Here is a 115,343-nt window from a genome sequence, read left to right on the forward strand (position 1 = left end):
GCACTGTGTGCGAGATCGAGGGCCTTCCCTGGCGGAGGATAGGGGATTTGAACCCCTGAGGGCGTTAACCCAACCCGCGTTCCAGGCGAGCGCCATAGGCCACTAGGCGAATCCTCCGTCGGCTACCTTACCGGCGACACCCCCGTTGAGACGAATCGGGTCGGTTCGGTGGTGGGCGGGGGATGTGGCTAGACTCGTCCACGGATCCCGCGCGGCGCGCATCCTGTGAACTCCCCCAGGGCCGGAAGGCAGCAAGGGTCAACGGGCTCTGCCGGGTGCGCGGGGTCCCCTTAACTTCCCGCCACGCGCAGTCGCCTCGAAAGGCCCTCCTCGCCATGACCGGCCAAGCTCAACTCGGACTGATGAACCCCGACGAGCTGGCCGCGGAGCACGAGAAGCGCACCGCCGAGTACGAGGCACTGGTCGCACGCGGACTCTCGCTGGACCTCACCCGCGGCAAGCCATCACCCGAGCAGCTCGATCTCGCGGCCGGCCTGCTCACCCTGCCCGGTGAGGACTACCGGGACGGCAAGGGCACCGACTGCCGCAACTACGGCGGACTGCAGGGTCTGCCCGAGCTGCGCGCCATCTTCGGTGAGCTACTGAACATCCCGGCCGCGAACCTGATCGCGGGAAACAACGCGAGCCTCGAGATCATGCACGACCTCGTGGTGTGGGGGCTGCTGCACGGCACCGTCGACTCGGTGCGTCCGTGGTCGGCCGAACCCGTCGTCCGCTTCCTGTGCCCGAGCCCCGGTTACGACCGGCACTTCGCCATCACCGAGAGCTACGGCATCGAGATGATCCCGGTGACGATGAACGAGGACGGCCCCGACGTCGCCGAGGTCGAGCGGCTGGTCTCGGGCGATCCGCAGATCAAGGGCATGTGGTGTGTGCCGAACTACGCCAACCCCACGGGTGCGGTGTACTCGGAGGAGGTCACCCGCGCTCTCGCGACGATGCCCACCGCGGCCGCCGACTATCGGCTGTTCTGGGACAACGCCTACGCGGTACATCCGCTGGCAGACGAGTTCCCGCCCGCGTACGACGTGCTGAGCCTGGCAGCGGAGGCCGGTCACCCGAACCGTCCGTACGTCTTCGCGTCCACGTCGAAGATCACCTACGCCGGTGCCGGCGTCAGCTTCCTCGGTTCGTCGTCGGCGAACCTCGACTGGTACCTGGGCCACTACGGCAAGAAGAGCATCGGCCCCGACAAGCTCAATCAGCTCCGCCACCTGCGCTTCTTCGGTGATGCCGACGGTGTGCGGTCGCACATGGCCAAGCACCGCGAGATCCTCGCGCCCAAGTTCGCGATGGTCCAGGAAATCCTCGACGACAGGCTCGGTGCCTCGAAGGTCGCATCGTGGACCGAGCCCGACGGTGGCTACTTCGTCAGCCTGGACGTGCTCGACGGCACCGCTGCGCGCACCATCTCCCTGGCGAAGGACGCCGGCATCGCCCTCACCGGCGCCGGCTCCGCCTTCCCGTACAAGCGCGATCCCGACGACCGGAACATCCGCCTCGCCCCCAGCTTCCCGTCCACCGACGAGTTGTCCGCGGCGATGGACGGCGTGGCCACCTGCGTGCTGCTGGCCGCGACGGAGAAGCTGCTCGGGTCGTAGTTCGGTCGGGTTCTCACACCGATTCCGGCAGGTTTCACCGGCTGCAACCCCTGTGAGTTGCGGAAACCGGTGACGGTTCGACGCCTGTGGATGGCCATGAGCAGCATTCCTGGATCTCGGCCACGATCGTCACATGAGCGACGAGGGAGGAGCCGCAGAACTGATCCGGCGCGCGGATCTTCTCGGCCGAGGTGTGTCCGACACCGAGATCCGCAGTGCACGCAGGTCCGGGTCCATCGTGGCCGTGCGGCGGGGGTGTTTCGTCGACAAGCGGCGTTTCACCGACTCCGCGCCGGAGGCTCGACACCTTCTCGCAGCCCGGGCAGCCCTGGCCGCAGGCGGACCGGGTCTCACGCTCAGCCACGAGTCGGCCGCGCTGGCGTGGGGCATGTCGTTGTGGCAGGGACCGCCACCGCTGGTGCACCTGACGGTCGACAGGCCGACCGGCGGACGTGTCGACGCGGCACGGCACCTTCACACGCATCCACTCGCCGATGTGGACGTGGTGATGCGTGACGGTGCGAGAGTGACCTCCGCGGCGCGGACCGTGGCGGATCTTGCGTGCGCCTTGAGCTTCGAAGCCGCTGTGTGCGTTGGTGATTCGGCGCTGGCATGCACTCCGACATCGATCGACGACATCACCGAGGCGATCCGCGGGTGTGGCCGTCGGCGCGGCGTCGCGGGCGCTCGACGTGCCGCCGCATTCTTGGACGGTCGTAGCGAGAGCGTCGGCGAATCGCGCAGTCGGGTGTACCTCGATCGGCACGGGCTCCCCCCGCCCGAGCTGCAGATCGAGATCGTGATCGACGGGCGCACGTATCGGCCGGACTTCCTGTGGGAGGACCAGCGCGTGCTCGGCGAGTTCGACGGACTGGCGAAGTACACACGCAACGGCGAGTCCGCGAACGCAGTCGTGATCCGCGAGAAGCTCCGGGAGGACGCTCTGCGTGCCGCCGGGTGGATCGTCGTGCGGTGGACGTGGGCGGACCTCGTCGACGGTCGGCTGGCGCAGCGCATTCGTGCTGCGCTGTCCGCGTGAAAGAATGACGCCATGGCCACGACGCTGCACCTGGTGGGGGATCCCGACGCCGACGCCCTGCTCGCCTCCGACCCGCTCGCGCTGCTGATCGGGATGTTGCTCGATCAGCAGGTACCGATGGAGTCGGCGTTCGCCGGTCCGAAGAAGCTGGTGGATCGCATCGGGTCGCTCGACGTCCGCGCGATCGCCGAGATGCCGGAGGACGACTTCCTCGCGATCTGCTCCACTCCACCCGCGGTGCACCGGTTCCCCGGGTCGATGGGCAAGCGGATCCAGTCGATGTGCTCGTACATCGTCGACGAGTGGGACGGCCGCGCCGACGCCATCTGGACGGACGGCGACCCGGACGGCAGAGAAGTGCTGAAGCGACTGAAGGCGCTGCCCGGGTACGGCGATCAGAAGGCGCGCATCTTCCTGGCTCTGCTGGGCAAGCAGATGGGTGTGGAGCCGGCCGGGTGGCGCGACGCCGCCGGATCGTACGGCGACGACGGCTCCCGACGATCCATCGCCGACGTGGTCGACGCGACCAGTCTGGGCGAGGTGCGCGAGTTCAAGAAGGCGGCCAAGCGGGCCGCCAAGGAGAGCGCAGGATCGTAGGTTCCCGCCGACCGTTCTGTCGGTCGACGTCGGTACTCTCTCTCGCGTGGCCCTGTACCGGAAGTACCGTCCAGCGACGTTCGCGGAAGTGGTCGGGCAGGAGCATGTCACCGAGCCTCTGTCCGTCGCACTGGACTCGAAGCGCATCAACCACGCCTACCTCTTCTCCGGCCCTCGCGGGTGTGGCAAGACGTCGTCCGCACGTATCCTGGCGCGGTCGCTCAACTGCGTCCAGGGTCCGACGTCGACGCCGTGCGGAGTGTGCGGCTCGTGTGTCGCGCTCGCTCCCGGCGGCCCGGGCAACCTCGACGTCATCGAGCTCGACGCGGCCAGCCACGGCGGCGTGGACGACACCCGTGAGCTGCGTGACCGCGCGTTCTACGCGCCTGCGGAATCGCGCTACCGCGTCTTCATCGTGGACGAGGCCCACATGGTCACGACGGCGGGCTTCAATGCGCTGCTCAAGATCGTGGAGGAGCCGCCCGAGCACCTGATCTTCGTGTTCGCGACCACGGAGCCGGAGAAGGTGCTGCCGACCATCCGCAGCCGCACCCACCACTACCCCTTCCGGTTGCTGCCTCCGCTCGCCATGCGCGGTCTGATGGAGCGCATCTGTGCGGAGGAGAAGGTCACCGTGCAGGATGCGGTGTACCCGTTGGTCATTCGTGCCGGTGGTGGCTCCCCGCGCGACACCCTCAGCGTGCTGGACCAGCTGCTCGCCGGTGCAGGTGACGAGGGTGTGCAGTACACCCGCGCACTCACTCTGCTCGGCGTCACCGACGTCGCGCTGATCGACGAGGCCGTCGACGCACTGGCCGCCCGGGACGGTGCCGCTCTGTTCGGCACCGTCGAGAAGGTCATGGACGCGGGCCACGATCCCCGCCGGTTCGCGGTGGACCTGCTCGATCGACTCCGCGACCTCATCCTCATGCGTGCAGTCCCCGATGCGGGGGAGCGCGGACTCGTCGACGCCCCCGCCGACATGCTCGAGCGGATGCGCGACGAGGCGGAGCGCATCGGCCCGGCCACGCTGGCCCGATTCGCTGAGACGGTGCACGCCGGACTCGGTGAGATGCGCGGCGCCACGGCTCCCCGGCTGTTGCTGGAGGTCATGTGTGCGCGGATGCTGCTGCCGGCGGCGTCCGATGCGGAAAGTGCTGTGCTGCAACGGTTGGAGCGCCTCGAACGGCGCCTCGACGTGACCCTGCCCGCAGGCGAGGCCGCTGCGGTCGAGGCCGAACATCAGCACGACCGCCTCGAGGCGGCGGCGCAGCAGCAGACGTACCGCCGTCCGTCCGAGCGGGCGTCCGAGCCGGCCGCCGCTCCCGCGCCCGTCGTCGACGCCCCCGCAGCCAGAGTCGCTGCACCGGAACCGGTCACACCCGAACCTGCGCGCCCCGAACCGGCCGCAGCGCAGCCGGCCACCCCTGAGCCCGAGCCGACCCCTGAACCCGAGCCGACCCCGGAGCCCACCCCCGTAGCCGTGGAACCCCCGGCCGCCGAACCTGCGACACCCGAGCCCGCCGAGAGTGCACCCGAGCCGGCAGAGACCGCCCCCGAGACAGCACCCGAGCCCGCCGCGCCGAGTCCCGCCGCGGCGGAGGGTCCGGATGCCGCGGACGTGCGCGCCGTCTGGTCCGAGGTGCGGACGAAGGTGCGGGAGCGCAGCCGCACCGTCGAGGTGATGCTCTCGGGCGCCACCGTGAAGTCTGTCGAGGACGGGGCGATCGTGTTGGCGCACGACTCGGTACCGCTGGCCAAGAGGCTGGTCGAGCCCCGCAACGCCGAGGTCATCAAGGACGCGCTGCGTGACGTCTTCGGCGTCGAGTGGACCGTGGTCTGCGAGGCGGGCGACGGCACCGCCCGGTCGGCGGCACCGGCGCCGGCATCCACCCCGGCCGAGCGCCCGGCGTCCACCGGCCCTCGGTTCTCGCGCCCGAGCAGGTCGGCGCCCACCCCGGAGCCGGCACGGCCGGCGCAGTCCGGCAGCGCCCCGGCGCGGTCGACGCCCTCGCGCCCGTCCGACGACGACATCCCCCCGCCGCCCGAGGAGCCCGACCATCCGGACGACCCGGGTCCCTCGCCGTACGACGGTCCACCTCCCCCGGAGAGCCCGGAGGAGCAGGAAGAGCTCATGAAGCAGGCGAAGGAGCCGGTCGATCCGTCGACGCGTCGCGATCCGGACGAGGTCGCGCTCGAGCTGCTGCAGTCCGAGCTGGGTGCCACCCCGCTGAAAGACGTCTGACCTGCTGCTGACGGTGTGAAACACCGGCAGGAGTGTCACAGTGCGCGCTCGTTTCGGTCCTTTCGGCAGCGCGGCTCCATGCCTAGGGTGAATGGCGTCGAGGTCTGTCCTCGTGGGCGCCGGTGTCTCCAGTGCACCGTGCTGCCCGAGTCTCACGTCGGAAGGAACTGTGTTCAGTGACCACAGAGGCATACATCTACGAAGCCATCAGAACACCGCGAGGTAAGGGTAAGAACGGGTCGCTGCACTCGGTCAAGCCGATCTCGCTGGTCACCGGGTTGATCGACGAGCTCCGCCGTCGTTTCCCCGACATGGACGAGGATCGCATCTCCGATCTGATCCTGGGCGTCGTCTCGCCCGTGGGAGATCAGGGTGCCGACATCGCCCGTACCGCGGTGCTCGCCGCGAAGATGCCCGACACGGTCGGCGGCTTCCAGCTCAACCGTTTCTGCGCGTCCGGCCTCGAAGCCGTCAACCTCGCCGCGCAGAAGGTGCGGTCGGGCTGGGACGAGCTCGTCATCGCCGGTGGCGTGGAGTCGATGTCCCGCGTTCCCATGGGATCGGACGGCGGCGCGTGGGCCATGGACCCGCAGACCAACTACGACACCTACTTCGCCCCCCAGGGCATCGGCGCCGACCTCATCGCGACGATCGAGGGCTTCACCCGTGAAGACGTCGACGCGTACGCCGCGCAGTCCCAGGAGCGCGCTGCAGCCGCATGGTCGGGTGGCTACTTCACCAAGTCCGTCGTGCCGGTCACGGACCAGAACGGTCTGCTGATCCTCGACAGTGACGAGCACATGCGCCCCGGCACCACCGTCGAGTCGCTCGGCAAGCTCAAGCCGGCCTTCGAGGGCATCGCCGCGATGGGCGGGTTCGACGACGTCGCGCTGCAGAAGTACCACTGGATCGAGAAGATCGATCACGTCCACACCGGCGGTAACTCGTCGGGCATCGTCGACGGTGCGGCCCTGGTCGTCGTCGGCAGCGAGGACGCCGGCAAGTCGATGGGCATGACGCCGCGCGCTCGCGTCGTCGCGACCGCCACCAGCGGCGCCGACACCACCATCATGCTGACCGGGCCGACGCCCGCGTCGAAGAAGGTGCTGGCCGCGGCCGGCCTGACGGTCGACGACATCGACCTGTTCGAGCTGAACGAGGCATTCGCCTCCGTGGTCCTGCGCTTCCAGCGCGACCTGAAGATCCCGGGCGAGAAGCTCAACGTCAACGGTGGCGCCATCGCGATGGGCCACCCCCTCGGTGCCACGGGCGCCATGATCACCGGCACCGTGCTCGACGAGCTCGAGCGTCGGAACGGCCGCTACGCACTGATCACCCTGTGCATCGGCGGCGGCATGGGCGTGGCCACCATCATCGAGCGAGTCTGAGGAACAGCATGAGTGACAACATGATTCAGTGGGACCAGGATGCCGACGGCATCGTCACCCTGACGATGGACGACCCGAACCAGGGCGCCAACACGATGAACGAGCTCTACAAGACCTCGATGGGCGCCACGGTCGACCGCCTCGAGGCCGAGAAGGACTCCATCACCGGTGTCGTCGTCACCTCGGCGAAGAAGACCTTCTTCGCCGGTGGCGATCTCAAGAACATGATCAAGGCCGGCCCCGCCGACGCCCAGCAGATCTTCGACGAGGTGCAGACGGTCAAGTCGCAGCTGCGTCGGCTCGAGACGCTCGGCAAGCCTGTCGTGTCCGCGATCAACGGCGCCGCACTCGGTGGCGGCCTGGAGATCACGCTGGCGACGCACCACCGCATCGTCGCGGACGTTCCCGGTGTCCAGCTCGGCTTGCCCGAGGTGTCGCTGGGCCTGCTGCCCGGCGGCGGCGGCGTCACCCGCATCACCCGCATGATGGGTATCCAGAACGGCTTCATGTCGGTGCTGTCCCAGGGCACGCGATTCCGCCCGGCCAAGGCGCTCGAGCTCGGTCTGGTGCATGAGGTCGTCGGCAGCGTCGAGGAACTCGTTCCCGCTGCGAAGGCATGGATCAAGGCCAACCCCGAGGGCGGCGTCGCCCCGTGGGACGTCAAGGGCTACAAGATCCCCGGCGGCACGCCTTCCAATCCCAAGCTCGCGCAGATCCTTCCGGCGTTCCCGTCGAACCTGCGCAAGCAGATCAAGGGCGCGCCGATGCCGGCACCGCTCGCGATCCTGTCCGCCGCGGTGGAGGGTGCGCAGGTCGACTTCGACAACGCGTCCACCATCGAGTCGCGCTACTTCACGTCGCTCGTCACCGGCCAGGTGTCGAAGAACATGATCCAGGCATTCTTCTTCGACCTGCAGGCGATCAATGCCGGCAAGTCCCGCCCGGACGGCTACGAGAAGACGCAGTTCACCAAGGTCGCCGTGCTCGGCGCCGGCATGATGGGCGCGGGCATCGCCTACGTCTGTGCCAAGGCCGGAATCGACGTGGTGCTCAAGGACGTCGAGCAGGCGTCCGCGGACAAGGGCAAGGCGTACTCCGAGGCCATCGAGGCCAAGGCGCTCTCACGCGGCAAGACCACGCAGGAGAAGTCGGACGCGCTGCTGGCGCGTATCCACCCGACGGCCGATCCGAAGGACGTCGAGGGTGCAGACCTCGTCATCGAGGCGGTCTTCGAGTCGCAGGACCTCAAGCACAAGGTCTTCCAGGAGATCGAGGACCTCGTCGCTCCCGATTCGCTGCTCGGCTCGAACACCTCGACGCTTCCCATCACCGGTCTCGCGACGGGTGTGAAGCGCCAGGAAGACTTCATCGGTATTCACTTCTTCTCGCCCGTCGACAAGATGCCGCTGGTCGAGATCATCCGCGGTGACAAGACCTCGGATGCCGCTCTGGCCAAGGCATTCGACCTCGTACAGGCCATCAAGAAGACTCCGATCGTCGTCAACGACAGCCGTGGCTTCTTCACCTCCCGCGTGATCGGCACCTTCATCAACGAGGCCATCGCCATGCTGGGCGAGGGCGTCGAGCCCGCGACCATCGAGCAGGCCGGTCTGCAGGCGGGCTACCCGGCGCCGCCGTTGCAGCTCTCCGACGAGCTGACGCTGACGCTGATGCAGAAGATCCGCAAGGAGACCTACGACGCGATCGTCGCAGCCGGCGGAACTCCTCCCGAGGATGCCGCGGGCGCGGTCATCGACAAGATGGTCGACGAGTTCGAGCGTCCGTCGAAGGCCAAGGGTGCCGGCTTCTACGAGTACGTCGACGGCAAGCGCACCGGCCTCTGGTCGGGTCTGCGTGACGCCTTCAAGTCGGGTACCTCGGAGTCGTCGTTCGAGGACCTCAAGGAGCGCATGCTCTTCATCGAGGCGATCGAGACGCAGAAGTGCTTCGACGAGGGCGTGCTGAACACGACGGCCGACGCCAACATCGGCTCGATCTTCGGTATCGGCTTCCCGGCGTGGACCGGTGGCGTGCACCAGTACGTCGTCGGCTACGAGGCCGCGGACGGCTCGATCGGCAAGGAGGCGTTCGTCGCCCGTGCCGAGGAGCTGGCCAAGCAGTACGGCGAGCGGTTCACTCCGCCTGCGTCTCTGCGCTAGTCACGAGTACACGACAGCCCCGCACCTCCTGGTGTGGGGCTGTCGTCGTCTCAGCTCAGGACGCGCGCGGCGAAGTCGAGTGATGCGGGCATGGAGGCCATCAGGGTGCCGATGTGATCGGGCGTCGGAAAGGTGACCAGCTGGAAGTCCGTACCGGCAGCGGTCATCCGGGCCGTGTGGACGAACGTGAGCGGAGCCGGAACTGTCTGATCGGAGAGGCTCTGAGTCACGAGGAGCGGCCGGTCGTAGCCACTGACGGGGACGGCCTGCATCTGCTCGAGCACGGGGGCCAGCGGCGTCAACGGGCGCGTGAGAAGCTCCCCGAACTGGGCCGGGTGCGCCGACCGATAATCGCGGAATTCGTTGCCGCACAGCGTGGTCGCAGCGTCGAGATACTCGACGCCCTTCGGCGTCAGGTACTGCCGGACGTCGAGTTCCGGACGCTGGTCCGCCAGTCCGGCGAGGGTGTAGAAGACGTAGCCGAGAAAGCCGCTGGGGACGACCGGCGGGAGAACCGGACCGACCAGCGGGAGCACGGTGTCGAGCCCCGTCGGGCCGGCCACGGACACGGCGCCGCGGAAGTCGAGGTCCGGTGCGCGGGTGGATGCCGCTGCGGCGGTGAAGAAGGACGTGTTGCCGCCCTGGGACAGGCCGGTGGTGATCCATTCCGGCGAGAGCCGATCGCCGAGCATCGTGTGTGCTGCGCGGACGATGTCGATCGCGTTGGCACCGGCGGCGGGTCCGTCCAGATAGGCGTGCACACCCGGAGTCCCCATGCCCGCGTAGTCGGTGGCCACCACGGCGTGTCCGGCGGCCAGCCACGCCTCGATCGCCGGACGCTCGTACTGCGCGGTGCCCGTCGCCGACGGTGCACACGAGTCGGCGACACCGGTGGTGCCGTGGGCGTAGGACACGACCGGCCATCCGTCGGCGGGAGCATCGCCTGTCGGCACGAACACCGTGCCCGTCGACTCCCCGGCCTGCTCGGCCGTCCGCAGCGTGGAGTAGCGCACCACATAGCTCTCCGCGGCGCCGGCGGGTGCCAGCGCGGGATCGAGCGCGGTGCTGGAGAGCACCGTGCCCGCGGCCGTCTCGGCGGACGCGGGAGCGGGGACGAGAAGGACGGACGACGCGAGTGCGACGCACGCGACGAGGACCGGTGGACAGAATCGTCGGGGAAGAGAAGTCACGGACAGCAGTCCATCATGTCGAGCGGCGTCCGTGGTGTGTCCCGTCGCGACGATGTGTCTCGTCACGAGAACGGGCCCGACGCGGCATCAGGGGACTAGGTTCGACAGGTGAAGACTCCCGTTGTCACCGTCATCGGTGCCGTGATCGCCGTCATGGGCCTGCTGTTCAGCCTCCAGGGATTCGGGGTGATCGGTGGCAGTGCGATGAGCAACACGACCACCTGGTCGATCCTCGGCCCCGTCATCCTGATCGTCGGAGTGGCGATCGTGGTGGTGAGCAGGCGCCGAGGGGTCTAGTCGGAGAAACGCCTGCGCAGGTCGACCTTCACTACCTTGCCGCCGGCGTTGCGGGGGAGCGCCTCCACCAGCACCAGGTGGCGCGGGTGCTTGTAGTGCGCGAGGCGTCCGTCCAGCCAGCCGACGAGGTCGGGAAGCGTGAGGTCCGGCTCGTCGGTGCCGCGCTGCGCGACGACGGCGACGGGCACCTCACCCCAGCGGTCGTCCGGGCGGCCTATCACTGCTGCCTCGAGGATTCGGGGGTGGGAGAACAGCACGTTCTCGACCTCGGCGCAGTAGATGTTCTCGCCGCCGGAGATGATCATGTCCTTCTTGCGGTCGACGACGAAGACGAAGCCCTCCTCGTCCTGACGCACCAGGTCGCCGGAATGGAACCAGCCGCCGTGGAACGCGTCCGACGTGGCGGCAGGGTTCTCCCAGTACCCGTGCATCAGCGTCGGCCCGCGATAGACGATCTCGCCGATGTCACCTCGCGGGACGTCGACCATGTCGTCGTCGACGACCCGAGCCTCCACCGTGGCGACGACGCGTCCCACGGATCCGAGTTTGCGCAGTGCGTCGCCGCCGTCGAGGACGCAGGTGATCGGCGACATCTCGGTTTGACCGAAGACGGCCACGGTGAGGGCGTCGGGGAAGGTCTGCGACATCGCCCGCAGGACGGTGTCCGACGCCGGCGCCGCACCCCACGAGATCACTCGCAGCGACAACGTCCTGGGGCGGCGCGCCTGTTCCGCGCAGACCGCCTGCCACTGCACCGGCACGAGGAACAGGGTGGTCACCGCCTCGGCCTCGAGGACGTCGAGCAACGCGGCCGGATCGAACGCGCCGACGGGGTGGACGACGGTCGGGATGCCGAGCTTGAGGCTGGGGGCGATGCTGCCCAGGGCGGCGATGTGGAACATCGGTGACGCACAGAAGTTGATCTCGTCGACTCCGTACATCTGCAGGGCGCGAATGCAGGTCAGCGCCTGAGCCTGCATGTTGGAATGAGACAGCACAGCACCTTTGGGGCGGCCGGTCGTTCCCGAGGTGTACATGATCAGAGCCGGTGCGTCGTCCGGGACGTCGGTGTCCGGCGCGGGCGCGCCCTCGCGGATCAGAGCCTCGTAGGTGTCCCCGTCTCCGCCCACCACGATCGTGTCCGCGACGCCCACCGCCGCGGCGAGCGGCGCCAGAGCGTCCTCCACGACGATGAGGCCGGCGCCGCTGTTCTGCGCGAGGTAGGTGATCTCCGGGGCGCTCATCCGAAAGTTGACGGGCACGGCGATCGCACCGACGGCAGTGATCGCGAGCACCGATTCGATGTACTCGGGCCGGTTGAGCATGAGGATCAGCACCCGGTCCCCGGCCGTCACGCCACGGTGGGCCAACCCGCCGGCGAGTGCGTCGACACGATCGCAGAGGCCGCGCCAGGTGTGCGTCGTCCCACCGAAGCGCAGCGCCACGCCCGCGGGATTCATCAGTGCGTGTCGTCGTACCTGGTTGTTCCAGTTGTCCCGCCGTGCACGTCCGGGCTGCGACTGATCCGCCATCTCGGGTGTCCTCTCGTGGAGTCGCACCCACTCGGGTGTCGACAGTCCCCGTGATTCGACACCCGAGACGGCGTCCGTGTCAGTGGATCAGCCGATCCACCAGGGCCGCAACGGAAGACCCGCGTCGTTGTTCTCGTCGAGCTTGACGGCGAGCACCTGGTGCAGCTGGACCACGTTGCGCTCGAAGCCCAGGCGTGAGCCCGCCATGTAGAGGCCCCACACGCGCGCGGTGCCCTCACCGACCTCCGCGACGCAGGCGTCCCAGTTGTCGACGAGGTTGCGGCACCAGTCCCGGAGCGTCATCGCGTAGTGCTCGCGCAGGTTCTCCTCGTGACGCACCTCGAGGCCCACGTCCTGCATCTCGGTGATGATGCGGCCGGATCCCGTCAGCTCGCCGTCGGGGAAGACGTAGCGGTCGATGAAGCCGCCGGCCCGCGCCGACGAGCGGTTGTCCGGGCGGGTGATGCAGTGGTTCAGGACGCGGCCACCCGGGCGCAGCTTTCCCTTGATGAACTCGAAGTACGCCGGGTAGTTCGAGACGCCGATGTGCTCGGTGAGGCCGATCGACGACACGGCGTCGAAGTCGCCCTCGACGATGTCGCGGTAGTCGCTGTGACGCACCTCCGCGAGATCGCTCAGACCGTCGGCGGCGATGGCGTTCTGCGCCCACTCTGCCTGCTCGCGCGAGAGCGTGGCGCCGATGACGTGGACGCCGCGACGGGCCGCGTAGCGCACCATCGAGCCCCAGCCACAACCGATGTCGAGCAGTCGGTCGCCCGCCTTCAGGTTCAGCTTCTCGAACACCAGGCGGTACTTGTTCTCCTGCGCCTCCTCGAGCGACGCCTCGAGAGTCGGGTAGGCGGCGCAGGTGTAGGTCATCGACGGGCCGAGCACGTACTCGTAGAACGTGTTCGACACGTCGTAGTGGTGGTGGATGCTCTCGGCGTCCCGAGTCTTGCTGTGCCGCAACCCCTCGGCGATACGACGCCAACGTGGGAGAGATTCCTGGGGCGGGGGAGCGATGGGACGCAGCAACTCCCATCCGAGAGACCGGGTGACGGTCGCCAGTGCGCGCGCGGACGGACGTTTGAAGTGCAGGTCGTCGCCCAGCATCCGGAGCACGTCGTACGGGTCACCCGGGTGGGCGCCCTCGATCTCCAGATCGCCCGAGACGTAGGCGCGAGCCATGCCCAGGTCGCCGGGGGCGGTCGCGAGGTACGTGGTGCCGCGGGGTGAGGTGAGCCTGAGCCCGTACTCGGAATCCTCGGCACCGGCCGTACTGCCGTCGTACGCCGAGAACCGAACGGGCAGATCACCTTCGGTGAACTGCTCGAGAATCTCGGCGATGGAGAGTTTGGGGGAACCGCCGGACAGGCCGGGGTTCCGTTGATCCTTGAATGTCGTCATCGACGATGCACCGCCTTCGAATACAGATCCAACAACCGCGAATCGGGGTCGTACTTCTCTTTGAGTCGGCGGTAACCGTCACCGCCGTAGAGGGCATCGAACTCGGCCCTGTCGTAGAACGAGTCCGAGTAGAGGGACTTGTGACCGTCGAACTCGGTCACCTTCTTCTCGATCCGACGGTTGGCTGCCCCGTCGGGTTCACCGGGGACCACGGGCACCGACGACCAGAAGCCGACGTTGACGTAGGTGCGGTGAGGTTCGAGCGGATAGAGGGGCCACCCGCGTACTCCGGCGTCGGAGTCCTGCGCGTCGGCGTACCCGTCGGGTTCGCGAAGTCGCAAGGGACACAGCCATAACGGCTCGATCGGGATCTCGTCGAGGAACCACGAGACGAACGCGGCCGTGTTCTCGATCGGCACCTCGATGTCCTGCACGACGCGCTCGCGGATCGGGTTGCCCTTGCGCTTCTCGAGACGGTCGGCGATGTCGTACTTCTGGTCGAGCGCGATCAGCTTCCAGTAGAAGCTGCTGCGCAGGTACTTCTTCGGCCAGAGACGTCGGATGCGCGGGTTCTGCGCACCGAAGGCGCGCGAGCACCAGAACCAGTCGGTGTCCCACCGCCACAGGTAGTCGCGCACCGTCAGGCGGTCCGTTCGCGGTGCGGTGCCGTCGTGCTGGATGGACCGGTAGAAGATCGCCGAGTCGGTGTAGTCGCTCACCGGTCCCGGCTCGTCGGTCTGCCGGCCCAGGGTCAGATAGGCCTCGGTCCCGGAGAACACCACCCCGTCGAGGTAGTCGACGCGGTCACCCTCGTACTCCCGCTCCGCGACGATGCTCGCCATGACCGTCTGCACCGACTCTAGGTCGTGGAACCGGACGTGGCGCAGGGCGACGTAGGGGAGGACGGGCTCGAGCTCGATGCGCAACCGTGTCGAGTAGCCGAGGGTGCCGTAGGAGTTGGGGAACCCTCGGAAGAGGTCGCCGTACTCGTTGTCGGGAGTGGCCGTGACGACGTCACCCGATCCGGCGAGAATGTCGATCTCGAGGACGGACTCGTGCGGAAGGCCGCTGCGGAACGACGTCGACTCGATGCCGAGGCCGGTGACCGCGCCGCCGAGCGTGATCGTCTTGAGCTGCGGCACCACCAGGGGAGCGAGCCCGTACGCCAGGGTGGCGTCGACGAGGTCCTCGTAAGTGCACATTCCCTGCACGTCGGCGGTCATGGCGTCGGGGTCGACCGAGATGACGCCTCCCAACCCGGAGACGTCGAGTCCGGGGGCGGAGTTCTTCGGCCTGGCCCGGAAGAGGTTGGAGGTCTTCTTCGCCAGGCGGACGGTCGCGTCCCGGGGAATGGCACGGTAACTGGCCAGAAGCCGTTCCACACCCGCCCGATGTCCCGCTTGTCCGATCTCGTGCGGACGGTTGCCGCCCCCGCCGGGTTCCCGCGCTCCCCCGAGCGCCGCATCGACTGTCTGAGCCACGCGAGAACGCTATACGGAGGTTGTTCGCAACGCTATGGAAGGTGCCTCCCGACGAGGAAACTTCACACGATCGTTGCGCTCGATTCGCCCGGGCGTGGACGTGAAACAATGAATGTCACCGTCCGTCCCACCCCGACATCAGGAGTTCTCCCCGTCATGGCCAAGGTCAGCGCGAGCAGTTCCCTCACCATCAGTGCGGCTCCCGACAAGGTCCTCGCGGCACTGTCCGACTACGAGACGGTGCGTCCGCGCATCCTGCCCGAGCAGTACCGCGACTTCGCGGTCGTCGAGGGTGGCCAGGGCGACGGCACCGTCGCTCGCTGGGTCCTGCAGGCGACCGAGAAGCGCTCGCGGAACGTGCTCGCGACCGTGTCGGTGTCCGGCGCGACCGTCACGGAGAAGGACGCCAACTCGTCGATGGTGACCACGTACCTCGTCGCCCCGAGCGGTAGCGGGTCGTCGGTCACCACCACCACGGAGTGGACGGGCGCCGGCGGTGTCGGCGGCTTCTTCGAGAAGACGTTCGCGCCCCTCGGACTGAAGAAGATTCAGGCGCAGCTCCTGCAGAACCTCTCGCGCCAGGTGGAGTGAGGCACGCGGCTACGCTCGACCGACACGATCTCGTCACCACTTCGGAAGGACACCCGCCGTGCAACCCGGTGAACAGCCCGACATGTCCCAGCTGCTGCAGCAGGCCCAGCAGATGCAGCAGCAGTTGATGGCAGCCCAGGCGGAGATCGCCGCGACGGAGGTCACCGGCCGCGCCGGCAACGGTCTCGTCGTGGCGACGGTGAAGGGCAGCGGCGAGGTGGTCGGTCTGACCATCGACCCCAAGGTCGTGGATCCCGACGACGTCGAGACCCTGCAGGACCTGATCATCGGTGCGATCGCCGACGCGTCCCGCGCCGCGGGTGAGGTCGCGTCGCAGAAGCTCGGTCCCCTCGCCGGCCTGGGCGGCGGCGGACTCCCCGGCCTGCCCGGCTTCTAGAACCGGGTCGAGAAGCGTGTACGAAGGTCCGGTCCAGGATCTGATCGACGAGCTGGGCAAACTTCCCGGTGTCGGACCGAAGAGCGCGCAGCGCATCGCCTTTCATCTGTTGGGGGTCGAGGCGCCCGAGATCGACCGCCTGCAGAAGGCATTGCAGCGCGTCCGCGACGGGGTGCAGTTCTGCATCGTCTGCGGCACCGTCTCCGACAAGGAACTGTGCCGCATCTGTGCGGACCCGCGCCGCGATCGGACGAAGATCTGCGTCGTCGAGGAACCCAAGGACGTGCAGGCCGTCGAACGCACCCGCGAGTTCAAGGGCAGATACCACGTGCTGGGCGGCGCGTTGGATCCGCTGAGCGGGGTCGGTCCCGATCAGCTGCGCATCCGGGAGTTGCTCACCCGCATCGGCAATCAGGAGGACGGCGTCGACGTCTCCGAGGTGATCATCGCGACCGACCCCAACACCGAGGGGGAGGCGACGGCCACCTACCTGCTGCGCATGATGCGTGATTTCCCCGGCCTGTCCGTCACCCGGCTGGCCTCCGGACTGCCCATGGGCGGCGACCTCGAGTTCGCGGACGAGCTCACGTTGGGCCGTGCGCTGTCCGGCCGCAACGTGATGAATTAGCGCTCGAGCCGATAGAGGCGCTCGGGTCGCCCCACGTTGCCGTAGTCGAGCGAGACGGTCACCCGGTCGACGTCGCTGAGGTACTCCAGGTAGCGGCGAGCGCTCGAACGCGACATCCCGGTCCTCTCGGCCATCGTGCTCGCCGAGGTCTCGCCGGGATTCTCCCGCAGTTGGTGCTCGACCATGGCCAGCGTCTCGGCGCTCAGGCCCTTGGGGAGCCGCGTCGCGGTCCCGCGCACTCCGAACGCCTTGTCGACGGCGTCCTGCTCCGCCTCGTCGATCGCGGCCAGCGACTCCCGTGTGCGGCGGTAGTGCTCGAGGCGCTCCTGCAGTGCCTGGAACTTGAACGGCTTGATCAGGTAGTGCACGGCGCCCGCGCGCAGTGCCTTGCGCACCGATTCGGCCTCGCGCTCGCTGGTGATCACCAGGACGTCGAGGTCGGGGATGATCTCCCGGAACGGGCCGATGAGATCGAGCCCGGTGACGCCGGGCAGATGGACGTCCAGCAGCACCAGATCGGGACGGGTGGACTCCACCTTCTCCAGCGCTTCCTGCGCCGTGTGCGCCACCCCGCACACCTCGAATCCGGCCACCTTGGTGACGAAACCGGTGTGCACCCGCGCGACCATGAAGTCGTCGTCCACCACCAGCACCCTGAGTGTCATCGCGTCCTCCCCCCGGATCCGGTGACGGCCCGGAAGACCGTCCACCGCGTACCGTCCTCGACTCTGTCACTCACGCCGACCTCACCGCCGCGTCGGCGGCACACGACACGCACGAGGGCGAGGCCGAAACCGTGCCCGTCGAGCGACGTCCCCTTCGTGCTCCACCCCTGCTCGAACACGCGATCGGCATCCTCCGTGCCGATGCCGGGGCCGTTGTCGGCCACCTCGACCTCGATCCCGTCCGCGTCCGCGACGATCCGGACGCGCACCACCGCGTCCACCGACTGCCCCTCGAGGACTGCGTCCACGGCCTGATTCTCGAGGACTGCGTCCACAGCCTGATTCTCGAGGACTGCGTCCACAGCGTTGTCGACGAGGTTGCCGACGACGGTGCAGAGGTCTCGGGAGGCATCGTCGTCGAGTCGCGGGAGGTGTGAGGCGTCGTCGAGTGCCACGGTCACCGAGCGGGCCGCGGCGGCGCCGATCTTGGCGATGAGCAGCGCGGCGACCCCGAGATCGTCGATGCGGTCGGTCACGGTGGACGTGAGGCGCTCACGATGCTCGGTGATGCCGTCGACGTACCGCTCCACCTCGTCGTACTCACCGAGCTGGACCAGTCCCGAGATGGTGTGCAGCTGGTTGTCGAACTCGTGGATGTGCTCCCGCAGTGCCGTCGAGCTGGTGCGGCTGATGTCGAGTTTGCTCTGGACCTCGCTCAGTTCGGTGCGGTCACGGAACGTGGTCACCGTGGCCACCTTCCGTCCCGACGCCTCGATCGGCACCGTGTTGAAGACGAGGATGCGATCTCCGGTGAGGACGAGCTGGTCGCCGTCGTCGCTCGGGTGACGCAGGACGTCGAGGACCCGGTCGTCGAGTCCGAGCTCCTCCACCCGCCGGCCCACACCGTCCTCGTCGAGGCCGAGCATGTCGTGTGCGCTGCGGCTCAGCAGGACCACCCGACCCGACGGATCCAGCGCCACCACGGCCTCCTTGAGGCCCTCGAGCATCGCCTGCCGCTGGCGCACCAGGTCGACGATCTCCCCGGCCTCCATTCCCATGGTCTGCCGCTTGACGCGTCGGGCCAGCAGGATCGACCCGACGGCGCCCAGAACGGAGGCCACGGCAAGGTAGATGACGAGGTCCGGGGTCGCCTGCGCGAGGCGCTCCCACACCGACGGGTACTCGCGGCCGACGATCGCCACACCGACGATGCGGCCGTCGGCATCGAGCACCGGGACCTGTGACTGCACGGACGCGTCGGGGGACACCGCGGTGTTGGCGCTCGTCTCGGCGAGACCGGTCCAGGATCGGCCCGTCCGCGCGCCCGCTCCCTCGGCCGCCGATTCCTGTCCCACCCGCGACGGGTCGGTCGCGACGACGATGATGCCGTCGGGGTCGGTCAGTTGCGCGTAGTCCAGACCCGAGACGGCCCGCACCGACTCGACCGCACCCTGCAGCGCCGTACGAATGCGGGGCTGGGCGGAGGCGAGCAGTTGTCGCACGGTGGGACTCGCGGCGAGGTTCTCGGCAGCCGACTGGACGCGCAGACCCTGTTCGCGCTGGAAGGTCGCCGACGCCTGGGCCAGCGACAACCCGCTGATGACGACGAGCACCGCGACGATGATGAGAAGCTGCAGTGCGAGCAGTTGCGACGAGAGGGTGCGGCGTGTTCCGAAGATGCGCAGTCGCCGCCCGATCACGAGGTGAACCGTACCGCCGGGCGAGCGCGGAATTCGTGCATCTGCGTGCGCTACGGACGCTCACAATGAACACAATCCCGTTTGTGCACCAAAGGGTGACCACAGTCACAGGATCCGACACAGTGAGACCGTGCCCATGAACCGACGCCTCCGCATCAGCGCTCTCGCAGCGTTGCTCGCGGTGCTCTGCACGGCGACCGCGTGCAGTGCGGGGGTGTCGGCCATGGTGACCGGGGCGGAGGAGCCGGGACTTCGTGTCATCGCTCCGTCGGTCGCCGGTGGCGGTTACGACCTGACCGCTCGCAGTCTGGCCCGAGGTTGGGCCGCGGAGGGCGTCGTGGTGGACGACGTCCTCGTACTACCCGGATCGGGTGGTGTCGTGGGACTCAATCGTCTCGCTCTCGAACAGGGCAACGATCGACTCCTGCTGGTGATGGGGCTGGGTCTGGTGGGCGCACTGTCCACCACCCCGTCCGATCACGAGATCGCGGACGTCACCCCGATCGCCCGACTCGTCACCGAACCCGAGGTCGTCCTGGTGCCGGCAGCATCCCCGCTGCGGACTCTGGACGATCTCACGAACGCCTGGCGACAGGATCCCGCGGCTCTGCAGTTCGCCGGCGGCTCCGCGGAGGGTGGGCCGGACGGGTTGTTCCGGACCCAGCTCGCCCGCACCGTCGGTGTCGACCCGCGAGCATCCGAGTACCGCGTCTTCGACGGCGGCGGTGAGTTGCTGCCGGCCCTGCTGACCGGCGAGGTCGACGTCGCCACCACGGGCGTCAGCGAATATCTGGACCAGATCGCGTCCGGTACGGTCCGGGCGCTCGCAGTCTCGAGCTCCGAACGTGTCGACGGCATCGACGCGCCCACTCTGCGGGAGCAGGGAGTCGACCTCGACTTCGACAACTGGCGCGGCATCCTCGCCCCGCCGGGACTGCCACCGGAGCGCGTCGACCGCCTGATCGCCGACGTCACAGCACTGGTCGGATCGCCGCTCTGGCAGGAGATCCTGGTGCAGAACGGGTGGCGGGACGCGCTGCTCACCGGAGACGACTTCGCGTCGTTCCTCCGAGCGCAGGCCGACCTGGTCCGCTCGACCATCGATCCACCCACCGACGGCTGACGCCGCACACCTCCGTACTGCGCCACACCTGTGCCCGCAGCCTGCCTCGACACACCCTGCACTATTCGAACAACGAGGAGTAGTAACCATGTTGGTGATACTCGGCTTCCTCATGGTTGCCGCTTTCATGTTCCTGATCCTGACCAAACGAGCGACCCCGGTGGTCGCCCTGATCCTGGTCCCGGTCATCTTCGGCCTGTTCGCCGGCGCCGGGCTCGGCATCGGCGACATGATCACGGACGGCATCAAGTCGCTCGCCCCCACGGCAGCGCTGCTGTTCTTCGCGATCATCTTCTTCGGCATCATGATCGACGTGGGTCTGTTCGACCCGCTGGTGCGCGGCATCCTCCGCCTGGTGCGCAACGATCCGATGAAGCTGGTCGTCGGCACCGCGGTGCTCGCCATGGTCGTGTCCCTCGACGGTGACGGCTCCACCACGTTCATCATCGTGACGTCCGCGCTGCTGCCGCTCTACCTGAAACTCGGTGTCTCACCGGTCATCCTGACGGTCGTCGCCGGCCTCGCCAACGGCACCATGAACATCATCCCGTGGGGTGGCCCGACCGTTCGCGCCGCGTCCGCACTGGGCATCTCGCCCTCCGACGTCTTCATCCCGATGGTCCCGTCGATGATCGCCGGCCTGATCATCGTGCTGCTCTTCTCGATCCACCTCGGCCTCATGGAGCGTCGCCGCCTCGGCTCGCTGATCTACGACACGGAGCTGGTGGGCGCCGGCGTCGGCACCGACGGCACCGGATCCGGAAACGGCAAGACCCGTCGCAGTACCGGAAGCGCCGACATCACCACCGGCGACGACGAGAACGACGGCAAGGCCGGACAGTTCATCGACGGCCTGGACCCCAACCGCGACACTCTGCGTCCGAAGCTGCTGTGGTTCAACGCGATCCTCACCGTCACGCTGCTCGTCATCCTGGTCATGGACATCCTGCCGATCCCGGTGCTCTTCATGATCGCAGCCTCGATCGCGCTGACGTTCAACTTCCCGAAGGTCAAGGAGCAGGGGGAGGCCATCGCTCGGCACTCCGCCTCCATCGTCTCCGTCGTCGCGATGGTGCTCGCCGCCGCCGTACTGACCGGTGTGTTCTCCGGTACCGGCATGGTCGAGGCCATGGCCGAGTGGCTCCTCGGCGTCATCCCCGACGCGATGGGCCCGTTCCTGGCCGTCATCACCGGAATCCTGTCGATCCCGTTGACGTTCTTCATGACCAACGACGCCTTCTACTTCGGCATCCTCCCGGTCCTCACCGAGACCGCCGCCCAGTACGGCATCGAGCCGGTCGAGATGGCCCGCGCCTCCATCACCGGGCAGCCCGTCCACCTGCAGAGCCCGCTGGTTCCCGCCATCCTGCTGCTGGTCACCCTGGCCGGCGTCTCGCTCGCCGACCACCACCGCAAGGTCCTGTGGCGTGCCACCGTCGTCTCCCTGACGATGCTCGCCGTCGGCGTCCTCCTCGGCCAGATCCCCTTCGGCTGATCAGCATCCACCAGAGAGAGGAGTCACCGACATGAGTGTCGCCGTCGTGCACAACAGTTCCGAGGAAGGCCGCAAGGCACTCGGATCGGCAGTCCAGCAGGCCCGGTCCGCAGGAACCGAACTGGTCGTCCTCCACGCCTTCTCCGGATCCGCGGATCCCTCCTCGGAGGCGAAGGAGACCACCGCGGTCGAGGACTCGATCCGCACGTCGCTCGCCGCGCTCGGGGAGTCCGAGGCGCAGTGGACTCTCGCTGCGGCCCAGCCCGATCCGGACGCGACCACCACACTGCTGGCGCTCATCGACAAGGCGGACGCCGAGTTGCTGGTCGTCGGGTCGCGGCATCGGTCGGCCGTCGGCAAGTTCCTGATGGGACAGGCCGTCCAGCGCCTGCTTCTCGAAACACCGGTACCGGTGCTGCTCGTCAAGTCGTGAGCGGAGTTCGTACCGTCGCTGTGAGCGCCACCCGCTGGGTGGCGCTCACAGCCGTGTCCGTGGCCGGATGGTTCGCGCTCGGCGCCGTCGGCCTGACGGCGCCGTCGTTGTTCGCGGCACTGGTGGTGGCGGTGGTCTTCGCCCTCACCGGACTGGGGCCGCGCGCCGTCCCGCGCGCGGGATCCATGGCGGCGCAGGGAACGTTGGCCGTCACCATAGGTCTCATGGTGGATGTCGAGACGCTGAGTGCGCTGGGGGACAACTGGTTTCCTGCGGTCGCCATCGGGATCGCGACGCTCGTCGTCAGCGCCGGCTGCGGTGCACTGCTCGCATTGAACAAGGACGTCACCGCGGCCACCGGGATGCTGGCGCTGATCGCGGGCGGGGCCACCGGTCTCGTCGCGACAGCGAGAGAGCTCGGCGGCGACGAACGTGTGGTCGCGGTGGTGCAGTACCTGCGGGTGGCACTGGTGGTGGTGACCATGCCTCTGGTGGTCACGTTCGTGTTCCACGCCGACACCCACTCGGTCGCGGCGGCCGCACCCGACGAGAATGCGCTGCTGTGGTGGGTGGGTCTGCTGTTCCTGCTCGGCGCTGTTCTCGTCGGCATCGCGGTGGGGCGGCTCGCGCGGCTTCCCGCACCGGCCACGCTGGGTCCGCTGATGGTGTCCGGCGCCTGCGCGCTGCTGGGCTGGCCCGTGGGCATCGAGGTTCCCATGATCGTGCTGCCACTCGCGTTCCTGGTCATCGGATGGCAAGCGGGACTGGCGTTCACGATGTCGAGCCTGCGCCTGATCGGCCGACTCTTCCCCTACGCGTTCGCGCTGGTGCTCGGCATCGGCGTGATCTGTGCGCTGCTCGGATGGGCGCTGTCCGCGTGGACCGGGACCAGCCTGCTCACCGGCTACCTGGCGACGACCCCCGGCGGGTTGGCGGCAGTGCTCGCGGTGTCCGCGTCCACCGGGTCCGACGTCACGTTCGTGGCGTGCGTGCAGCTCATCCGGCTGGTCTCGATGCTCGTGGCGGCACCGCTCATCGCCCAGCTCCTGATGCGCCGGGCGGCGCGGAGGCCGGCCGAGGATCCGGTCTCGGTCTAGCGGCGCAGACGCTCGGTGCGCAGTTGCTCGACGTCGGCCAGGTGCAACGGCTCGAGCGGGTGTCCGAGAGCGGTCTCGAGCAGGTGGTCGGCCAGCTCCGGGTTCCGTGCCAGCGCCGGTCCGTGCATGTACGTCCCGATGACCGACCCCTGGACGACCCCCTCGTTGCCGTCGCCCACCCCGTTGCCGATGCCGTGCTCCACTCGGGCGAACGGGGCCGCGTCGGGGCCGAGAGTGGTTCCGCCGCGATGGTTCTCGAAGCCGGTGAGTGTCTGGGTGAGGCGGTCCGACACCGGGCGGGTGATGACCTCGCCGATGGACCGCGTCGCCTGCGGCGCCGTGGTGACGTTCAGCATCGACACACCGTCGACGCGTTCGCCGGAGCTCGTCTCGTACCACTCGCCCAGCACCTGGATCGCCGCGCAGATGGCGAGCACCGGTGCACCGCGCTCGGCGGCGCGCTGCAGTCCGGGGTAGCGCGCGAGGTGCTTCGTCGCGAGTCGCTGCGCCGAGTCCTCCGCTCCGCCGAGCACGTAGACGTCGAGGGACTCGGGCACCGGATCGGCGAGGGTGATCGACACGATCTCGGCGTCGAGTCCGCGCATCAGCATGCGCTGGCTCAGGACGAGCGCGTTGCCGCTGTCGCCGTACGTGCCCATGACGTCGGGCAGGACGAGCCCGATACGGAAATCAGACACCGGGTGCCTCCTTCGCGGTCTCGCGCGCCAGCGCCCGGCCGAGGTCACGGAAGGCCGTGTAGTTCGCCAGGACCTCCACGCGCCCGGGTGGGCAGGAGGCGATGGCCCGCAACGGGTTCGGCACCACGGTGTGGTCGGCTCCGGCGTACGTCAGGCGAACTCCCAGGTCGGTCGCACGTTCACCGGCCGCCACCACCGTGGTGTTCTCGAAGTGCTCGAACCGCACGTCCCACAGCCACGACAGGTCCTCGCCGTCGGGCACCTGGCCGTTGACGGCGATCACCAGGCCGTCGGCGGCCGGGTCGATCATCGACAGTGCTTCCTGCCATCCGGCGGGGTTCTTGGCCAGCAGCATGCGCACGGTGTGGGATCCGTACTGGATCGAGCTGTAGCGGCCCGCCACCTCGTCGACCGCGGACACCGCGGCGACGGCCTGCGCGGGATCGGCGCCCATCGTGACCGCGGCAGCGACGGCCTGCGCCGCGTTTCCGCGGTTGGCCCGGCCGGGCAGCGTCAAACTCATGGGGAGCACGAGACCGTCCGGGCCGTACAGGTTCTCGTCGTCGAGCCACCACTGCGGCTCCGGCCGCGAGAACTCCCGCCCGCCCTCCAGCAGACCTGTGCTGCGCCAGTGCGTGCCGTTCCACTCGATGGGTTCCCCGGTGCGGGGGCAGCTGACCGAGTCGCCGACCCACCCGCCGCCGGCGGCCACCCACACGGTCCGCGGAGCGTCGTACGCCGCGGACGTCATCAGCACGTCGTCGCAGTTGGCGACGACGACGGTGTCGGGATGGGCGACGATTCCCGCGCGGAGCTTGCGCTCGATCATGTTGATCTCGCCGACGCGGTCGAGCTGATCACGGCTGAGGTTCAGCAACACCAGGACCTCGGGGTTCACGGCGTCGCACACGTGCGGGACGTGCAGCTCGTCGACCTCGAGGGCCGCCAGCGGCGCGGTGCGCCGTGAGTTCAGCGCGGCGACGATGCCCGCGTCCATGTTGGCGCCGTCGGCCTGCGTCGCCACCTCGCCCAGTGTCGCGAGCGCCGCCGCGGTCATCCGGGTGGTGGTCGACTTGCCGTTGGTGCCGGTGATGACGGCCGTGCGTCGATTCGCGCCCAGGCGCGACATGAGGGCCGGGTCGATCTTCAGCGCGACGAGACCGCCGATCATCGATCCCTTGCCGCGACCGGCCTTCTGCGAGGCCCACGCGGCCGCGGAGGCCGCCGACAGTGCCAGGCGTCCGCGGGCTCCGAGGTGCCGTCTGCTGCTGTCGATCATGGTGTCCGATCCTCCCACATGCGGTGGACACGGGAGAGTCAGCAGGAGGTCAGGGCTGCGAGAGGAGGCGTTCGATGTCGTCCAGCACGGCCTGTCCGCCGCGAGGTCCCACGCCGGTGATCCAGTACGACTGGTCGACGAGGTGCGGATTCGGGAACGCCGTCGTGTTCGACGTGACGGACGTGGGCATCGACGCCGGATCGTCCGGTGTCGCCGACGTCACGACCACGAGATCGGCGCGGGCCTCCGTCGCCAGTTCGGGGGAGACGTCGACACTGATCTCGTTCGACCACTCCGGGCGGGGCGGCGTGGTGAACCCGGCGCACTCGAGGGTGCTGCCCGCGAAGGACAGCGGTCCGTAGAGCGTGAGCTCCTCGTTGCGTGGCCGGATGAGCTGCGCCGTCGACCCGGCGGTGTCGAACCTGTCGGCGATCTCGTCGCACCGCGCGTCGTAGTCGCCCAGCAACGGCTCCGCGTCACGTCCGAGGGCGCGCCCGACGAGGCGGACGTTGTCCTGCCACGGGTCGCTCTGCGACGCCATGAACACCGTCGGAGCGATCGCGGACAACCGCTCGTACAGCTCCGAGTGGCGCGTCTCCGTTCCCAGGATCAGGTCCGGCTGCAGAGCCGCGATGGCCTCGACGCGAGGCTCCGCGACGGTGCCGACGGTCTCGATGCGCGACGCCTCGTCGCCCAGATACGGGGGCACCCCCGTCGCCTCGCTCAGCACCGACGTGCCCACCGGAACGACGCCGAGCGCGACACTCGTGTCGAGCTGGACGGGTTCGAGAGTGACGACTCGCAACGGCGACGAGGGCACCTCCGTGTCCCCGCGCGCATGGGTCACGGTCCGGGTGCTGTCCGCGGCGTCCTCGGCTGTCGCATCGGTCGAACACGCCGAGGCGACGAGGGCCGTCGCGGCGAGCAGGGTCGCCAGGACAGTACTTCTTCTTCCGAACACGCTTGCCGAGCCTCCGTCACAGTGATGGTGAGGGGACCCTAACCGACGGTGGCTCCGGACGGAGGAGTCACGATCCGGGGCTCGGTCGGTGTGGTCGTCGCGGATCGCGGCGAGCGGCTCAGACCCCACGTGCAGCCGCCGATCACGACGGCCGCACCGACGAGGGAGAGGACGCTCGGCGTCTCGTCGAGCACGAGCCAGGACGCACCGATGCCGACGACCGGGACCAGCAACGAGAACGGCGCGACGACGCCGGCGGGGTAGCGGCTGATCAGGACGGTCCACAGTCCCGAGCCGGCGATCGTGCCGATGACCACGATGTAGGCGAGCCCGATCAACCCGGAGAACTGCCCGGCCGACACCACGTCGCCGATGGCGGTCCATCCCGTGGTCGGACCCTCGACGACGGCCGACAACGCGAACATCGGCAGCGGGGGAACCACCGTCATCCACAGCATGAGTCGCATCGGCTCGACGGGAACGCCGGAGGCCGGTCGAGATGCTCGTGTCGCCAGTCGGTTTCCGAGATTGCCGAAGGCCCAGCTGAGGCCTGCCAGCAGCGTCAGCAGCACGGGCAGGAGGGTGGCGTTGTGGGCGCGATCCCACCCGATGAGGATCATGCCCCCGACGGCGATGCCGATCCCGATCCACTGGCGCGGCCCGACCTTCTCCCGCAGCAGCAGCGCGCCGAGAACGACGGTGAACGGCGCCGACGACTGGAGCACCAGCGAGGCCAGGCCGGTGGGCATACCGGCGTTCATCGCGGCGAAGAGGAACGCGAACTGCAGCAGGCCGAAACCCGTGCCGTACAGCAGGAGCCAGCGCACCGGCACGGTCGGTCGGCGGACGAAGAGGACGACCGGAACGGCGATCACCGCGAACCGCAGGGCAGCGAAGAAGAACGGCGGGAACTGGTCGAGCCCGGCGCGGATGGCGAGGAAGTTCAGTCCCCAGACCACCACGACGATCAGTCCGAGCAGGCGGTCGCGAGTGGTCATGACCTCGAGTGTTCCGGGTGCGACTGCTAAGAACAATCGAATTGTGGTGACCGGTAGCTGTAGCGTTGCTACATGAATGTCGACCGGTTGCGCGTCCTGCGGGCGCTGGCGGATCGCGGCACGGTCGCCGCGGCCGCCGACGCGCTGTCGATGACACCGTCCGCGGTGTCGCAGCAGCTCAAGGTGTTGGCGAGGGAGGCGGGAGTCGCCCTGCTCGAACCCGACGGGCGCCGCGTGCGGCTCACCGCGGCGGGACGCGCGCTGCTTCCTCACGCCGACGACGTGCTCGCCGCCCTCGACCGGGCGTCGGAGGAGATGGCGTCGTACCGCGGCAGCGCGCGCGGAACCGTTCGACTGGCGCTCTTCCCCTCGGGCGCCGCACTGTTGCTGCCGGGGGTTCTGGACCGGCTCACCGAGGCGGGTGTGGATGTCGACGCCCGGGACGAGGACGTGCCCGCGTCGGCCGTGCCGGCGTTGCTCGCGGACTACGACGTGGTGCTGACGCATCGGGACGAGCGCGCACCGAGCATCGCGTCCGAGCGGGTGGAGGTGCGTTCACTGATGCGCGAGCCCATCGACCTGGTGCTGCCGCCGGGGCACCCGCTGGCGGAGCGTGATGCCGTCGACATCGAGGATCTGGCGGACGAGCGGTGGATCAGTGTCCGCGGAGGGTTCCCGGTGGACGACGTGCTGCTCTCCATCGCGACGGTCACCGGGGTGGCGCCGCGAGTCGATCTGCGTATCAACGACTTCCGGCTCATGGAGGAGCTGGTGGCCCACGGCCACGGGATCGCGCTGATGCCGCGCCACGCCTCGACGCACCCGGGTGTCACGCAACGCCGGTTGGCCGGGGTGCGCGCGGCCCGCATCTACGACCTGGCGACACGACCCCGCGCCGCGGAGCGTCCGGCCGTGCGGGCCGTGGTGGACGCGTTCGCGGCGCGGGTCGCGGAGGTCACTGCGTGACCCGTGCGCCTTTTGCGTATCCCTGGATGCGCAGAAGGCGCACGAGGGCTACGCCCCGGATCGTGCCGCCCGGTTCACGGCCGAGACCACGGCGCGCAGTGATGCCGTGGTGATGGAGGTGGCGATACCGACACCCCACACGATGGTCTCGCCGCCGCCGGGCAGCCGCACGGCCGCCTCGACGTAGGCCGCGGCCTGGGCGTCGTCGCCGGCGGACATGGCGTGCTCGGAGTAGTCGAGGACGCTGACGTCGTACCCGATGGAGCCCAGCGCGTCGACGAAGGCGGCGAGTGGACCGTTGCCGTCGCCCGTGATCTCCTGCTCGGCGCCGTCGACCTTGACGATCGCGGAGATCGAGTCGATTCCGCCGTCCTCCTCGGCCGCGGTGACGCGCTGCCGGATGCGCTCGAGAGGAACGATCGGGGCCAGGTACTCCTCGGAGAACACGTCCCACATGGCCTTGGGCGACACCTCGCCGCCCTCGCCGTCGGTGACGCGCTGCACGGCCGAGGAGAACTCGATCTGCAGTCGACGCGGCAGCACCAGCCCGTGGTCCGACTTCATGATGTAAGCGACGCCGCCCTTGCCGGACTGCGAGTTGACGCGGATCACGGCCTCGTACGTGCGGCCGACGTCCTTGGGGTCGACGGGCAGGTACGGAACCTGCCACAGCACGTCGCCGACGTCCTGATCCTGTTCGTCCGCAGACACTTTCATCGCGTCGAGGCCCTTGTTCACGGCGTCCTGGTGGCTGCCGGAGAACGCGGTGTAGACCAGGTCGCCGCCGTACGGGTGGCGCTCGTGGACGGGCAGCTGGTTGCAGTACTCGACGGTGCGCCGGATCTCGTCGATGTTGGAGAAGTCGATCTGCGGGTCGACTCCGCGAGTGAAGAGATTCAGGCCCAGCGTGACCAGGCAGACGTTGCCGGTGCGCTCACCGTTGCCGAAGAGGCAACCCTCGATGCGGTCGGCGCCGGCCTGGTAGCCCAGTTCGGCTGCGGCGACGCCGGTCCCGCGGTCGTTGTGCGGGTGCAGGCTCAGCACGATCGAGTCGCGACGTTCGAGATTGCGGTGCATCCACTCGATGGAGTCGGCGTAGACGTTGGGGGTCGCCATCTCGACGGTCGCGGGCAGGTTCAGGATCATCGGGTTCTCCGGTGTGGGAGCGATGATCTCGGTGACCGCGTCACAGACCTTCTTGGCGTACTCGAGCTCCGTGCCGGTGTAGGACTCGGGCGAGTACTCGTAGCGCCAGTGCGTGTCGGGGAACTTCGTCGCCTCCTCGAGCACCTTGCGGGCACCGTCGGTCGCGATCTTCTCGATGGCGTCGCGGTCCGCGCGGAAGACCACGCGGCGCTGCAGGATCGACGTGGAGTTGTAGAAGTGGACGATGACGCTGCGGGCGCCCTCGCACGCGACGAACGTGCGCTCGATCAGTTCCGGCCGGCACTGGGTGAGCACCTGGATGGTGACGTCGTCGGGAATCGCACCGTCCTCGATGATCTCGCGGACGAAGTCGAAGTCGGTCTGGCTCGCGGACGGGAAACCGACTTCGATCTCCTTGTAGCCCATACGAACCAGCAGTTCGAACATGCGGCGCTTGCGCGCGGGGCTCATCGGGTCGATGAGTGCCTGGTTGCCGTCACGCAGGTCCACGGCGCACCACTGGGGTGCGCGATCGATGACCTTGTCCGGCCAGGTGCGGTCGGGGAGGGTGAGCGGTTCGACCTCCTCGGCGAACGACCGGTACCGGAACGTCGGCATCGACGAGTTCTTCTGGGTGTTCCACGAGGGCTGATCGGCGGGCGCAGGCTTGGTGGGGGTGGTGACCGTGCGTGAGCCGGATACGAAAGCGTCGGCGGGTGACATCGATGATCTCCGTTGTGAGGAAGGGGACGACCGGCGCCGAAAAGACCCGCGACAGGGAGCCGGTCTGTGAATCAGACCCCGTCGCGGCGACGAAGGAGGAGGGCGAACCCGGCGCCGAACATGCGGGTCACCCTACTCCGTCGCCCGCGCGGACGACACCGGCACGTCTCACGGGCGCGGTGCCACGTCCTTCCACCGCTCCGGTTCCGCCAGCATGGCGCCGTCCGCGGTGCGCCAGCAGGCGGACAGGAGGTCGTACCCGGCCGCGTCGACTCGCAGGTGCGACTCCCACCTCGCCGACGTCCACTCCCGGTCGTCGCTGACGGCGTGCTCGGCGGCGAAGGCGGCCCCGACGAGCTCGAACTGCACGTCTCGCCGCGCGGTCATGGCGTCCGGATGGGTGGGTGTCACGGTGCGCAGCAGATCCGCCGTCCGGCGACAGGCGTCGAGAACGCGCCCGTCGCACCAGAGCAGGCACCGCCGATGAGCGTGACGAGCGACCACCCACATCGACGCCAGCGCGCACAGCACACCGATGCTCGTCTCGACGAGACGCTCGGTCGCGAGCGGCCACGCCTGCGCACCCGGATGGGACGCGCCGCCGATGAGCAGCGCCAGGGGCGTGATGAACATGACGGCGATGCCGTAGTTCCGAGCGATGACCAGTTCGATGAGGAACTGCAGTGCCATCAGCAGCAGGACCAGCACGAACCCGCTCGGTGACAGTGAGAAGACGACGGCGAAGAGCACCACTCCGACGGCCGTGCCCACCAGGCGGTGCAGGGCGCGGACGGTACCTCGTGGTCGGTCGAGGCCCTGTTGCAGCACGAGGACCGCGCCGATGACAGCCCAGTCGGGCCGCCCGAGCCCGGCGACGACGGCGATCGCGCCCGAGGCCGCGGATGCGCAGAAGACGCGGAGCGCCGTGGTGGTGGCGTGGGAATCGACGTGCAGGGCCCGGACCAGCCGGAACTTGATCGTCGGGCGCGACATCGGGACGGAGGGCGTGTGATCCGGAGTGACGTGCACGGTGTCCGACGCGTGCTCGGGATCGAGCGGTGCGTCGCCGATGATGCGCGCGAAGTCGAGGTGGACCCTCCGTAGTCGCAGGACCAGCGGATCGTCGATCCGGCGAGCCGGTATCCCGGCGTCGTGCAGCGCGGCCCAGGCGCGATCGACCGCGACGGCGGCGCGGTGCCGGGCACCGACCGCGGGATCGCCCGCGGTGCGCGCCTCACCGAAGTCGGTCACGCTCCGCTCGGCGGCTGCCACGGCGTCGCGTTCCGGTTTCGACGCGTCGCGCAGTGCCGGTGCCATCGACACGACCAGGGCCCACAGCGCTCCGAGCGCGACGCAGGCGGAGTTGACCCACGCCGTCACCCCGCTCTGCGGGACGATGGTGGCGATCGCGCAGGTCAGGACGAAGAAGAAGGCACCGGGCGGTCCGAGACGGAGCGCATCCACCACGAAGGTCGCGACGGTGCCCAGGACGGTGAGCACCACGACGACGAGGACGGCGCCCACCACGGAGTTCCGCGGGTCGCCGTACTGGCCCACGAGGCCGCCGACGGTGGCGGACAGCACGAGCGCGAGACCGGCCCACAGGACGACCGACCAGCGGGACCGGAACGGCCGGCCCTCGCCGTAGACGACGGCGAACCCGCCTGCCGCGGTCAGCAGGGCCTCGGTGGGAAAACCGAGCGCGAGCAGCGCGAGTGCCGGAACACCGAACGCGAGCGCGGCGCGGAGGCCGCCGGGCCAGCGCGGCCCCACCGACGGCACCGCGACGAAGAGTCGTCGGCGCCGAGGACGAGGCGGTAGAGCGGACGGGTCCGGGGCTGTCACCACCTGATGGTAGGCACGCGATTCCCCCCGGACCCCCGCAGGTCGGTAGGCTGCTGACCGTTCCGGCGGCACCCGTCGCACCAGTGGATGTCCAGCGGGACGTTCTCGACTCGGGAGGTAGCACCAGCGTGGCACTCGTCGTTCAGAAGTACGGAGGATCCTCGGTGGCGACCGCCGAGCGGATCCGGCGCGTCGCTGAACGGATCGTCGAGACCAAGCGCAAGGGCCACGACGTGGTGGTGGTCGTCTCCGCGATGGGAGACACCACCGACGAACTGCTCGACCTCGCGCACCAGGTGTGCCCCGCGCCGCCCGCGCGCGAGATGGACATGCTGCTCACGTCGGGCGAACGCATCTCCAACGCGCTCGTCGCCATGGCCATCCACTCCCTCGGCGCCGAGGCCCGATCCTTCACGGGATCGCAGGCCGGCGTCGTCACCACCAGCGTGCACGGCAACGCCAAGATCATCGACGTGACGCCCGGCCGTGTCCGCGACGCACTCGACGAGGGCTCGATCGTCCTCGTCGCCGGTTTCCAGGGCGTCAGCCAGGACAGCAAGGACGTGACGACGCTCGGGCGCGGTGGGTCGGACACCACCGCCGTCGCGCTCGCCGCCGCGCTGAACGCCGACGTCTGCGAGATCTACACCGATGTCGACGGCATCTTCACCGCCGACCCACGCATCGTTCCCGACGCCCGTCACCTCGAGAAGGTCTCGTTCGAGGAGATGCTCGAGATGGCGGCGTGCGGCGCCAAGGTCCTGATGCTGCGGTGCGTGGAATACGCCCGCCGCTACAACGTTCCCGTCCACGTCCGCTCGTCGTACACCACCAAGCCAGGGACCATCGTGTCCGGATCCATGGAGGACATTCCAGTGGAAGAAGCCATTCTGACCGGTGTCGCGCACGACCGGAGCGAAGCGAAGGTCACGGTCGTCGGCCTGTCCGATCAGCCGGGCTTCGCCGCCAAGGTCTTCCGGGCCGTCGCGGACGCCGAGATCAACATCGACATGGTGCTGCAGAACGTCTCGCGCATCGACACCGGCAAGACCGACATCACGTTCACGTGCCCCAAGGCCGACGGACCCACCGCGGTGGAGAAGCTGACCAAGCTGCAGGGCGAGATCGGCTTCACCAAGGTGCTCTACGACGACCACATCGGCAAGGTCTCGCTCATCGGCGCCGGCATGAAGTCGCACCCCGGCGTCACCGCGACGTTCTGTGAAGCGCTCGCCGACGCGGGCATCAACATCGACCTCATCAGCACCTCGGAGATCCGTATCTCCGTGCTGACCAAGGACTCCGAGCTCGACGAGGCCGTGCGCGTGCTGCACGCCGCCTTCGGCCTCGGCGGCGACGAGATCGCCGTCGTGCACGGCGGAACCGGAAGGTAGGAGCATCATGACCACGAATTCCACCGGCCTTCACATCGGAGTCGTCGGCGCGACCGGCCAGGTCGGCGCCGTCATGCGAACCCTGTTGGCGGAGCGTAAGTTTCCCGTCGCCTCGATCCGTTTCTTCGCGTCCGCCCGGTCCGCCGGCAAGACCCTGCCGTGGGGCGACGGCGAGATCACCGTGGAGGACGCGTCCACCGCGGATCCCACCGGGCTCGACATCGCGCTGTTCTCGGCCGGCGCCACCATGTCCCGCGAGCAGGCGCCGCGCTTCGCCGCCGCCGGCGTCACCGTCATCGACAACTCCTCCGCGTGGCGCAAGGATCCCGACGTCCCGCTCGTGGTCAGCGAGGTGAACCCCGAGGCGACGAAGAATCTCGTCAAGGGCATCATCGCGAACCCCAACTGCACCACCATGGCGGCGATGCCGGTGCTCAAGGTGCTGCACGACGAGGCCGGGCTGCAGCGGCTCATCGTCTCGAGCTATCAGGCCGTGTCCGGCAGCGGTCTCGCCGGTGTCGAGGAACTGGCGACGCAGGCGCGTGCCGTGGTGGCCGACGCCGAGAAGCTGGTGCACGACGGCAGCGCCGTCGCGTACCCCGATCCGACGGTCTACACCGCGCCGATCGCGTTCAACGTCCTGCCGCTCGCGGGCTCTCTCGTCGACGACGGAAGTGGCGAGACGGACGAGGACCAGAAGCTGCGCAACGAGTCCCGCAAGATCCTGGGTCTGCCGGATCTCCTGGTCAGCGGAACCTGCGTCCGCGTGCCCGTGTTCACCGGACACTCGCTGTCGATCAACGCCGAGTTCGCGAATCCGCTGTCGGTGGAGCGTGCGACGGAACTGTTGTCGTCGGCTCCCGGCGTGCGCGTGGTGGCCGTGCCGACGCCTCTGCAGGCGGCCGGCGCCGACGAGTCGCTCGTCGGACGCATCCGGCAGGATCCCGGTGTGCCGGACGGTCGCGGACTCGCGCTGTTCGTGTCCGGCGACAACCTGCGCAAGGGTGCTGCCCTCAACACGATTCAGATCGCCGAACTCTTCGTTCGGTAGTGCGGGAAGGCCGGAGGCCGGTCGGGTTCGGCGGGAAGGCCGGAGGCCGGAGGCCGGTCGGATTCGGTCCCGCGCGCTCAGCTCTCGAGGGCGCGCAGGGTGCGGTGCGTGTCGCGTGACGGCACGTACCCACCCAGGATCGAACTCCAGGTCCACAGGCGTCCGTCGAGTCGGTAGCGCCCGTGGGGGAGACCGGCGTCGAGCGCTGTCGCCTCGCCGCTGACCACGGCCGAGAGCATCACGCTCTCGTCGACGACACCGACCACCATCGCATCGACCGTGGACACCGGCTCGTCGGCATCGCGGCCCGACGGGTCGACCAGCGGCTCCATGACCGCCTCGGTGCCCTCGGGAGCGTGGAGGAAGCCGGAGTCGTGCGAGCACCCGTCGGCCTGACACTGTTCGAATCCGGCGATCACCTCGAGCCGCTCGATCAGTGGCCACAGGTCCTGTGAATGCCAGCGGGACAGTCCGCTCTCGCCGCCGTAGGCCTCGCTCCAGGACGCGAACACGGCGGTGAACTCCTCGACCACCGGTCCGTGCCGGTACCAGCAGCGGGGGATGCGCTCGGTCAGCTCGTAGCGGTCACGAAGCCACCACACCCAGTCGGTCACCTCGTCCCACAGGCGGGCGGCGTCGTCGGTGTCGAGATAGCGCCACGTGTAGCGACCGCGGGCGCGATCGGGACCGGGGAGAGTGCCCGGACGAGGTCGAGCGCCGCGGCCCGAAGGATCACCGTGGTGCGGGAAACCGCCGTGGTAAGACATCGTGTCCTTGCCGGCCGCGCGCCAGGGTGGTGGCGAACAGCCTGCTCGAGAGTGGCCGTGTGGTGCCGGGCGCCCCGGGGCTCGAACGCCTCGCACTTCGACGTGAGCGCACGGTGGACGAGGTGACGACACCGCACGTGCGACGAATCGACTTCGACAGTAGGTGCAGGTCAGTCGTGCCGCAAGTAGACCCTGTCCAACCGTTGGTCAAAGATGTTGTCGGTGATCGGAATACGAACCCACCACGGGAACGGCGCCCGATGTGCACTCACTCTCGAACTGATCGAACGATCAGTATGACGACTTGGGGATCGCGATCCACAGGACCAGGTAGATCACGAACTGCGGTCCCGGAAGGATGCACGAGAGGACGAACAGCAGGCGCACGAGCCCTGCGCTCAGACCGAAGCGCTCGGCGAGACCGCCGCACACTCCGGCGATGAGCTTGCTCTGACGTGAACGGGTGAGCCTGCGGGCCGGGCTGGTCATCGTGGGACCTCTTCTTCGTCGGTGACGTGTCGTCGCGGGTCGGACACCACGGCAACGTGCGGCGCCGGTGCCGGGTTCCCGTGCCGCCGTCGTGCGACGACGGGGAATGCTCGACGTGAGTGTTCGTGCGACGTTCTCGGCGCGGTCCTCGTCCGTACACGGCTCACCTCGACACTGGGCCGCATGCGCATCGTGCAGGTGGCCAACTTCTACGGACCTCGTTCGGGCGGTCTGCGGACGGCCGTGGACCAACTCGGAGCCGGCTATGTCGCTCGCGGCCACGAGGTGACGGTCATCGTGCCCGGCGACGTCCACTCCGAGACGATGTCCGCCACCGGGGTGCATCGCATCACCGTCCCGTCCACCCGGCTCCCGATGACCGGTGGCTACCGGGTGGCGAGGCCGTCCGTGACGGCCGACGTCGCGGCGAGTCTGCGACCGGACGTGCTCGAGATCTCGGACCGCCTGACCCTGCGTGGCCTCGGAACGTGGGCGCGCCACAGAGGGATTCGCAGCGTGATGATCTCCCACGAGAGGCTGGACCGACTGCTCGGACAGGTGTTGCCCGTCCCGGTGGCGCGCGCGGCGGCGGACGTCGCCAACCGGCGGTCCGTCCTCGGTCACGACGCGGTGGTGTGCACCACCGCGTTCGCGCAGGAGGAGTTCGACCGGATCGGCGCAGACGCGCACCGCATCGCACTCGGGGTGGACCTCGAGTTGTTCCACCCGTCGCGTCGCCATCGCAACGAGGGACGGATGATCCGGCTCGTGCACTGTGGACGGCTGTCGGTGGAGAAGCACGCCGAGCGGAGCGTCGACGCCCTGGCACACCTGCGCCGCGAGGGCATCGACGCACGCCTGGTGGTGGTGGGCGACGGTCCGCGGCGGTCCGCGCTCGAGCGGCGCGCCGAGGGTCTGCCCGTGCACTTCGCCGGGTTCGTCTCCGACCGCGAGCGCGTCGCACGGTTGCTCGCCGAGGCGGACGTGGCGGTCGCTCCCGGACCGCACGAGACGTTCGGGCTGGCGGCGCTGGAGGCACTGGCGTCGGGCACACCCGCGGTGGTCTCGGGAACGTCCGCGCTGGCCGAGATCGTCACCCCGGACTGCGGCGCAGCAGTGGCCAATCGCTCTCGCGACTTCGCCGAGGGCATCGCCGCGACCCTGGCGCTCCCCTCGGGCGGACGGCCCACGGCCAGGGCGAGGGCGGAGCAGTACGGCTGGCCGACGGCGGTGGAATCGATGCTCGAGGTCCTGTCCGGGCGGTGACGGTCGGCCCGCCCTGAACTCCGGCTAACTCACTTACATTCAGTCTGGACTGTTTGTAAGAAAGCCGATATGGTCGCAGATGTGACCGAGACCACCGCCGTGACCGAGCCGGCTGCCCAGCCCGCCCGCCGGACGCAGGCCGAGCGCACCGCCGGCACGCGGGCCAAGCTTCTCGACGCCGCCATCGACACGTTGGTGGACGTCGGATACTCCCGCGCCAGCACTCAGGAGATCGCACGTCGGGCCGGTGTGTCCCGCGGTGCTCAGCTCCACCACTTCCCGACGAAGGAAGCGCTCGTCGTGGCGGCCGTCGAGCGGCTCGTCGAGCGACGCCTCGACGAGCTGGTCGGGGTCCACCGCGGTGGGCCCGTCGGCCCGGCGCTCCTGCTCGACGCCTTCTCCGGCCCGTTGTTCCACGCGGCGCTCGAACTGTGGGTCGCCGCCCGCACGGATGCGGCACTGCACGCCGCGGTGGAACCACTCGAGCGTCGAGTGACCGAGGTGTTGCAGGAAGGCGGCCGAGAGCTCTACGGGGACAGCATGTCTCCCGCTGCCTTCGACCTGAGTATCGAACTCGCACGAGGGATGGCCGTGTCGGCCATCTTCCGAACCCCCGAGGAGGAACACGCGATGCGTGCACGATTGTTGCCGGAGTGGGAGCGGGCGGTGACGGAGCTGTGACGACCACACTGCCCGCGCACGTCGATGTTCTCGTCGTCGGATCGGGATTCGCCGGTATGGGTGTGACGGCGCGGGTGCTCCGCGAGGACCCGTCCGCCGACGTGCTCGTGATCGAGCGTGCCGACGACGTCGGTGGGACCTGGCGCGACAACACGTATCCCGGTGTCGCGTGCGATGTTCCGACGTCGTTGTACTCGTTCTCCTTCGCCCCGCACTCCGATTGGAGCCACACCTTCGCTCGTGGACCGGAGATTCATCGGTACCTGCGCGGGGTGGCCGACGACTTCGGGATCCGAGACCGTCTCGTCACGGGTTGCGCGCTGCTCGGGGCGCAGTGGGACGAAAAACGCTGCGTCTGGGACGTCACCACGGAGAAGGGTGATCTGACCTGCCGAGTGTTGGTCGCGGCCACGGGAACGCTCTCGACGCCGAAGCTGCCCGCCGTGCCGGGCCTCGATACATTCGCCGGCCACACCTTCCACTCCGCGACGTGGGACCATGACTACGACCTGCGCGGCAAGCGTGTCGCCGTCGTGGGCACCGGTGCGTCGGCCATCCAGTTCGTTCCCGAGATCGCCCCGGTCACGTCGCAGCTGCACGTCTTCCAGCGCACCCCGGCGTGGGTGATCCCGCGCATGGATCGCACGCGCGGCCCGATCGAGCGATGGTTCTACCGCCGCGCGCCGTGGACACTCGAGGCGCAGCGCGGTGCGATCTACGCGTACCGCGAGATGTACGTCGAGATGATGGCCAAGCGGCCCAAGCTTCTGTCGATCGCGCACACGATCGCCACGGGTTTCCTCCGACTGAAAGTGCGCGACGGCGGACTCCGGAAGCGCCTCACGCCGGGCTACACCATCGGCTGCAAGCGCATGCTGTTGTCCAACGACTGGTACGACACGTTGCAGCGACCGGACGTCGAACTGGTGGACAGCGGTCTGGCCTCGATCACGCCGACAGGTGTGGTGGACGCCGCGGGACGCGAGCGCGAGGTCGACGCCATCGTCTTCGGTACCGGCTTCACCCCCACCGAGCCGCCCGTCGCACATCTGTTGCGCGGCAGCGACGGTCGAACTCTCGCCGAGAGGTGGGGCGGCAGCCCGCGCGCCTACCGAGGTACGACGATGGCCGGCTTCCCGAATCTCTTCCTCATGTACGGGCCGAACACCAACCTGGGACACAGCTCGATCGTCTACATGCTCGAGTCCCAGTCGGCGTACGTCGAATCCGCTCTGCGCGAGATGACGCGTCGCAGCGTCGATGCCGTCGACGTGAGTCCGTCCGCGGTCGACGAGTGGAACGCGTCTCTCGACGCCGACCTGGCCGGCACGGTGTGGAACACCGGTGGGTGTTCGAGTTGGTACCTGGACGCGAGTGGACGGAACTCGGCCATGTGGCCGACCTTCACGTGGAAGTTCCGCAAGGCGACCGCCGCGTTCGACATCGAGAACTACCGCACGATGCGGGCGCGCGGAGGGCCGGACGTCGGCCGAACTGTGGGAAGTACACCGTCGGAGAAGGCAGCAATATGAAGAACACCTACGACGTCATCGTCGTCGGATCGGGTTTCGGCGGCAGCGTCTCCGCCCTGCGTCTGACCGAGAAGGGATACCGAGTCGGTGTCCTGGAATCCGGTCGTCGTTTCGAGGACGACGAGCTGCCCAAGACGAGCTGGCGACTGCGGAAGTATCTGTGGGCGCCCATGATCGGGTGCTACGGACTGCAGCGGATCCACCTGCTCCCCAATGTCCTGGTGATGGCCGGAGCCGGTGTCGGCGGCGGATCGCTGAACTACGCGAACACTCTGTACCAGCCCCCGAGCCGCTTCTTCGAGGATCCGCAGTGGGGTGACATCACCGACTGGGAAGCGGAGATGACGCCGTACTACAAGCAGGCGCGTCGGATGCTGGGCGTCGAGGACAACCCGACCATCACCCCCGCGGACAAGGTCATGCGCGACATCGCCGAGGAGATGGGCGTCGGTGACACGTTCAGCACCACACCGGTCGGCGTGTTCTTCGGTCAGCCGGGGCAGAAGGGTCGCGACGTCCCGGACCCGTTCTTCGGTGGCGTCGGACCCACCCGGACAGGCTGCACCGAGTGCGGTGCGTGCATGACGGGCTGCCGTGTCGGCGCCAAGAACACCCTGGTGAAGAACTACCTCTACCTCGCCGAGAAAGCCGGTGCCATGGTGCATCCGCTGACCACGGTCACCTCGGTGCGTCCCCGCGAGGGCGGTGGATACGAGGTGCGGACGCGTCGCACCGGTGCGAAGCTGCGGCGCAAGGAGACCGTGATGACGGCCGACCACGTCGTCTTCGCCGCCGGCACCTACGGGACCCAGAAGTTGATGCTGGCGATGAAGGAGACCGGAAATCTGCCCCACCTGTCGGACAAGCTCGGGTCCGTGGTGCGTACCAACTCCGAAGCGGTGCTGGCCGCGACGGCGCGTGACCGGCAGATCGACTACACGGAGGGCGTGGCGATCACCTCGTCGTTCCACCCCAACGATCACACGCACATCGAGCCGGTGCGATACGGCAAGGGCAGCAACGCCATCGGACTGTTGCAGACCGTTCTCAGTGACGGCGGCGGCAGGCTGCCGCGACCGCTGAAGACGCTGGGCGTCGCGCTGCGCCATCCGGCCGCCACCGTGCGTAGCCTGTCGGTGAAGAACTGGTCGGAACGCACCGTCATCGCGCTCGTCATGCAGACCGACGACAACTCGCTGGAACTCGGTTCCAGGAAAGGTCGATTCGGTCGGCGTCTGACCTCCCGCCCGGGAGGTGGCAGCCCGCCGCCGAAGTGGATCCCGGAGGGGCACATCGCGATCAGGAAGGCCGCGGACAAGATCGGCGGCGACCCGGGTGGCTCGTTCGCGGACGTGTTCGACATTCCCATGACCGCGCACTTCCTCGGTGGTTGTGTCATCGGTGCGACGCCGGAACGGGGCGTCATCGACGCGTACCACCGGGTGTTCGGGCACGAGGGTCTGCACGTCGTCGACGGATCGGCCGTGAGCGCGAACCTCGGCGTCAATCCGTCGCTCACCATCACCGCCCAGGCTGAGCGGGCGATGGCCCTGTGGCCGAACAAGGGAGAAAACGATCAGCGTCCGCCGGTCGGCACAGGGTACGAACCCCTCGCCCCGGTCCGCCCCGTCGCTCCCGTGGTTCCCGCCGAAGCACCCGGCGCACTGCGACTCCCGCTCACCGTGGTGGGTCGGAACCGCTGACTCGCGCGGGCTCGACCCCGAGACGACACAGGCCCCGACCTCCTCGCGGAGATCGGGGCCTGTCCCGTTCGGTCACTTGCCGGAGATGGGTCCCAGCAGCGAGGTGGTCCAGATCGCCGAGTTGGCGGACCCTGCCGGGTCACCGGCCGGCACCAGTCCGTTGATGGTCACCTGTCCGCCGGCCAGTCCGCGTGCGGGGTTCGGCGGGAGGGTGAGGCCGCAACTCTGCTGCACGTCGGCGATGCCGGGCAGCGAGTTCTGGCGGCACTGACCGCGTCCCTCGACCGTCAGCGGGCCACCGGGCAGGTTGTCGTACGTGACGGTCAGGGCAGCACCGAATTCGGGCTGCGCCGTCGGGGAGTAGCAGACACGCGCCGTCGCGGCCGTGATCTCGCTGGGCGAGGTCGAGGCCGCGCCCGTGGCCGGATCCACACTCGCCGCGTGCAGTTCGGTGGTGCGCTCGCCTCCCGCACAGGACGGCGACGATCCCACCGATCGGGAGTTCACCTCGCGTGTCACGTTGTAGGCGATCGGGCCCGTCGGCTGCGGGATTCCGGCGGGCGGAGCCGAATCGACGGGCGCGGTGCCCTCGCCGAGCGAGTACAGCGTCCACACCGATCCGGTGCGTCCACCGGGCAGACGCAACGGGTTGGCCACCGAGTTGCTGGTGGCGACACCGGCGCTCACACCGGACGCGTTGGGCTGGATGCGGAGAACGCAGTCGACGGCGCCGCGTCCGGGCGATCCGGGGTAGAGCTCGAAGCCGCACGGTCCGCGCATGTCGAGACGGCCGAGGCCGGGAGCGTCGAGAGTGCCCCACTGGTCGAGGATCTGGGTTCCGTCGAGCCCCAGCCCGTCGCACACGTAGATAGGTCCGACGTTGCGCGCCGTCTCGGCGGTCAGCACGCCGGACGCGGGGTCCGACTGGAACGTGTACATACGGGCGTCGAGACGTTCGACGAGGAGGTACTGGGCCGGAACGCCGTACTGGGCGTTGCACCGCGCGGTGTCCTCGGCAGTCGGCCGATTGCCGCTGTCCACCGTGCGGAAGACGTGGAACTGGCCGGGGCCGTCGCTGATCGATCCGAGAAGGGTCGACGGTGCCACCGGTCCCGGGTCGGCCGAGGCGGTGCCCGTGAAGGAGGCGACCGCGGTGACGGCCGCAGCGGCGACGAGTCCCGCCCGCCGCAGAAGACCGGATCTGCTCGAACGACTGTGCATTGTTGTATTCCCCCCAGAACTGCTGCCATCTCGACGACCGAAGAGTGCCACACGAATCCCCCATCTCCGACATGTGTGTGACCTGGCACAATGCCCGCTACGCGGCCCTGGACGAGTGGACACGAGGGGACGGTCGGACTGACCGTAGTGTCCACCGGAGCAGCACAGTGCTGCGCAATTCGTGCCGGGGGGCTCCTGACGTGTCGACGTTCTCTCTGACCAGAGTCATGGTCACCGTGGTGGCAGTGGCCGCCATGACCGTGTTCGGGAGTGCCACGGGGAGTGCGGATCCCGCCGTACAACCGTCGCCGGCGCCCGGTGGCGCACGAACGTTCTCCGAGCTTCCGCTGCCCGGACAGCCGGAGGGCATCGCCGTCGATCCGTCCGACGGCAGCGTGTGGACGGGATCGAATCGGCCCCGATCGACGGGAACGGTCTGGCATCACGACGGATCCGGTGCACTGATCGGCACCTACGATCTCGTGGGGCATTCCCCGGACGCCGAGCACGGGGTCAACGGCATCGCGCTGGACGGTGCGGGCCGGGTGTACGCGCTCGACTGGTCGGGTGCGCGTGCGGTACGACTCGATCCTGCATCGGGAGCCCAGTCGGTCTACGCGACGTTCCCCGATCTGCCGTCCTGTGGTCGGGGGATCGTCCCGTGCGAGCCGAGCCCTGTCGATCGACCCGCGTGGCCCAACTACCCGGTGTTCGACGCGGCGGGCAATCTGTACGTGAGCGATCTGAACCAGGCCACCATCTGGAAGGTGCCCGCCGGCGGCGGTGAGGCTCGGATCTGGTACCAGAGTCCAGATTTCGTGTCGCTGTACAGCGTCAACGGCATGCAGTTCGACGCGCAGGGCCGCCTCGTCTTCGTGGTCACGATCTCCCTGACAGCGGACCCGTCGATCTTCCGCGGGAAGCTGTTCCGCCTCGGCGTCGACGGGAACGGTGGTCCGGGTACTCGCGAGGAGATCGCCACGACGTCACAGGGTGACGGCATCGCCATCGGGGAGTCGGGCCGCGTCTACGTGGCGGTCGCGAACCCGATCATCAACGACGTCGAGATCGTGGAGCCCGGACGTGGCGTCGTCGGCGCGCTCCCGTCCCCCGAAGCGAGGGCGGCGCTGGCGGTGCCTCTCGTCACTCCCGCATCGTTGGCCTTCCGCGGCACGTCGGTGTTGGCGACCAACCATTCCCAGTACGCGATCGACCCCCGCGAGTGGTCGATCCAGGAGTTGGGCGTGGGGGAGCGGGGACTGCCCCTCCTGTACCCGACGCCCTGACACCACGAACTTAACTGGACTGATTCCAGAAAAGGGGTCATACTGGAACGGATCGACATTCTGCGTGTGCGCGAGTCGATGCCCGGGTATGCGGGTACGACGGACGTTCTGCGTCACACCGCGACGCTTCGCGTCTGCCACGAACAGGAGGCACTGGACTCATGACACAGCCGAGGCCCACGACCAACAACGCCGGTATCCCGGTTCCCAGCGACGAGCACTCCCTCACTGCGGGTGCGCAGGGACCGATCCTGCTGCACGATCACTACCTCATCGAGAAGATGGCGCAGTTCAACCGTGAGCGGGTCCCGGAGCGTGTGGTGCACGCCAAGGGTGCAGGCGCCTTCGGCACGTTCGAGGTCACCGGTGACATCTCGCAGTACACGCGGGCGGCGGTGTTCCAGCCCGGCGCGAAGACCGAGATGCTGGCGCGCTTCTCCACCGTCGCGGGCGAGCAGGGCAGCCCCGACACGTGGCGCGACCCCCGCGGTTTCGCGCTGAAGTTCTACACCACCGAAGGCAACTGGGACATGGTCGGCAACAACACGCCGGTGTTCTTCGTGCGCGATCCGTTGAAGTTCCAGGACTTCATCCGCAGCCAGAAGCGCATGCCCGACTCCGGTCTCCGAGACAACGACATGCAGTGGGACTTCTGGACCCTGTCGCCCGAGTCGGCACACCAGGTGACCTGGCTGATGGGTGACCGCGGAATCCCGAAGTCGTTCCGCCACATGGACGGTTTCGGTTCGCACACGTACCAGTTCATCGCTGCCGACGGCACCAAGTCGTGGGTCAAGTTCCACTTCAAGACGGATCAGGGCATCGACTACCTGACACAGGACAAGGCCGACGAGCTGGCGGGCACGTCGCCCGATCATCATCGTCAGGACCTGTTCGGATCGATCCGCAACGGCGACTTCCCGAGCTGGACCGTCAAGGTGCAGATCATGCCGTACGACGATGCCGAGACGTACAGGTACAACCCGTTCGATCTGACCAAGGTCTGGTCGCAGAAGGACTACCCGTTGATCGAGGTCGGCACGATGACCTTGAACAAGAACCCGGAGAACTTCCACGCCCAGATCGAGCAGAGCTCGTTCGAGCCGTCGAACCTCGTGCCGGGCATCGGTGCGAGCCCGGACAAGATGTTGCTCGGACGCATCTTCAGTTACGCGGACGCGCACCGGTACCGCATCGGCACCAATTACGCGCAGCTGCCGGTCAATCGGGCGAAGGCGGAGATCAACTCCTACTCCAAGGAGGGTGCGATGAACATCCACTACAACTCCGCGGAGACGCCCGTGTACGCCCCGAACTCGTATGGTGGTCCCGCCGCCGACACGCACGCGTACGGCGACGACGGTGCCTGGGACTTCGAGCCCCGATTCGTGCGCACCGGGTACGTGCAGCATCCCGAGGACGGCGACTTCGTCCAGGCCGGCATTCTCGTGCGCGAGATCATGGACGACGACGCCCGCGAGCGTCTCGTGGGCAACATCGTCGGCCACGCGCTGAACGGTGTCACCGAGCCTGTGCTGCAGCGGGTGTTCCAGTACTGGAGCAACGTCGACCCCGAGATCGGCAAGAAGGTCCAGGAGGGTGTGCGCTCCGGACAGGGCGAGACCGCCCCCACGACCGGCGCCGGCGCGGTGGACGACCCGGCCGACGAGGCCGCGAAGGTCTGATCCGCTCCGATTCTCGACGCCGCCCGTCGCACCCTCATCGGGTGCGGCGGGCGCTGCCGTGTGTGTGATGTAGATCACGTTTGAAACGTGTGGCCAGAATTCTCTGCCTGCTCGCTGCTTCGGGCACCGAAGCGGCGGCGGTAACGCCGACAGGCTCGCGTCCCGGCCCGGTTCATCGAACGGCCTCGTCGTATCGCCCCGATCGGTCTGTGTTACCCCGAGTACCGATCAATGGTTCGCAGAAGTTGAAGAACGTTCGGTATGTCTGGTTTCGAGAATGGATCTACAGTTCGCTCGCAGCCATTGCGGTAATGGCTCGTCGAAGCGAAACGGGGACCTGCCATGACCACCGATCTCACCGTCGAGACAGAGCGTGAGCAGCGTGATGTCCGTCGCCGCAAGGTTCGAGCGCTCCTCGCGGGCGGGCTGGTTCTCGGCGTCGGAGCGGCGGTGACATTGGCTGCATGGAGCGACAACGTGTTCGGCACCGCGCAGTTCACAGCGGAGAACTGGAACGTGCAGGGTGACTTCTCGGCCGCCGGCAGTGGGGCGTGGCAGGAATACAACACCGCCGAGACTGCGGGCACATTCAACTACACGACGGGCTTCTCCGCGCTGAGCCCCGGCACGACGGTGTACGCGCCGGTTGCCCTGCGCGTCGGCTTGGGAACCAGTGCAGGCGGCGCATACGACGCGGCCGTGACCCTCCGAGGGGCCACGCCGACGACGGGGGCGCTGACACCCCTTCTCACCTATCAGGTCGTCAGCGGCGTCACCGCGGCGAACTGCGCGGCCGGAACGATCACCGGAGGCGCGAGTGTCGTCCCCGTCGGCAGTGCCCTCGGCACGGGAAGCGCCTCCAAGGCCATCACGCTGCCGAAGACCGGCACCGCTCTTCCTCTGTGCTTCGCCGTGACCCTGCCTGCGACCGTGACCGCGGACCAGGCGGCCGGTAAGACCACCAATACGGTCACCTGGCAGTTCCAGGCCGAGGCCGTGGTGCCGACGCCGTAATCGGCTGCTCCTCGTCACCCCATGTCTCGTCACGCACCATCTCGGCACACTGCGGCGGAACCGCGGACGCACGACGCCGTCGTCGGACGACGGGCTCGGCTCGGTGCCGTGATCGGTCTGGTCGTAGGACTCGTCGTCGCGGCACTCTCGGCCACCGACGTCGCGGCGTCGTGGACCGACCGGGTCCTGGGCGGATCGGCATTCAGCACAACACCGTTCGGCTTCGAGTCGGCGACGCTCGGGGCGCCCTTCGCGACCCACTCGGAGGCCGCGCCTGCCGTGCTCTCTCTGCTTCCGGCTGCGCCGCTGCTCCCGGGTCAGTCGGTCTACGGCGCGATCTCGTTGCGTTCGGTTGCCGGGTCGCCGGCGGTGGCCGTGACCGTCGACGGCACGGCGTCGGTGCCCTCGGGCCTCGCATCGTTGTTGCAGTACGCAGTCGTTCGATCGCCCACGTGCGACAGCACCTCGTTCGCCTCGACGGCATCGTTCGTCGTCGGCTCGGTCACGGGCGGTGTCCCGTTGTCCGCCGATTCGGCGAGCGGGGCCGTCGTACTCCCGGCAGGATCGCCGACGACCACGGGAACCGTTGTGCCTCTGTGCTTCAGGATGACGCTGCCCGACACCCTCGCGGTGTGGACCGCCGGGGCCGCGTCGTCGACCCTTCGGGCCACGTGGACCTTCCTCGGTACCGCCTGAGTCCACGTGTCCGATCACCCCTTCGCGCCACCAGAAAGTGCTCACACCATGTCGACTCGTCACGCAGCGCCCCCTCGGCGTCGTTCGGCCTTCTCCCGCCTGGGTGACGCCGTTCTCAACGTTCTCGCGCTCGGCGGTGTCGTCTGCATCGTGTTGGTGGTTCTGTCGTTCACCCTGAACATCTCGTTGATCATGTTCAAGACGGGATCGATGGCACCGACGATGCCGACGGGGTCACTCGCGGTGGTGCGGGAGGTACCTGCGGACTCCGTCGTTCCCGGGGATGTCGTGACGATCGCACGGGTCGGCGAGCTGCCTGTCACGCACCGTGTGGTCGAGACCTCGCCCGGCCGCGACGGCGCAACGTTCCTCGAGCTGAAGGGCGATGCCAACGAGTACGAAGATCCGGCCGGATACGACGTCACCGAGGTGCGCAAGGTGCTGTGGTCGGTGCCCGGCCTCGCGAAGGTGGTGGTGTGGTTCTCGAGTCCCCTGGTTCTGGTGCTTCTGACCCTCTCGATGGCGGCTCTCGTCGTGGCGATGTTCTGGCCGAGAACGCCGAAGCGGCCGGTACCGTGAGCCGCCCGCGCTCGGTGGCACTGGTCCTGATCGCTGCTGTGCTGACGGTCGTGTCGGTGGTCTCGAACACCGATGGCACCGTTGCCGCCTGGCAGGGGCGGGACCACGCAGCGGCCACCGTGTCGATCGGATCATGGCCCAGCGCCGGAAGCGCGTACGCGGAGATCGGACGCGTCGGTTCAGCGTCGGGTCTCGCATTCGATCTGCTCGCGGGCGGAACGAACCCGCCGTGGCCCGGACCGGCAGCGACGCGATCGCAAGCGGCTCCGGGAACAGTCACCAGCACCACGGCCGGGCCGTACAGCAGCGCCGGGGTACTGGGGTTGGCCAACGAGCTGACTTCGCGAGGCGCTGCTCCGGGAACACCGATTCAAGGCTCGTCGTGCGCGGCCTACGGATGGGCGCCGAACACGCCGGCACCGTGCACGACGGTCCCGTCGCAGAGAGTGAACGCGCGCGCAACTCTGTCGTCCTACACGCTGTACGCGTCACTGCTGTCGCTTCTCGGCCTGGGGTCGACAGACGTGGTCTCGGTGCCGTCGCCTGTGACATCGGCCGCATCCTGTGACCTGACCACCTCCGGGCCGACCTACACGGCAACCCCTCCGAGTGCGGCAAACGTGACGACGCTGAACCCTCGGGGTTCGATCACCGTTCGAGGCGGAAACACCGTCGCGATTCCGCCTGCGGGCGGCACGGTGTCGTTCGATTTCCCCCAGAGCGGGTCCACCGTCGTGGTGCCTGGCGTGTCGGGAACACTTCGCAGTGTCGTCGACAACTCGTCGTCTGCGCGCTCGAGCCTCGTGCTGGAGAACGGCCGGATCCTGAGGCTGGGACTGCTCGGGGGCATCCTTCTCGACATCAGGTTCACCCTGGTGCTGGTCGACGCGGCGTGCGGAGGCGGACCGACCGGGCCCGTGTCGATCACCGCCGCATCTGCGCGAGTAGCCGCAGCGGAACCACCGGCTGCGACGACACCGGTCACGACGACACCGGTCACGACGACAGCGGCCGCGACGACAGCGGCCGCGACGACACCGGTCACGACGACACCGGCCGCGACGACAGCGGACGCGACGACAGCGGACGCGACGACCAGCGCTCAGCCGTCGGCGTCCTCGGTGGTGTCACCGACCGACGCGACGACGATTCCTGCATCGTCGAGCACCGCCGCAACGACCACGACGTCTCCGGCGCCGACCACCACCACCACTCCCGCTGCAGCCTCCGCCACGGTGTTCTCCGGGGCGGGGCCCATCACGTCGATCACGACATCCGACGGGCTCGAATGCTCCGTCGGTCCTGATGCGGTCACCTTCACGTGTTCGGACGGCAGCACCCTCGTCTTCACTCCGGTGGCGCTGTCGCCACCTGGCATCGCCGCTGCCACGACCGACGGGCTCTGGTCGCCGAGGACGCTCACGGGGGAGACGGTGCCGGTGGAGGCGGCCACCCGGTCGTGACGCTGCCCTCCCGCCGTTTGTCGTCCCCCACCCCCGGGTAGTCGAGGAGGGTGACTTCTCCCGCCGTTCTGTTCGACATCGACGGCACGCTCGTCGATTCGAACTACGCCCATGTCCACGCCTGGGCTCGTGCCTTCTCCGACGCCGGTATCGCTGTGGACTCGTGGCGGATTCACCGCTCGATCGGCATGGACGGCGCGAAGCTGCTCTCGTCGTTGGCGGGTGACGCACCCGAGGACGCGGCGGAACGCGCGAAGGAACTACACACGCAGTACTACGAGGAGATGTCCTCCCTGCTGTCGCCGCTGCCCGGTGCGCTCGACCTGCTCGGCGCGGTAGTGGACCGCGGGCTGCAGGTCGTACTCGCCACCTCGGCACCGGAGAACGAACTCGCGATCCTTCGCGGACTTCTCGGGGTCGAGGAGATCGTCTCGGAGTTGACGTCGTCGGAGGACGTCGAGACGGCGAAGCCTGAGCCGCGCATCGTCGACATCGCGCTGGACCGTGCCGGCGTCGGTGCCGAGCGCGCCGTCTTCGTCGGGGATTCCGTGTGGGACGTGAAGGCATCCGTCACAGCGGGCGTCCCGTGTATCGGAGTGCGCAGTGGCGGCGTCTCGAGTGCCGAGTTTACCGAGGCCGGCGCCACCGCGGTGTACGACGATCCTGCAGACCTGTTGGCGCACATCGACAGTTCGATGATCGCGCGCCTCGAATGAGAGAGAACGGCTACGCACCGATCGAGAACTACGCGGCGATCGGCGACGGCCGCACCGTCGCGCTCATCGCGGACGACGGGCGCATCGACTGGTTCCCGGTCCCCAATCTCGACACCGCGCCGGTGTTCGCGGCACTCCTCGACGCCGAGTCCGGCGGCTACATCTCTATGCGTCCGGCGGAGGAGTTCACGACCACCCGTCGGTACGCCGACGGCACCAATGTCCTGGTCACGACATTCACGACGGAGTCGGGCGTCGTGAACGTCACGGACTCCCTGAACACCGGTGTGGCGGGACGCCTTCCGTGGACCGAGCTCGCACGGCGCGTCGAGGGCGTCGAGGGCAGTGTCGACATGGAGTGGTCCGTCGCTCCGGGGACGTGTCTGGGAACGGCGTCGCCGTGGTCGTACGAGACGGTGCACGGTACGGTGCTGCGCGTCGACGGTGTCACTCTGGGCGTGCGCACTCTCAATGCCGACGACATCGAGCTCGAATCTCGTTCCATCAGTGGTCGATTCACCACCGCGGTCGGTTCGCGCTCCCTCGTGGCCGTGGTCGGTACCGAGGTGGAACCGTTGTATCTCCCGGTGCCGGAGGACGTCGACTCGGGCATCGATCGTACGATCGCGAACTGGCAGATGTGGTCCGAGGAGTTCCGGTACGAGGGCCCCTGGCACGACGAGGTCCATCGCAGCGCCCTCGCACTGAAGCTGTTGTTGTACAGCCCGTCCGGTGCCATCGCGGCGGCGGCGACGACCTCGCTGCCGGAGCGGTGGGCCGGTGCCAAGAACTGGGACTACCGCTACGCGTGGGTGCGTGACACCGCGTACACGATCAAAGCGCTGATCCGCTTCGGTCTTCGCGAGGAGGTCCACGCCGCGGTGGCGTGGCTGCTGCGCATCATCCGCAGCAACGAGCAGATCACGCAGGTGTTCTACACCCTGAACGGTGAGATCCCGGGCGGCTCGACATATCCCGACGTGCCGGGGTGGCGCGGGGTCGGTCCGGTGATCAACGGAAACGAGGCGGCAACTCAGTTGCAGCAGGGGATCTTCGGTGACCTGTTCGACATCGTGTCCCTCTACGTGGACGCGGGCAACGTACTCGACGCGCCCACGGGCCGACTCCTCGCGGAGATCGCCGACACGACGTGTGACATCTGGCGCCGCAAGGACGCCGGAATCTGGGAGCTGCCCACGATCCGGCACTACACATCTTCCAAGATGGGCTGCTGGCACGCGCTCGACCGTGCGGTGCACCTCTCCGAGCAGGGCATGATTCCCGGCATCGCGGACAGGTGGGTGACCGAGCGCGACCACATCGCCCAGTGGATCGACGACAATTGCTGGTCCGAGTCCCGCGGCGCCTACGTCTGGTACCCGGGCACGGATGAGCTCGACGCCTCCGTGTTGCTGCACGCGGGCAGTCGGTGCGTCGACGACGAGCGGATGTCGAGGACCGTCGACGCTCTGCGCGACGAACTCGGTTCCGGCGACCACCTCTATCGCTACTCCGGCATGCAGATGGTCGAGGGTACGTTCGTCGCCTGCTCGTTCTGGGTCGTCGGCGCCCTCGCCAAGCTCGGCCGCGACGACGAGGCCAGCGCACTCATGGATCGACTGGTCACCAGCGGCAACGACGTCGGCCTCTTCGCCGAGATGATCGATCCCGACCGGTCGGCCGAGGACGAGCCGTCGACCTTTCTGGGCAACTTCCCGCAGGGCCTGTCCCATCTGGCGCTCATCAACGCAGCGCTGACACTGGCCAGCGGTCACGACCACACGACCTCCGACACACGAAAGTAGGACCACACATGGATCTCGGAATCACAGGACGAACAGCAGTCATCACCGGAGCGGATTCGGGAATCGGCTGGTGCACAGCGCAGATGCTTCTCGACGAGGGCGTCCGAGTCTTCGTCACCGACAAGGACCAGGACAAGCTCGCTGCAGGCGCGGCGGACCTGACGGGACCCGACGGAGCCGTCACCGCCTTCGCCGCCGACGTGACGAAGCCGGCCGACGTGGAGGCGCTGCATGCCAAGGCTGTCGAGGCGCTCGGCACCGTCGACATCCTCGTGCAGAGCGCCGGGATCACCGGCGCGCAGGGCATGTTCCACGAGATCGACGACGACGGCTGGTCGTCCACCATCGAGGTCGACCTTCTCGGTCCGGTGCGCGTCGTGCGCGCGTTCCTCCCGGAGCTGCGTCAGGGCGGGTGGGGACGCATCGTGCTGCTGGCATCGGAAGACGCCGAGCAGCCCTACATCGACGAATTGCCCTACTGCGCAGCGAAAGCCGGGATCCTGTCGCTGGTCAAGGGGTTGTCCAAGACCTATGCGTCCGAGGGAGTCCTGGTCAACGCGGTCTCCCCTGCCTTCATTCACACGCCGATGACCGACGCGATGATGGACAAGCGCGCAGACGAGCGCGGCACCGATCGCGACGAGGCCATCGAGAGCTTCCTGAAAGAGGATCGGCCGTTCATGGAACTCGGTCGACGGGGTACCCCGGAGGAAGTGGCGTCGGTGGTCACGTTCCTGTGTTCGGAGCGTGCCAGCTTCGTCAACGGCTCCAACTACCGCGTCGACTCCGGTTCGGTCGCGACCATCTAGAGAGGATCACTTCCCATGACCCGTTTCGGATACACCCTCATGACCGAGCAGAGCGGTCCCAAGCAGCTCGTCGATTACGCGGTCAAAGCGGAGAACGTCGGCTTCGACTTCGAGGTATCGAGCGATCACTACTCGCCGTGGCTGTCCTCGCAGGGGCATGCCTCGTACGCGTGGACGATGCTGGGCGCGGTGGCGCACGCGACGTCGACGGTCGATCTGTACACCTACGTGACCTGCCCCATCATCAGGTATCACCCCGCGGTCGTCGCACAGAAGGCCGCGACCCTGCAGATCCTGTCGGACGGCCGTTTCACCCTCGGTCTCGGCAGCGGGGAGAACTTGAACGAGCATGTCGTGGGCCAGGGTTGGCCGTCGGTGGACAAGCGTCAGGACATGTTCGAGGAAGCCGTCAAGATCATTCGGCAGTTGCAGTCGGGCGAGCTGGTCACATGGGAAGGCGAGCACTACCGGGTCGACTCCGCCCGTCTGTGGGACACGCCCGACACGCCGCTCGAGATCGGCATCGCGGTCTCGGGGTCGAAGTCCATCGAGCGTTTCGCCCCGCTCGGTGACCATATGATCTCGACGGAGCCCAAGCCGGAGCTGGTGCAGGGCTGGGACAAGGCGCGGCACATCGGCACCGGTCTGAGTCGTGACTCGAAGAAGATCGGGCAGATCCCCATCTGCTGGGGTCCCGACGAAGACGAGTCGATCCGGATCGCGCACGACCAGTTCCGCTGGTTCGCGGGCGGGTGGGCCGTGAACGCTGACCTGCCGACGACGGCCGGTTTCGCGGGTGCGACACAGTTCGTCCGGCCGGAGGACGTGGCCGGAACCATCCCCTGCGGACCGGATCTCGATGCGATCGTCGAGAAGGTGGCGCCCTACTGGGAGGCCGGTTTCACCGACATCGCACTCGTGCAGGTCGGTGACGAGACCCAGGAGCGCTTCCTTGCCGAGGCCGCCGGGCCACTGCTCGAGAAGCTCCGCGCAGCGTCCTCCTGACCGACGGATCGATCAGAGCGCCGGTCCACGCACAGCGTCGTGGGCCGGCGGATCTGTGTCGGTGGACAGCTTGTCGCGCAACGACTCCGAGTTCAGCAGCATGTTCAGGACCACCGCGCACAGCGCACCCGCGCTGATGCCGGAGTGGAAGATGGTCTGGAACCAGTCGGGGAACCGGTCGTAGAGGTCCGGCGACACCGTGGGCAACAGTCCGACGCCCACCGCGACGGCGACCACCAGGATGTTCGTGTTGTTGAACGACACCTGCGCGAGCGTGCGGACGCCACTCGCGGCCACCATGCCGAACAGTGCGATGCCCGCGCCACCGAGCACGGGAAGCGGCACACCCTCCACCACGGCACCGAGTTTCGGCAGCAACCCCAGCAGGATGAGGATGCCGCCGGCGAACGTGGCCACATGGCGGGTCTTGACGCCCGTGATCGCCACCAGCCCCACGTTCTGCGCGAACGCCGTGTACGGGAACGTGTTGAAGATGCCACCGAGCATCGTCGACAGGCCGTCGGCGCGCAGACCGTCGGCCAGACGGCGAGGCGGAACCTTCTTGTCGACGATCTCGCCGACAGCGATGATGTCGCCCGTGGTCTCGGTCATGATGACCAGCGCGACGATGCACATGGTGATGATCGCGCTGACCTCGAACGTCGGGAATCCGAAGTGGAACGGCGTGGTCACGCCGACCCAGTCCTGTTCCCGCACACCACTGAAGTCGGTCATGCCCAGCGGGATCGCGATGACGGTGCCGGCGACGAGTCCGAGCAGGATGCTCAGTCGCTTGGCGGCCGGGGGAGCAAACCGTTCGATCAGCAGGATGATCAGCAACGTGAGTGCGCCCATCCCGATGTACTTCGGATCACCGAAGTCCTCGGATCCCGTTCCGCCGCCGAACCATCCGGCCGCCACCGGCATCAGCGACAGGCCGATGATCAGGATGACCGTGCCCGTGACCAGAGGCGGGAACAGGTGGAGCAGCTTCGCGAACACCGGCGCCAGCGCCATCATGAACACGCCGGACGCGATCACGGAACCGTAGATGGCGGTGACGCCGTACTGCGAGCCGATGGCGATCATCGGCGTCACCGCGGCGAACGTGCAGCCCTGCATCAGCGGTAGTCGTACCCCGAAGCGCCAGAACCCGACCGCCTGGATCAGTGTCGCGATCCCGGCGACGAACAGGTCGGCCGTGATGAGGTACGGCAGGTCGCTCGACTGCAGTTCCCCCGCAGCGACCAGGGCGCTGCCGACGATGAGAGGGACGGCGACCGCGCCCGCGTACATCGCGAGCACGTGCTGCAAGCCGAGTGGAGCCAGCACCGACAGCGGGGGAATGTGGTCGACCGGATGCGTGCCCGCCCGACCGCGAGTGAACCTCGACAACGACACCATGGGACACAGTGTCGGCCCTGCCCGTGTCGTTCGTCGGTCTTCTCGGTTTCCGCGCCGTTACGGCGGCACTCCGTCGGCTCAGAGGGTGGTGGCGGCGAAGGACACGAAGACGACGAACAGTGCGGCGCCGCCCAGCGCGGCTCCGATCATCGCCTCGCGGCCGTTGGTGGCCGTGCCGTCCTCGTCCCGGCCGATACCGACCCATCCGCACACCACCGCGAGGATGCCGGTGGGCACCGCGACGATGTCTCCCACGAAGGGCACGAACGCGCAGACCAGCGCGACGATGCCCGCGACCAGCGCGCTGCTGCCCGCGCCGTTGCGATACGCGGGACGTGATGACGGAGTGTCGGTCACACCCGGAATGGTCTCAGGTGCTCCCCGCGGCGCCGCCACCGCCACCCGCGCCGGCCCCGGACACCGTGCCGGCGCTGCTGTTGGTCGAGGTGAACACCGAGGAGAAGACGACCCAGTTCAGCAGTGCCGGGTCCGAGGCGTGCAGTGATCCGGACGGTGAGGCGAAGGCACGCAGCGTCGTTCCGCCGTCCGCGTCCGTGGCCGCCTCGAGGCGCTTCGTGAACGTGGAGCCGAGCCCCAGCGCGACGATGTCGGGCAGTGCGTCGTCCAGATCGAGCGAGGAGTCGTCGTCCTTTCCCGACTGCTTCAACCCGTCACGGTAGGCCTCCCAGGGACGAGCGGCGTCGAGACCGGCAGCCGAGAATCGTGAGTAGGCGACCGTCATGACGAGGCCGGCGATCAGCAGGATCCCGCCGGGAATCGCGGCGACCAGCATGATCGGGGCCCCGGAAGCAGCGACCACGCCTGCGCCCACCATGACTGCACCGCCGAGAAGTGCCAGTCCGACCAGACCCCAGCGTGGTCCGGCCGTACCGTGGCGCACCCACCCGTTCGCCTCGAGGTGCGCGTCGACGACGGCCTTCGTCGCGCCGTGACCCTGCGCGAGCTTCGTGAGCGCGGCGCTGTCCACCACGTCGCCCTCGGCCTTCTCGGACAGCATGGTCCAGACGGCGTCCTGCACGTCGCCGCGTACCTTGCCGCGGTCGAGCAGTCGGACTCGGAGCGTGTCCTTGCCACGTTTCTTCGACCCGGAACCCGGCTCGGACTCGAGAGCCACTGCGTCGGCCGCCGCGAGCGCCAGCAGCGTGGCCGGCACCGCACTCGCCTGCGCGCTCCGATGGACCAGAGCCGTGACGATCGCGGGATCGGTGGTGTGATCGGGTCGGTAGGTCGTCGGAGGCTGCGCCGACACCGTGGGCCGCGAACGGCGACGGTAGATCTGCGCCGCGCCCGCGGAGCCGACCAGCACGACGGCGAGACCGGTCCACGGGAGCCACGTCGACCCCGGCCCGGCGGCGAACTCGTCGAGCGCCGTCACCGGTGGCCCGACCAGGATGGAGGACTCGAGCCGGTCGATGCCGTTCGTCAGACTGCCCGCGACGTCACCGTCGCGCAGCGGCGGCACCAGGGCGTCCTCGATGATCGCTTCCTGCTCGTCGCGGGGAACATTGCCGTCGTCGAAGGTGGAACCGAGGAGGATCCCGGCCCGAGCCTCGTCGTCGGTACCGGGCTCGCGGTTGATCAGGATGGCACCGGCGACGTCCTGATCGACGTCCGCCGTCGACACCCACGCCTGCTGGAGTGCCTCCACCTGATCGAGGGTGTCGTCCGAGTCGGCGTCCAGTTCGCGGACGTACGCGACGACGTCGGCCCCGGTCTCGGCGCGCAGCGCGTCGAGTCGCTGCTCCAGCGCCTCGACGTCGGCCGGACCCAGCGAGTCCCCGGTGCGGTCGTACACGCGTTGACCGACCGTGAGCCCGTCGAACTGTGTGTCACCGGAGCTGTCGGAGCAACCGGCGAGACCGAGCACTGCTGTCGCCGCGATGAACGCGACCGCGAACCGGAACCGTGTCATGCCGTCATGATAGGCAGACTCGACGGTCCGGTATCGCGTGTCGCGTGTCGGTCAGCGGTTGTCGACGGCCTCGGCCAGCTCGCGCAGGCGCGGCAGCGCGCGGTCCGTCAGCAGCTGCTCGCGGGTGTCGGCCGAGACGGCCATGCTGTCCTTCCAGAGGGAGCGACCCGCCATCGCGCCGCTGGCGCCGTTCGCCACGGCGGTGCGCACCTGCTCGATGAACGTCTCGTGATCCACACCGGCGGACAGGACGGCCCACGGCACGCCGTTCGCGGCGGCGGTCACGGCGGCACAGGCTTCGGCCGATCCGGGGTACTGCAGCTTGAGCACTTTGGCACCGCACTCGACGGAGATGCGGGCGGACTCGGCCACGAGGGACGGGAAGCGCTCCGCGTAGTCGACGGCCGATTCGCCCTCGAGCCGGTACGTGAGGATCTCGACGATCAGCAGCAGACCCTCGGCCGAGCACGCCTTCACCAGTTCGGCGATCTCCTGGCCGACCCGCGAGTCCGCCGTCTGACGGTCGGGGCGCATGTACCACAACATCTTCGCGACATCGCCGCCCAGATCGCGCACCACGCGCGGGGTGACGCCGTCGACGAAGCGGGTGAACTTCAGGCCGTCCACGGTCTCGAATCCCGAGGCGTCCATCCCGACCACGAGCGCGGTGTCCCGCGACAACGTGCCTTCGTCGACGACGCGGGGGAGCGCCACCTCCGGGTCGAGCAGGATGGCGGGAGCGTGGTTGCCGAGGTACTTCACGAGATCGCCCTTGGCATCGGCGAGTTGATCCTTCGAGATGGAGTCCGGACCGTCCGGGGCGTCGTTCATGACGGCCTTCATGCCGTTGCGCTGGTCGCCGGCCACGATCAGCATGTTGCCGTTCGCAGTGGAGATGGCGGCCATGCCGCGTCGTTCCAGTGTGGTGAGGTCGTTCATGTCGGAGCTCCTGTCGGTGGTGCGAGGTGGGGTTCGGTCGCTCGAGTCGAGCAGTCTGGAGGCGAACAGGGCTGCGCCGTAGGCGGTGTCCTGTGTTCGGCCGGAGGTGGTGATGTCGGGCAGGACGGCGGCGCGGGCGTCGCGGACGCAGGCCATGCTCGCCCAGCCACCGGTGAGGATGCTGCGCCGTGCGGGCGGGACCTCACGGTCGAGCGCGGCGACCAGCAGGGCCACCTCGTCGTTCCCGTGGAGCAGCACGGCGCGGAAGAGTTCGGCGGCGTCCACCCCGTCGGTCCGGATGGTCAGTGCGAGCACACCGTCGTCGTTGCGTGCACCGGAGACGGTGACACCACCCTCGGCGACGGATCCCGCGGACGGCAGTGCCTGCACGCGCTGGTCCAGCCCGTCCCGCCCGGCGCGATCGGTGATGTCGCACAACTGCAGTGCGCGGCGCATGAGCAGTCCCGACTTCACACCGGCCACCAGCACGTACTTGCCGGGCACGACGTGGCGGACCGAGTTGATCAGGTGCTCGGCCAGTCGCGCGCGACTGGCCGCGGACGGTGGCGTGTCCAGGACGCGCAACAACACCTCCGCGGTACCCATCGAGACGAGGTAGGTGTCGTCGGCGATGTCGCCGCCGGACACCGTGGACACGAGGTGGTCGTGGCCCGCGACCGTGAGGGCGGCCCCGCGTACGAGCTCGGGAAGCCATGGCGCCGAGGCGAATCCGAGTGCGGTGCCGGCAGCGACGAGCGGCGGGAGGAAGGTGTCGTCGACACCGAGGTGCGCCAGCATGTCCCGCCAGGGGGCGCCGGTGTCCTGGTCGAGCAGCCCCGTTCGCGACGCCAGCGAGTACTCGCTGACAGCCCGTCCGCCGAGAGCGGCGACGACGAACGCGGGCAGATCCAGCCATCGGAGTCCGGTGAGGTCCAGTCCGCCGGACTGCAGATGCAGGATCTTCGCGACCGAGACCTGCACCCCGAGAGGGATTCCCGTGGTCGCTGCGAACGCGGCCCGCAGCGGCTCGGGCAGGGCGGCGACCTGCTCCCCGCCGCGCGGGTCGAACCACGCGAACGACGGCGCCACGACCTCCAGCCCTGCGTCGACGAGGAAGCCCGTCTCGCCCATGCCCGAGACGGCGACGGCATCGAGCCGGGCGTTCGGATCACCGGTGACGTCCGGCAGTCGGCGCGCGACGATCTCCACCAGGTGACGCACGGTGTCGAGGAGATCGTCCGCCGCCATGTCGGTGGTACCGCCGGCCCCGTGCGTCCAGGGAGTGGCGAGTTGCTCGATCAGGACCTCGGAACCCGAGGAGTCGCTGACGAGGATCTTGATTCCGGTGCTGCCGAGGTCGAGACCGGCGACGAGGGACATGCTCACGGGCGGTACCGCTTTCCAGCGCTGGGGGACTGTCGATTCGGGGGAGCGAGATGCGAGCTGCGCTCGACGAGAGTCGTGTCGGCGAGGCCGGCCACGGCGTCGAGGGTGGGATCGTCGAAGCGCAGCAGCAGACGGTCGAACGCCGCGGCTCCGATCTCGTACGGGTTCTGGTCGATGCAGGTGACGGGCGGATCGACGGCGTCGGCGAGAGCGAAGCTGCCGAACGACACCATGGCCACGTCCGTGCGGTGGATCTCGTGCAGGACCGACACGACGGCACTGGCGTGGCGGGCGTTGGAGACGAACAGCGCCGTGGGGGGTTCAGGGAGGGCGAGCAGGTCGAGCACCACCGGGCGCACCGCGTCCGGTGACGGCGCCACTTCGGGAATGCCGTCGCCCGGGGCGCTGAGACCGTGCTCGGTGAGGACGTCGACGTACGCGTCGCGTCGACGTTGCGCCGTCTGCAGTCGCGCATCGTGACCGACGAGGGCGATCCGCCGGTGCCCCGCGTCGACCAGCACCCGGACGGCGCGTCGAGCCGCCGAGTAGTCGTCGACGGTGACGGAGTCGAAACCCGGGATCGAGCGGTCGACGGTCACCACCGGCAGGGTGTGGCGGCGCGGGGTGAGGAACGACGAGTGATCGCCGACGGGGGCGAGCACGATGCCGCGCACGTGTTGACCGGCGAGGCGGGTGAGTTGCGACAGTTCGCGCTCGGGATCGAACCCGGTGCTGCCGACCATGACTCCCATGCCGCGATCGAGCGCACGCTCCTCGATCGCGCGTACCAGGGAGGCGAAGAAGATGTCGTCGATGGAGTCGACCACGATGCCGATGGTGGTGCCGGATCCGGACTTCAGTGATCGTGCGGCGGAGTTGGGAACGTAGTTCAGTTCCGCCACCGCCGCTTCGACGCGCTCGCGCAGCTCGGGGAGCACCGTGTCGACACCGTTGACCACGCGCGAGACAGTCTTGAAGCTGACGCCTGCCAGTGCGGCGACGTCCTTGATGCTGGCGCGGTGGGTCACGGGAGAACTCTCGATCGAGGGTGGGTGACGGTCCGGCATTGCTGCGAGACAACGTTGTCTTCTATGATCGTCATCGTGCACACCTCCTGTCAAGAGATCGCGTGGAACAGCGGCCCGCACGTGGTGATCGCCGGGGTCGCCGGCAGTGGCAAGTCGACCCTCGGAGCAGCGGTCGCCCGTGATCTCGCAGCGCCGTTGCTCGACCTCGACACCCTGACGGCGCCGCTGCTCGACGTGCTGAGTCCGCTGCTGGGCAGTGGACACTGGAACGACTCCGGCGACGCGGCGCCCCTGATCCGTGCCGGTCGATATGCCGTGATGCGTTCCGTCGCAGGAGAACTGACGTCGGTGGGCGCGAGGTCCGTGATGGTCGCGCCGTTCACCCGCGAACTGCAGGGTGGTGACGAGTGGGCGGCTCTTCTCGAGTCCGTGGCCCCTGCGCCGGTGGTCGTCGTCCATGTCGACGGCAGCGAGGCGTTGCTCGCCCGGCGCCGCGCGGACCGCGGTCTGGACCGGGATCGCCACCGCGCCGACACGCCGCACTCGAGCCCCACGGTCCCGCATCTGCGCGTCGACGCGTCTCTCACCACCGCGCAGCAACTGTTCCGTGTCCGCCGGGCGCTGGGACTGGTGTCCCCGCCCGCGAACCGGGGTGGTGTCGTCGGGCGGACGTTCGACGCGATGCTGTTCGACCTCGACGGCACTCTCGTCGACTCCACGGCGGCCGTCGCGCGGTGCTGGGCCGAGGTCGGCGCGGAGTACGGATTCGCGGTCGCGGACATTGCGCACGGAATGACGGCGGCGGAGTCGATGGCGCTGCTTCTCGGCGACGTGGAGGGGCCGGCAGCGGCGCTGCGGCTCGGTGATCTGGAGACCCGCGACGTGGCCGACGTGGTCCCCACTCCCGGTGCGCTGGAGTTGTTCTCGGCACTGCCCGCCTCGCGGGTGGCGATCGTGACGTCGGGTGCACCCCCCGTGGCGCACGCCCGTCTCGCAGCGGCGGGTCTGGCCGCACCCACCGCGATGGTGACCTCTGCGGACGTGGCACACGGCAAGCCGGACCCGGAGCCCTATCTCCTCGCGGCGCGCACGCTCGGGATCGATCCGAGCCGCTGCCTGGTCGTCGAGGACGCGCCCGCCGGAGTGCGATCGGCACGGGCCGCGGGCTGCACGGTGATCGGTGTGGGAGGCACGCACGACCGAGCCGACCTGGACGCGGACCTGCAGGTCGACACCCTGGATCAGCTGACGGTCACCCTCGCCGAGGGAGGCGTCACCGTGTCACTGCGGTGACGCGGCGCCGTCGGGGAGCGTGCACGATTCCCTCTCGATCAGCTCGACTCCGAGCACGTTGCGGCGGCGGTAACGCCGGCGCGGGTTCTCGATGCGTCCGAGAATGCGATCGATCGCTTGGAGCCCGAGTTCGGCTGGGTTCTGGTCGATCACGGTGACGGGCGGGCACAGAGCGTCGGCCAGCGGGAAGTCGCCGAAGCCGACGTACGCGGGGCGCGTCGCTCCGCGCTTCTGCAGTTCGGGCACGCACGCCATCGCGGTGCGGGCGTTGGACAGGAACAGCGCCGTGGGCGGCGCGGAGGAGTCGAGCAGTGTGCGCATCGCCTCCCGTGCCTGATCGCGGCCGAGGACTCCGGTGACGACCAACGTGTCGTCGTACTCGATCCCGTTGCTCTCCAGCGCATCTCGATACCCGGAGAGGCGGTTGAACGCGGTGCTGATGGAGATGTCGTCGCCGACCAGAGCGATGCGCCGGTGGCCCCGATCGAGAAGATGGGTGGTGGCCGTCCAGGCACCGCCGTGATCGTCGTCGACGAACGTGTCGGCGGTGAGCCCGGAGGGCGCGCGGTCCACGAACACGGTGGGGGTGCGCTCGGCCCACCGCTTGAGATAGGCGTGGTCGGTACCGATGGGCGCGATCACCAGGCCGCTGAGTTGTCTGCGCAAGAGCGATTCCACCAGTGAGCTCTCGAGGGACGCGTCGTGACCGAGGCTGGTCATGATGACGGCCATGTCGTGCAGCCGGGCTCGGTTCTCCACCGCACGCGCGATCGACGCGAAGAAGGGATCGTCGATGTCCGGAACGGCGACCCCGATGGCACCGGTGTGGCCGGCGCGGAACGACGTCGCGATGGTGTTGGGAACGTAGTTCAACGATTCGAGCGCCGCGTTGACCCGAGCGCGAGTCTCGGGATCGACGTGCGGATCGTCGTTGTAGACACGGGACACCGTCTTCGCGCTGACGTTGGCCAGTGTCGCGACATCCTGCATCGTGGTCATCGGGCCACCTTCTTCGTACGTGCCGGGACAGTATGACGGGTCAGCGGCTGGTGTACCCGCCGTCGACCGGAAGAGACACCCCGGTGATCATCGAGGCGTCGTCGCTGAGCAGGAACGCGATGGGGGCCGCGATCTCGGCCTCGGTGGCCCACCGACCGAGCGGCATCTGCGACAGGAACGGGCCCTCGATCTCCGGGCGCCCCCAGTAGAAGGCGGACATCTCCGTCATGACGACGGTGGGATTGACGCTGTTGACCCGGATGCCGTGCTTCCCGAGTTCCAGTGCCGCGACGCGAGTGATGTTGTCCAGAGCCGCTTTCGAGGATCCGTACGAGATGTGTCCGGGGAGCGCTGCGAGCGATGCCTGGCTCGAGACGTTGACGATGGCCCCGGCTCCGGCGGCGATCATCGCGGGAGCCGCGTACTTGATGACGAGGAGGCTGCCGCGCGCGTTGATGGAGATGACCTTGTCGAAGATGTCGATGTCGGTGTCCTGGGGGGTGGCGATCTCGCCGCCGAAGCCGCCGCAGTTGACCACGCCGTAGAGCTCGAGGCCCGACAGGGCCTCACGGATGCTGTCCTCCGACGTGAGGTCGAACGGCAGCGGACGTGCGCCGGTCTCCTCCTGCAGAGCAGCGAGCGCGGCCTCGTTCCGTCCGGACGCGATGACGTCGGCGCCGTCGGCGACGAGGCACCGCACTGTGGCGGCGCCGATACCGCCGCTGGCCCCGGTGACGAGGATCGTGCGGCCCCTGAACTTCGACGGGGAACTCTGCGACATGTCGGTTCTGCCTTCTGGGGAGTCGTGGGTGTGGCGGTGGTGCGATGTCATCGATGTCATGTCCTCCGTTGCGGTGGTCCATGACATCGATGACACGGACCGTACGTCACCGTGTGTAATTCTGCGCCCGATTGCCGAAAAACATCGCTGAACTGCACTGATCCTTCTCTTGGGAGTGTCCTCCACGAATCGGGGACGCTCGACCGATCGGTGCCCATGTCACCGGTGACATGAATTTTCGCGAAACGCGTGACACGGTGAGTTGCGTGGGTCACACTGATCCGCATCGCGATGCGGCTCGGGCCGCACGACGACCCGCCCCCACGAAGGTCGGGTCGATCGAGTTCCGCGATTCGACGAGGGACGGACATGTACGCAGCTTCGAACGACGCCGGCACGCCGGACGGCCGCGAGGACCGTCGGCGCTACGCGCCGGCCGATCTCACCGAGATGGTGAGCCACCTGGCGTCCGTGCTGCGCGACGGATCCGGCGGTCGCCGGCTGCTGGGTGTCACCGGTGCACCGGGCGCGGGCAAGTCGACTCTCTGCGCACTGCTTCAGGCGGAACTCGGTACCGACTCCACGCTGGTGGGGATGGACGCGTTCCACCTCGCCGACGAGGAGCTGATCCGGCTCGGGCGCCGTGGACGCAAGGGTGCGCCCGACACCTTCGACGTCGACGGATACGTCGCGCTCCTGCGCCGCCTGCGGAACCAGACGGCGGAGACGATCTACGCACCGCGGTTCGAGCGGTCGATCGAGGCCGCGATCGCCGGCGCCGTCCCCGTGCAGCGCGACACCGCGATGGTGATCACCGAGGGCAATTACCTCCTGCTCGACGACGGCGGGTGGGGCGCGGTGCGCTCGGAACTCGACGAGGTCTGGTACCTCGACGTTCCGACGACGGTGCGCGCGGAACGACTCGTGGCCCGACACCGACACCACGGCAAGTCGCGTGCGGACGCCGAGCAGTGGACCCGCGACGTCGACCTCCGCAACGCGGAGATCGTGGCCGCGGCGGCCCGCCGCGCCGACCTGATCATCGAGGTGCCGAACGACCCGCTTCTCGCACCCGCTCACGACACCGACTCATCACGCGACACCGACTCATCCGAGGAGCTCTCATGAGCAACCACCCCGACGGCGCCACGCCCGTCCTCGAGGCACGCGGGCTCTCCCGCAGCTTCGGGAACGTGCGCGCGCTCGACGACGCCGATTTCGACATCTACGCGGGCGAGGTGGTCGCACTCATCGGCGACAACGGCGCCGGCAAGTCGACGATGGTCAAGGCGCTGTCCGGCAGCCTGGCGCTGGACTCCGGCGAGATCCTCTACGACGGCGTGACCGTCGACCTGGACAACCCCACCGCAGCAGCAGATCTGGGCATCGAGACGGTGTTCCAGGACCTGGCGCTCGCTCCGCACCTCAACGCGGCCCAGAACATGTTCCTGGGGCGCGAGATTCCCGCGGCGGGCCTGCTGGGCAAGCTCGGCTTCCTGAACACGGCCGAGATGCGCACGCAGTCGCGTGCGGCGCTCGACGAACTGGGGGCCACCGTCCGCAGCCTCACCGATCCGGTCGGAGCCATGTCCGGTGGCCAGCAGCAGGCCATCGCCATCGCCCGCGCCGTGGCCTGGGCCAAGGGTGTGGTGTTCCTCGACGAACCCACCGCCGCACTCGGCGTGGTCCAGACCCGCAACGTGCTCGACACCATTCGTCGAGTGGCCGACAAGGGCGTCGCCGTGGTGTTCATCAGCCACTCGATGCCGCACGTCATGGAGGTCGCCGACCGCGTCCAGGTATTGCGCCTGGGCAAGCGCGTCGCGACGCTCGATGCCAAGAACACGACCATGGAAGCACTCGTCGGCGCGATGACCGGCGCGACGGTGGGAGCCGCGAGATGAGCAATCAGACCTTGCCGAAGTCAGCGGGATCCTCGGCCCCCGAACCGTCGTCGAACGGCAGCTCGTTCGATCTGCGGAGCAGCCTCGCCGGCCTCGCCCGTGTCCAGGTGTTCCAGATCGTCATCGTGCTGCTGGCGATCAGCATCCTGTTCTCGATTCTCGCGCCGAACAGTTTCCCCGAGTGGGGCAACATCCGGCAGATCATCCAGAACGTCTCGATCCTCGCCGTCCTCGGCATCGGGATGACGTTCGTCATCGTCACCAGCGGTATCGATCTCTCCATCGGCTCTGTCCTCGTCTTCTCCGGCGTCGTCGCCGCGAAGGTGATGCGGGCCGTCGGCGGCGAGGGCTGGAGTGTGGCCGTCATCGGTATCCTCGTGGCCGTCGCCTGCGGGCTGGCGTGGGGGCTGCTCAACGGGTTCCTCATCGGTATCGCGAAGGTGCCTCCGTTGATCGCGACGCTGGGTACGCTCGGCGGCGCACTGGGTCTCGCCCAGGTCATCACCGGTGGTGTCGACATCCGCGACGTGCCGCCGGTGCTGGTCGACACGATCGGCTACGGCAACGTGCCCGCGACCACCATCCCGCTCATCTCCTTCATCGCCCTGGTGTTCGTCATCGTGTTCGGTATCGTGCTGCACCGCACAAGGTTCGGCCTGCACACCTTCGCTGTCGGGTCCAAGGAGCAGTCCGCCCGGCGCGTCGGCATCAAGGTCGACCTGCACCTGATCAAGGTCTACGCGCTGTCCGGCACGCTCGCCGGTCTCGCGGGCATCCTGTCGCTCTCGCAGTACGGCACCACGGCCATCGCCGGCCAGTCGCAGACCAACCTCAACGTCATCGCCGCGGTCGTCATCGGCGGCACCAGCCTCTTCGGCGGTGTGGGCACCATGTTCGGCACCGTCATCGGACTCTTCATTCCCGCCGTGCTCCAGAACGGCTTCGTCATCGTCGGTGTGCAGCCCTTCTGGCAGCAGGTCGCCGTCGGTGCCGTGCTCATCGCCGCCGTGTACTTCGATCAACGCCGCCGAGCCGCCGCCACCCGCGGGGCGTCGACGTCCTCACTGAAACGACTGTGGGCTCGAAACCCCTGACGTACCACCGTCGCTCGGCCTCATCGCACACTCCCCTCACCACGCTCGGCCTACCGGAAAGATCACTCACCCATGCGTACATCCCGGACCGTCGCCGCCGCTGCGCTGGCAGCCGCGTCACTCTCCACCTTCGTGCTCGCCGGCTGTTCGTCCGACTCGGGCGGCGGTGAGAAGAAGCTCGCGTTCATCCAGGGCGTCAGCGGCGACGAGTTCTACATCAGCATGCAGTGCGGCATCCAGGACGCCGCTCAGGCCGCCGGTTACGCGGTCGACGTCCAGGGTCCCGCCAAGTTCGACCCGACCCTGCAGAAGCCGATCGTCGATTCGGTCGTCGCCTCTCGTCCCGCCGCGATTCTCATCGCCCCCACCGACGTGTCCGCGATGCAGGCACCGCTCGACGCCGCCGCGCAGGCCGGAATCAAGGTCGTCCTCGTCGACACGACGCTCGAGGATCCGTCGAAGGCCGTGTCGGCCATCTCGTCGGACAACGAGGGCGGCGGCGCCGAGGCGTTCAACGCGATCGAGGGGTTGAACCCGAACGGCGGCAAGGTCATCGTCATCTCCACCGACCCCGGCGTCTCCATCACCGACGCCCGCGTCAAGGGATTCGAGGACGCGGCCGCGGGCAACTCGGCCTTCCAGTACCTCGGAGTGCAGTACAGCCACAACGATCCGGCCGAGGCCGCTCGTCTGATCTCCGCCGCCATCGCCAAGGATCCCGACATCGTCGGTGTCTTCGCCACCAACACCTTCGCCGCGGAGGGCACCGCGACCGGCGTCCGCCAGACCGGGAAGCAGGAGCAGGTCAAGATCGTCGGCTTCGACGCCGGCCCCGCCCAGGTGAAGCAGCTCCGCGAGGGAACGGTCCAGGCGCTCATCGCCCAGCAGCCGGCCACCATCGGCACCGACGGCGTCGAGCAGGCCGTCGCCTCGCTCGAGGACAAGCCCACCGAGAAGGACATCTCCACCGGATTCCACGTCATCACCGCGGACACGATCGACGGCGACGGCGCGCAGTACGTGTACAAGTCGGCCTGCTGACCGGCCGTCCCCAGCTGCGGTGGCGCTCTTCTGTCTCACCGGCTCGATCCCGGTGAACGGGAGCGCCACCGCGTTCCACGTCGTACCACTCGAAAGGCACCGCTGCCGTGACCATCTCGATCCAGGACGCCCTCACCGCACCGCCTGCGGGCGTGACGGTTCCGCGTCATCGAGTGGACGGCTCGACCCTGGTGTGCGGCATCGTCCACATCGGTGTCGGCGCCTTCCATCGAGCGCACGAGGCGATGTACGTCGACCGGTTGCTCGCCGCGGGGCACCTCGGCTGGGCGATCTGCGGTGTCGGTGTCATGCCCGCCGACGCGGCGGCGCGTGACACCGCCGCTGCCCAGGACCAGCTCTACACCCTCAGCACGGTGCATCCGGACGGCGCGAAGGACACCCGCATCGTGGGGTCCATCGCCCGCTACCTCTACGCGCCGGACGACCCGGATCTCGTCGTCGCGACGCTCGCGGCACCCACCACGCACATCGTCTCGCTCACCATCACCGAGTCGGGCTACGGCATCGACGACGCGACCGGTGCCTTCGATCCCCGGGACGACGCCACGCGCCACGACCTGATGTCTCTCGACGCGCCGGTCAGCGTCCTCGGGTTCCTCACGGTGGCACTCCGCCGTCGCCGCGACGAGGGCACCGCGCCGTTCACCGTCATGTCGTGCGACAACATCGTCGGAAACGGTGCCGTGGCCCGTGCCGCGCTGGTGTCGTTCGCCCGTCACCACGACGGCGCGCTCGCCGACTGGATCGACGACTCCGTCGCGTTCCCGAACTCCATGGTGGACCGGATCACCCCTGCGACGTCGCCGGCCGTGATCGACTCGGTGCGCCGCCGGACGGGCATCGACGACGCCTGGCCGGTGCGGTCCGAATCGTTCGCGCAGTGGGCTCTCGAGGACGACTTCTCCGACGGGCGGCCACCGTTCGAGGACGTGGGCGTCCAGGTGGTCACGGACGTCGTGCCGTTCGAGCGGATGAAGCTCCGACTCCTCAACGCCTCCCATCAGATGCTCGGGTACCTCGGTGTGCTGGCCGGGAAGACGTTCGTGCACGAGGTGATGGCCGACCCCGACCTCGGGGCCTTCGTGGCCTCGTACATGCGCCACGAGGCGGCGCCCACCGTGGGACTCGTTCCCGGCGTGGACCTCGACACGTACATCGACGATCTGCTCGCACGCTTCGGCAGCCCGGCCGTGCAGGACACGGTGGCGCGTCAGGTGGTCGACGCGACGTCGCGCATCCCGAAGTTCGTCCTGCCCGTCGTGCGGGACAGACTGCGCGACGACCGGTCGATCGATCACGCGGCCCTGATGCTCGCGGCGTGGTGCGCATGCATCGAAGGGGGAGTGGCGTTGCCCGACCGGGCGGCGGATCAGCTCCGCGCACTGGCGCGGGCCGACCACGACAGCCCCGGTGCGTTCCTGGCCCAACCCGACGTCTTCGGGGACCTGACGACGAGCGTGCGACTGCGCGTGGCGTACCAGCGCGCGAAGCGTCGGCTGCAGGACGACGGACCGATCGGGACGGTCCGGCTGCTCGTGGCATCACCGGTATGACGCCGGGATTCGGCTGTTCCGACGGCGAGTGTCTCTCATACTGGAGACATGGCCATCGATCCTCGTGGAAGAGACCTGAAGCGTTTCCTGGAAGACGATCCCGGGGGACCGGTGGTGATGCTCAACCTCCTCCGCTTCGCGGAGGGTGGTCGGGACTCGTACGCGGACTACGCGCGGGAGCTCGACGAGACCTTCCTCCCCCGCCACGGGGGCGAGGTCCTGTTCGCGGGCGACGGCTCGACAACGCTCGTCGCGGAGACCGGACAGAGCTGGGACGCGGTGCTTCTCGTCCGCTATCCCTCGCGAACGGCATTCAGCGAGATGGTGGCCGATCCGGAGTATCAGAAGGTGACGGAGCTCCGCACGACTGCGCTGCAGGAAGCGGTTCTGCAGGCCACTGTCCCCTGGCCCTGACCCCGACATGACGGAAGGCCCTGTACCGGCATCCCGGTGCAGGGCCTTCCTTCGTGTCTCAACCACGAGTCGGGGTGGCGGGATTCGAACCCACGACCTCTTCGTCCCGAACGAAGCGCGCTACCAAGCTGCGCCACACCCCGTGGCCGTTCACTCCCCGTCAGGGCAGCTCTGCAACTCTATCGCACCATGGCTTCGGAACGCGAAACGCCCTGTTCGGGTGAGGTCCTGGGCGGACGCTTCGCCGGAACGAGGGTGATCAGGGTGGCCTCGGGACGGCAGCAGAAGCGGTACGGCGCATACGGCGACGTCCCGAGTCCGGCCGAGACGTGCAGTCGGGTGTGGGCACCCCAGCGCGAGGGTCCCTTGACGCGAGAGCGGTCGAGCTCGCAGTTGGTCACCAGTGCGCCGTAGAACGGGAGGCACAGTTGGCCGCCGTGGGTGTGTCCCGCGAGCACCAGGTCGTATCCGTCCGCCGCGAAGCGATCGAGCACGCGCGGTTCGGGAGAGTGGGTGATGCCGATGCTCACGTCGGCGATGGAGTTCGGCGCGCCGGCGATGGTGTCGTAGCGATCACGCTTCAGGTGCGGATCGTCCACCCCGGCCGTCGCGATCCGGACGCCGGACACCTCGAGCTCGCGGCGGACGTGGGTGACGTCCATCCACCCGCGCTCGGTGAAGGCCGCCCGCAGGTCCTGCCACGGCAGCGGGTTCCCGAACACCTTCTTGTGATTCTTCGAGAAGTACTTCAGGGGGTTCTTGGGCACGGGCGCGAAGTAGTCGTTCGAGCCGAACACGAACAGCCCTGGCCGACCGAGGAGCGACCCGAGCGACTGCACCACGGCCGGCACCGACCGCTGGTGGGACAGGTTGTCGCCGGTGTTCACGACGAGATCGGGTTCGAGCCGATCGAGCTCACGCACCCAGTTCTGCTTGAGTTTCTGGTCCGGCATCATGTGCAGGTCGCTGATGTGCAGGACACGCAGCGTCGACGACCCCGGGGCGAGCACCGGCATGGTGGTCTCCCGCAGCGCGAAGGCGTTCCGCTCGATGGCCGTGGCGTAGGTCAACCCCACCGCCGCCGATCCCGCGGCGAGAGCCGCGATCCCTCCGGGAGTGGCGAGAGAACGCGCGGCCGACTGCAGACTCGGAAGCGAGTGCGCCGAGCGACGGGGGAACGCTGATGTACCGGACACCTCGTCGACAGTACCGTTTCCGACATGGCCGAGAACTGTGACATGGAAAAGCGCCTGCGGGCGGATCTGACGACATCGATGAAGGCGAAGGACAAGCTCCGGACGGCGACGCTGCGAATGCTGCTGTCGGCGGTACAGACCGAGAAGGTGTCGGGCAAGGAAGCGCACGAGCTCACCGACGAGGACGTGCTGCGCGTGCTGGCCAAGGAATCGAAGAAGCGCGGCGAGTCCGCCGAGATCTACACCCAGAACGGGCGCGGTGAACTCGCCGCCACCGAGCGTGCCGAGGCGCAGATCATCGACGAGTACCTGCCGACGCCGCTGACCGACGCCGAACTGGCCGACGTCGCCGACACGGCCATCGCGCAGGTGGCCGAGGAACTCGGTGAGCGCCCGGCGATGCGACAGATGGGACAGGTCATGAAGGCCGCCACGGCGATCGCCGCCGGCAAGGCCGACGGCTCCCGCATCTCGGCCGCGGTCAAGGCTCGGCTGTAGGGCACTCGCCGCCGCACGGCACTGCCGCAGCTAGCGCGGCGGTGCCGTCAGCCCGGGGATCGCCGGCAGGGTGACCCCGGGCGGCAACGCCGGGAGCTGGATCCCCGGCGCGGGTGCCGCCGGTGCCGCCCGGACGGACCCGTCGCTGATGTAGATCGTGACCGTCGATCCCGGAATGGCGGAACCCGAGGGTGACGTGCTGACCACGGTGCCCCGACCCTCCGACGACGCGGTGGTCGCCACCTGCACTCGGAACCCTGCGGCCTGCAACTGCGAGGTCGCGGAGTTCTGCGTCAGGCCCGTGACGTCGGGAACCTGGCCGTTGGCCGATCCGCGCACGTACTTCTGGTCGACGGCCGGGAGTCCGACGTCGCCGAAGTTCGTGGCCACCGGATCCATCGCGTCGTACCAGGTCCGTGCAGGCTCGTTACCGCCGAACAGGTTGCCCGAACCACACGGGCGCAAGGGGAACGAGCAGATCTCGCTGGGAGTCGGGGAATCGCCGTAGGTGTAGGCGGCGGCCGCGTACCGGTTCGTGAATCCGAGGAATCCCGAGGACCGGTGCGATTCCGTGGTGCCGGTCTTGCCGGACATCGGCAACGACCAGCCCACCGAGCTCGCGGCGGACGCCGACGTGCCGCCGGGCTGATCGTCCTTGCTCATCGCGTTGGCCAGTGTGTTCGCCAGTCCCGGCTCCACGACCTGCTCGCACGCCTGCTGCGTGACGGGGATCTGCTTGCCGCTGCGATCGAAGACGCTGTCGATCGGGTTGGGCGGGCACCACTTGCCGCCGGACGCGAGGGTCGCGGCCACGTTGGACAGTTCCAGCGGATTGACGTAGGTCGGTCCGAGCGTGAAGGAGCCGAGATTCGCCTCCTTCTGGTAGTCGGCGAGGCTCTGGTCGGTGCCCTGGCCGGCTGTGCCGGGCAGCGTGTACGAGCGCAGGCCCAGGCGGACGGCCATGTCGACCGTCGGGGTGACGCCGACCGACTCGATCAGCTTCACGAAGGCGGTGTTGGGTGACTGTGCCAGCGCATCGGTCACCGAGAGTGACTGCGGGTAGTTGCCGGCGTTGGTCACGCAGTACGTCGAGGGAGGGCACCCGCGCGCACCGCCGTCGCCGAGTCCCTTGACCTCGACGCGGTTGGGCACCTGCAGGACCGCGGACGTGCCGAGGCCCTTCTCCATCGCGGCGGCGGTGGTGAAGATCTTGAAGATCGACCCGGCACCGCTGCCCACCAGGGAGTACGGCTGCGGCTGGACGGTCTCGTTGGCGTCGCCGTTGAGGCCGTAGCGCCGTGACGACCCCATTGCGAGGATGCGGTGCGAGTCCTGCCCCGGCGCGATGACGTTCATGACCGTCGCGACACCGTCGAGATCCGGGCTGCTGTTCCCGGACAGGGCGGCGCTCGTGGAGGACTGCACGGCCGGGTCGAGAGTGGTCTTGATCAGATAACCGCCCTTGTCCACCTGGTCCTTGCTGATGCCGGCGTCGGCCAGGTACTGCAGCGCGTAGTCACAGAAGAAGCCACGATCACCGGCGGCGATGCAGCCGCGCGGCAACTGGTTGGGCTCCGGCAGCACGCCCAGCGGCTCGGCCTTGGCGGCCTCGATCTCCGCCGCGCGGTCCGGGATGTTCTGGATCATCGTGTCGAGAACGGTGTTCCGTCGCGCCATCACGCCGTCGTAGTTGGTGTACGGGTTGAGGGCGGAGCTGGACTGCACCATGCCCGCGAGCATCGCCGCCTGCGTCAGGCTCAGCTGGCTCGCGTCGATGCCGAAGTACGTCTGTGCCGCGTCCTGGATGCCGTAGGACGAGTTACCGAACGGCACCAGGTTGAGGTAGCGCGTGAGGATCTCGTCCTTGGTCAGCTGCTTGTCCAGCGTCAGCGCCATGCGGATCTCGCGGATCTTGCGCGCGGGAGTGGTCTCGATGGCGGCGCGGCGTTCGGCGTCCGTCTTGGCGACGACGAGCAGTTGGTAGTTCTTCACGTACTGCTGATCGAGGGTGGACGCGCCCTGCTCCACCTGTCCGCTGGTGGTGTTGGTCAGGAAGGCGCGCACCGTGCCCTGCCAGTCGACGCCCTCGTGCTCGGCGAACCGGCGGTCCTCGATGGAGACGATGGCGAGCTTCATCTCGTTGGAGATGCGGTCGCTCGGCACCTCGAAGCGTCGTTGCTCGTAGAGCCACGCGATGGGGTTGCCCGCGGAGTCCACCATCGTGGACACGGCGGGCACCGTTCCCTCGACGAGTTCCGCGGAGACGTTGTCCACGGTGTCGGCGGCGCGGTTGGACGCGAATCCGAACCCGCCGGCGAGCGGGAACATGACTCCGGCGAGCAGCGCGCCGGCCAGGGCGGAGCACCCGGCGAGTTTGGCGACAGTCTTGGCGATCGGCACGAACAACAGAGTACGTGGCTCCTCCGGGACACAGCCCGTACCGGACATGTGGACGGCTGACCTGCTCCGATGTGACCGATCGCACGGGCGTACCAGAAAAGTGATCCCCCACCTTGCTTCCCGCGCGGCCTTTCCCCTACATTGATGGACACGATGTGATTCAGATAACAATCACATCAGTTAGTGGGGTGCTCCTCAGTTCGCTGTGCAGCGTGAGCTGCGGCGGCGGGTGGGACGCCCGGAACGCCAGGGAAACGGTGTTCGCCGACGGTAAGGGGTCAACGAATGCACACAGGAACGCCGAATGCAGCGCTCGACATCGGGGAAGCCGAAGCGCGCATCGCATGGGTATCGCAGGCGCGATGCCGGGGAGTGGATCCCGATCAACTGTTCGTCCGCGGCGCCGCGCAGCGCAAGGCCGCAACAATCTGCCGTCACTGCCCCGTGCTCATGCAGTGCGGAGCGGACGCCCTCGACAACCGTGTCGAGTTCGGCGTCTGGGGCGGCATGACAGAGCGTCAGCGCCGGGCCCTGATCAAGCAGCACCCCGAGGTGGACTCCTGGGCCGAGTTCTTCGAGACCCAGCGTCACCACCAGTCGGCCGTCTGACCCACGCCGCCGCCGGGCGACCGGCCACGGTTCCTGTGATCTCCCACCGCGATGTCCGATTCGCGGTGGGAGATCTCTCGTCGCACCGCATGAACTCTTCGTGAACGCCCGACGACGCGTCGGGACCCGTCCGGGGCGCGGGGTGTCTGTCACGCCCGCCCGTGTCGATCGACCACACGCGACAGCGCGGACGAATCGGACCTCCATCGAGTCTGTGTGCGTCACAACGGAATCGGTCGTATCGGAAGAAGCGTGACGCAGGGTCGCTCGGCTGCCGCGCCCGCGCGGGAAGGCTTTCCGCGCTCTGACCTGCGCCGTCGCCGACGCGGACCGTGGGGGCGCCCGCTCGCCTGCCGCCGCGCCGGTCGTGCCCGGCACCGAATCGGACCCGGCGTTCGGTGCCCCGGCCGCGCCCGGTCCGTGTGTCGGCCCGTCCCTCGCGGTTCGCTTTCCGTTGTCTCGCACGTCGATTGACACCGTCTCACCGTGACCGTTGAATCCTGCTCGGCACTCGCCGCTTGACGTATCCGACGATCAGCGCGGATTCGCTCCCACTGCGAAAAGGACTCGACGGGCATGAAGATGAACAAGATCGCGGTTGTCGCCGCGATGACGATCGTGTCGCTGGGCACCGCCTCCGCGACCGCGTACGCCGATCCGGCACCCGCCGCTGCTCCCGAGGTGCACTGGAACGCCGTGGCCGCGGGCACCGGGCTGCTCGTGACCACCGACTCGGGAACCCTGAGCAACGAGAACAACCACCTGGTCATCCGCGACGACTCGGGTGTCGTCGTCGATTCGGTGCCGCTGGCTCTCGCCGTCGACGGACTGGCGCATCCCGTGTCCGCTCAGGTCGAGGGCAACACCGCGACCCTCGCGGTCGACGCCACTGCGCCCGCCGCGCCGGTCTACGACATTCCGGGCCTGAACCAGGTGGACCTGCCCGCCGCGGTCGCCGGCGTCAAGGACAACCTGTCGCTCACCGCCACGGTCGGTGGATTCCTCGGTGCCGCAACCGGTCTCGTCGGCGGCTGCCTCCTCGGTGCGGCCGCGGCCGGCGTCGTCTCCGCTCCCGTCGCGCTCCTCTTCGGTGCGGGCCCGATCGCCGGATGCATCGGTGGCGCCCTGCTGCTCGGCGCCGGTGGATCGCTCGCCGGTACCGCCATCGGTGGTCTCGGTTCCGCCGTGGCCAATGCGCAGCAGTTCGTCACGCTGCTCGAGGCGCCGCCCGCAGTGAAGAAGTAGTCACACCGATGCGAGTACTTCTGGTCGGTCTCGCCGTCCTCTGCTCGCTCGTTCTCGGCGGCGGGGCTCAGGCCTCCGCCGCCGAGCGCGTGGAGCTGGGCGGGGGTTCCGGGCTGGTCCTGACGCAGGACGGACGAGAGACCCTGTGCAGTCTCACCGTGATCGGTGCGGACACCGCCGGGCGCACCATCGGGCTCACCGCAGGTCACTGCGGGCGGGTCGGCGACACCGTGGCGAGCGAGAGCGATTCCGCCGCAGGAGATGTGGGCTCCGTTGTCGCGGTTCTGCCCGCGTACGACACGGCGATCATTGAGTTCGACGCGGAGCGGGTGGCCCCGGTGGCCTCCGTCGGCAGCACCACCATCACGGCTGTCGGGGATCCCGCACGGCTGGCCGAGACCGTGTGCAAGCAGGGTCGTACGACCGGTGCGACGTGTGGAGTCTCCTACGGTGACATCCTGAACTCCCAGCAGGTGTTCGCCCAGGTGTGCGTGAACGCCGGTGACTCCGGTGCGCCGGTGGTGCGGGGAACGTCCGTGGTCGGCATGGTGAACGCCTACCTCGTGGCACCCTGCATCGGCCCCGCCGTCGTCACCGACCTGGTGTCGATCCTGCGTGCGATCGACGAGAGCGGCGGCCCCGGCGCGGGCCTGCGGCTCACCGCCTGAGCGCAGAGGCTCAGGCGGTGCCGGTCAGCTGATCGGCGACGGCACGCAGTGCGTCGAGATCGGACACCTCGAACGGCAGCGAGGGCACCCCCACGACGGGAACACGGGGGTGAGCGGCGGTGAAACGACGCAGCAGTCCGATCTCGCGCTTCGCGGTGACGGCCCGATGCGCGTGCACGCGAAGCACTCCCGCGGCCAGAGCGGCATCGGGGGTGCCTTCGGCGTCCAACTGGTCGGCGGCCGTGACGGCGTGGTCGGACGGCAGCGAACTCAGCGTCGGGTGCGTGCGGTTGAGCACCAGTCCGGCCAACGGCATGCCGTCCTCGGACAGGCGGGTGACGAAGAAGGATGCCTCCCGCAGCGCGTCGGGCTCCGCGGCCGCGACGACGACGAAATGGGTTCCGTCCTGACGCAGCAGGTCGTACGTGTGGCGCGCACGTTCGCGGAAGCCACCGAACATCGAGTCCAGCGACTGCACGAAAGCGGAAGCGTCGGAGAGCATTTGGCTGCCGACGATGGACGAGACGCCGCGCATCGCGAGACCCACGGCGCCGGTGACCACTCGGCCCAGCCCGCGACCCGGGGCCATCAGCAGCTTGATCATGCGACCGTCGAGGAACGACCCCAGACGCTGTGGGGCGTCGAGGAAGTCCAGCGCGTTGCGCGACGGCGGCGTGTCCACGACCACGAGATCCCAGTCACCGCTGGCGGCGAGCTGCCCCAGCTTCTCCATCGCCATGTACTCCTGCGTCCCCGAGAAGGACGACGCCACAGTCTGATAGAAGGAATTGTTCAGGATCTGCCGGGCCTTCTCCGGCGTCGAGTGCTCCATCACCATCTCGTCGAACGTCCGACGCATGTTGAGCATCATCGCGTGCAGTTCGCCGGTGGCGCCGGGCCCGAGGGCGACCGGCTGCGGAGTGTTGTCCAGCTCGTCGACGCCGAGAGCCTGGGCCAGGCGCCGTGCGGGATCGATCGTCAGCACGACTACCCGGCGCCCGTTCTCGGCTGCCCGCAACGCCATCGACGCCGCGGTGGTTGTCTTGCCGACACCGCCGGAGCCGCAGCACACGACGATCCGCGACGACGGATCGGTCAGGATGGACCCGATGTCGAGAGTGGGAACGGTGCTCATCGCACTCCCTGTTCCGTGAGGTGGTGGGCGAGCTCGTACAGTCCGCCGAGGTCCATGCCGTCGGCCAGAGCCGGGAGCGTCAGGCGCGGCACCGCGAGGTCACCGAGACGCTGTTCGCTCTCGCGCTGGGCCGCGAGCCTCGACGCGTGCTCGATGGACTCGGTCAGCAGGCCGGCGAAGTCGTCCTCCGACAGCGTGATTCCGGCATCGGCGAGTTTCTTCTCGATCGCGGCGGCGTCGAGGTTCCCGGAGGCCGCCTCGGCGAGCGCCTCCGCCGGAAGGAACGACTCCTCGGTGCGGTTGACGACCACGGTGCCCAGTCGGAGATCGGCCGCTGCGAGTTCCGCAGCAGCATCGGCGGTCTCCTGCACCGGCAGCGCCTCGAGCAGCGTCACCAGGTGCACCAGTGTTTGCTCGGAGTGGAGCAGCTTCACCACACCCTCGCTCTGCGATCGCACCGGGCCGGTCTTGGCGAGGTCGCGCATCGCCGTCGTCACGTCCAGGAAGCTCCCGATCCGCCCCGTCGGCGGCGAGTCGACGACGATCTCGTCGTAGAGCAGGCGACCGTTCTTCTCGGTGCGGACCGCACGCTCCTTCACCTTGCCGGTGAGGAGCACGTCGCGCAGACCGGGGGCGATGGTGGTGGCGAACTCGATGGCTCCCACCCGCCGCATCGCCCGGCCGGCGAAGCCGAGGTTGTAGAACATGTCGAGGTACTCGAGGAACGCGGTCTCGATGTCGATTGCCAGCGCGTACACCTCACCACCGCCGTCGGCAGAGGCCACCTTGGTGTCCACCGGGCTCAGCGGGGGGACGTCGAAGAGCTGGGCGATGCCCTGGCGTCCCTCGACCTCGACCAGCAGAACCTTGCGCCCACCTGCGGCGAGGGCCAGGGCGAGCGCGGCGGCGACGGTGCTCTTGCCCGTCCCACCCTTGCCCGAGACGAAGTGCAGTCGAGCGCGGTCCGCTTCGGGCGGCCATCCTCGCTCCGCCTGGGGGGACGATCCGGTGGGGTGCGACGTCGCACCTGCTGTCTCCGACACGTCCTCGACCTTACTGACCCGGTGCGCTATAGGCTCCTGCCATGAGCGCATCGACGACGTGGGAATACTTCACCGCACCCCTGCTGATCCACAACACCAAGGCCATCCTCGACAACTTCGGTGCCGACGGCTGGGAGCTGGTCACGGTCATGCCCGGCCCCACCGGCGAGAACCTGGTCGCCTACTTCAAGCGCCCGAAGAGCTGAGATGGGTGTGACGGAGAAGCTCGCCGAGCTCGGGCTGACCCTTCCGCCCGTCGTGCCGCCGGTCGCGTCCTATGTTCCCGCGGTGCGGTCGGGAGACCACGTCTTCACCTCGGGTCAGCTGCCCATGGTGGACGGCGCGCTGACCGCCACCGGCAAGGTCGGGGCCGAGGTGTCGGCCGAGGACGCGACCGCCGCTGCCCGCGTCTGTGCGTTGAACGCACTGGCCGCGATCGACGCGCTGGTCGGCATCGACTCCGTGGTCCGCATCGTCAAGGTCGTCGGATTCGTCGCGTCGGCACCGGGATTCACCGGTCAGCCCGGCGTGATCAACGGTGCGTCGAACCTGCTCGGTGAGCTGTTCGGCGACGCCGGTATCCACGCTCGGTCGGCTGTCGGAGTCGCCGAGCTGCCCCTGGGCGCAGCCGTCGAGGTGGAGATGATCGTCGAGGTCGCACCCGCCTGACGGGTGCGCGTCACCGACCGCTCGCCACGAGGGTCCGGCACTGCTCGATGACGCGCTGCAGAGCGAGTCCGCGTTGTGCCGAGCACTCGTGGCGGGTGCCGGTCCGGACGGACTCCAGGAACTCGTCGAGCAGTACCGCGTAACACCGGTCGGGTGGCGTGGTGCGGTCCGACAACTCGACCAGGCCGCCCGGTCCGCTCGCGCCGACCCGCAGCACCGACGGGCGCACAGGCGTCCGCATGGACAGCGTCACCAGGCTCGTCCGGACTCCGGCGGTGCTCCCGTGCTGCAGAGCCAGCGACCACGTGTCGGACGCGTCGTCACGCCTCGCCCACGCCACGGACTCGACCGGTCCGAGCACCTCCATCGCGAGATCGAGAACGTGCGGGCCGACGTCCATGAGGGCGCCGCCCTCCTGCCGCCACGTCGAGCCGGCGTACTCGCCGCCGAGCAGGGCGCCGGACAGCCAGGTCGCCGTCACGGTCGCGACCTCCGTGTCGCGCACGGCGTCGAGGAATGCTCGGGTCTCGGGTGCGAAGCGACGCGTCAGCGTGACCATCGACGAGACCCCGGCCTCGTCGATCGCGGCCACGAGAGTGGCCGCATCCGCCGCAGAACCGGCGATCGGCTTGTCCAACAACACATGTCGACCCGCGGCAGCCGCCCGACGGGCGAGATCGAACTGCACCTCGGGGGGTACCGCGAACGCGACGGCGTCGACGGAGTCGATCAGTGCATCGACGTCGTCGACGTACGGCACCTCGGGAGCCGTCTGTGCCGCGGCGTCGGGACGGCGGGCCCAGATGCCGGCGAACTCGATGTCGGGATGCGCGGTGAGTGCGGGTGCCGCGGCCTGACGAGCCCAGGGTCCGGCACCGATCAGACCGATTCTCATGGTGCGAGCCTAGGTTCTGTCCCGGTCGGCACCGAACCTCCGTCGGCTGGCACAGTGGTCGCATGGCGGAGAAGGATCCCACGGCATCGGAGAAGCACCCCGCGTACGGACGGCTGCGGCGCGTGACGTCGACCGCGTCCGTCCTCCTGGCCGAGAACCCCGGGAAGATGACGCTGGACGGCACGAACACGTGGATTCTGCGAGCCCCGGGGCACGAGCAGTGCATCGTGGTCGATCCGGGCCCGCGCTCCCGGTCGCACGTCGACCGCATCGCGGCGCAGGGACGCGTCGCGCTGATCCTGATCACCCACCGCCATCACGATCACACCGGCGGTATCGCCCGACTGCACCGGTCGACGTCCGCGCCGGTGCGCGCGGTCACGTCCACGTACCTCCGAGGTGACGCCGCGCCGCTGGTGGACGGCGAGGTGATCGCGGCCGCCGGGGTGGAACTCACCGTCGCGGCGACACCGGGCCACACCGCCGATTCCGTCAGCCTGGTCCTCGACGACGCGGTGCTGACCGGGGACACCATCCTCGGTGCCGGATCGACCGTCCTGGACGGGAAGGACGGGGATCTCGGTGACTACCTGGCCTCACTCGACCGACTGGAGCAACTCGGTGAGGGACGCGTCGCGCTGCCCGGCCACGGGCCGGACCAGCCCGACACCGCGGTGCTCGCCCGCGCCTACCGGGCCCATCGCGAACAGAGACTCGACCAGGTGCGGGCAGCGCTCGACGTCCTCGGACCCGACGCCACCCCTCTGAAGGTGGTGCGTCACGTCTACGCGGACGTCGACAAGAAGCTGTGGCCCGCGGCGCGGATGTCGGTCAAGGCCCAGCTGACGTATCTGCGCGGTTAGCGTGCGCGCCGGGCGAGTCGCTCGGAGTCGGAGATGAGCACGCTCTTGCCCTCGAGGCGGAGCCAGCCGCGGTGCGCGAAGTCGGCGAGCGCCTTGTTCACGGTCTCGCGAGAGGCGCCGACGAGCTGAGCGATCTCCTCCTGCGTGAGGTCGTGGACGACGCGCAGCGAGCCGGCCTCCTGGGTGCCGAAACGCTGTGCGAGCTGCAGCAGTGCCTTGGCGACGCGGCCGGGAACATCGGTGAAGATGAGGTCGGCCAGGCTGTTGTTGGTACGACGCAACCGGCGGGCGAGCACCCGGAGCAGCTGCTCGGCGATCTCGGGGCGCTGATCGATCCAGGCCTTCAGGGCGTCGCGATCCATGCTCACCGCGCGCACCTCGGTGACCGTGGTGGCGGTGGAGGTGCGGGGGCCGGGATCGAAGATCGAGAGCTCACCGAACATGTCGGACGGACCCATGATGGTCAGGAGGTTCTCGCGACCGTCGGGGGAGCGGCGGCCGAGCTTCACCTTGCCGCTGACGATGATGTACAGCCGATCGCCGGGCTCACCCTCGTTGAAGACCACGTGGCCACGCGGGAAATCGACCGGTTGCAGCTGCTTGGTCAGCGCCGACACCGCAGACGGCTCGACCCCCTGGAAGATGCCGGCTCGTGCCAGTACCTCGTCCACGTGTACTCCCTTGCCCTGAAAGATCGGCAGATCTACGAATGTGTCGTCTTCATGTGTCCGGTCGGAGTCTACGTCGCCGGGCGGCCACAGGAGTGATCACAGCCACCCTCGACGCGTCGGCGTCGGACCGGGGGCCGTGTCGGCGGGTGCTCAGCTGGCGCGGCGTGCCCTGTCGTCGAGAAGAGCGACGTCCTCCTCCATGACGTCGCCACCGCGGCGACGTCGGGTGCGGAACCGTGCGAGGGCGTTCGGGAAGCCTTCCGCGGCCAGGGTGGCGACCTCGGCGGAACTGGCGGCGTCCAGGAATTCCTGAACCTCCTGCTCGCGGACTCCTGCGCGGTTCAGCCGCGCCTCGAAGCGCTCCATGGCGAGTGCGAACAGCATCAGCAAGACCGGGAACAGAACCACAGCGAGTGCTTGCATACCGAGGAGTAAACACTGTCGACGTCTCGAAAAGAACACGGCGGGGTCACCGGTGCGGACACGACCGGAGCGTGCTGTCGGGGGCGTTCCGTAGAGTCGTGGCGTGCAGAAATCAGCCGCCGGTCCCTCTCACGTGGGCAAACGAGACGAGTCCGCCCTCGCGCTCACGCGCCGGGCACGCCGGATGAATCGCGACCTCGGCGTGGTCTTTCCGCACGTCTACTGCGAGTTGGACTTCACCACCCCGCTCGAGCTCGCGGTGGCCACCATCCTCTCCGCGCAGTGCACCGACAAGAGGGTCAACGAGACCACGCCTGCACTCTTCGCGAAGTACCGGTCGGCGCGCGACTACGCGGAGGCCGACCGGACGGAGCTCGAGGAGTACATCCGGTCCACCGGCTTCTACCGCAACAAGGCCAACTCCCTCATCGGGCTGGGCCGCGAGCTCCTCGAGCGGTACGACGGTGAGGTTCCCGCCTCGCTGAAGGAGCTGGTGACGCTGCCCGGTATCGGGCGCAAGACGGCCAACGTGGTCCTCGGCAATGCGTTCGACATTCCCGGCATCACCGTCGACACCCACTTCGGCCGACTCGTCCGCCGCTGGGCCTGGACCGAGGAGGAGGATCCGGTCAAGGTCGAGCACGCCATCGGTGCGCTGATCCCGCGCAAGGAGTGGACGATCCTGTCCCACCGCGTGATCTTCCACGGCCGCCGCGTGTGCCATTCGCGGACGCCGGCGTGCGGTGTCTGCCTGCTGGCGAAGGACTGCCCGTCGTACGGGCTGGGGCCGACCGACCCCGTCAAGGCCGCGGCATTGGTGAAGGGGCCGGAGACGGACCACATCCTCGCCCTGGCCGGCATCGAGACGTGAGCAGGTCGTCCGCGGCGAGGTGGAGCCTGGCCGCGCTCGTGGTGGTCGTCGCCCTCATCGTCGCCATCTGGCCGCGCGGGGACGATCCGACGGGACCGGCGAGCTTCGCCGACTACCGCGACACTTTCGGCGCGGCGCCCACCGACGACGCGACGGACACGGAGCTGGCCCCCTTGCGCACCGAGGCCGCGCTCGCCGCGTGCCCCGTGCCGGCGGCCGGCGCCCCGGCGCCCGCCGGCCCACTGGCGGGTCTGCGCACCACCTGCCTGGCCGACGGAGCGCCGGTCGATCTCGGTGCGGCCGTCGCCGGCACACCGACTCTGCTCAACCTGTGGGCCTACTGGTGCGGCCCGTGCGCGGAGGAACTGCCGTATCTGCAGCAGTACGCCGAGCGTGCGGGCGGTGCCGTTACCGTGGTGACGGTGCACGAGGATCCCCGCCAGGGCAACGCCCTGACCCGACTGGCCGACTACGGCGTCCGACTACCCGGCGTGCAGGATCCGTCCGCTGCCGTCGCCGCTGCCGTCGGAGCTCCGGCCGTGTTGCCCGTCAGCGTGCTGCTCGCCGCCGACGGATCCGTCGCCGCGGTTCTCCCGCAGCCGTTCCGCTCCGTCGACGAGATCGCGGACGCCGTGCGCACCCACCTCGGAGTCTCGGCGTGACGGATCACGCGGGCACGCCGCCGTGGCTGTCCCGTCTGGCCGCCGTGCACACCGTGCGCGACGACGCGAGCAACCCGGTGATCGCCCGCCACGCACCGGACGGGGCGACGGGCAGACCGGCCGCGGTGCTGGTGCTCTTCGGCGGGCGGCCCGACGCGGCGGAGTTGCCCACCGACGCCACGGTGCTCCTGACCCAACGCGCGTCCTCGCTGCGGCAACATCGCGGTCAGGTCGCCTTTCCCGGCGGCGCAGCCGATCCCGGCGACGACGGACCCGTCGGCACCGCTCTGCGGGAGGCGCAGGAGGAGACCGGGGTGGACCCGGACGGCGTGGAGCCGCTCACGGTGCTCGACTCCATCTTCGTGCCCCCGTCGGGCTTCGAGGTGACACCGGTGATCGCGTACTGGCGCGTCCCGAGCGAGGTGTCCGTCGTGGACACCGCCGAGACGGAGCGTGTCGTCGCCGTGCCGCTCACCGATCTTCTCGATCCGGTCAACAGATTCGTGGTGCGCCACCCCCTCGGTTATCGGGGCCCGGCGTTCGCAGTGGGAGGAATGCTCGTGTGGGGTTTCACGGCCGGAGTGCTGTCCGGCGTCCTCGAGACGGCGGGCTGGGGTGCCCCCTGGGACACCGAGGACGTCCGGGACCTCGAGACGTCGCTCGCCGCCGTCGGTGAGGAGTTGCACCCGTGACGGGATCGACCTGGCTCGACATCGGTGTGGCACTGGTGGCGTTGCTCGCCGCGTCGTCGGGGTGGCGGCAGGGCGCGGTCGCGTCCGCCTTCGCCTTCTTCGGTGTCGTCCTCGGTGCCGTCGCCGGCATCCTGCTCGCACCGCGCGTCCTCGACCACGTCGAGGAAGGGCGGATGCGCGTGCTCGTCGGCGTCGCCCTCATCGTCGTCATGGTGATCGTCGGCGAGATCGCGGGCATGGTGTTGGGACGAGCGTTGCGCAGCGGGATCCACAGCCCGGCGGCGCGCTCGGTGGACAGCGTCATCGGTGCCGGTCTGCAGGCGGTGGCCGTGCTCGTCGCGGCCTGGTTGCTGGCCGTCCCGCTCACCGCGGCGTCGCAACCGCAGATCGCCGCGGCCGTGCGCGGATCGTCGATCCTCGGCGCCGTGGACGATGTGGCGCCCGAGTGGGTCCGCGAGATCCCCAACGAGTTCTCGGCTCTGCTCGACACGTCGGGTCTCCCCGACGTCATCGGCCCCTTCGGCCGCACTCCCGTGGCCGAGGTCGGTCCGCCGGATCCCAGCGTGCTGGCGTCGCCGATCGCGGCGGACCTCCAGGACAGCGTGCTGCGGATCCGCGGTATCGCCGAGAGCTGCCAGAAGGCGCTCGAGGGCTCCGGTTTCGTCATCGGGCCGGGCCGTGTCATCACCAACGCGCACGTCGTCGCCGGCACCTCGTCGGTGGCCGTCGACACCGTGGACGGCCCGCTCGACGCGGAGGTCGTCCTGTTCGATCCCGCCGTCGACATCGCGGTACTGAACGTGCCGGATCTGACCGCCGACGTCCTGCCGTTCGCGACGGGGCGCGCGGAATCGGGAACCGACGCGGTGGTGCTCGGGTATCCCGGCGGTGGCCCGTACACGGCATCGTCCGCGCGGGTGCGCGAGACACTGAACCTCACCGGGCCGAACATCTACCGCACCGGGACGGTGGACCGGGAGGTCTACACCGTGCGCGGATCGATCCGTCAGGGCAATTCCGGCGGACCGTTGGTGGCCACCGACGGCACGGTTCTCGGCGTCGTCTTCGGCGCCGCCGTCGACAACTCCGATACCGGATTCGTGTTGACCGCAGCAGAAGTCGCCGACGAGGTGGCAACGGGGCTGCAGAACGGGCAACCTGCCGGTACGGGATCCTGCGTCGGGTAAGGATGCATCGGCTGTCACGCCGAGGAGCGCCCGCACCGCGTACCGTGATCACGAAGGTGGCGAGGAGACGACGTACTCCGCGTCCCCGGCTCGACGGGGGGAGCATCGATGGGGGTACGTCGACGCCGTGACGTGGTGATCACGACACGGGTTGTTCGAGGGGCGCGCGACGTGCGTCCGATTGGTCCGACGGTTCCCGGGGAATCATCCGACGGTCTGCGGCGCGCGGACACGGGATGTGACGGGTGACGGTGACGACGGGAGACGAGGCGAGGATGGGCCGCCGCGGCGGTCGGCAGCTGACGGCGGCCGGCAACTACTTCGACACGCGGTCGAAGGCGGTCATGGCAAGTGCCTCGGGGGCGCTGCCCCTGCTCGTCATCGCGATTCTCCAGCCCACGTTCCTGCGGCCGGGCACGCTGCCGCTCCTGGCCGTCATCGTCGCGTTCACCGTGGTCACCGTGGGCATCACCCTGCGTGCCGGTCGTCTGTCCGACCGGCAGTTCACGGTGCTGGGGTCGGGTGGCATGGTCGGCGTCGCCATCTCCGCCTATCTGATCGCCGATCCGTCGGGGTCGCGCGCGGTCACGGCGATGCTGGCCGTCGTGCCCGCCATCGCGGCGTCCGGATCGCCGCCCAAGGTCACGATCTCGCTCACCGGCGCCGCGGTGATCATGGCGACGGCACTGAGCATCAACGGCTCCGAGGGCGCGGTGCGGTTCGTCGCGGCCGGCGCCGCGGTCACCACCGTAGTGGTGCCGGCGGTGTTGATCGCCACCATGCGCAGCTCGCTCGAATCGGTGACAGCCCGCCTCGAGACCCTGGCGAACACCGATCCGCTCACCGGCCTGCTCAACCGCCGCGGCATGTTGCCGCGGGTGAGCGCCATGCTCGCGGAGGCATCGGAGAAGTCCGACGCCATCGTCGTCTCGCTCGTCGACGTCGATCACTTCAAGTCCGTCAACGACACTCGCGGTCACGCGGCCGGTGACGTCGTGCTCACCACGGTCGCCGAGGCGATCGCCGCCTACGTTCCCGAGGACGCGGTGGTCGCCCGGCTGGGCGGGGAGGAGTTCCTGGTGCTCGGCCTCAGCAAGTCCGTCGCGGGGCTCGAGGAGAAGGTGCTCGAGAGCGTCCGCTCCGCGTGCGACGTCACCGTCAGCATCGGAGTGGCGCAGGCGAACGTGGTGTTCGACGAGAGGGGCGGTAACGACGTCGAGGCCACCCTCGACCGACTGACCTACGCGGCCGACCGCGCGCTGTACGCGGCGAAGACGGCGGGCCGCGATCGAGTGGCATTCGCGATGGAGGACGTCGTCCGGTGGTCACCGACCCTGACGCCGGTGCAGCGCCGCGACAAGACGGAACCCCTCCCGTGACGGCAGAGGAGTGAGCATGAGCGAGCACCGCGTCCTGGATCCGACCGACCTCGGCGATCACGAGGTTCTCGATCGACTGATGTCCGAGATCGGGGACGACGCGATCCTGGACACCACCGCCGAGCAGCTCCAGTCGCTCGACGCACTGCTGCCCACTCCGTCGTCCGAGCTGCTGGACGAGCCGACCCGGTGGGTGCACTACCCCTGGCGTCGCTCGCTCGTGCGGGTGCTCGGTCCGCGCGGGTTCCGGTTGCTGCGCCTGGACCGGAACCGCAACAAGATCACCGTGGACGAGCAGAATGCAGCGCGGCGCCTGCGCGTCGGCGTCGTGGGTCTGAGCGTCGGCCACGCGGTGGCGCACACCCTCGCTCTCGAAGGGCTGTGCGGCGAGCTCCGGTTGGCCGACTTCGACGATCTGGACCTGTCGAACCTCAACCGTGTGCCCGCGTCGGTGTTCGACCTCGGCGTCAACAAGGCGGTGCTGGCGGCTCGCCGCATCGCCGAACTGGATCCGTACCTCGAGGTGACGACGTTCCCGACCGGGATCGACGAGGCGACCACGGACGCCTTTCTCGCCGACCTCGACATCGTCGTCGAGGAGTGCGACTCGATCGACGCGAAGGTGTTGGTGCGGCAGGAGTGCCGTCGCCGCGGGATTCCCGTGATCATGGAGACCAGCGACGGGGGCGTGCTCGACATCGAGCGCTACGACCTCGAGCCCGACCGACCGTACTTCCACGGTTTGCTCGGCGACGTCGACGCCGCGGCGGTCGCGGGGATGACGCCGCGGGAGAAGGCGCCACTGGCGGGGCGCATCCTCGAGATGGAGCGCATCACGCCGCGCATGGCGGCATCGTTGCCGGACATCGGTACGACATTGTCGACGTGGCCGCAGTTGGGGAGTGACGTGGCTCTGGGCGGCGCGTCGGTGGCCGCTGTGGTGCGGTTGTTCGGGCGCGGGACACCGCCTCCGTCGGGACGCGTCCGTGTCGGTCTCGAGGCGATCATCGAGAGCACCCTCGTCGACCCCTACAGGGGCTGACCGCTCGCTCGGAGATGGCGCAGCAGAACGTCGGTGACCTCGTCCGGGCGTTCCTGGTGCACGTAGTGCCCCGATCCCGTCACGCGATGCTCCACGAGCTGCGGTGCCCAGTGGGAGTCGCGGCGCGCCGTTGTCGGCAGGACGTACGGGTCGGCAGATCCCAGGATCTGCAGCGCCGGTAGATCGACGGTCCGGTCGATCGCGGCGCGGAAGCGGCGACCGTCGGAACGGAACTGGCTGCGGAACGCCCAGCGCTGATACTCCAACGTGCTGTGTGCGACACCGGGGATGCGGACGGCCGACCGCATCCTCGACACGACGTCGCCGAACTCCGTGGACGACTGCCACTGCGCGGACGACCGGGCACGGACGAGTCGCTCCACCTCGGCACCGTCGTCGGCGACGAGCGTCTTTTCGGGTGCGAGCGGAACCTGGTAGCGCAGGAACGACGGCAGCAGCGCCGCGCGTTGCGCCGAGTCCCGGATCGCGGCCCGTCGCAACGAGATCGGATGCGGTGAGGCGAGCAGCGAGATCGAGCGAACAGCGCGAGGGTGCAGCGCTGCGGTCGCCCAGCACACGAGTCCGCCGTCGGCGTGCCCGACGAGATCCGCCTCGGAGTGTCCGAGCGCGCGAACGAGGCCGGAGATGTCACCGGCGAGGGTCCAGCCGTCGTAGCCGCGAGGCGGCTTGTCGCTGTCGCCGTAGCCCCGCAGATCCACTGCCACGGCGTGATAACCGGCGGCGCCGAGAGCGGTCAGCTGGTGGCGCCACGACCACCAGAGGTCGGCGAAGCCGTGGACGAGAACGACCAGCGGCGCCGGCCGACTCGGATCAGGGCGTCCCGGGTCGGCGGACGCCGAGGTGTCCGCCTCGGCGATGTGGAACCGGATGCCGTTGGCGCGGATGTCGCGGTGCTGCCACGGGCCGGGATATCGGACGGTCGACGGGTCGGGTGCGGCCACTGTCGTCGGTACGCGGGCGCGGTGTCAGCGCGAGAGCGGGGCGCGCACGTCGAGCGCGTCCAGCTGCTTCTTCGGCGATGCGCCGTCGCCCTGGCCCGGCAGCACCGAGGAGGCCGCCTTCAGCGAGTCGATGGTCTTCTCGGGCTTGCGCAGCTTCTTCACCCGGAGGTAGCCGAGGAACGCGAGCAGCGCCGTGATGACCACCATGATCAGGAAGACGATGAGGAACGCGAGCCACCGCGTGACCCACACGTTGAGCAGCTCGGCGAGGAAGAAGAAGAAGAAGAACGAGCTGAAGATCAGGACCGCGAGCGCGAGGATGAAGAGGACGCTGCCCTGCAGGCCCTTCTTGATCTCGCCGGTCACCTCGGCCTTGGCCAGTTCGACCTCGGCGCGGACCAACGTGGAGACCTGTGTCGTCGCGTCCTTGACCAGGGTGCCGATGCTGGCCGTGGCGGGGTTGCTGCGACTGTCGACATCCGTCAGCGGGATCGAGGAGATACTGGCCGGAGCGGTCGTCCGACCGCTCGTGTCGGTGCCTCGGCTGCTGCTCACGTGCAAGTCCCTTCGAAGATGTTCGTCGCGCTCGACAGTGTTCGTCCGGCGATACCGGCCAACCCTATGTCCTTACCCGTTCGGGGCTCACACTATCGCCGCCGGACGGGGCCGGTCCCGCCGGACGTCGGTCCCCGCGTGGTGAGCACTCACGAACCGAGTGGCCGGTATCGGCCCTCACGTCACGATGCGTCGGGTAACTTCCTGCTGACGAACCCGCCTCCCAACAGGAGAAACCCGTGACAAGCACTTCCGCGGACCGCGTTCCGAACCCCGACGGTTCGAACATCGCCGGTCCGGACTCCGCTCTCGATGCAGTGGACGGCGTACCTCGCAGTCGCATCGTGATCGCCTCGATGGTCGGAACCTCCATCGAGTTCTTCGACTTCTACATCTATGCCACCGCCGCCGTCCTCGTCTTCCCCCGACTGTTCTTCCCCGCGGGCAACGACACGACGGCCCTGCTCGCGTCGTTCGCGACGTTCGGCCTCGCCTTCGTCGCGCGGCCCATCGGTTCGGTGCTGTTCGGACACTTCGGTGACCGCATCGGCCGGAAGGCGACCCTGGTCGGGTCCCTGCTCACCATGGGCGTCGCGACCTTCCTCATCGGACTGCTGCCGACGTACGACAGCGTGGGCATCATCGCCCCGATGTTGTTGGCGCTCATGCGTTTCACGCAGGGTGTCGGCCTGGGCGGCGAGTGGTCGGGCGCTGCACTGCTCGCCACCGAGACCGCCAAGGAGGGCAAGCGGGCCTGGGCCGCGATGTGGCCGCAGCTCGGTGCCCCCATCGGCTTCCTGATGGCCAACGGGATCTTCCTCATCCTGACGTTGTCGATGGACTACGACTCCAAGACGTCCGGATCGGACCACGCCTTCCTCACGTGGGGATGGCGTGTGCCCTTCCTGCTGAGCGCGATCATGGTGATCATCGGCCTCTACGTGCGACTCAAGCTCGAGGAGACACCGGTGTTCAAGCGCGCCGTGGCCAACGGCCAGCGCGTCAAGACGCCGGTGGCGGAGGTCTTCAAGACCAGCTGGCGTCCGCTGATCCTCGGCACGTTCGTCATGCTCGCGACGTACACGCTGTTCTACGTCATGACGACGTGGGTGGTCAGCTACGGCACCGGCAAGGTGGTCGATCACAGCGGTGTCGCCGTGACCATCGCCTACACGGACTTCCTGGGCCTGCAGCTCATCTCGGTGTTGTTCTTCGCCGCGTTCGTCCCGGTCTCCGGCTGGCTCGCGGATCGGTTCGGCCGCCGCATCACACTGATCGTGATCACGACCGCGATCATCCTGTTCGGCCTGTCGTTCAAGTGGTTCGCTGCTCCCGAGTCCGCCACCGAGAGCCGCATGCTGCTGTTCATGTGCGTCGGCCTGGCGCTGATGGGTCTGACCTTCGGACCGATGAGTGCTGTTCTACCGGAGCTGTTCCCGACCAACGTGCGCTACACCGGATCGGGTATTTCCTACAACACGGCCAGCATCCTGGGAGCGGCCGTGGCGCCGTTCATCGCGACCTGGCTGGTGAACTCCTACGGCGTCGCGTGGGTGGGCGTGTACCTGGCCGTCGCCGCGGCACTGACGCTGTTCGCACTCGTCGTCATGAAGGAGACGCGCGGACGCGATCTCGACACCGTGTCCTGACGGACTACCGACAGCAGAGAGGGGCTCGTGCACTCGGTGCACGAGCCCCTCTCTCTGCGTGACGCGTGGTTACTTCTGGCCGGCCTTGGCGATCGCGTCGAAGACGGCGGGATCGACGAGGGTCGAGGTGTCGCCCAGATCCCGGCCCTCGGCGACGTCGCGGAGCAGGCGGCGCATGATCTTTCCGCTGCGCGTCTTGGGGAGCTCCGGGACCACCGTGATCTGTCGCGGCTTGGCGATCGGCGAGATCTCCTTCGACACCTGAGCCTTCAGCTCGGTGATCAGCGCGTCGCCGGTGTTCTCGATGCCCTCGCGCAGGATGACGAAGGCGACGATGCCCTGGCCGGTGGTCTCGTCCGCCGCGCCCACGACGGCTGCCTCGGCGACACCGGGGTGGGTCACCAGAGCCGACTCCACCTCGGAGGTGGAGATGCGGTGACCGGAGACGTTCATGACGTCGTCGACGCGTCCGAGGACCCAGAGGTCGCCGTCGTCGTCGAAGCGCGCACCGTCACCGGCGAAGTACCAACCCTCGGTGGCGTAGCGGGACCAGTAGGTGTCCTTGTAGCGCTCCATGTCGCCCCAGATGCCACGCAGCATCGACGGCCACGGCTCGTCGAGTACGAGGTACCCGTTGCCGCCGGGCCCGAGCATCTTCGCGTCGTCGTCCACGATGGCTGCCGAGATGCCGGGGAGCGGTGTCTGGGCCGATCCCGGCTTGGTGGCGGTGACGCCGGGCAGCGGCGAGACCATGATCGCGCCGGTCTCGGTCTGCCACCAGGTGTCGACGATCGGGGCGCTGCCGGCGCCGATGACGTCGCGGAACCAGCGCCACGCCTCGGGGTTGATGGGTTCGCCGACGCTGCCGAGCAGGCGGATCGAGGAGAGGTCGTGTGCGTCGGGGATCTGTCGTCCCCACTTCATGAACGTGCGCACGAGCGTGGGCGCCGTGTAGTAGATGGTGACGCCGTACTTCTCGACGATGTTCCAGTGCCGGTGCTCGTCGGGAGAGTTGGGCGTGCCCTCGTAGACCACCTGCGTGGCGCCGTTGGCCAGCGGGCCGTAGACGATGTAGCTGTGCCCGGTGACCCAGCCGATGTCGGCCGTGCACCAGTAGACGTCCTTGCCCTGCTTGTGGTCGAAGACGTAGTGGTGCGTGTAGGCGGTCTGCGTCAGGTAGCCGCCGGAGGTGTGGATGATGCCCTTCGGCTTACCCGTGGTTCCCGAGGTGTAGAGGATGAAGAGCGGGTGCTCGGAGTCGAACGCCTGCGCCTCGTGCTCGGGGGAGGCGGACCCGACGGTGTCGTGCCACCAGAGGTCGCGGCCCTCGGTCCACTGCACGTCGATGTCGGTGCGCTTGACCACCAGTACGTGCTCGATCGACGCGGCGCCGTCCACGGCCTCGTCGACCGAGTCCTTGAGCGGCGCGGCCTTGCCGCGGCGCCACTGGCCGTCGGTGGTGACGACGAGCTTGGCCTCGGCGTCGTCGATGCGCGAGCGCAGTGCGGAGGACGAGAAGCCTGCGAAGACGACGCTGTGGGTCAGTCCGAGGCGGGCGCACGCGAGCATCGAGACGATGGCCTCGGGGACCATGGGCATGTAGATGGCGACGCGGTCACCCGAGACGAGCCCGAGATCGGTGAAGGCGTTCGCGGCGCGGCTGACCTCGGCGAGGAGGTCGGAGTAGGTGATCTCGCGGCTGTCCCCGGGCTCGCCCTCCCAGTGGATCGCCACCTGGTCGCCGCGGCCCTCGACCACGTGCCGGTCGACGCAGTTGTAGGCGACGTTCAGTTCACCGCCGACGAACCACTTCGCGACGGGGGCGTCCGACCAGTCGAGCACCTGCTCGAACGGCGTGTGCCAGTGCAACCGGTTCGCCTGCTCGGCCCAGAACGCGAGGCGATCGTCCTTCGCCGCCTGGTAGAGCTCGGATCCGGCGTTGGCCTGCGCGACGAAGTCGTCACTCGGGGGATAGGACACCGGGTGCTCCGATTCCGTGTCCCTGGTCGCGCCGTCGTCGGTCACGGTCTCGGTCATCGTGGTACCTGGCCCCTCTCGGAAAAGCTGGTGTGTCGGTTCGGTGTGTCGCGACTGTGAGGGTAGTCACGTGTGACCGGCGCCGCACCGTTGCAGAGGGCTGCGACCCGGGACGTGCGGCGAGAGGTGCGTTCTGCGCGACGGGCGGTGTGCAGCAGCGATGGATGGTGACGAGACACCAAAATCGCCTCTCATCAGGCTGTCTGACCGGTGAGGTCCAGTCCTGTCAGGTTACGTCCGTATTTCGGGGCGGACCCGGGTCGTTCCGATTTCGGGGGAGTGCACGACAGACCTTTGTGAGTGTGTCTAAAGTCAAGCAAATATCCGGGTCACGCCGGTCATCGCCCGTGGCCCACCCGACACCCGCGGACCACCCGCGGACGGTGCGTGCAGTCGACCCTGTTCGTGCCGGATTCGATGGAGGACATGTTGAGAGTCAAGAAGACGATCGCGGTGGTCTCGGTGGCCATCGCCGCCGTGGGCATGCTCGCGGCGTGTGGTGGCGGGGGTGGGTCCTCGAGCGCCGAGGGCACCTACAGCCTGTACATCGGCCAGCCCGAGAACCCGCTCGTTCCCGGTAACACCACCGAGAGCGAAGGCAACCAGGTCCTCAAGGCCCTGTTCAGCCCGCTGGTCACCTACAACGACGAGACCAGCGAGGTCGAGTACGACGGCGTCGCCGAGTCGGTCGAGTCGGACGACCAGAAGAATTGGACGATCAAGCTCAAGCCGGACTGGACGTTCCACGACGGCACGCCTGTCAACGCGAAGTCCTACGTCGACGCGTGGAACTACACCGCGCTGAGCACCAACGCCTTCGGTGCCTCGTACTTCTTCGAGAACGTCGTCGGCTACGACGACCTGCAGGCGGCGGACGGTGCGGAGCCTTCCGCGACCGCGATGTCCGGCCTGGAAGCGGTCGACGACAGCACCATTCGCGTGGAGCTGAAGGAGCCGTTCGCGATCTACCCGGTGACGCTGGGCTACAGCGCGTTCTCGCCGCTGCCCGAAGCGTTCTTCACCGATCCCGACGCCTTCGGTCGTCGTCCCATCGGCAACGGCCCGTTCAAGGCCGACGAGGACTTCGTCGAGGGCCAGGGCATCACCCTCACCAAGTACGACGATTACAAGGGCCCGGACGCAGCACAGGCGCAGGGCGTGCAGTTCAAGGTCTACACCGAGTTGAGCACCGGCTACACGGACGTTCAGGCCGGTGGTCTCGACATCATGCTGGACCTGCCGTCGGACGCCTGGGCCACCGCCCGCGATCAGTTCGGTGACCGGTACGGCGAACGAGCTCGCCCGGACATCACGTCGCTCGGATTCCCGACGTACGACCCGCGTTTCTCGGATCCCCGTGTGCGCGAGGCGTTCTCGATGGCAATCGATCGTAAGGCCATCACCGAGGCCATCTTCACCAACACTCGTACGCCGGCCACCTCCTTCGGTTCGCCCGTCGTCGACGGTTACCGGGACGACGCCTGCGGCGCCAAGTGCGAGCTGAACGTCGATCAGGCCAATGCGCTGCTCGATCAGGCCGGCTTCGACCGGTCACAGCCCGTCGACCTGTGGTTCAACGCCGGTGCGGCACACGACACCTGGATGACCGCCATCGGCAACCAGCTGCGCACCAACCTCGGGGTCGACTACGTGCTCCGCGGTGACCTGCAGTTCGCTCAGTACCTTCCGCTGCAGGACTCGAAGGGCATGACCGGCCCGTTCCGTTCGGGCTGGATCATGGACTACCCGTCGCTGTACAACTTCCTGTCGCCGCTGTACAGCATCCCGGCGACGCCGCCTGCCGGCTCGAACTACGTGTTCTACAACAACCCGGACTTCGACGCAGCCCTCTCCGCGGGCAACAATGCGGCGAGCACGGGCGAGGCGACGACGGAGTACCAGCGGGCCGAGGACATCCTCATCCGCGACCTGCCGGCCACTCCGCTCTTCTACGGTCTGAACCAGGCCGTGTGGAGCGAGCGGGTCGACAACGTCAAGATCGACCTGTTCGGTGACATCGAGGTCGCGGACGTCACGGTCAGCTGACCTCACTCTCGACTCGGTGGGGCGCCGTGCAGACGCAGGGCGCCCCACCGACGCGTGAACCGTGAGACCCCGAAGAGGAGAACCCAGTGGGTCGCTTCATCACGCGCCGATTGCTGTTGACCATCCCGGTCCTGATCGGCGCCTCGTTCCTGATCTTCGCGATGGTGTACGCCCTTCCGGGCGATCCCATCCGCGCGCTCGCGGGTGACCGCCCGCTCGCCCCGGCCGTCGTCGCGCAGTTGCGTGCGCAGTACAACCTCGACGATCCGTTCCTGGTGCAGTACGCCAAATATGTCGGCGGGCTGCTGCAGGGCGACTTCGGCACCGACTTCGCCGGGCGCCCGGTGCTCGACACCATCTCCCAGCGTCTTCCGGTGACGGTGCGGCTGACCATCGTGGCCATCGTCTTCGAGGCCGTCATCGGCATCGCGGCCGGCGTGCTCTCCGGTCTGCGCCGCAACTCGTTCTTCGACAACCTCGTGCTGGTGTCGACGACGCTGCTGGTGTCGGTTCCCGTGTTCGTCTTCGGCTTCGTCGCCCAGTACCTGCTCGGTTACAAGCTGGACCTGTTCCCCATCGCGGGCATCAACGACGGGTGGTACAGCTACCTGCTGCCCGGCCTGGTCCTGGCGTCGTTGTCCATGGCCTACGTCGCGCGACTCACGCGCTCTGCGGTGTCGGAGTCCATGGCGGCCGACTACATCCGCACCGCGCGTGCCAAGGGCGTGGGCTACCGGCGCATCGTCCTGCGTCACGCGCTGCGCAACAGCATGATTCCCGTCGTGACGTTCATCGGCGCGGACATCGGCTCCTTGCTGGGCGGCGCCATCGTCACCGAGTCGGTGTTCAACCTGCCGGGCCTCGGACGTGCGATCTTCGACGCCGTGCAGAGGCAGGAAGGCGCGGTGGTCGTCGGCATCGTCACGCTGATGGTCTTCTTCTACATCTTCTTCAACCTCGTCGTGGACGTGCTCTACGCGCTCCTCGACCCCCGAATCCGATACGAGTAGGCGCTATGACCAACGATGCACAGCATCTCGCCGCCGAGGGCGAGCCGGGCAACGTCGTGACCGGTGAGGCACAGGAACTGGTCGGCCAGGCCAGTCTCTGGGGCAACGCGTGGAAGAAGCTGCGCCGCAGCGTCTTCTTCTGGTTCGGTGCCGTCATCACGGGGGTCCTCGTCCTGATGGCCGTCGTGCCCCAGCTGTTCGCGCGCGGCATCGATCCGCGTGCGTGCACCTTGTCGGACACCCGGCTCTCTCCGAGCTCCGAGCACTGGTTCGGAACGGACCTGCAGGGATGCGACTACTACGCCAACGTCATCTACGGCGCCCGCATCTCGCTGACCATCGGACTGCTCGCCGTCATCGGCGTGCTGATCATCGGCGTCCTGATCGGCGCGCTCGCCGGGTACTTCGGCGGCGTGCTCGACAGCCTGCTCGCCCGCTTCACCGACATCTTCTTCGGCATCCCGCTCCTGCTCGGCGCGCTGGTCCTGCTCACCGTCACCAGTGAGCGGACCGTCACCACGGTGGCGCTGGCCCTCATCGCCTTCGGGTGGATGACGGCCATGCGACTGGTCCGCTCGTCGGTCATCTCGATCAAGCAGAGCGAGTACGTGCAGGCCGCACAGGCACTGGGCGCGAGTACGTTCCGCATCCTGGTCCGCCACATCCTGCCCAACGCCCTCGCACCCGTGCTCGTGTACGCGACCATCGCCGTCGGCACGTTCATCGCGGCCGAGGCCACGCTGTCCTACCTGGGTATCGGGCTGCAGTTGCCGGCGATCTCGTGGGGCCTGCAGATCAACCTCGGCCAGAACTACATCTCCACCTCGCCGCACCTGGTGCTCTTCCCCGCAGGGTTCCTGTCGGTGACCGTGCTGGCCTTCATCCTCATGGGCGATGCGCTGCGAGATGCGCTCGACCCGAAACGGAGCTGACGGACATGAGTGACGACAAGACCGGCCCGATTCTCGGAGTCTCGGATCTGACGATCGACTTCGAAGTCGACAAGACGTGGCGTACAGCCGTACGGAACGTCTCGTTCGACCTCGCTCGCGGTGAAATCCTCGCCATCGTCGGCGAATCGGGCTCGGGTAAGTCCACCACCGCCATGGCGGTGCCCGGCCTGCTGGCCGACAACGCCCGCGTGAGTGGCAGCATCACGCTCAACGGTCGCGAACTGATCGGCTTGAAGGAACGTGAGCTGAACTCGGTGCGCGGCAAGGACATCGCCGTGATCTTCCAGGAGCCGATGACGGCTCTGAACCCCGTCTACACCATCGGGTGGCAGATCACCGAGGCCATCCGCGCGCACAGCGAGCTCAGCAAGGCGCAGGCCAAGGACCGTGTCATCGAGCTGCTGCGGCTCGTCGAGATGCCGGAGCCGGAGAAGCGCGTCAAGTACTACCCCCACCAGTTGTCCGGTGGCCAGCGCCAGCGCGCGATGATCGCCCAGGCGTTGGCATCCGAGCCGTCCGTGCTCATCGCGGACGAGCCGACCACGGCACTCGACGTGACCGTGCAGGCCGAGATCCTGCAGCTCATGCGCGACCTCCGCGGTCGGGTCGACGCGGCGATCCTGCTCATCACCCACGACATGGGTGTGGTCGCCGACATGGCCGACCGCATCCTCGTCATGCGCGGTGGCGACATCGTCGAGCAGGGCACCTCCGGCGACATCTTCCATCGTCCCGATCACGCCTACACCCGCGAACTCCTGGCCTCCGTGCCCCACCTCGGTTCCCGGACCGGGCAGGCGGGCACCGACGACACCCCCGACGTGCGGTACGCGCTCGAACTCGTCGACGCCGTCATCGAGTACCCGGGTTCGCGTCGCTCGGGTGGCTTCCGCGCGGTCGACGGTGTCAGCCTCACCATCGAGCCGGGCGAGGTGGTCGGTCTGGTCGGTGAGTCCGGATCGGGCAAGTCGACCATCGGCAAGGCAGCCGTCGGCCTGCTCAAGCTGCATTCGGGGTCGTTGTCCATCGCCGGAACGGACATCACGTCGATGTCGACCCGCGACCTGCGTCCGGTGCGCAGCAAGGTCGGCATCGTGTTCCAGGATCCGGGTTCGTCGCTGAACCCGCGGTGGCCCATCGGCCAGTCGATCGGCGAGCCGATGCTGCTGCACACCGAGATGGACCGTGGTCAGCGCAACACCAAGATCGAGGAGTTGCTCGATCAGGTGCACCTGTCGCGGGACATGCGCAACCGCTACCCGCATCAGCTGTCGGGTGGTCAGCGCCAGCGTGTCGGCATCGCCCGCGCCCTGGCTCTCGAACCCACCCTCCTCGTCGCGGACGAGCCGACGTCCGCGCTCGACGTGTCCGTACAGGCCAAGGTGCTCGAGCTCTTCCAGGAGCTGCAGCGGGAGTACGGCTTCGCATGCCTGTTCATCAGCCACGACCTCGCCGTGGTCGAGGTGCTGGCTCGCCGCATCGCGGTCATGAGTGCGGGCAAGCTGGTGGAGTTCGATCGGACCGACACCATCCTGCGCTCGCCGGCCGACCCGTACACGAAGCGGCTGCTCGCCGCGGTGCCCGTTCCGGACCCGGAGCAGCAGGCCGTCCGGCGCCGCGAGCGTGCCGAGTTGACGGCTGCCGAGCGGAACGCCGGATCCGCCGCGACGTAGGACCACCGATAGCCTGACCGGATGACCAGCTCAGCCACAGATCCCCTCGGCCCGATCCTGGAGCTCGAGGGGGTGCGCGACGCCGCCGAGCGGGCGCGGAACGCGTTGGGCGAGGTGCACCGGCACAAGGCCAACCGGCGCGGATGGAAGGCGACGGCAGCCGAGGCGGCGGTCCGGGCCGCGCGGGCCTCCGCCGCGATGGAGGGTTCCTCCACGGCGATGCCCGAGGACGGTGAGGCCGCTCCGCCCCTGCTCGCCGGCGCGCTGCGGGTGGCCCAGGCTCTCGACGACGACTCCCTGCCGATCATGGTGGGCGTCTGGCAGCGGGCGCCGCTGCAGGCACTCGCGCGGCTGCACCTCCTGGCCGCCGCGGACCTGGCGACGACACAGGACGATCTCGGACGACCCCGTGCGGACGCAGCCGACCGCCTGGCGTTCCTGGCGGATCTCGTGACCGGCGCCACGAAGGCGCCCGCCCCGGTGCTGGCCGCCGTGGTGCACGGAGAACTGTTGGCGCTGAAGCCGTTCGGCACGGCCGACGGCATCGTGGCCCGGGCGGCCTCGCGGCTGGTGGCCGTGTCCACGGGCTTCGACCCCCACAATCTCGGTGTCCCGGAGATCAGTTGGGCGAAGCGGCTCGCCGCGTACCGCACCGGCGCCGACGGTTTCGCCCGCGGCACCGAGCAGGGCGTGGGGAGCTGGGTGCTGTTGTGCTGCGGCACCTTCGAGGCCGGAGCAGCCGAGGCGACCACCATCGCGGACAACTCTGTCTGACGCATGAAACGGGCGACGCTGCCGAGTTCTCACCTCGACGACGTCGCCCGTCAGCACGAACGTCGGTTACCAGGCGTGCAGAGTGGGTTGCGGCGGAGCGGACTCCGCGAGGCCTCGGCGAGAAATCGTGCGCCCGGGACTCGTGTCCGCAACCAGTGCGAAGTTCTCATCCCTGATGCGCGACTTTCGCAGGCCCACAACGCTTGTGCCATCATAGCGGCGCGCTACGCGTGGGTACTGATCGGTCGTGCTGGGGAAAGCCCGGCTGGGAGAGCGATCCTTCTCTTCCGGCCCGCTCTTGGCCTTCCGTCTTCCCGTACGACCATTTGTACTCTGTGACTCGCGCCACAGCAAGGGTTTCGCGAACCCGATCGATTCAGCGTCGCCGACGCAGCAGCGTGTACGTCGCGGCGCCCGCGGCCAGGGCGCCGAACGAGACGGCGGCCATGCCGGCCACCGTGCCCGACGACGGGGCCTGGAACCGGGCACGCAGCGAGACCGGGTCGGAGAACGTGAGGATCGGCCATCCCCTGGCCGACGCCTCGCGGCGCAGGCCTCGATCCGGGTTCACCGCGGTGGGATGTCCGACCGCGTCGAGCATCGGCAGATCGGTGATCGAGTCCGAGTAGGCGTAGGACCGAGACAGGTCGTATCCCTCGCGCTCGGCCAACTCCTCCATGGCGGTGACCTTGCCGGGCCCGTAGCAGTAGAACGAGAGCTCGCCCGTGTACTTGCCGTCCTCGACGGCCATCCGGGTACCCATGTCGTGGTCCACGCCCAGAGCCTCCGCGATGGGCGCCACGACCTCCTCGCCGGAGGCCGAGACGATGACGACGTCGTGGCCGCGCAGCTTGTGGTCGGCGATGAGGTCGGCAGCCTCGGCGAAGACCAGCGGATCGACGATGTCGTGCAGCGTCTCGGCGACGATGGCTCGGACCTGCTCGACGTCCCAGCCGGTACACATGTTGGCGATGTGGATGCGCATCCGTTCCATCTGGTCGTGATCCGCGCCCGACACCAGGAACAGGAACTGCGCGTAGCTGCTCTTGAGCACGCTCCGGCGGTTGATGAGACCCCCGTCGAAGAAGGGCTTGCTGAAGGCCAGCGTCGAGGACTTGGCGATGATCGTCTTGTCCAGATCGAAGAACGCGGCGACGCGGCCGGGGGCGTCCGGGCGGAGGGGTGTGCTCACCCCGTCAGCCTAAGGGTGCCCGGAGGTGGATCGCGGGTCACGGGGTCTCCACCTGCTTCGACGGCGCCACGGACCGACGGTCGTCCGTGTCGGTGCGGGTGGTCGGCGGTGTAAGATTTCGACTACCCGGTCTCGAACCGGGCGTGTTCAGCCCGACCCCCCGGGGCTGAACTCCGACGACCCCCGCCTCCTCCCCCCCTGGCGGGGGTCGTCCCCTACTTCCGGTGCGGTAGCACCTTCTCCACGCTGGTGCAGGCGCCGTCCCCGGGTACCGAGTTGTCCACAGGTTCGGCTCGCCGCTCTGGCGGACCGACCGCGGACGCCGCACGATCGACGGCGTGACCGACCTCGATTCAGCACTCCTGGTGATCGTGCCCGACACCGCACTCTCCGATCGCGTCCGGCGCATCGCCGCCGCCGCGGGTCGGGAGTCGTCGCACCTCGGCGCGCTGCCGGACCGTGCGCTGTGGCAGTCCTCGGACATCGTCGTGCTGGGAACGGCAGCTGCCGAACGAGCAGTGCAGGAACACCTTCCGAGGCATCCCGGTGTCGTCGTCGTGACCGACGGACCGGCGGACGTCGAGGCCTGGCAGAGCGCGTCGCGGCTCGGCACCTCCCGTGTGCTCGCGCTGCCGGCGCAGGAGGCCGATCTCATGGGGGTGCTGTCCGCGGCCGCACGCGTCCCCGTCGGTGGCGGTGTGGTCGTGACGGTGGTGGGCGGTTGCGGCGGCGCCGGTGCGTCCGTGTTCGCCGCGGCATCGGCCGTCGTCGCGTCCCGGTCCGGGCGCACCGTGTTGATGGACGGAGACGCGGCGGGCGGCGGGATGGACCTCGTCACGGGACTCGACGGCACACCGGGCCTGCGCTGGCCGGAACTGGTGATCGACGGCGGAACCGTCACGGCCGACGCACTGCATCACGCGCTGCCCGGGCGCGGCGATCTGGCGGTGCTCTCGACCCGGCGCGAGCAGACGAACACCATCACGGCAGCGGCCTGGCGCGCCGTCGTCGACGCCGGAGTCACGGCGGGCGAGGTCGTCGTGTGCGACGTACCGCGCGCAGGCCCCATTCACGAGATGTCCGTGCAGGCGGCAGATCTGGTGGTCGTGCTGGTCCCGGCGACGGTGCGGTCGGCCGCGGCGGCGCAGTGTCTCGCCCGGTCGATCACCTCGACATCGGCCAACGTGGGAGTGGTGGTCCGCGGTCCCGCGCCGTCCGGACTGACGGCCGCGGAGGTGGCCGACGTGGTGGGTCTTCCCCTGCTCGCCTCCGTGCGCCCCGAGCGTCGACTCGCCGCGATGCTCGACGGGCGTGGACTGGTCCTCGGCCGCCGATCTCCCCTGGCGCGAGCTGCCGGCGACGTCCTGGCGCTGCTCACCTCGGCGCCCACGACATGACGGGATGGGTGTCGACGGATCTGCTCGATCGCGTCCGGGTGCGCCTCGTCGACGCCGACCGGGATCCGACGCCCGCCCTCATCGCGGAGGCGCTCCGGGCCGAGGCGGGCGGCGTGCTCGGTGACGCGGATCTGCTGCGCGCACTGCATCTCCTGGACACCGAGTTTCGCGGTGCCGGCGTGCTCGACGCCGTCCTGCGCGAGCCCGGCGTGACCGACGTGTTGGTCACCGGACCCGACGACGTGTGGGTGGACCGGGGACAGGGTCTGCGGCGAGCCGGCGTCGGGTTCGGGGACGAGGCCGCCGTGCGCCGCCTCGCCCAGCGGCTGGCGCTGTCGGCCGGGCGGCGGCTCGACGATGCGCAGCCGTGGGTGGACGGTCGTCTGCCCGGAATCGATCCCGGGTCGTTCGGAGTGCGACTGCACGCCGTTCTCGCGCCGGTGGCGCAGGGCGGGACGTGCCTGTCGCTCCGCGTGCTCCGTCCCGCGACGCAGGGTCTGGCAGCGCTCGCCGCGACCGGCGCGTTCGCCGACGGCGCCGAGGATCTGTTGCGCCGCATCGTGTCCGGACGCCTGGCCTTCCTCGTGGTCGGTGGCACAGGAACCGGCAAGACGACATTGCTGGCGGCACTCCTCGGCGAGGTGGACGCGGCCGAGCGCATCATCTGTGTCGAGGATGCCGCCGAACTGGCGCCCTCGCACCCCCACGTGGTGCGGCTCGTCGCCCGGCCCGCCAACGTGGAGGGAGTGGGCCAGGTGGGGGTGCGCGATCTGGTGCGTCAGGCCCTGCGCATGCGTCCCGATCGCATCGTGGTGGGCGAGGTCCGCGGTGCCGAGGTCGTGGACCTGCTCACCGCGCTCAACACCGGACACGACGGCGGCGCGGGCACCGTGCACGCCAACTCGCCCGACGAGGTACCCGCACGACTCGAAGCGCTGGCGGCCCTCGGTGGCATGGACCGGGCGGCGTTGCACAGCCAGTTCGCCGCCGCGGTGCAGGTGGTGCTGCACACCGCCCGCACGCCGAGCGGGCAGCGTGTGCTGTCGTCCATCGGCGTGCTCGAACGGGACGACCGCGGGCTGTGCACCGTGGTCGACGCCTGGTCGCGAACGCGGGCACGAGGTCCAGGACTCGACGCTCTCACCGCGATCCTGCGCCGGCGGGAGGGGTCCACGTGATGCTCGCGGCGGCCTGTCTCGCGGCGGCTCTGCTGGTGCTGCCCTGCACGGACGCGCGCCGGCGCCTCGGACCGGTGCGCCGACGCTCGCTCGTGTCCGTGCGAGTGCCGGCGCGTGCCTGGATACCTGTGGCGGCAGGTGCGGCAGCGCTGGGCCTCGGTGCCGCGGCGGGCGCTGCGGTGGCCGTCGTGCTGGGAACCGTCGCCCTGCGGCGCACCCGAGGCGCCGTGCGGGCGGACCGTCGCCGCGCGGGGGACACCCTGGCGGCGGCGCTCGAGACGGTGGTGGCCGAACTCCGCGTGGGAGCCCACCCGGCCACAGCCTGCCGCACCGCTGCGCGTGAGCACCCCGGACCGGTCGGCACGGTCTTCGCGGCGGCCGCGGCCCGTGCGGAACTGGGCGGCACGATGTCGGATGCCGTGCGTGTCGGCGGACGCGGGCCGGCGTGGGACCGGGTGGGTGCCGTGTGGCGCGTGGCCGAGGTGCACGGGCTGGGTCTCGCGGCACTGCTCGACGCGGTGCGCTCCGATCTGCGCGATCGCGGACGCTCGGCCCGGCGCATCGAGGCGTCCATGGCCGGCCCGCGCGCCACGGCGATGGTCCTCGCCGCGCTGCCCGCCGTCGGCGTCCTGCTCGGCCAGGCCATGGGCGCAGCGCCCCTCGCGGTTCTCACCGGAGGCGGCGCCGGCGGCATCATGCTGGTCGTCGGAGTGGCCCTCGCCTGCGCCGGGCTGCTCTGGACCGACGCCATCGTCGCGAAGGTGGCACCGTGACGATCACCCTCGTGCTCCTCGCCGCCGCGGTGCTCGCGCTCCCGCCCGCCGTCGGTGTGCGCGCCCGGCTCCGGGTGCCGGGCGCGAACGGCTCCGCATCGGTGGGGGTGGCGCCGACGGACCACCACGCCACCGCGGGCGCGTTGGACCTGCTGTCCGCCTGTCTCCGTGGGGGACTCGACATCGGCAGCGCATCCTCGGCGGTGTCCTCCGTCGCGCCCGAACCCATGGCGTCGGCGCTGCGCCGCGCCGCCCAGTTGCTCACTCTCGGAGCGGATCCCGATGCAGCCTGGTCGGCGCTGGCGGCGCATCCCGACACCGAGTCGGTGGCACGCGTCATCCTCCGCTCGGCGCGGTCGGGAACCTCGATGGCCGACGCGACCGCCGAGGCGGCAGCCGATCTGCGCGTGCGGGCCGACGATGCCGCCGCTGCCGCGGGCGAACGCGCCGGAGTGATGGTGAGCGGACCGCTGGGGCTGTGCTTCCTGCCCGCGTTCGTCTGCCTCGGCATCGTGCCCGTGGTGATCGGGCTGGCCGGGTCCGTCCTGAACGGCGGGGTGATGTGACCCCCGCCCGAGAACGCCGAGGGGGAACGTCCTCCTCGGAACACGAAGGGGGAGAACATGAGCAAGTTCCTGACCGAGGTGGGCGCGCGCATCCTGATGGTGGCGCGGGAGGACGACGGGATGTCGACGGCCGAGTACGCCATCGGCACCATCGCGGCGGCGGCGTTCGGTGCCGTGCTCTACACGGTGGTGACGGGCGACAGCATCGTGACCGCGCTGACGTCGATCATCGACAAGGCTCTGCAGACGCAGGTCTGACGGGGGACTCGGGTCTCACGGGCGACAGCGGGGCGGTGACGGTCGAGGCGGCGCTGGCGATCTCGTCGATCGTCGCCGTCCTGGTGTTGTGCCTCGGTGCGCTGGTCACCGTCACCGAGCACATCCGGTGCATCGACGCGGCGCGGGAGGGTGCCCGGCTCTCGGCGCTCGGAGACGAGAGCGCGGTGACGTCGGCGACGGCGGTGGCCCCGCCCGGTGCGCGGGTGACGGTGTCGCGCGTCGGCGATCTGGTGACGGTGCGGGTGGAGGCGTCGTCGCCGCTGCCCGGGTTGACGGTGTCGGCGAGTGCGGTGGCGACGGCGGAGCCGACGGGTGGATGACCGCGGTTCGGCGACCGTGGTGGGGGCGTTCGTCACGGCGGCGCTGGTGGTGGTGACCGCGGCGGTGGTCTCGGTGGGTGCCGCCGTCTCGGCCCGTCATCAGGCGCAGTCGGCGGCGGACCTCGCCGCGTTGGCGGGTGCCGCCGCACTGACGTCGGGGTCCGAGGCGGGGTGCGCGGCGGCGACGGCGTCGGCTGCGCGGATGGATGCGGTGCTGGACGGATGCGCGGTGGAGGAGTGGGACGTGCAGGTCCGGGTGCGAGTGCGGATCGCGCTGCTGCGCTTCGGGGAGAGGGACGCGGTGGCCTCTGCGCGGGCGGGGCCGGTGGAGGAGTGATCGTGGACCAGCACCTCGGTATGTCGGTCAGCGCGACTCGGCGAGCCTGCGTACTTCCGGTGCGACGGGGCGGCCGGTCTTCGCGCTGGCGGCCATGGCGGCTCGTGCAGCAGCCCGCCTCACAGAGACACGCAACTGGTGCCTAGGTGATCGTGGACTATAGACCCCGGATTCCGGGGCCTGGATTCCACGATCGCGCGAGCAGGAGCATGCCCATGCCGATGGTCCACACGTTCAGGGTGTCGAGGGCGAGCCGCTCGGTGACACCCGAGCCCAGTCCCCACTTCCCGGGGCTGAGGAAGGCGATGCCGCCCACCACGGCGATCGCGCTGCAGGCGTAGGTGAATCGCGAAGCCACTCGACCGACGGATCCTGCGACACACAGCATTCCGGCGAGCTGCAGGCCGAAGTGCACCTGCGCCGCGACGGTGTGGGGGACCGGTGCGACGTCCATCGGGAGGAACCCGACGGCGCACGTCGCGAGACCGGAGAGCGCCACGAGGATCCACCCCGTCCGTGCGATGCCCACCGAGGGACGTACCAGGAGCGCCGCGCCCGCTGCGGTGGCGCCGCCCACGGCCACGAACGTCGCGTTCATGACGACGTGATCGGGCGAGCAGTAGTCGGTGCACGTCGCCGCACCGAGGGCGCTGATGACGTCGTCACGCCAGCTGTACGGGGTGGTCCAGGAACGCGAGACGATCACCTGCATCGGCCAGTAGAGGACTGTGGCGATCCACAAGGAGGCGACGCTCCGACGCAGGGTCATGACACGACGGTAGACACCGGCGTCGTGACCGGCGCATCATGAGGTGAGTCACACGTGTGACGTGCGGTAACGCGCAACCGGGTTATCGCAGGCCGAGCATCGGGGGAATCGGAATGTCGAGAGTGGCGGACGTCAAGGACGAGGCACGATCGCGGCTGCGGTGGTTCGCGGTGCACGGAGTGGTGCGCTTCTTCGCCAAACGCGGCATCAAGATCGGTGACCCGCAGGCCAAGCTCATCGCCGATCCGGTGACTCGCGCGAACCCCGGTGTCGTCTACCAGGAGATTCGCGACCGGGGAAAGATCGTCAAGGGCCGCGTCGCCTACCTCACCGTCGACCACGGGCTGATCTTCGACCTCCTGCGCTCGGACGACTACCGCACCGTCGTCGTGGGCGGCAATCTCCCGAAGCCGCTGCGGGCGATCGAGCGTCGCACCCGAACCGCCGCTCTGCACCCGCTGGCGCCGCCGTCGCTGCTGTCGGTCGAGCCGCCCTCGCACACCCGCTACCGCAAGCTGGTGTCGTCGGTGTTCACCGCGCGCGCCGTCAACGCGATGCGCGACAACGTGCAGCAGGTGGCCGACACGCTTCTCGACGAACTCGTGGCCGCGGGCGGCGGCACGGTCGACATCGTGTCGTCGTACTGCGCCAAGCTTCCGGTCGCCGTCATCGGTGACATCCTCGGCGTGCCGGAGGCGGACCGCGACAAGGTGCTCGAGTTCGGCGAACTCGCGGCGCCCAGTCTCGACGTCGGTCTGACGTGGTCGCAGTTCCGCGAGGTCGAGCAGGGCCTCGAGGGCTTCGACCGGTGGCTCGCCACCCACATCGCGGGATTGCGCGACAACCCGGGCGACGATCTGATGAGTCAGCTCATCGCGGCGTCCGAGGACGGGGTGTACCTGAACGATCGGGAACTCCGCGCCACCGCGGGTCTGGTGTTGGCGGCAGGGTTCGAGACGACGGTCAACCTGCTCGGCAGCGGCATCAATCTGCTGATGAACAACCCCGACCAGCTCGCGCGACTGCAGGACGATCCGTCGCTGTGGGGAACGGCCGTCGACGAGATGCTGCGGCTCGAGTCGCCGGTGCAGATGACGGCCCGCGTCGCGAAGGGTTCCGTCACCCTCGAAGGCATGGACCTCGAGGCCGGCGATCTGGTGGTGTGCGTCCTCGCGGCCGGTAATCGGGACCCGCAGGTCTTCGACGACGCCGACACCTTCGACGTCGGTCGGTCCAACGCCAACAAGCACCTGTCGTTCTCGGGTGGGCGCCACTACTGCCTCGGCGCCGCACTCGCGCGCGCTGAGAGCGAGGTGGGACTGCGCACGCTGTTCGACCGCTTCCCGCATCTGTCGTCCGCCGGCACCGGCGTCAAGCGGGACACCCGTGTGCTGCACGGGTTCCGCACGCTACCGGTGGCGCTCGGCGAACCGGCCACCGTGTCTGCCTAACCCTCCAGACAGGCGAGGACGGCGTCGAGCACGCGCACGGCGCCGTCCTTGTCCAACGGATCGTTTCCGTTGCCGCACTTGGGTGACTGCACGCAGGACGGGCACCCCGAGACACACTCGCACGACGCGATGGCCTCGCGGGTCGCGGAGAGCCAGGTGCCGATGACGGCGTGGCCGCGGTCGGCGAATCCGGCGCCACCGTCGTACCCGTCGTAGACGAAGACCGTCGGCAGGCCGGTGTCGGCGTGCAGTGCCGTCGACACGCCGCCGATGTCCCATCGGTCGCATGTCGCGACGAGGGGCAGCAGACCGATGGCCGCGTGCTCCGCCGCGTGGAGCGACCCGGGGACACGTTCGGCGGTCACGCCGGCGGACTCGAGCAACTCCGGCGTGATCGTGTACATGACTGCGCGCGTGTGGAGTTCCTGCATCGGCATGTCGAGTTCCACGGAGTCGAGAATCTCTCCGGACGGCAGTCTGCGGAGGTATCCGACCACCTGGTGGCTCACCTGGACCTGCACCAGCGCGACGTCGACCTCCCCGTACGACTGCTGTTCGTGCACGTCCTCGATCACGATGTCGGTGATCTCGCGCGCCGAGGTGGTCCACTCGGGCTCCTCGGGGTGCACCACCGCGAGGCCTTCCTCGAAGTCGAGCGTGTCCACGACGAACGACTCGCCCTGATGGATGTGGACAGCGCCGGGGTGGGTCGTCGAGGGCGCGCGGCCGGCGTCGACGGTGCCGAGCATGCGTCCGGTGGAGCCGTCGACGATCGCGATCTGCGACCCGATACCGCCCCGGATGTCCACCGCCGCATGGGGGGTCGCGTCCGCGGTGATGTACCACCCGTGCGGCCGACGGCGGAGCAGACCCTGGTCCGCGAGGGACTGCGCGACGTCCTGAGCGCCGAGCTCGATCACCTCGTCGTCGGTCAGCGGGAGTTCCATGGCCGCGCAGAGCAGCTGTGGCCCCAGCACGTAGGGGTTGGTGGGATCGGTGACCGTCGCCTCGATGGGCTTGTCCAGCAACGCGGCCGGATGGTGCACGAGGTACGTGTCGAGCGGGTCGTCCCGGCCCACCAGGATCACCAGCGATCCCTGGCCGCGGCGACCGGAGCGGCCGGCCTGCTGCCAGAACGACGCGACCGTCCCCGGGAAGCCGGCGACGACGACGGCGTCGAGCCCCGCGATGTCGACGCCGAGCTCGAGTGCGTTGGTGGTGGCCACGCCGAGCAGGGTGCCGTCGGACAGCGACCGCTCTAGTTCGCGGCGGTCGTCGGCGAGGTATCCGGCCCGGTATGCCGCGATGCGCTGCGGCAGATCGGGATCGACGTCCGCGAGCAGCCGCGCGGTACCCAGTGCCGTCAGCTCCGCGCCGCGTCGGGAACGGACGAACGTCAGTGTTCGGGCGCCCTCGACGACGAGGTCGGCCATGATGCGTGCGGCCTCGGAACCGGCGGCGCGCCGGATCGGCGCCCCGTTCTCACCCGTGACGTCCAGAAGCGGTGGCTCCCACAGGGCGACGGTCCGGGGACCGTGGGGAGATCCGTCCTCGGTGATCTCCTCGCACGGTGCACCGACCAGGCGACTGGCCGCAGCCCCGGGATTCGACGCGGTGGCGCTGGCGAGAACGACGACGGGCGCGGCGCCGTAGCGCGCGGCGATGCGCCGGAGTCGTCGCAGGATCAGGGCGACGTTGGAGCCGAACACCCCGCGATACGAATGACATTCGTCGACGACGACGTACGCCAGGTTGCGGAAGAAGTGCGCCCACCGCTGATGGCCCTTGAGCAGCGAGATGTGCAGCATGTCGGGGTTGGTGAAGATCCACCGTGAGTTCGCCCGGGCCCACTGGCGCACCTCGAGGGGTGTGTCGCCGTCGTACGCACTCGGTGCGATGTCCGGGAAGCCCCGCGCGGCGAGCGAGTCCGTCATGTCCACTGCAGCCCGAAGCTGGTCCGCTCCCAGCGCCTTGGTGGGCGCGAGGTAGAGCGCGGTGGCACGCGCGTCGGTCGACAGACGGGACAGCACGGGCATCCGGTACGCCAGCGACTTGCCCGACGCGGTGCCCGTCGAGACCACCACGTTGCGGCCCGACCACGCGAGCGACGCGGCCTCTGCCTGGTGGGTCCACGGCTGCGGGATCCCGCAGTCCTGGAAGACCTCGACGACCGCGGGCTCGAGCCACTGCGGCCATGCGGCGTACCGGGACTCACGTCCCGGCAGCTCCGCCGCGTGGGTCAGCGGAGACTCTCCCGGCGGCGTTCCCGCCAGCGCTCGTCCGAGCAGCATTCCGCCGAACGAGGAGGCCGGTGCGTCGGTCGTCGTGCTCACTGTCTCTCACTCCCTCGGTGCTCGTGTCGATCGTAGAAGAACGGGCGGACAGAGCCCGCGAGGATATTTACGAAGTTGTTGTCTCGTCGACTGTCGCGCCGCCGTCCGACGTGGTTCACTGTTCTCGGTCGCAGCTTCTGTGTTCGTTTTCACGCTCGCAGGATCTAATGTTGCGAGCGCGGTGCGTGAAGCTCTGCCCACGGGGTGACTCTTGGGGGGGATCATCACAGCGGTCGGAACCGGCCCGATGGACTGTAAGTGCCGTTCATCGCATCCGGTGTTCAAGAAAAGGATAGACAAGCATGGCACAGGGAACTGTGAAGTGGTTCAACGCCGAAAAGGGCTTCGGCTTCATCGCACCCGAGGACGGCTCCGCTGACGTCTTCGTCCACTACTCCGAGATCCAGGGCAGCGGCTTCCGCACCCTCGAGGAGAACCAGCGCGTGGAGTTCGAGGTCGGACAGGGCACCAAGGGCCCCCAGGCCACGGGCGTCCGCGCCGTCTGATCTCGATCGGACAGTCTCTACCGACACGTCCCCCGTCGCCTTCCGAGGTGGCGGGGGACGTCTCGTTTCCGTGACACTGCGTCGCGGACACCACGCCGGCGGGGCGTTCGTGGCTTACTGTCGCGATCGTGAGCCAGTTGTCCTTCTTCTCCGCCGAGTCGACGCCGCCCGACGCGGCCGACCTCGCCGGGCTGCTGGCTGCGCAGGGTCAGCCCGTGATCGTGTCCGGGCGCACGCGCATCTCCGTCGTCGTCGACGCCACCTGGCGTGCCCACGCGGTGGCCGACCTGATCGAGTCGTGCGGCTTCGACGCCGAGATCACGACGACCGACGAGGGACGGCCACTGGTCCGGACCGAGCCGGTGCCCGAGCTGGCGTCGCTCGCCGCGGAGTGGGTCCGGGGAGCGGTGAAGGCGGTGCCCGGGGGTTGGGTGCCCGGACCGCGCGCCCTGCGGGCCTGGGTGGTCGCGGCGGGACGGCAGGAGGCAGGCGGCGCCCGGTTCGTCCTCGGACTCGATCCGCACGCCCCCGACACGCATCCGGTGCTCGCCCAGTCGTTGATGCGCGCCGGTGTGGCGCCGACTCTGGTGGGAACCCACGGAGGGACGCCGGCACTCCGGATCACCGGTCGACGTCGAGTGACCAGGCTCATCGAGAACATCGGCGAGCCGCCACCGGGCGCTCTCGCCGCGGGCGGGTGGCCCGTCCTCGTGTAGAGGAAGAGGGGGACTCGGACGGAGGTCACCGATGGTCGATGGGCCGCGGTGTCACATACGAGTTGCACGTGTGTGTCACTCTGTAGTGTGTCGGCTTCGAACGGTTCGGGGTATCGACGCAGGTGAACGGGTTCCCTCTCGCGGGGACCAGGAAGGTTCGGCAGCAGGTGGCAGCAGGAGACAGCACGGGGAACTCGTCGTCCGGCGCGTCCGGGCTTCGGCGTCTCGTGATCGTCGAGTCACCCACCAAGGCCAAGAAGATCGCGCCCTATCTGGGCAAGAACTACGTGGTCGAGGCCTCGGTCGGGCACATCCGAGATCTCCCGCGTGGTGCTGCAGACGTTCCGGCCAAGTACAAGGGCGAGTCCTGGGCTCGTCTCGGTGTCGACGTGGACCACGACTTCGAGGCTCTCTACGTCGTCAGCCCGGAGAAGAAGGGCAAGGTCGCCGAGCTCAAGAGCTTGCTCAAGGACGCCGACGAGCTCTACCTCGCCACCGACCCCGACCGCGAGGGCGAGGCCATCGCGTGGCATCTCCTCGAGACGCTCAAGCCGAAGATTCCGGTTCGACGGATGGTCTTCCACGAGATCACCGAGCCGGCCATCCTTGCCGCCGCCGCCGACACCCGCGAACTGGACACCGACCTCGTCGACGCCCAGGAGACGCGCCGCATCCTCGACCGCCTGTACGGCTACGAGGTCTCGCCGGTGCTGTGGAAGAAGGTCATGCCGAAGCTGTCGGCGGGCCGCGTCCAGTCGGTGGCCACACGTGTCATCGTGCAGCGCGAACGTGAGCGCATGGCGTTCCGATCGGCCGAGTACTGGGACATCTCGGCGCAGCTCGACGCCGGCGCCGAGGCGACGCCGCGGGCGTTCGGTGCGCGCCTGGTCAACGTCGACGGCTCTCGTGTCGCGTCGGGACGCGACTTCGGTGCCGACGGCAAACTCAAGTCCGAGGGCGTCACCGTTCTCGACGAGGCGCGCGCACGCCGGTTGTCCGAGGCTCTGGACGGTGTCGATCTGACCGTCGCGTCGGTCGAGTCCAAGCCGTACACGCGGCGTCCGTACCCCCCGTTCATGACCTCGACCCTGCAGCAGGAGGCCGGGCGCAAGCTCCGCATGTCCTCCGAGCGCACCATGCGTATCGCGCAGCGGTTGTACGAGAACGGCTACATCACCTACATGCGTACCGACTCGACGAACCTGTCGGCGTCGGCGATCGATGCCGCACGTCGTCAGGCCACCGAGCTGTACGGCCCCGAGTACGTGCACGACACCCCGCGGCAGTACACCCGCAAGGTGAAGAACGCGCAGGAGGCGCACGAGGCCATCCGCCCCGCGGGTGATTCCTTCGCGACACCGGGCCAACTGCACAGCTCGCTGGACACCGACGAGTTCCGCCTCTACGAACTCATCTGGCAGCGCACCGTCGCCTCCCAGATGGCGGATGCGCGCGGAACCACTCTGTCGCTGCGCATCTCGGGCACCGCGGGTACCGGTGAGGAGTGCACCTTCGCCGCGTCGGGACGCACCATCACGTTCGCCGGCTTCCTCAAGGCTTACGTCGAGAGTGTCGACGACCAGGCCGGGGGACAGTCCGACGACGCCGAGTCCCGGTTGCCGGTTCTGGAGCAGGGACAGGCGGTCACGGCCACCGGTCTCGATCCCGACGGTCACACCACCAACCCACCGGCCCGCTTCACCGAGGCGTCGCTCATCAAGACGCTCGAGGAACTCGGCATCGGTCGCCCGTCGACGTACTCGTCGATCATCAAGACCATCCTCGACCGCGGATACGTCTACAAGCGCGGTAGCGCCCTGGTGCCGTCGTGGGTGGCGTTCTCCGTGATCGCGTTGCTGGAGGCGCACTTCGGCCGGTTGGTCGACTTCGACTTCACCGCAGGCATGGAGGACGACCTCGACGCCATCGCCGGTGGCCGCGAACGACGTGGAGACTGGTTGTCCGCCTTCTACTTCGGCGGTGAGAACGGCACGGAGGGGTCGGTCGCACGGTCCGGCGGACTGAAGAAGATGGTCGGCCAGAACCTCGAGGACATCGACGCTCGCGTCATCAACTCGATCCACCTGTTCGACGACTCCGAAGGTCGCGACGTACACGTCCGCGTCGGTCGCTACGGCCCGTACCTCGAACGGATGGTGCAGAACCCGGACGATCCCGACGGGGATCCGATCTCGCAGCGCGCCAACCTGCCCGACGACCTTCCGCCGGACGAGCTGACGCTCGAGTTCGCCGAGAAGCTGTTCGCGACTCCGCAGGAGGGTCGCAAGCTCGGTGTCGACCCGCTGTCGGGTCACGAGATCGTCGCCAAGGAAGGACGATTCGGGCCGTACGTCACCGAGGTCATCCCCGAGGAGCCCGAGCCCACCCCGGACATCGTTCCGGTGGAACAGCATTCGTCCGATGGGGGCGGCGGCACCGCCGTGGCCACCAAGGCGGCGAAGAAGGCTCCCGCCAAGAAGGCCGCCAAGAAAGCGACCGCCCCGAAGCCGCGAACGGGTTCGTTGCTCAAGTCGATGGATCTCGCGACGGTCACGTTGGACGACGCGCTGAAGCTGCTGTCGTTGCCGCGCGTGGTGGGCGTCGATCCCGAGAGCAAGGAAGAGATCACGGCGCAGAACGGGCGCTACGGTCCCTACCTCAAGAAGGGCACCGACTCCCGCTCGCTGGCCACCGAGGACCAGATCTTCACCGTCTCCCTCGAGGAGGCTCTGAAGATCTACTCCGAGCCCAAGCGTCGCGGACGTCAGGGTGCGGCCACGCCGCCGCTGCGCGAACTCGGTGTGGACACTGTCAGCGGTCAGCCGATGGTGATCAAGGACGGCCGCTTCGGTCCGTACGTCACCGACGGTGAGGCCAACGCCAGCCTGCGCAAGGGCGACGAGGTGGGCACCATCACCGACGAGCGGGCCATGGAACTCCTCGCGGATCGTCGCGCTCGCGGGCCCGTGAAGAAGAAGGCCACCAAGAAGGCGCCGGCGAAGAAGGCTCCCGCCAAGAAGGCGGCAGCGAAGAAGACGCCGGCCAAGAAGGCTCCCGCGAAGAAGGCGGCCGCCACGAAGACCGCTGCGAAGAAGACGCCGCCCGCCGAGTCCTGAGGACCGCACCTGTCCGCGATTGCCCCTAGCGTTCTCCTCACACACGAGGAGAGGGGCACATCATGGCGGGGACGTACACATCCGTGGGGCCGTCGGTCGACGTCACGGGCGAGAAGCTCGATCTGGTCACCATCCTGGCCGATCAGCGCGGGATGCTCGCGATCACGGCGCGGGGAATCACCGATGAGCAGGCGCGTCGGCGCACGACCGTCAGTGAGTTCACGCTCGCCTCGCTGATCGCGCACGTCGCGTCGGTGATCCGCGGGAACGTGACCATGCTCGAGGAGCGCGACGAGAACTCGACCGTCGACTTCTCGGGATCGGGCGAGCCCGAGGTGCCCGAGTCGATCGAACAGGTGCTGGCCGAACTCGACTCCGCCGGCCGCGCGCTGGAGCAGTGCATCGCCGCGCTCGGCAGCCTCGATGACCTGATCCCGCAACCCACCGCACCGTGGGCGCCGGAGCGCATCTGGTGGACCGCGCGGCGCGTACTGCTGCACCTGTTGCGCGAGATCGCCCACCACAGCGGGCACGCCGACATCCTCCGCGAGGCTCTGGACGGGCAGTCGACGATGGGTGTGGTGGCGGGTGACATGGGGTTGGAGTTTTAGGCGCGATTGCCGTCCTGGACGCGCACCTCCCCGCAGTTCGCGACCGTCCCGTGCCTGCGCGTACTGCCGAGGGGTGCGCGTCCTTCTGCTGCTGTGAGCGCTGCGCGGAGACGATCGGCGAGAGCCGACGTCGCCAGGTCGTTCCACGTCCACCGTTCGATCCGCCACTCCAGTGAGCGCAACCGGTCCTCGCGCAGTTTCTCGGCGATCACCACATCCGCTGCATCCCCGTACTCGCGGTACTTCGCAAGCCCGTCGAACTCGCCGATCACTCCGTCGAACAGGAAGTCCGGCCGTCCCACGAAGCGTCCGCTCTCGTCGAGGACGTCGCATTGGAGCGCAGGAGCGGGGAGGCCGTGCCGGTGCAGGTAGACCCGGCTCCGAGACTCACCCACGCTCTCGGCGCCACCGTCCATGAAGGCGATGGCCCGCCGCGCCCTGTCGATCCCGCGACGACCGTGCGCTCGGACCAGCGTCGCAGCCAGATCGTCCGCCGATGTTCGGCGCAGAGCAGCATCGCCGGAGCAGACCGAGGACTCGAACGGCCGACTACAGGCGAGGTCGACGACTGTTCTGGCGAGCGAGGTGACACGCACCCCGTCGACCGTCGTCACGTCGTCCGGGTGCAGTGGCGATGCGTGCACGACGCGCGACGTGCCGGCCCGACCACCGCCGGATCGATTCGCCGTCAGGTGTGCTCGACGATCGATGTCGGGCCACAGGTCGATGCCGTGGACCAGCGCTGCCGAGCTGTGGCTCACCACCAGATCGCTGTCGGAGGAGAGGACGGCGGCGCGTAGCTCGAGCAGTCGGCGGGTGCGGTCGTCGGACAAGTCGGTCGTCGCCGGATCGACGTAGACGCCGCGGCGCACGGGAACGATCGAACCGGACCGGACAGCAGCGCGTATCTCACCGTCGGACACGCCGCGTCGTCGGAGATCGGCTCGGGGGATCAGACACATGCATCGAAGGGTGCGCGATGCGGGCCTCGAGTCGTCGGCCGTGATCCACAGGCTGGGGATGGAGAATGTACGCGCACCTCTCGGCAGTTCGCGACGGTCCAGGGCCTGCGCGAACTGCTGCGAGATGCGCGGCCGAGCCCACCCCTGGAGCGGTACTCTCACTCTCGAACCACTGACCTACTTCGGGAGTACTGATGGCCGGCGGACTCGTAGCCCTGCTCGACGACGTGGCAGCGCTTGCCAGGCTGGCGGCGGCGTCGATCGACGACGTCGGTGCCGCGACAGGCAAGGCGACGGCCAAGGCTGCCGGTGTGGTCATCGACGACACCGCCGTGACGCCGCAGTACGTGCGCGGCCTCGCCGCCGAACGTGAGCT

106 protein-coding genes, 2 tRNA genes and 1 other RNA gene (1 of these 109 running past the window's edge) are annotated in these 115,343 nt (G+C 68.7%); 71 read left to right on the forward strand and 38 right to left on the reverse strand.

Going from position 1 to position 115,343, the window contains the following annotated elements:
• Positions 1-29: 29 nt before the first annotated feature.
• Positions 30-117: transfer RNA gene (locus QRN16_RS11965), tRNA-Ser, on the reverse strand.
• Between the two features lie 82 nt (positions 118-199).
• Between QRN16_RS11965 and ffs the strand changes: the two genes are divergently transcribed.
• The 7 genes from ffs to QRN16_RS12000 all read left to right on the forward strand — a co-directional run bounded on the left by ffs (position 200) and on the right by QRN16_RS12000 (position 9,050).
• Positions 200-294, forward strand: an RNA gene (gene ffs, locus QRN16_RS11970) — signal recognition particle sRNA small type.
• 41 nt (positions 295-335) lie between these two features.
• A complete protein-coding gene (locus QRN16_RS11975; protein WP_285186964.1) occupies positions 336-1,622 on the forward strand; it encodes an aspartate aminotransferase type Ic in 1,287 nt (428 codons plus the stop codon).
• 133 nt (positions 1,623-1,755) lie between these two features.
• A complete protein-coding gene (locus tag QRN16_RS11980) occupies positions 1,756-2,661 on the forward strand; it encodes a hypothetical protein (RefSeq protein ID WP_285186966.1) in 906 nt (301 codons plus the stop codon).
• Between the two features lie 12 nt (positions 2,662-2,673).
• Complete coding sequence (locus tag QRN16_RS11985; RefSeq protein ID WP_027506627.1) at positions 2,674-3,258, forward strand: HhH-GPD-type base excision DNA repair protein; 585 nt, start codon at positions 2,674-2,676, stop codon at positions 3,256-3,258.
• Between the two features lie 46 nt (positions 3,259-3,304).
• Positions 3,305-5,503, forward strand: a complete 2,199-nt coding sequence (locus QRN16_RS11990) for a DNA polymerase III subunits gamma/tau (protein WP_285186969.1) — start codon at positions 3,305-3,307, stop codon at positions 5,501-5,503.
• Positions 5,504-5,679: 176 nt separating this feature from the next.
• On the forward strand, positions 5,680-6,891 hold the full coding sequence (locus tag QRN16_RS11995; protein WP_027506628.1) for an acetyl-CoA C-acetyltransferase: 1,212 nt from the start codon (positions 5,680-5,682) through the stop codon (positions 6,889-6,891).
• Between the two features lie 8 nt (positions 6,892-6,899).
• Positions 6,900-9,050, forward strand: coding sequence for a 3-hydroxyacyl-CoA dehydrogenase NAD-binding domain-containing protein (locus QRN16_RS12000; RefSeq protein WP_027506629.1), 2,151 nt, complete (start codon positions 6,900-6,902; stop codon positions 9,048-9,050).
• Between the two features lie 50 nt (positions 9,051-9,100).
• On the opposite strand, the gene QRN16_RS12005 is transcribed toward QRN16_RS12000, so the two are convergent.
• Positions 9,101-10,240: a lipase family protein gene (locus QRN16_RS12005; protein ID WP_027506630.1), complete on the reverse strand. Its 1,140-nt coding sequence runs from the start codon at positions 10,238-10,240 to the stop codon at positions 9,101-9,103.
• Positions 10,241-10,348: 108 nt separating this feature from the next.
• Here QRN16_RS12005 and QRN16_RS12010 point away from each other — a divergent pair, with 108 nt between their 5' ends.
• A complete protein-coding gene (locus tag QRN16_RS12010) occupies positions 10,349-10,537 on the forward strand; it encodes a hypothetical protein (protein WP_027506631.1) in 189 nt (62 codons plus the stop codon).
• Here QRN16_RS12010 and fadD5 read toward each other — a convergent pair.
• The 3 genes from fadD5 to QRN16_RS12025 form a co-directional block, all read right to left on the reverse strand.
• Positions 10,534-12,069 (reverse strand): fatty-acid--CoA ligase FadD5, encoded by a 1,536-nt coding sequence (gene fadD5 / locus QRN16_RS12015; RefSeq protein WP_056444246.1) that lies wholly within the window; start codon positions 12,067-12,069, stop codon positions 10,534-10,536. The two genes, QRN16_RS12010 and fadD5, sit on opposite strands and share 4 nt — an antisense overlap.
• A gap of 87 nt (positions 12,070-12,156) precedes the next feature.
• On the reverse strand, positions 12,157-13,476 hold the full coding sequence (locus QRN16_RS12020) for a class I SAM-dependent methyltransferase (RefSeq protein ID WP_027506633.1): 1,320 nt from the start codon (positions 13,474-13,476) through the stop codon (positions 12,157-12,159).
• The gene (locus tag QRN16_RS12025) at positions 13,473-14,885 is read right to left on the reverse strand and encodes an FAD-binding oxidoreductase (RefSeq protein ID WP_285187559.1); all 1,413 of its coding nucleotides are present in this window, start codon (positions 14,883-14,885) and stop codon (positions 13,473-13,475) included. The genes QRN16_RS12020 and QRN16_RS12025 overlap by 4 nt, the downstream gene beginning before the upstream one ends.
• Before the next feature lie 228 nt (positions 14,886-15,113).
• Here QRN16_RS12025 and QRN16_RS12030 point away from each other — a divergent pair, with 228 nt between their 5' ends.
• From QRN16_RS12030 to recR, 3 genes are read left to right on the forward strand one after another with little or no spacing between them, the layout of a single operon-like run.
• The gene (locus QRN16_RS12030) at positions 15,114-15,548 is read left to right on the forward strand and encodes an SRPBCC family protein (RefSeq protein WP_027506635.1); all 435 of its coding nucleotides are present in this window, start codon (positions 15,114-15,116) and stop codon (positions 15,546-15,548) included.
• A 58-nt stretch (positions 15,549-15,606) separates the two neighbouring features.
• Entirely contained in the window at positions 15,607-15,945 is a 339-nt protein-coding gene (locus tag QRN16_RS12035) for a YbaB/EbfC family nucleoid-associated protein (protein ID WP_204869622.1), read from the forward strand.
• Between the two features lie 16 nt (positions 15,946-15,961).
• On the forward strand, positions 15,962-16,573 hold the full coding sequence (gene recR, locus QRN16_RS12040) for a recombination mediator RecR (protein ID WP_027506637.1): 612 nt from the start codon (positions 15,962-15,964) through the stop codon (positions 16,571-16,573).
• On the opposite strand, the gene QRN16_RS12045 is transcribed toward recR, so the two are convergent.
• Entirely contained in the window at positions 16,570-17,238 is a 669-nt protein-coding gene (locus tag QRN16_RS12045; protein ID WP_056444251.1) for a response regulator, read from the reverse strand. The genes recR and QRN16_RS12045 overlap by 4 nt on opposite strands.
• Positions 17,235-18,938 carry a sensor histidine kinase gene (locus QRN16_RS12050; protein ID WP_285186985.1) on the reverse strand — a complete coding sequence of 568 codons (1,704 nt, stop codon included), beginning with the start codon at positions 18,936-18,938 and terminating at the stop codon, positions 17,235-17,237. Before QRN16_RS12050 ends, QRN16_RS12045 begins: the two co-directional genes overlap by 4 nt.
• Positions 18,939-19,074: 136 nt before the next feature.
• On the opposite strand from QRN16_RS12050, the gene QRN16_RS12055 reads away from it, so the two are divergent.
• From QRN16_RS12055 to QRN16_RS12070, 4 genes are all read left to right on the forward strand, one after another.
• Complete coding sequence (locus QRN16_RS12055) at positions 19,075-20,061, forward strand: Bug family tripartite tricarboxylate transporter substrate binding protein (RefSeq protein ID WP_285187561.1); 987 nt, start codon at positions 19,075-19,077, stop codon at positions 20,059-20,061.
• Positions 20,062-20,149: 88 nt separating this feature from the next.
• Positions 20,150-21,556 carry a CitMHS family transporter gene (locus QRN16_RS12060; RefSeq protein WP_502943999.1) on the forward strand — a complete coding sequence of 469 codons (1,407 nt, stop codon included), beginning with the start codon at positions 20,150-20,152 and terminating at the stop codon, positions 21,554-21,556.
• 31 nt (positions 21,557-21,587) lie between these two features.
• On the forward strand, positions 21,588-21,989 hold the full coding sequence (locus QRN16_RS12065) for a universal stress protein (RefSeq protein ID WP_027506642.1): 402 nt from the start codon (positions 21,588-21,590) through the stop codon (positions 21,987-21,989).
• A gap of 20 nt (positions 21,990-22,009) precedes the next feature.
• Positions 22,010-23,086, forward strand: coding sequence for an AbrB family transcriptional regulator (locus QRN16_RS12070; RefSeq protein ID WP_285186988.1), 1,077 nt, complete (start codon positions 22,010-22,012; stop codon positions 23,084-23,086).
• On the opposite strand, the gene QRN16_RS12075 is transcribed toward QRN16_RS12070, so the two are convergent.
• From QRN16_RS12075 to QRN16_RS12090, 4 genes are read right to left on the reverse strand one after another with little or no spacing between them, the layout of a single operon-like run.
• The gene (locus tag QRN16_RS12075; RefSeq protein WP_285186989.1) at positions 23,083-23,784 is read right to left on the reverse strand and encodes a type 1 glutamine amidotransferase; all 702 of its coding nucleotides are present in this window, start codon (positions 23,782-23,784) and stop codon (positions 23,083-23,085) included. The two genes, QRN16_RS12070 and QRN16_RS12075, sit on opposite strands and share 4 nt — an antisense overlap.
• A complete protein-coding gene (locus tag QRN16_RS12080) occupies positions 23,777-25,063 on the reverse strand; it encodes a Mur ligase family protein (RefSeq protein WP_027506645.1) in 1,287 nt (428 codons plus the stop codon). Before QRN16_RS12080 ends, QRN16_RS12075 begins: the two co-directional genes overlap by 8 nt.
• A 49-nt stretch (positions 25,064-25,112) precedes the next feature.
• On the reverse strand, positions 25,113-26,024 hold the full coding sequence (locus tag QRN16_RS12085) for an ABC transporter substrate-binding protein (RefSeq protein ID WP_285186994.1): 912 nt from the start codon (positions 26,022-26,024) through the stop codon (positions 25,113-25,115).
• A 38-nt stretch (positions 26,025-26,062) separates the two neighbouring features.
• The gene (locus QRN16_RS12090) at positions 26,063-27,022 is read right to left on the reverse strand and encodes an EamA family transporter (protein ID WP_285187000.1); all 960 of its coding nucleotides are present in this window, start codon (positions 27,020-27,022) and stop codon (positions 26,063-26,065) included.
• Positions 27,023-27,094: 72 nt separating this feature from the next.
• Here QRN16_RS12090 and QRN16_RS12095 point away from each other — a divergent pair, with 72 nt between their 5' ends.
• Positions 27,095-27,988 carry a LysR family transcriptional regulator gene (locus tag QRN16_RS12095; RefSeq protein ID WP_027506648.1) on the forward strand — a complete coding sequence of 298 codons (894 nt, stop codon included), beginning with the start codon at positions 27,095-27,097 and terminating at the stop codon, positions 27,986-27,988.
• Between the two features lie 48 nt (positions 27,989-28,036).
• Here QRN16_RS12095 and leuA read toward each other — a convergent pair whose 3' ends face one another.
• Positions 28,037-29,857 (reverse strand): 2-isopropylmalate synthase, encoded by a 1,821-nt coding sequence (leuA, locus tag QRN16_RS12100; RefSeq protein WP_285187002.1) that lies wholly within the window; start codon positions 29,855-29,857, stop codon positions 28,037-28,039.
• Between the two features lie 168 nt (positions 29,858-30,025).
• Positions 30,026-31,702: an FUSC family protein gene (locus QRN16_RS12105; protein WP_285187004.1), complete on the reverse strand. Its 1,677-nt coding sequence runs from the start codon at positions 31,700-31,702 to the stop codon at positions 30,026-30,028.
• Positions 31,703-31,830: 128 nt separating this feature from the next.
• On the opposite strand from QRN16_RS12105, the gene QRN16_RS12110 reads away from it, so the two are divergent.
• Both QRN16_RS12110 and QRN16_RS12115 read left to right on the forward strand, forming a co-directional pair.
• Positions 31,831-33,096: an aspartate kinase gene (locus tag QRN16_RS12110; protein WP_285187006.1), complete on the forward strand. Its 1,266-nt coding sequence runs from the start codon at positions 31,831-31,833 to the stop codon at positions 33,094-33,096.
• Between the two features lie 7 nt (positions 33,097-33,103).
• Positions 33,104-34,147 carry an aspartate-semialdehyde dehydrogenase gene (locus tag QRN16_RS12115; RefSeq protein WP_027506652.1) on the forward strand — a complete coding sequence of 348 codons (1,044 nt, stop codon included), beginning with the start codon at positions 33,104-33,106 and terminating at the stop codon, positions 34,145-34,147.
• A 77-nt stretch (positions 34,148-34,224) separates the two neighbouring features.
• On the opposite strand, the gene QRN16_RS12120 is transcribed toward QRN16_RS12115, so the two are convergent.
• Together QRN16_RS12120 and QRN16_RS12125 are read right to left on the reverse strand one after the other, a co-directional pair.
• The gene (locus QRN16_RS12120) at positions 34,225-34,914 is read right to left on the reverse strand and encodes a hypothetical protein (protein ID WP_285187015.1); all 690 of its coding nucleotides are present in this window, start codon (positions 34,912-34,914) and stop codon (positions 34,225-34,227) included.
• A 291-nt stretch (positions 34,915-35,205) separates the two neighbouring features.
• On the reverse strand, positions 35,206-35,403 hold the full coding sequence (locus QRN16_RS12125) for a PspC domain-containing protein (protein ID WP_027506653.1): 198 nt from the start codon (positions 35,401-35,403) through the stop codon (positions 35,206-35,208).
• 183 nt (positions 35,404-35,586) lie between these two features.
• Between QRN16_RS12125 and QRN16_RS12130 the strand changes: the two genes are divergently transcribed.
• The 4 genes from QRN16_RS12130 (at position 35,587) to QRN16_RS12145 (ending at position 40,585) form a co-directional block, all read left to right on the forward strand.
• Entirely contained in the window at positions 35,587-36,669 is a 1,083-nt protein-coding gene (locus tag QRN16_RS12130) for a glycosyltransferase (protein ID WP_285187018.1), read from the forward strand.
• A 69-nt stretch (positions 36,670-36,738) separates the two neighbouring features.
• Positions 36,739-37,350 carry a TetR/AcrR family transcriptional regulator gene (locus QRN16_RS12135; RefSeq protein WP_056443296.1) on the forward strand — a complete coding sequence of 204 codons (612 nt, stop codon included), beginning with the start codon at positions 36,739-36,741 and terminating at the stop codon, positions 37,348-37,350.
• Positions 37,351-37,406: 56 nt separating this feature from the next.
• On the forward strand, positions 37,407-38,882 hold the full coding sequence (locus QRN16_RS12140) for a flavin-containing monooxygenase (protein WP_502944002.1): 1,476 nt from the start codon (positions 37,407-37,409) through the stop codon (positions 38,880-38,882).
• A complete protein-coding gene (locus QRN16_RS12145; protein WP_222638969.1) occupies positions 38,879-40,585 on the forward strand; it encodes a GMC oxidoreductase in 1,707 nt (568 codons plus the stop codon). The genes QRN16_RS12140 and QRN16_RS12145 overlap by 4 nt, the downstream gene beginning before the upstream one ends.
• Positions 40,586-40,657: 72 nt before the next feature.
• Here QRN16_RS12145 and QRN16_RS12150 read toward each other — a convergent pair whose 3' ends face one another.
• Positions 40,658-41,806, reverse strand: a complete 1,149-nt coding sequence (locus QRN16_RS12150) for a hypothetical protein (RefSeq protein WP_027506657.1) — start codon at positions 41,804-41,806, stop codon at positions 40,658-40,660.
• A 200-nt stretch (positions 41,807-42,006) separates the two neighbouring features.
• Between QRN16_RS12150 and QRN16_RS12155 the strand changes: the two genes are divergently transcribed.
• From QRN16_RS12155 to QRN16_RS12200, 10 genes are all read left to right on the forward strand, one after another.
• Entirely contained in the window at positions 42,007-43,092 is a 1,086-nt protein-coding gene (locus QRN16_RS12155; RefSeq protein ID WP_222633314.1) for an SMP-30/gluconolactonase/LRE family protein, read from the forward strand.
• Positions 43,093-43,253: 161 nt separating this feature from the next.
• A complete protein-coding gene (locus QRN16_RS12160; RefSeq protein WP_285187032.1) occupies positions 43,254-44,777 on the forward strand; it encodes a catalase in 1,524 nt (507 codons plus the stop codon).
• A 342-nt stretch (positions 44,778-45,119) separates the two neighbouring features.
• Positions 45,120-45,791: a SipW-dependent-type signal peptide-containing protein gene (locus QRN16_RS12165; protein ID WP_056443308.1), complete on the forward strand. Its 672-nt coding sequence runs from the start codon at positions 45,120-45,122 to the stop codon at positions 45,789-45,791.
• Positions 45,792-45,899: 108 nt separating this feature from the next.
• Positions 45,900-46,487: a hypothetical protein gene (locus QRN16_RS12170; RefSeq protein WP_285187035.1), complete on the forward strand. Its 588-nt coding sequence runs from the start codon at positions 45,900-45,902 to the stop codon at positions 46,485-46,487.
• Between the two features lie 48 nt (positions 46,488-46,535).
• Positions 46,536-47,066, forward strand: coding sequence for a signal peptidase I (locus QRN16_RS12175; protein WP_285187036.1), 531 nt, complete (start codon positions 46,536-46,538; stop codon positions 47,064-47,066).
• Positions 47,063-48,529 (forward strand): hypothetical protein, encoded by a 1,467-nt coding sequence (locus tag QRN16_RS12180; protein ID WP_285187037.1) that lies wholly within the window; start codon positions 47,063-47,065, stop codon positions 48,527-48,529. Before QRN16_RS12175 ends, QRN16_RS12180 begins: the two co-directional genes overlap by 4 nt.
• A gap of 50 nt (positions 48,530-48,579) precedes the next feature.
• Positions 48,580-49,245 carry an HAD family hydrolase gene (locus tag QRN16_RS12185; RefSeq protein ID WP_285187039.1) on the forward strand — a complete coding sequence of 222 codons (666 nt, stop codon included), beginning with the start codon at positions 48,580-48,582 and terminating at the stop codon, positions 49,243-49,245.
• Positions 49,242-51,050 (forward strand): glycoside hydrolase family 15 protein, encoded by a 1,809-nt coding sequence (locus QRN16_RS12190; protein ID WP_285187041.1) that lies wholly within the window; start codon positions 49,242-49,244, stop codon positions 51,048-51,050. The genes QRN16_RS12185 and QRN16_RS12190 overlap by 4 nt, the downstream gene beginning before the upstream one ends.
• A gap of 8 nt (positions 51,051-51,058) precedes the next feature.
• On the forward strand, positions 51,059-51,859 hold the full coding sequence (locus QRN16_RS12195) for an SDR family NAD(P)-dependent oxidoreductase (protein WP_285187043.1): 801 nt from the start codon (positions 51,059-51,061) through the stop codon (positions 51,857-51,859).
• A gap of 15 nt (positions 51,860-51,874) precedes the next feature.
• Positions 51,875-52,864 carry an LLM class F420-dependent oxidoreductase gene (locus QRN16_RS12200; RefSeq protein ID WP_285187045.1) on the forward strand — a complete coding sequence of 330 codons (990 nt, stop codon included), beginning with the start codon at positions 51,875-51,877 and terminating at the stop codon, positions 52,862-52,864.
• Between the two features lie 12 nt (positions 52,865-52,876).
• Here QRN16_RS12200 and QRN16_RS12205 read toward each other — a convergent pair whose 3' ends face one another.
• From QRN16_RS12205 to QRN16_RS12225, 5 genes are all read right to left on the reverse strand, one after another.
• Positions 52,877-54,268, reverse strand: coding sequence for a nucleobase:cation symporter-2 family protein (locus QRN16_RS12205; RefSeq protein WP_082544397.1), 1,392 nt, complete (start codon positions 54,266-54,268; stop codon positions 52,877-52,879).
• Positions 54,269-54,346: 78 nt separating this feature from the next.
• Positions 54,347-54,625: a hypothetical protein gene (locus QRN16_RS12210; RefSeq protein WP_027506667.1), complete on the reverse strand. Its 279-nt coding sequence runs from the start codon at positions 54,623-54,625 to the stop codon at positions 54,347-54,349.
• A 13-nt stretch (positions 54,626-54,638) separates the two neighbouring features.
• The gene (locus tag QRN16_RS12215) at positions 54,639-56,201 is read right to left on the reverse strand and encodes a DUF2207 family protein (RefSeq protein WP_285187050.1); all 1,563 of its coding nucleotides are present in this window, start codon (positions 56,199-56,201) and stop codon (positions 54,639-54,641) included.
• 51 nt (positions 56,202-56,252) lie between these two features.
• Positions 56,253-58,520, reverse strand: a complete 2,268-nt coding sequence (locus QRN16_RS12220; RefSeq protein ID WP_285187564.1) for an FGGY family carbohydrate kinase — start codon at positions 58,518-58,520, stop codon at positions 56,253-56,255.
• Between the two features lie 2 nt (positions 58,521-58,522).
• Positions 58,523-59,554, reverse strand: a complete 1,032-nt coding sequence (locus QRN16_RS12225; RefSeq protein WP_051613560.1) for a LacI family DNA-binding transcriptional regulator — start codon at positions 59,552-59,554, stop codon at positions 58,523-58,525.
• A gap of 75 nt (positions 59,555-59,629) precedes the next feature.
• On the opposite strand from QRN16_RS12225, the gene QRN16_RS12230 reads away from it, so the two are divergent.
• Positions 59,630-60,847 (forward strand): HAD-IA family hydrolase, encoded by a 1,218-nt coding sequence (locus QRN16_RS12230; protein ID WP_285187053.1) that lies wholly within the window; start codon positions 59,630-59,632, stop codon positions 60,845-60,847.
• Here QRN16_RS12230 and QRN16_RS12235 read toward each other — a convergent pair.
• Both QRN16_RS12235 and QRN16_RS12240 read right to left on the reverse strand, forming a co-directional pair.
• Positions 60,836-61,846, reverse strand: a complete 1,011-nt coding sequence (locus tag QRN16_RS12235; RefSeq protein WP_027506670.1) for a LacI family DNA-binding transcriptional regulator — start codon at positions 61,844-61,846, stop codon at positions 60,836-60,838. The genes QRN16_RS12230 and QRN16_RS12235 overlap by 12 nt on opposite strands.
• A gap of 40 nt (positions 61,847-61,886) precedes the next feature.
• Positions 61,887-62,627, reverse strand: a complete 741-nt coding sequence (locus QRN16_RS12240) for an SDR family oxidoreductase (RefSeq protein WP_285187058.1) — start codon at positions 62,625-62,627, stop codon at positions 61,887-61,889.
• Between the two features lie 369 nt (positions 62,628-62,996).
• Here QRN16_RS12240 and QRN16_RS12245 point away from each other — a divergent pair, with 369 nt between their 5' ends.
• From QRN16_RS12245 to QRN16_RS12270, 6 genes are all read left to right on the forward strand, one after another.
• On the forward strand, positions 62,997-63,755 hold the full coding sequence (locus tag QRN16_RS12245; RefSeq protein WP_285187060.1) for a nucleoside/nucleotide kinase family protein: 759 nt from the start codon (positions 62,997-62,999) through the stop codon (positions 63,753-63,755).
• Positions 63,752-64,531: an ATP-binding cassette domain-containing protein gene (locus tag QRN16_RS12250; protein WP_027506672.1), complete on the forward strand. Its 780-nt coding sequence runs from the start codon at positions 63,752-63,754 to the stop codon at positions 64,529-64,531. Before QRN16_RS12245 ends, QRN16_RS12250 begins: the two co-directional genes overlap by 4 nt.
• Positions 64,528-65,625 (forward strand): ABC transporter permease, encoded by a 1,098-nt coding sequence (locus QRN16_RS12255; protein WP_027506673.1) that lies wholly within the window; start codon positions 64,528-64,530, stop codon positions 65,623-65,625. Before QRN16_RS12250 ends, QRN16_RS12255 begins: the two co-directional genes overlap by 4 nt.
• Before the next feature lie 72 nt (positions 65,626-65,697).
• Positions 65,698-66,666 carry an ABC transporter substrate-binding protein gene (locus QRN16_RS12260; RefSeq protein ID WP_285187062.1) on the forward strand — a complete coding sequence of 323 codons (969 nt, stop codon included), beginning with the start codon at positions 65,698-65,700 and terminating at the stop codon, positions 66,664-66,666.
• Between the two features lie 107 nt (positions 66,667-66,773).
• Entirely contained in the window at positions 66,774-68,240 is a 1,467-nt protein-coding gene (locus QRN16_RS12265) for a mannitol dehydrogenase family protein (protein WP_285187064.1), read from the forward strand.
• A 48-nt stretch (positions 68,241-68,288) separates the two neighbouring features.
• Entirely contained in the window at positions 68,289-68,654 is a 366-nt protein-coding gene (locus tag QRN16_RS12270; RefSeq protein ID WP_056443341.1) for a DUF1330 domain-containing protein, read from the forward strand.
• A gap of 69 nt (positions 68,655-68,723) precedes the next feature.
• Here the strand turns inward: QRN16_RS12270 and QRN16_RS12275 are convergent.
• Together QRN16_RS12275 and QRN16_RS12280 are read right to left on the reverse strand one after the other, a co-directional pair.
• Positions 68,724-68,797 (reverse strand) — tRNA-Pro (locus QRN16_RS12275).
• 36 nt (positions 68,798-68,833) lie between these two features.
• Positions 68,834-69,799, reverse strand: coding sequence for a metallophosphoesterase (locus tag QRN16_RS12280; RefSeq protein ID WP_222650819.1), 966 nt, complete (start codon positions 69,797-69,799; stop codon positions 68,834-68,836).
• A 75-nt stretch (positions 69,800-69,874) separates the two neighbouring features.
• Here QRN16_RS12280 and QRN16_RS12285 point away from each other — a divergent pair, with 75 nt between their 5' ends.
• The gene (locus QRN16_RS12285; RefSeq protein ID WP_027506679.1) at positions 69,875-70,348 is read left to right on the forward strand and encodes a GatB/YqeY domain-containing protein; all 474 of its coding nucleotides are present in this window, start codon (positions 69,875-69,877) and stop codon (positions 70,346-70,348) included.
• 30 nt (positions 70,349-70,378) lie between these two features.
• On the opposite strand, the gene QRN16_RS12290 is transcribed toward QRN16_RS12285, so the two are convergent.
• A complete protein-coding gene (locus QRN16_RS12290) occupies positions 70,379-72,748 on the reverse strand; it encodes a penicillin-binding protein (RefSeq protein WP_027506680.1) in 2,370 nt (789 codons plus the stop codon).
• Positions 72,749-73,033: 285 nt separating this feature from the next.
• On the opposite strand from QRN16_RS12290, the gene QRN16_RS12295 reads away from it, so the two are divergent.
• The 3 genes from QRN16_RS12295 (at position 73,034) to QRN16_RS12305 (ending at position 75,270) form a co-directional block, all read left to right on the forward strand.
• Positions 73,034-73,357 (forward strand): WhiB family transcriptional regulator, encoded by a 324-nt coding sequence (locus QRN16_RS12295; RefSeq protein ID WP_027506681.1) that lies wholly within the window; start codon positions 73,034-73,036, stop codon positions 73,355-73,357.
• 576 nt (positions 73,358-73,933) lie between these two features.
• Positions 73,934-74,602 carry a DUF8020 domain-containing protein gene (locus tag QRN16_RS12300; protein WP_285187072.1) on the forward strand — a complete coding sequence of 223 codons (669 nt, stop codon included), beginning with the start codon at positions 73,934-73,936 and terminating at the stop codon, positions 74,600-74,602.
• An 8-nt stretch (positions 74,603-74,610) separates the two neighbouring features.
• Complete coding sequence (locus QRN16_RS12305) at positions 74,611-75,270, forward strand: chymotrypsin family serine protease (protein WP_222647564.1); 660 nt, start codon at positions 74,611-74,613, stop codon at positions 75,268-75,270.
• 10 nt (positions 75,271-75,280) lie between these two features.
• Here the strand turns inward: QRN16_RS12305 and bagB are convergent, their stop codons facing one another.
• Positions 75,281-76,405: an ATPase BagB gene (gene bagB / locus QRN16_RS12310; protein WP_285187074.1), complete on the reverse strand. Its 1,125-nt coding sequence runs from the start codon at positions 76,403-76,405 to the stop codon at positions 75,281-75,283.
• A complete protein-coding gene (gene bagA, locus QRN16_RS12315) occupies positions 76,402-77,448 on the reverse strand; it encodes an ATPase BagA (RefSeq protein WP_307109624.1) in 1,047 nt (348 codons plus the stop codon). The genes bagB and bagA overlap by 4 nt, the downstream gene beginning before the upstream one ends.
• Positions 77,449-77,489: 41 nt before the next feature.
• Here bagA and sp36 point away from each other — a divergent pair, with 41 nt between their 5' ends.
• Together sp36 and QRN16_RS12325 are read left to right on the forward strand one after the other, a co-directional pair.
• Positions 77,490-77,654 carry a Sp36 family protein gene (gene sp36, locus QRN16_RS12320; protein WP_197027831.1) on the forward strand — a complete coding sequence of 55 codons (165 nt, stop codon included), beginning with the start codon at positions 77,490-77,492 and terminating at the stop codon, positions 77,652-77,654.
• A 7-nt stretch (positions 77,655-77,661) separates the two neighbouring features.
• The gene (locus tag QRN16_RS12325) at positions 77,662-78,117 is read left to right on the forward strand and encodes a RidA family protein (RefSeq protein ID WP_285187077.1); all 456 of its coding nucleotides are present in this window, start codon (positions 77,662-77,664) and stop codon (positions 78,115-78,117) included.
• A gap of 10 nt (positions 78,118-78,127) precedes the next feature.
• Here QRN16_RS12325 and QRN16_RS12330 read toward each other — a convergent pair whose 3' ends face one another.
• Complete coding sequence (locus tag QRN16_RS12330; RefSeq protein ID WP_285187079.1) at positions 78,128-79,012, reverse strand: Gfo/Idh/MocA family protein; 885 nt, start codon at positions 79,010-79,012, stop codon at positions 78,128-78,130.
• A gap of 62 nt (positions 79,013-79,074) precedes the next feature.
• Between QRN16_RS12330 and QRN16_RS12335 the strand changes: the two genes are divergently transcribed.
• Positions 79,075-79,875, forward strand: coding sequence for an MBL fold metallo-hydrolase (locus tag QRN16_RS12335; protein WP_056443358.1), 801 nt, complete (start codon positions 79,075-79,077; stop codon positions 79,873-79,875).
• Here the strand turns inward: QRN16_RS12335 and QRN16_RS12340 are convergent.
• Together QRN16_RS12340 and QRN16_RS12345 are read right to left on the reverse strand one after the other, a co-directional pair.
• Positions 79,872-80,546, reverse strand: coding sequence for a Crp/Fnr family transcriptional regulator (locus QRN16_RS12340; protein WP_027506688.1), 675 nt, complete (start codon positions 80,544-80,546; stop codon positions 79,872-79,874). The two genes, QRN16_RS12335 and QRN16_RS12340, sit on opposite strands and share 4 nt — an antisense overlap.
• Positions 80,547-80,696: 150 nt before the next feature.
• The gene (locus QRN16_RS12345; RefSeq protein WP_027506689.1) at positions 80,697-80,969 is read right to left on the reverse strand and encodes a hypothetical protein; all 273 of its coding nucleotides are present in this window, start codon (positions 80,967-80,969) and stop codon (positions 80,697-80,699) included.
• 184 nt (positions 80,970-81,153) lie between these two features.
• Here QRN16_RS12345 and nth point away from each other — a divergent pair, with 184 nt between their 5' ends.
• The 6 genes from nth to QRN16_RS12375 all read left to right on the forward strand — a co-directional run bounded on the left by nth (position 81,154) and on the right by QRN16_RS12375 (position 86,802).
• Positions 81,154-81,840, forward strand: coding sequence for an endonuclease III (gene nth / locus QRN16_RS12350; RefSeq protein WP_081821412.1), 687 nt, complete (start codon positions 81,154-81,156; stop codon positions 81,838-81,840).
• On the forward strand, positions 81,837-82,502 hold the full coding sequence (locus QRN16_RS12355) for a TlpA family protein disulfide reductase (RefSeq protein WP_056443364.1): 666 nt from the start codon (positions 81,837-81,839) through the stop codon (positions 82,500-82,502). The genes nth and QRN16_RS12355 overlap by 4 nt, the downstream gene beginning before the upstream one ends.
• A complete protein-coding gene (locus QRN16_RS12360; RefSeq protein WP_222638942.1) occupies positions 82,499-83,194 on the forward strand; it encodes an NUDIX hydrolase in 696 nt (231 codons plus the stop codon). Before QRN16_RS12355 ends, QRN16_RS12360 begins: the two co-directional genes overlap by 4 nt.
• Entirely contained in the window at positions 83,191-84,381 is a 1,191-nt protein-coding gene (locus QRN16_RS12365; protein ID WP_027506693.1) for a MarP family serine protease, read from the forward strand. The genes QRN16_RS12360 and QRN16_RS12365 overlap by 4 nt, the downstream gene beginning before the upstream one ends.
• Before the next feature lie 251 nt (positions 84,382-84,632).
• Entirely contained in the window at positions 84,633-85,760 is a 1,128-nt protein-coding gene (locus tag QRN16_RS12370) for a GGDEF domain-containing protein (RefSeq protein ID WP_155957104.1), read from the forward strand.
• Between the two features lie 16 nt (positions 85,761-85,776).
• On the forward strand, positions 85,777-86,802 hold the full coding sequence (locus QRN16_RS12375; protein WP_285187095.1) for an Rv1355c family protein: 1,026 nt from the start codon (positions 85,777-85,779) through the stop codon (positions 86,800-86,802).
• On the opposite strand, the gene QRN16_RS12380 is transcribed toward QRN16_RS12375, so the two are convergent.
• On the reverse strand, positions 86,790-87,764 hold the full coding sequence (locus QRN16_RS12380; RefSeq protein WP_222638941.1) for an alpha/beta fold hydrolase: 975 nt from the start codon (positions 87,762-87,764) through the stop codon (positions 86,790-86,792). The two genes, QRN16_RS12375 and QRN16_RS12380, sit on opposite strands and share 13 nt — an antisense overlap.
• A 24-nt stretch (positions 87,765-87,788) precedes the next feature.
• Entirely contained in the window at positions 87,789-88,319 is a 531-nt protein-coding gene (locus tag QRN16_RS12385) for a phage holin family protein (RefSeq protein ID WP_056443376.1), read from the reverse strand.
• Between the two features lie 356 nt (positions 88,320-88,675).
• Here QRN16_RS12385 and QRN16_RS12390 point away from each other — a divergent pair, with 356 nt between their 5' ends.
• Positions 88,676-89,968: an MFS transporter gene (locus QRN16_RS12390; RefSeq protein ID WP_222628740.1), complete on the forward strand. Its 1,293-nt coding sequence runs from the start codon at positions 88,676-88,678 to the stop codon at positions 89,966-89,968.
• A 69-nt stretch (positions 89,969-90,037) separates the two neighbouring features.
• Here QRN16_RS12390 and acs read toward each other — a convergent pair whose 3' ends face one another.
• Entirely contained in the window at positions 90,038-92,005 is a 1,968-nt protein-coding gene (gene acs, locus QRN16_RS12395; protein WP_222633336.1) for an acetate--CoA ligase, read from the reverse strand.
• A gap of 429 nt (positions 92,006-92,434) precedes the next feature.
• Between acs and QRN16_RS12400 the strand changes: the two genes are divergently transcribed.
• The 5 genes from QRN16_RS12400 to QRN16_RS12420 all read left to right on the forward strand — a co-directional run bounded on the left by QRN16_RS12400 (position 92,435) and on the right by QRN16_RS12420 (position 98,461).
• On the forward strand, positions 92,435-94,051 hold the full coding sequence (locus tag QRN16_RS12400) for a peptide ABC transporter substrate-binding protein (RefSeq protein WP_350310212.1): 1,617 nt from the start codon (positions 92,435-92,437) through the stop codon (positions 94,049-94,051).
• Positions 94,052-94,137: 86 nt separating this feature from the next.
• The gene (locus QRN16_RS12405) at positions 94,138-95,061 is read left to right on the forward strand and encodes an ABC transporter permease (protein ID WP_222650609.1); all 924 of its coding nucleotides are present in this window, start codon (positions 94,138-94,140) and stop codon (positions 95,059-95,061) included.
• Positions 95,062-95,066: 5 nt separating this feature from the next.
• A complete protein-coding gene (locus tag QRN16_RS12410) occupies positions 95,067-95,993 on the forward strand; it encodes an ABC transporter permease (protein ID WP_222650610.1) in 927 nt (308 codons plus the stop codon).
• A 5-nt stretch (positions 95,994-95,998) separates the two neighbouring features.
• Complete coding sequence (locus QRN16_RS12415) at positions 95,999-97,687, forward strand: ABC transporter ATP-binding protein (RefSeq protein WP_502944000.1); 1,689 nt, start codon at positions 95,999-96,001, stop codon at positions 97,685-97,687.
• 21 nt (positions 97,688-97,708) lie between these two features.
• Positions 97,709-98,461, forward strand: a complete 753-nt coding sequence (locus QRN16_RS12420) for an oxidoreductase (protein ID WP_285187109.1) — start codon at positions 97,709-97,711, stop codon at positions 98,459-98,461.
• Positions 98,462-98,837: 376 nt separating this feature from the next.
• Here QRN16_RS12420 and QRN16_RS12425 read toward each other — a convergent pair whose 3' ends face one another.
• The gene (locus tag QRN16_RS12425) at positions 98,838-99,653 is read right to left on the reverse strand and encodes an HAD-IB family hydrolase (protein ID WP_027506702.1); all 816 of its coding nucleotides are present in this window, start codon (positions 99,651-99,653) and stop codon (positions 98,838-98,840) included.
• Positions 99,654-99,991: 338 nt separating this feature from the next.
• Between QRN16_RS12425 and ssd the strand changes: the two genes are divergently transcribed.
• From ssd to QRN16_RS12460, 7 genes are read left to right on the forward strand one after another with little or no spacing between them, the layout of a single operon-like run.
• Complete coding sequence (gene ssd, locus QRN16_RS12430) at positions 99,992-101,050, forward strand: septum site-determining protein Ssd (RefSeq protein ID WP_285187112.1); 1,059 nt, start codon at positions 99,992-99,994, stop codon at positions 101,048-101,050.
• On the forward strand, positions 101,047-102,228 hold the full coding sequence (locus QRN16_RS12435) for a TadA family conjugal transfer-associated ATPase (RefSeq protein WP_285187113.1): 1,182 nt from the start codon (positions 101,047-101,049) through the stop codon (positions 102,226-102,228). Before ssd ends, QRN16_RS12435 begins: the two co-directional genes overlap by 4 nt.
• The gene (locus QRN16_RS12440) at positions 102,228-103,001 is read left to right on the forward strand and encodes a type II secretion system F family protein (RefSeq protein ID WP_285187576.1); all 774 of its coding nucleotides are present in this window, start codon (positions 102,228-102,230) and stop codon (positions 102,999-103,001) included. The genes QRN16_RS12435 and QRN16_RS12440 overlap by 1 nt, the downstream gene beginning before the upstream one ends.
• Positions 102,998-103,567 (forward strand): type II secretion system F family protein, encoded by a 570-nt coding sequence (locus QRN16_RS12445; RefSeq protein WP_027506706.1) that lies wholly within the window; start codon positions 102,998-103,000, stop codon positions 103,565-103,567. Before QRN16_RS12440 ends, QRN16_RS12445 begins: the two co-directional genes overlap by 4 nt.
• Before the next feature lie 57 nt (positions 103,568-103,624).
• Positions 103,625-103,825 carry a DUF4244 domain-containing protein gene (locus QRN16_RS12450; protein ID WP_027506707.1) on the forward strand — a complete coding sequence of 67 codons (201 nt, stop codon included), beginning with the start codon at positions 103,625-103,627 and terminating at the stop codon, positions 103,823-103,825.
• A 35-nt stretch (positions 103,826-103,860) separates the two neighbouring features.
• Positions 103,861-104,166 carry a TadE family type IV pilus minor pilin gene (locus QRN16_RS12455; protein ID WP_285187117.1) on the forward strand — a complete coding sequence of 102 codons (306 nt, stop codon included), beginning with the start codon at positions 103,861-103,863 and terminating at the stop codon, positions 104,164-104,166.
• Positions 104,159-104,503, forward strand: coding sequence for an Rv3654c family TadE-like protein (locus tag QRN16_RS12460; RefSeq protein ID WP_222650616.1), 345 nt, complete (start codon positions 104,159-104,161; stop codon positions 104,501-104,503). Before QRN16_RS12455 ends, QRN16_RS12460 begins: the two co-directional genes overlap by 8 nt.
• A gap of 157 nt (positions 104,504-104,660) precedes the next feature.
• Here QRN16_RS12460 and QRN16_RS12465 read toward each other — a convergent pair whose 3' ends face one another.
• Complete coding sequence (locus QRN16_RS12465; protein WP_285187120.1) at positions 104,661-105,272, reverse strand: DUF998 domain-containing protein; 612 nt, start codon at positions 105,270-105,272, stop codon at positions 104,661-104,663.
• A 113-nt stretch (positions 105,273-105,385) separates the two neighbouring features.
• Here QRN16_RS12465 and QRN16_RS12470 point away from each other — a divergent pair, with 113 nt between their 5' ends.
• Positions 105,386-106,723, forward strand: coding sequence for a cytochrome P450 (locus QRN16_RS12470; RefSeq protein WP_222647571.1), 1,338 nt, complete (start codon positions 105,386-105,388; stop codon positions 106,721-106,723).
• Here QRN16_RS12470 and QRN16_RS12475 read toward each other — a convergent pair.
• On the reverse strand, positions 106,720-109,014 hold the full coding sequence (locus QRN16_RS12475) for a DEAD/DEAH box helicase (protein ID WP_285187578.1): 2,295 nt from the start codon (positions 109,012-109,014) through the stop codon (positions 106,720-106,722). The two genes, QRN16_RS12470 and QRN16_RS12475, sit on opposite strands and share 4 nt — an antisense overlap.
• 344 nt (positions 109,015-109,358) lie before the next feature.
• On the opposite strand from QRN16_RS12475, the gene QRN16_RS12480 reads away from it, so the two are divergent.
• The 4 genes from QRN16_RS12480 to QRN16_RS12495 all read left to right on the forward strand — a co-directional run bounded on the left by QRN16_RS12480 (position 109,359) and on the right by QRN16_RS12495 (position 114,005).
• Positions 109,359-109,562 (forward strand): cold-shock protein, encoded by a 204-nt coding sequence (locus QRN16_RS12480; RefSeq protein WP_005248460.1) that lies wholly within the window; start codon positions 109,359-109,361, stop codon positions 109,560-109,562.
• Positions 109,563-109,690: 128 nt separating this feature from the next.
• Positions 109,691-110,278: a hypothetical protein gene (locus QRN16_RS12485; RefSeq protein ID WP_222638935.1), complete on the forward strand. Its 588-nt coding sequence runs from the start codon at positions 109,691-109,693 to the stop codon at positions 110,276-110,278.
• A gap of 167 nt (positions 110,279-110,445) precedes the next feature.
• On the forward strand, positions 110,446-113,394 hold the full coding sequence (topA, locus tag QRN16_RS12490) for a type I DNA topoisomerase (protein ID WP_222633345.1): 2,949 nt from the start codon (positions 110,446-110,448) through the stop codon (positions 113,392-113,394).
• Between the two features lie 62 nt (positions 113,395-113,456).
• The gene (locus QRN16_RS12495) at positions 113,457-114,005 is read left to right on the forward strand and encodes a mycothiol transferase (protein WP_285187255.1); all 549 of its coding nucleotides are present in this window, start codon (positions 113,457-113,459) and stop codon (positions 114,003-114,005) included.
• Here the strand turns inward: QRN16_RS12495 and QRN16_RS12500 are convergent.
• Positions 114,002-115,129, reverse strand: coding sequence for a type IV toxin-antitoxin system AbiEi family antitoxin domain-containing protein (locus tag QRN16_RS12500; protein WP_285187257.1), 1,128 nt, complete (start codon positions 115,127-115,129; stop codon positions 114,002-114,004). The genes QRN16_RS12495 and QRN16_RS12500 overlap by 4 nt on opposite strands.
• A gap of 32 nt (positions 115,130-115,161) precedes the next feature.
• On the opposite strand from QRN16_RS12500, the gene QRN16_RS12505 reads away from it, so the two are divergent.
• Positions 115,162-115,343 carry the start of a DUF808 domain-containing protein gene (locus QRN16_RS12505; RefSeq protein WP_222647574.1) on the forward strand. Its footprint extends 772 nt past the window's final position, so only the first 182 of its 954 coding nucleotides appear in the window; the start codon lies at positions 115,162-115,164; the stop codon falls past the right edge of the window.

It is taken from the genome of Rhodococcus sp. MEB041 (assembly GCF_030208955.1).
Lineage (GTDB): Bacteria > Actinomycetota > Actinomycetes > Mycobacteriales > Mycobacteriaceae > Rhodococcoides.

Bases quoted from the DNA above. Each gene is read 5' to 3' on its own strand.
- QRN16_RS11975 (WP_285186964.1), top strand. From the start codon at position 336: ATGACCGGCCAAGCTCAACTCGGACTGATGAACCCCGACGAGCTGGCC.
- QRN16_RS11980 (WP_285186966.1), top strand. From the start codon at position 1,756: ATGAGCGACGAGGGAGGAGCCGCAGAACTGATCCGGCGCGCGGATCTT.
- QRN16_RS11985 (WP_027506627.1), top strand. From the start codon at position 2,674: ATGGCCACGACGCTGCACCTGGTGGGGGATCCCGACGCCGACGCCCTG.
- QRN16_RS12000 (WP_027506629.1), top strand. From the start codon at position 6,900: ATGAGTGACAACATGATTCAGTGGGACCAGGATGCCGACGGCATCGTC.
- fadD5 (WP_056444246.1), bottom strand. From the start codon at position 12,069: ATGGCGGATCAGTCGCAGCCCGGACGTGCACGGCGGGACAACTGGAAC.
- QRN16_RS12020 (WP_027506633.1), bottom strand. From the start codon at position 13,476: ATGACGACATTCAAGGATCAACGGAACCCCGGCCTGTCCGGCGGTTCC.
- QRN16_RS12030 (WP_027506635.1), top strand. From the start codon at position 15,114: ATGGCCAAGGTCAGCGCGAGCAGTTCCCTCACCATCAGTGCGGCTCCC.
- QRN16_RS12045 (WP_056444251.1), bottom strand. From the start codon at position 17,238: ATGACACTCAGGGTGCTGGTGGTGGACGACGACTTCATGGTCGCGCGG.
- QRN16_RS12055 (WP_285187561.1), top strand. From the start codon at position 19,075: ATGAACCGACGCCTCCGCATCAGCGCTCTCGCAGCGTTGCTCGCGGTG.
- QRN16_RS12060 (WP_502943999.1), top strand. From the start codon at position 20,150: ATGTTGGTGATACTCGGCTTCCTCATGGTTGCCGCTTTCATGTTCCTG.
- QRN16_RS12065 (WP_027506642.1), top strand. From the start codon at position 21,588: ATGAGTGTCGCCGTCGTGCACAACAGTTCCGAGGAAGGCCGCAAGGCA.
- QRN16_RS12080 (WP_027506645.1), bottom strand. From the start codon at position 25,063: ATGATCGACAGCAGCAGACGGCACCTCGGAGCCCGCGGACGCCTGGCA.
- QRN16_RS12090 (WP_285187000.1), bottom strand. From the start codon at position 27,022: ATGACCACTCGCGACCGCCTGCTCGGACTGATCGTCGTGGTGGTCTGG.
- QRN16_RS12095 (WP_027506648.1), top strand. From the start codon at position 27,095: ATGAATGTCGACCGGTTGCGCGTCCTGCGGGCGCTGGCGGATCGCGGC.
- leuA (WP_285187002.1), bottom strand. From the start codon at position 29,857: ATGTCACCCGCCGACGCTTTCGTATCCGGCTCACGCACGGTCACCACC.
- QRN16_RS12115 (WP_027506652.1), top strand. From the start codon at position 33,104: ATGACCACGAATTCCACCGGCCTTCACATCGGAGTCGTCGGCGCGACC.
- QRN16_RS12120 (WP_285187015.1), bottom strand. From the start codon at position 34,914: ATGTCTTACCACGGCGGTTTCCCGCACCACGGTGATCCTTCGGGCCGC.
- QRN16_RS12125 (WP_027506653.1), bottom strand. From the start codon at position 35,403: ATGACCAGCCCGGCCCGCAGGCTCACCCGTTCACGTCAGAGCAAGCTC.
- QRN16_RS12130 (WP_285187018.1), top strand. From the start codon at position 35,587: ATGCGCATCGTGCAGGTGGCCAACTTCTACGGACCTCGTTCGGGCGGT.
- QRN16_RS12135 (WP_056443296.1), top strand. From the start codon at position 36,739: ATGGTCGCAGATGTGACCGAGACCACCGCCGTGACCGAGCCGGCTGCC.
- QRN16_RS12140 (WP_502944002.1), top strand. From the start codon at position 37,407: ATGGGTGTGACGGCGCGGGTGCTCCGCGAGGACCCGTCCGCCGACGTG.
- QRN16_RS12145 (WP_222638969.1), top strand. From the start codon at position 38,879: ATGAAGAACACCTACGACGTCATCGTCGTCGGATCGGGTTTCGGCGGC.
- QRN16_RS12150 (WP_027506657.1), bottom strand. From the start codon at position 41,806: ATGCACAGTCGTTCGAGCAGATCCGGTCTTCTGCGGCGGGCGGGACTC.
- QRN16_RS12160 (WP_285187032.1), top strand. From the start codon at position 43,254: ATGACACAGCCGAGGCCCACGACCAACAACGCCGGTATCCCGGTTCCC.
- QRN16_RS12165 (WP_056443308.1), top strand. From the start codon at position 45,120: ATGACCACCGATCTCACCGTCGAGACAGAGCGTGAGCAGCGTGATGTC.
- QRN16_RS12175 (WP_285187036.1), top strand. From the start codon at position 46,536: ATGTCGACTCGTCACGCAGCGCCCCCTCGGCGTCGTTCGGCCTTCTCC.
- QRN16_RS12190 (WP_285187041.1), top strand. From the start codon at position 49,242: ATGAGAGAGAACGGCTACGCACCGATCGAGAACTACGCGGCGATCGGC.
- QRN16_RS12195 (WP_285187043.1), top strand. From the start codon at position 51,059: ATGGATCTCGGAATCACAGGACGAACAGCAGTCATCACCGGAGCGGAT.
- QRN16_RS12200 (WP_285187045.1), top strand. From the start codon at position 51,875: ATGACCCGTTTCGGATACACCCTCATGACCGAGCAGAGCGGTCCCAAG.
- QRN16_RS12205 (WP_082544397.1), bottom strand. From the start codon at position 54,268: ATGGTGTCGTTGTCGAGGTTCACTCGCGGTCGGGCGGGCACGCATCCG.
- QRN16_RS12215 (WP_285187050.1), bottom strand. From the start codon at position 56,201: ATGACACGGTTCCGGTTCGCGGTCGCGTTCATCGCGGCGACAGCAGTG.
- QRN16_RS12220 (WP_285187564.1), bottom strand. From the start codon at position 58,520: ATGTCCCTCGTCGCCGGTCTCGACCTCGGCAGCACCGGAATCAAGATC.
- QRN16_RS12235 (WP_027506670.1), bottom strand. From the start codon at position 61,846: ATGACCACGATGCAGGATGTCGCGACACTGGCCAACGTCAGCGCGAAG.
- QRN16_RS12240 (WP_285187058.1), bottom strand. From the start codon at position 62,627: ATGTCGCAGAGTTCCCCGTCGAAGTTCAGGGGCCGCACGATCCTCGTC.
- QRN16_RS12245 (WP_285187060.1), top strand. From the start codon at position 62,997: ATGTACGCAGCTTCGAACGACGCCGGCACGCCGGACGGCCGCGAGGAC.
- QRN16_RS12250 (WP_027506672.1), top strand. From the start codon at position 63,752: ATGAGCAACCACCCCGACGGCGCCACGCCCGTCCTCGAGGCACGCGGG.
- QRN16_RS12255 (WP_027506673.1), top strand. From the start codon at position 64,528: ATGAGCAATCAGACCTTGCCGAAGTCAGCGGGATCCTCGGCCCCCGAA.
- QRN16_RS12260 (WP_285187062.1), top strand. From the start codon at position 65,698: ATGCGTACATCCCGGACCGTCGCCGCCGCTGCGCTGGCAGCCGCGTCA.
- QRN16_RS12270 (WP_056443341.1), top strand. From the start codon at position 68,289: ATGGCCATCGATCCTCGTGGAAGAGACCTGAAGCGTTTCCTGGAAGAC.
- QRN16_RS12285 (WP_027506679.1), top strand. From the start codon at position 69,875: ATGGCCGAGAACTGTGACATGGAAAAGCGCCTGCGGGCGGATCTGACG.
- QRN16_RS12295 (WP_027506681.1), top strand. From the start codon at position 73,034: ATGCACACAGGAACGCCGAATGCAGCGCTCGACATCGGGGAAGCCGAA.
- QRN16_RS12300 (WP_285187072.1), top strand. From the start codon at position 73,934: ATGAAGATGAACAAGATCGCGGTTGTCGCCGCGATGACGATCGTGTCG.
- QRN16_RS12305 (WP_222647564.1), top strand. From the start codon at position 74,611: ATGCGAGTACTTCTGGTCGGTCTCGCCGTCCTCTGCTCGCTCGTTCTC.
- bagB (WP_285187074.1), bottom strand. From the start codon at position 76,405: ATGAGCACCGTTCCCACTCTCGACATCGGGTCCATCCTGACCGATCCG.
- sp36 (WP_197027831.1), top strand. From the start codon at position 77,490: ATGAGCGCATCGACGACGTGGGAATACTTCACCGCACCCCTGCTGATC.
- QRN16_RS12330 (WP_285187079.1), bottom strand. From the start codon at position 79,012: ATGAGAATCGGTCTGATCGGTGCCGGACCCTGGGCTCGTCAGGCCGCG.
- QRN16_RS12335 (WP_056443358.1), top strand. From the start codon at position 79,075: ATGGCGGAGAAGGATCCCACGGCATCGGAGAAGCACCCCGCGTACGGA.
- QRN16_RS12345 (WP_027506689.1), bottom strand. From the start codon at position 80,969: ATGCAAGCACTCGCTGTGGTTCTGTTCCCGGTCTTGCTGATGCTGTTC.
- nth (WP_081821412.1), top strand. From the start codon at position 81,154: ATGAATCGCGACCTCGGCGTGGTCTTTCCGCACGTCTACTGCGAGTTG.
- QRN16_RS12375 (WP_285187095.1), top strand. From the start codon at position 85,777: ATGAGCGAGCACCGCGTCCTGGATCCGACCGACCTCGGCGATCACGAG.
- QRN16_RS12390 (WP_222628740.1), top strand. From the start codon at position 88,676: ATGGTCGGAACCTCCATCGAGTTCTTCGACTTCTACATCTATGCCACC.
- acs (WP_222633336.1), bottom strand. From the start codon at position 92,005: ATGACCGAGACCGTGACCGACGACGGCGCGACCAGGGACACGGAATCG.
- QRN16_RS12410 (WP_222650610.1), top strand. From the start codon at position 95,067: ATGACCAACGATGCACAGCATCTCGCCGCCGAGGGCGAGCCGGGCAAC.
- QRN16_RS12415 (WP_502944000.1), top strand. From the start codon at position 95,999: ATGAGTGACGACAAGACCGGCCCGATTCTCGGAGTCTCGGATCTGACG.
- QRN16_RS12420 (WP_285187109.1), top strand. From the start codon at position 97,709: ATGACCAGCTCAGCCACAGATCCCCTCGGCCCGATCCTGGAGCTCGAG.
- QRN16_RS12435 (WP_285187113.1), top strand. From the start codon at position 101,047: ATGACGGGATGGGTGTCGACGGATCTGCTCGATCGCGTCCGGGTGCGC.
- QRN16_RS12440 (WP_285187576.1), top strand. From the start codon at position 102,228: ATGCTCGCGGCGGCCTGTCTCGCGGCGGCTCTGCTGGTGCTGCCCTGC.
- QRN16_RS12450 (WP_027506707.1), top strand. From the start codon at position 103,625: ATGAGCAAGTTCCTGACCGAGGTGGGCGCGCGCATCCTGATGGTGGCG.
- QRN16_RS12465 (WP_285187120.1), bottom strand. From the start codon at position 105,272: ATGACCCTGCGTCGGAGCGTCGCCTCCTTGTGGATCGCCACAGTCCTC.
- QRN16_RS12470 (WP_222647571.1), top strand. From the start codon at position 105,386: ATGTCGAGAGTGGCGGACGTCAAGGACGAGGCACGATCGCGGCTGCGG.
- QRN16_RS12475 (WP_285187578.1), bottom strand. From the start codon at position 109,014: ATGCTGCTCGGACGAGCGCTGGCGGGAACGCCGCCGGGAGAGTCTCCG.
- QRN16_RS12480 (WP_005248460.1), top strand. From the start codon at position 109,359: ATGGCACAGGGAACTGTGAAGTGGTTCAACGCCGAAAAGGGCTTCGGC.
- QRN16_RS12495 (WP_285187255.1), top strand. From the start codon at position 113,457: ATGGCGGGGACGTACACATCCGTGGGGCCGTCGGTCGACGTCACGGGC.